Genomic DNA, 110,150 nt, shown 5'->3' with positions numbered 1-110,150 from the left:
GTTCGCGCGTCAGCTGCGCCAGGTGCGGTTCGCGACCGGCGGCGTACTGCATCCGCTCGCCGGGTACCTGCTGCTGCGCGGCCTTTCCACGCTGCCTGTACGGATGCGGGCCGCCTCGGCGACCGCCGCCGAGCTGGCCCGGCGGCTGGCCGCCGACCCGCGGGTGGCCCGGGTCCACTACCCGAAGCTGGGCGGCGCGATGGTCGCCTTCGAGGTGTACGGCGATCCGCACGCGGTGATCGGCGGCGTACGGCTGATCACACCGGCCGTCAGCCTCGGCAGCGTGGACTCGCTCATCCAGCACCCGGCCTCCATCAGCCACCGCATCGTGGCCGAGGGAGACCGGCGCTCCTCGGGTGTCAGCGACCGGCTGCTGCGGATGTCGGCCGGCCTCGAGGACGTCGAGGACCTGTGGCGGGACCTGTGCGAGGCTCTCAGTGCTGCCGGGGGCGAACGGTCGGCGCCTGTGCCGGTGTCCGCGCCGGTTCCTGTGCCCCTGCACGGGAGGGGTGCGGTCGTCCGGCCGGCGGCGCAGCCAGCCGCGCGGTGACCACCAGCGTGCCCTCCTCGATCTGGTAGTCGAGGGGCAGGCCGAGGCCGCGCATGGCCGCGACCATCCCGGTGTTGGACGACTGGGTGACGGCGTAGACGCTCTCGCAGCCCGCCTCGACGGCGAGCGCCACCAGGCGCTCCAGCAGCTCGGAGCCGATGCCGCGGCGCTGCCACGCGTCCTCGACGAGCAGCGCGACTTCGGTCTCGTCACCGTCCCACAGGAGATGGCCGAGGGCGACGAGGCGGCCGGACGCCGTCTGGACGGCGAGGGTGCGGCCGAAGCGGGGGCTGAGGAGGTGGCGCAGGTAGCGGTCGGCGTCGCCGACCGGGCCGTGGTAGCGCAGGCTCAGGGTGCGGTCGCCGCAGCGGTCGTGCATGGCGCGGGCGGCTTCGAGGTCGTCGAGTCCGGCCCTGCGGACGGTGATCTCGTTGCCCTCGGGGAGCGTCAGGACGTCCTGGCTGCGGGGGATGCGCGGGCCCAGGCGCGTGTCCAGCTCCACGAGGGCACGGGCCCGCGCGAACTCCGTGGGGGTGAACGGCAGGTAGTGGCGCTCGATGGTGATCGCCCCGCCGGACGGGTCGCGCAGCCTCATGACCGTGCCGTCGAGTACGCCTTCGACCGGGGCGCTCGCACCGGTGGGCCGGCCGGTGAGCGTGGTCGCGGGCAGCGAGTGGATGGTGCAGCGGCCGAGCAACTGGCGCAGGGCCAGCGGAAGTTCCGCGGCGTCGAGCGCGGTGCGAGTGGCAAGGCCGAGTACCCGGGTGGGGGCGTCGACCAGGTCGTGGGCGTCGGCCCGCTCCAGCCAGGTGTCGCTGCCTCCGGCGGCGGCGGTCTCTCGGCTGAGCTGGGCGGCCTCGAGGGTGGCGGGGGCGCGCAGCAGCAATTCGTCGACGGTGCCTTCGGCGAGCGGGTGGGCCTGGAGGGTGAGGATGTCCACGCGTTGGCGGGCCAGGGCGGTGCACAGCAGAGCGAGGCTGCCGGGCTCGTCCCTGACGGTCGTACGCATCCGCCACAAGGCGGTTTCGGGCTCGGGTGCCGAGGTGCCGCCGTCGGTCGTCCCCGCGCTCGTAGCGGGGGAGTCCGGCGGCGGAGCATGGCTGTGCCTTCGTGCCCACCAGGTGTGGAATCCGGCCGTGGCGGTCAGCGCCACGGCCGAGATCACGAGGAGGTACGGTCCGTCGGGTCCGTGCGCGATCGTGTTCGCGACGGCGTCGGCGACGGCCACCGCGGTGAACAGGGCGGCGAGTTCGACGAGATCCCGCCGCCAGTGGTGCGGGCGGCGGGCCCTCTTGGCGGTCTGCGTCGATGGCGTCTTGGTCACTTCGGTCAGGTCGCTCATGGCACCACTGTGTCCGAGCGGTGTTGCGTGATCACGAACGCTTTGTGACTGATGGGTTAAGTATGCTTCTGGGCAGTTAGGTACCTTTTTCAATTACACCAGAGGCCCACCCGGCCCGGCTGGAGCACCTTGCTGAACAGCACCACGCCTCCCTCGGCGCGCAGCCGCACCGTCAGTTCGCCGCTCCCACCGTCGATTTCGACCTCTCCGAAGTACTGCGGCGACTCCATCGGCGACACGTTGGCGCGCGTCGGTGCCTTGACGAAGACCTGGTCCGGGCCGAAGGTCGCGTCGAGCCGCCCCGCCGGGAAGCCGCCCGCGGCCAGCGGCCCGGACACGAACTCCCAGAAGGGCGCGAAGTCCTTGAACGCGGCGCGGGACGGGTCGTAGTGCTGGGCCGACGTGTAGTGCACATCGGCGGTGAGCCACACCGTGCCGGTGATACGGGCGTGCTTGATATGACGCAGGAGCTCCGCGATCTGAAGTTCCCTGCCCAGCGGCGCACCGGGGTCGCCCTGCGAGACGGCCTCGAAGTTCGACGCTCCGTCCGGAACGACGATCCCGAGCGGCATGTCGGAGGCGATGACCTTCCACACCGCGCGGGAGCGCGACAGCTCGCGCTTCAGCCAGGCGAGCTGCTCGGCGCCGAGGATCCCGGTCGCGTCGTCGGGCTGCCGGCCGGGTGAGTTGGCGTTTCGGTACGTCCTCATGTCGAGCACGAAGACATCGAGCAGGGGGCCCTGCCTGACCACCCGGTAGACCCGGCCGTCGTCCTTGCGGCGCTCCCCGCGCGCGGGAAGCGTCGAAATCGGGAAGTACTCGCCGAACGCCCGAATCGAGCGCGCCGCCAGTACGTCGACGTTCTTCTCCGTGTAGCGGGCGTCGTCGAGGATCTGGCCCGGGTACCAGTTGTTGCGTACCTCGTGATCGTCCCACTGCACGATCGAGGGTACCTGCGCGTTGAAACGGCGCACGTTCTCGTCCAGCAGGTTGTAGCGGAAGTTCCCGCGGAACTCGTCCAGCGTCTCGGCGACCTTCGACTTCTCCGGAGTGGTGATGTTCCGCCACACCCGTCCGTCCGGCAGCGCCACGCTCGGCTGGATGACGCCGTCCGCGTAGATGGTGTCGCCGCTGCACAGGAAGAAGTCCGGGTCGAGGCGACGCATCTCCTCGTACACGCGGTAACCGCCGATGTCCGGGTTGATGCCCCAGCCCTGTCCCGCGATGTCGCCGGACCACAGGAAGCGCACCCCGTCGCGTCGCTTCGCGGACGCCGTACGGAACGTTCCGGGGAACGGCTCCCCGGTGCGCCGTGGATCGTCGGGATCGGCGAGGGTCACCCGGTAGTGCACCTGTTCACCGGCGGGCAGTCCGCGCAGTGACGTCGTTCCGGTGAAGTCCGTACCGGGGCCGAGCAGGGGGCCGTGCCATCTGCGGGAGTGGCGGAAGGACTCGGTCGCGGACGTTTCCACGATCATCCGGGCCGGGCGGTCGGATCGTACCCACACCAGCCCCGACGAGGAGGTGACATCGCCCGTCTGCACACCCCAGGCGGCGCGCGGACGTCCGGAGAGTGCCTGGGCGGGCGCGGCGGCCACGCCCACGGCTGCGCCGGGCAGGGCGAGCGCGGCCGAGGCGGCCAGTGAGCCGCGCAGGACGGAGCGTCGGTCGGGGGACTGGCTCTGTGGTCGGCGGTACGGCATCGATGCGCCTCCAGTGACGGCTTGTTCCGGGTGTGCGACGCCATGCCTAACGCCCGGTCACGGCGATCACACGAACCACAAGTGAACAACTGGCCCCCCGTTCCCGGGAACCGGTTCGACGCGCTCCAGTGCGGCCGCGCCCCACCCGCGGTGAGCCGCGCCGCACCCGGCCGCCGCGACGCCCCCGGGCCGCTCTTCGGTACGGGCACCTTCGGCGCCGCGCTCGGGGGGCAAAGTGCTCGTCGGGGCGGCGGGGCCCGGCCTGGGTTCCGGGGTGTCCGGCGCGGCCTCCCTGCGCGGCGTATCAGCTGCTCGTGTCGAGGATGACGCGGGCCACCAGAGCGGGGTCGTCGTTCATCGGAACGTGGCCGCAGCCGGGCAGCGTCACCAGGCGCGCGCCGGGGATCGCCCGCTTGGCCCGGACGCCCTGCCGGCGCAGGAGCAGCCGGTCGCGGCTGCCCCAGGCCACCGTGACGGGGATGCCGGGCACGTCGTCCGTGAACAGGACGGAGCGGCCCGCCGAAAGCGTCTGGGCGAACCCGGCCGCCGCGCGCAGCGCCAGGGTCTCCGCGACGACGTCGTCCGGTGAACGCCATCCGGGCCGCGCGTAGATGGTGCTGGTGAGCGCGGTCCGCCCGGCGGCTGTGCGCGCCATGCGCTTGATGACCGGCAGCGGGAGCGTCTGCGCCCCGAGCCGCATCCCGCGCAGCGCACCAAAGGCGTAACGGCGCTCGCTCTCCGTCCAGAAACCGGCCGGGGACAGCGCCGTCACCGACCGTACGAGCTTCTCCTGGCCCAGCTTCAGGGCGAGCAGGCCGCCCAGGGAGTTGCCCGCCACATGGGGGCGCTCGATGCCCAGCGCCTCGCACAGCGAACCGAGTACGGGAACGACCGTCGACAGGTCGTAGGCGAAGCCGTCGGGGAGCGCGGAAGAGTCACCGAAGCCCGGCAGATCCACGGCGATCACGTCGCGTTCGGCGGCCAGCGCGGAGATGACCGGCTGCCAGGCCTGCCAGTGGTGACCTATGCCGTGGAGGAGCAGGAGCGGCTCGCCGGCGCCCGCCCGTTCGTACGCGACGGAGAGCGTGTGGCTGCCCGTGGGGGACTCGACGCTGAAGGAGACCTTTGCGGCCATGCTGCTGCTCCCTGGGAGTGGGTCTGCGCGCTAGACAACGTGTCAGCAACAATTACCGCTGAGTAGCTGGGAGTTCAAGGGTCTGGACGGCCCGGCTTCCCGGCGGTCGCGCTCGCTGTGTGCTGCGTGACGCACTCATGCCGCCTGGACAGGGCGGGGACGGTCGGCTGGGATGGACGGGTGACTGCCGACACCGTGACCGAGGCCTTCGAAGAGCACCGCCCCGTTCTGACCGGGGTGGCGTACCGGATGCTCGGCCGGGTGGCCGACGCCGAGGACGTCGTACAGGAGGCGTGGCTGCGCTGGTCGGCCCAGGCGCGCGACGAAGTACATGAACCGCGTGCCTATCTGGTGCGGATCACCACCAGGCTCGCCATCGACAGGCTGCGGCACGTGCAGGCCCGGCGCGAGGCGTACGTCGGACCGTGGCTGCCGGAGCCGCTCGAGACCGACTTCGGCGCGAGCGCCGAAGACACCGAGGAACGCGCGGTGCTCGCCGACTCCGTCTCGCTCGCCGTTCTGGTGGTGCTGGAGTCGCTCTCCCCTCTGGAGCGGGCGGTGTTCGTACTGCGGGAGGCTTTCGGCTTCCCGTACAGCGAAATTGCGGCCACCCTGGAACGGTCGGAATCGGCTGTACGGCAACTCGCGGGCCGCGCCCGACGGCATGTCGGGGAACGCAGGCCGCGCTTCGACGTCGACCCCGCCGAACGGCGGGACCTCACCGAACGGTTCCTCGCCGCCGCGTCGGGAGGGGACCTCGACGCGCTGCTCAGGCTGCTCGCGCCGGGCGTCCGGCTCGTCGGCGACAGCGGCGGCAAGGCCAAGGCGCCGCTGCGCGTCATCGAGAGCGCCGACAAGGTGGGCCGTTTCCTCTTCGGGGCGACCAAGCAGGCCATCCCCGACGTCGAGTTCCGGTTCCTGGAACTGAACGGCGGCCCGGCCCTGCTGGTCCTGTCCGGTGGAAAGCCCGACTCCGTCTTCCAGGTGGATGTCGTGGACGGCCTCATCCAGTGCGTCTACATCGTGCGAAACCCTGACAAACTCGCCGCACTCACCCCGTCACGGCACTGCCCGTCCTTGAGCTGATTGGTCTTGACCAAGGCAGACCCCGGACTTATGGTCGCAGAGTTAGTGCAGGAACCTTTAATAAACAAGGGCGCGGAAACTCGTCCGGGGACCAGGCCGATTGCGGAGGATCAGGGTGGGGACCACGCAGCTCGATACGGTGCCGGAGCCGAAGTACTGGCACCTCAAGACCGTGCTCAGCGAGGCACTCGACTCCGATTTCGCGGTCGGGGAGATCCTTCCCAACGAGCGCGAGCTCGCCGCCCGCTTCGGCGTGGCGCGCGCCACGCTCCGCCAGGCGCTCGAACAGCTTGAGCTCGAAGGCCGGTTGCAGCGCCGCCGCGGCGTGGGCACCACCGTCGCCCCACCGCGCGTCGGCGTGGACGTCGGGACCTCGCGGCACGGCTGGCCCGGCGCGGCCGGCGACTCGTGGCAGCCGGTCGACTGCACGAGCGCCGCTCCCCCCGTGGCCGTGGCCCGTATGCTCGACGGCGACTTCGAGACCGACGTGCACACGGTGCGCCGGATCCGCGTGACGCACGGCCAGCCGGTCGCGGCCGAGCTGCTGTACGTCCCCACCGCATCCGTACCGGACCTCGCGGCCATCGACGCACCCGCGGGAGCGGCCCGCGCGCGCAGCGTGCTGCGGGCGCTGCAGCGCCTGGGAATGGACGGGCAGGACCGCGCGGTCGAGCTCGGTTCGGCCCGCGCGGACGACGCCAAGGAACTCGACCGCCTGCCCGGCGCGCCCGTCCTCGTCGTCACCACCCGCTACTTCGCCGAGGGCAGGACCGCCGCCGTCTCGGTGGCCACCTATCGGGCGGACACCTGCCGGCTCACCTTCGGGGACTTGGGCGACCTGGAGATCAGCCACCACACCCAGGAGCGCAAGGCCTCCTGAATCCTGCCGTCGTACGGCACGGCCCGCCACGCTCAGCGGCGGGCCGTCACCGTTCCCTCGACGGCGAACAGCTGCTCCTCGACATGGTCGAGGGCCAGGCGCAGCGCACCCGTCGCCACGGCCGCCTCACCGAGCAGCGACAGCGCCACCTGCGGCGGACGCAGGCAGTAGCGCGCCAACTCGCCGCGCAGCGGCTCGAGTACGCCGTCGATGCCGGCCGCCCACCCGCCGATCACCACCAGTTCGGGGTCGAGGGCCAGCACCAGCGCCGCCACATCGTGCACCAGCCGCTGGATGAACCGCCCGACGGCCTCCTGGGCCGCGGAGTCTCCCTGCCTGGCGCGCCGGAAGACGGTGGCCACTGCCTGCTCGTCCAGGGGGAGCACCGGCTCGTCCGTCGTCGACAGCAGCATCTCCGGCGTGACCTCGCGGCCCAGCAGATGCAGCGCTCCGATCTCCCCGGCCGCGCCGCCGAAACCCCGGTGCAGCCGCCCGCCGATCAGTGAGCCAGCGCCGGGGCTCAGCCCGGCCAGTACGAACACGATGTCGTCGGAGTCGACGGCCGCGCCCTTCCAGTGCTCGGCGACCGCCGCTGCGTTGGCGTCGTTCTCCACCAGCACGGGGCAGCGGAACGACCGGCGGAACCGCTCACCGAGCGGCAGTCCGGTCCAGTCGGGGAGGGCCGTACCCAGCCGTACGGTCCCGTCCGCCTCCACGATGCCGGGGGTTCCGATTCCGACGGCGCGCAGCGAGCTGCGCGGGACGCCGGCGCGGCGCAGAACGTCGGCGACCATGGCGCGAACCCGGTCGAGCCGCTCGTCCGCCGAGGCGGTCTCCGACACCGTGCGCGAGCCGGCGCCGATGATACGGCCGTCCAGGCCGGACAGCAGGGCGGCGATGCGGTGCGGGCCGATCTCGACGCCCATCAGGTGGCCTGCCTCGGCGCGGAACCGGAACCTCCGCGCCGGTCTTCCCTGGCGCCGCGTCTCGCTGTCCTCAGGTGGGGCCTCGACAACGAGCCCTGTCTCCATGAGCCCTTCGACGACCCCCTCGACCGTCGGCCGCGACAGCCCGGTCACCCTGGTCAGGTCGGTGAGCGTGGGCGCGTCCGCGCCCCGCAGTGCGTGCAGCACCACCGCGGAGTTGATCCGCCGCAACAGAGAGGGGTCCCCGCCGGTCAACCGCCCCACGGTGTGTCCTCCCAGCTCGTGCGCTTGTTCTGCCGGATCGTACTCGCTGGTCGGGGGCGCGGCGAGAGCGGTCCCGCGCCGTGCGGAATCCGTCTGCACTGGCGGTACGCCGGTGGCACGTCAGCGCGGTGTGACGAAGCCGGACTCGTACGCGGCGATCACGGCCTGGGTGCGGTCCCGGGCGCCCAGCTTGGCCAGCACGGCGCTGACGTGCGTCTTCACCGTCTCGGTGCCGACGACGAGCCGACCGGCGATCTCCGCGTTGGACAGGCCGCGGGCCATCAGCCGCAGTACCGCGGATTCCCGCTCCGTGAGCGCTGCCCGGTCCATGGCCTCGCGGGCGGAGCTGCTGCCGTACTCGGCGGCCAGGGCCCGCACCGCTGCGGGGAAGAGCAGCGACTCGCCCTCGGCGACCAGCCGGACCGCGTGCACGATCTCGGCGGGACGTGACCGCTTCAGCAGGAAACCGTCGGCGCCGGCGCGCAGCGCCTCGTACACGTACTCGTCGTTCTCGAACGTCGTGACGACCAGGATCTTCGGCGGATCCTGCACGGTACGGAGCACGGCCCGGGTCGCCTCGATGCCGTCCATCAGTGGCATCCGGACATCCATCGCCACGACGTCGGGCCGCAGTTGACGCACGAGCGGAATCACTGAGGCGCCGTCGGCGGCCTCCCCGACGACGCTGATGTCGGGCTGCGCCTCAAGGACGGCGCGCAGACCCGCGCGGACAAGGGGCTCGTCGTCGACCAGAAGAACGGTTACCGGCATCCGGTCAGCGTAGGCCGTCCAGCGGCAGCCTCACGTACACCCACCAGTCGCCCTCGTGCGGTCCGGCGTGCGCCTCACCGCCGAGCAGCGCTGCCCGCTCCCGTATGCCCCGCAGGCCGTTGCCGTCGGTGCTCGGCAGTGGCCCGGGAGTTTTGAGCGCGCTGGTCACGTCCAGTTCGAGCCGGCCCGCGAGCACCGCGATGCGTACCCGGACCGGGACCGGACCGCTGTGCCGCAGCACATTGGTGAGCGATTCCTGGAGGATGCGGTACCCCTCCCGTGAGACAGGCCCGGCGATCCGCTCCAGCGGACCCGACACGTCCGCGTCCACCTTCGCGCCGGACGCCCGGGCGGACTCCAGCAGCCGGTCCGCCTCGGCAAGGGTCGGGCCCTGTCCGGGTGGCCGGCCCGAATCGCGCAGGACGAGCAGAACTCGCTCCAGGTCCTCCAGCGCCGCCCGGCCCGTCTCCTCGATGGCGGCCAGCGCCCGGTCGGTGAACTCCGCGCTGTTCGCGGCGCGGGCGGCGCCTGCCTGCACCACGGCCACGGTCAGGGCGTGCCCGATAGAATCGTGCAGCTCCCGGGCGATGCGATTGCGCTCCAGAAGCTGCTCGGTGCGTGCTTCGAGCGCTGTGAGCCGCTCGGCGGCGGAAGGCCCGAGCAGGTGCCGGGCGATGAGGGTGATCAGCTCGCCCGCCCCGACGACCACTGCCAGGAGAACGATTACCGGCAGCGGTGAGAGCAGGGCGTACCACCAGTGGTTGCCCGACAACTGCCCCAGCAGCATGGACTCGTCCACGGAACCGCCGCTCGCGATGACGACCAGGTCCACGGACGTCATCGGCAACTGGGCGGTGAGCAGGGCGACCAGGCAGCCCAGCAGCAACCGGGCCTCGAGCCACACCACGGTGCGCCAGCGGTCCGCCCAGGAAGCGGACGGCGCGGCGGCGATGACCGCTTCCTCGTTCGCGTCCCCGTTCGGCAGCAGCAACAGCCGGGCCTGCACCCCTTCCATCAGTCGCACCCAGGGGACGAATCCGGCCAGCGCGACCAGCACCACGGGCACGTACAGCCGGGACGTGTCGATGAACAACCACACGCCGATCACCACCACGGCGATCCACAAATGAACCCAACGGGTGTACGTGACCGGTCGTGTCAGAGGGCGGAGGAGGCGGGACATGGCGTGACGCATGACGTCATCGTGTCAGGGCCGGCAGGTGCGACGGCTCCCCCGTGCGGGGGAGGTGATCCCCACGGACGGGGGAGGACCGGGCGGTGCCCGGACGGCCAGCCTGGAGTCATGAACAGCATCGACGTCCACGAACTCACCAAGGTTTACGGCGCCACACGCGCCGTGGACCGCCTCACATTCAGCGTGCGGCCCGGCCGGGTGACCGGCTTCCTCGGCCCGAACGGCGCCGGCAAGTCCACCACCATGCGACTCGTCCTCGGCCTGGACCGGCCCACCTCCGGCACGGCCGCCGTCGGAGGGCAGCGGTATGCGGCTGTTGGGCAACCGTTGCGCCTGGTGGGGGCGCTGTTGGACGCCCAGTCGGCGCACGGCTCGCGCACCGCCCGGGACCATCTGCGAGCGCTCGCGGCGAGCAACCGCATACCAGCGCGCCGCAGCGACGAAGTGCTGGAGGAGTCCGGCCTGGCGGAGGTCGCGGGGCGCCGGATCAAGACCTTCTCGCTGGGTATGCGGCAGCGGCTCGGGGTCGCCGCGGCCCTGCTCGGTGATCCGCCGGTGGTGATGCTCGACGAGCCGTCGAACGGTCTCGACCCGGAAGGCATCATCTGGATCCGTGAACTGATGAAGCGGCTCGCCCGCGAGGGCCGCACGGTTCTCGTCTCCAGCCATCTGATGAACGAGACGTCGTCCTTCGCCGACCACCTCGTCGTGCTTGGCCGGGGCCGCCTGCTGGCCGACACTCCGATGCGGGAGTTCCTCGACGTACGCGGCCGGCCCCGGGTCCGGCTGCGTACCACCGAACCGGGACTGCTTCGCACCGCATTGGCCCGCGCGGGCTACGCACTCGACCCCGGCGACGACGGGCGATGGACCGTGGACGGCGCGAAGGCCGAGGAAATCGGCGCGACAGCCGCCCGGGAGGGCGTCACGATCCTCGAACTCGCCGACGAGCAGCTCTCGCTGGAGCAGGCCTACCTCGATCTCACCACCACCGCCACCCAGTTCGCTTCCATGCCCGCCGCCACCCCGCAGGAGGCTTGACCATGCCGACCACCGCCGCACTCCACTCCGAGTGGATCAAGGTCAGGTCGATGCGCTCCACCGTGGGCTCCCTAGCATCGGTCTTCGCCGTCACCATCGCCATCACCGTCCTGGCGAGCGCCCCCGTGGGCCGGGCGGAAGCCGACAGCGCGGACTACGATCCCGTCCTCGGCACCTTCTACGCACTGAACTTCGGCCAGATCGCCGCCATCGCCTTCGGTACCACAGCGGTCTCCTCCGAGTACGTGAACGGAGCCCTGCGGACCTCGCTCACCGCCGTACCTGACAGAAGCCGCTTCTACGCCGCCAAGATGGCACTGGTGGCGGGCCCGGCGCTGGCCGTGGGGCTGGTCACCGGCTTTGCGGCCTTTCTCGCAGGACAGGCATTCATGGGGGAGTACGCCATCGGACTGGGGGACCCGGGAGTCCTCCGTGCCTGTGTCGGCTGCGGGATCTATCTCGCGCTGATGGCTCTTTTCGCGGCCGGCCTGACCACTCTGCTGCGCAGCGGAGTTGCCGTACTGAGCCTGCTCATACCCTTCATCCTGATTGTCTCTTTCGTGATCGGGGATGTCGCGGAGGGTGCCGCCGCGTACTTGCCCGACCGGGCGGGGCAGTTGGTTCTCCAGCAGGACCCCACGGGGAGCCTGGGACCGTGGACGGGGCTCGCGGTCACAGCGGCCTGGGCAGCGGCGGCGGTACTGGCCGGATGGTGGGCGCTGCGGCGGCGCGACGCCTGACGGGCGGCCAATTGTCAGTGCCGGGAGGTTTACTGACGACATGAGCACCGCACGGTATCTCGCCCTGATAGACCAGCTGCGCAGCCGGGAATTCCCGGCCCAGCGCGGCAGGTCGGACTGCGGTTTCAGCGGACCCGGCTATCACACGGTGGAGCTCAGCGCGGCCGACGAGCCGCAGGACGAGGACGCCGCAGCGCGTCTGGAGACGCGGGATCAGTGCGTGGCCGAGCACGAAGCGCTGCTGGCCGTGCTGGGCGGGCGGTGGGGCGAGCCCCAGCACTTCAGCCTTTGGAGTCTGCTGGAGCGGAGCGTCGCGGGGGAGGACATACCGGCGCCCTGGGACGAGCTGAGCGCGAGGTTCGACAACCTGCACATCTGGCGGGCCGACGGTCGGTGGATCGCGGTGGGACTGGCGTCGGCCGACGAGGGGGCGTCGTACGAGCTGCTGGCCGTCGTGACCGAGACCGACCCACCGTAGCTGCCGAAGCTGAAGGCACAGCGGAAAGCAGCGGGGTCCCGGCTGCCGTTGCTGACCGCCGCTAGGGCGTGGCTTCGGGCTGTTGGCCGCCGCCCAACGATGCGGCTCGCAGCCGGGCGTACTCCTCGGCCATGGTCTGCGCGGTCCAGTGGGCGTTGAGGCCGCTGGGGTTGGGCAGGGCCCAGATCCGGGTCTCGCCGATCGTCCGCTCCTGCGGCCCGATCGTCGCCTTCCGTTCGCCGAAAGCCGTGCGGTAGGCGGTGATGCCGACCACCGCGAGCCACTTCGGCCGCAGGAGTTCCACCCTCTGCGTCAGGAGCCGGCCGCCCTCGCGGAACTCCTCGTCACTTACCTCGTCGGCCCGCGCACTCGCCCTGGCCACCACATTCGTGATGCCGAGGCCGTAGGAAGGGAGTTCGTCCTGCTCCGCCGGCTTCAGCTGCCGGGGAGTGAAGCCCGAGAGGTGTAGCACCGGCCAGAAGCGGTTGCCGGGGCGGGCGAAGTGGTGGCCCGTTGCCGCCGACATCAGTCCGGGATTGATGCCGCAGAAGAGCACCCGCAGGCCACCCGCGACCACGTCGGGAACAAGGCGGTCGCGGGCAGCCAGGAGCTCTTCGGGTGTCATGCCGTGCGGATCAGAGGATCGATCCGGGGGTGTACCCGGCGGCGTCGGGGTGCTGCTTGGCGATCTCCTCGATACGGGAGACCACGGCGCCGACCTGCTGCGCCGCCGCACCGGTGAAGGACAGCTTGTCGGCCATGAGCTCGTCCAGTTGCGCCCGGTCCAGCGGGATCCGCTTGTCGGCCGCGAGCTTGTCCAGCAGCTCGTTGCGCTCGGCACCCTGCTCACGCATGGCCAGCGCCGAGGCGACGGCGTTCTCCTTGATGGCCTCGTGCGCGACCTCACGGCCGACCCCCGCCCGTACCGAAGCCATGAGCACCTTGGTCGTCGCGAGGAAGGGGAGGTAGCGGTCCAGTTCGCGGGACACGACAGCCGGGAACGCGCCGAACTCGTCGAGCACCGTGAGGAAGGTCTCCAGGAGACCGTCGAAGGCGAAGAACGCGTCGGGCAGTGCGACGCGGCGCACCACCGAGCAGGACACGTCGCCCTCGTTCCACTGGTCGCCCGCCAGCTCGCCCGTCATCGAGGCGTAGCCGCGCAGGATCACCATGAGGCCGTTCACACGCTCGCAGGAGCGGGTGTTCATCTTGTGCGGCATCGCGGACGAGCCGACCTGGCCGGGCTTGAAGCCCTCAGTCACCAGTTCGTGCCCGGCCATCAGCCGGATGGTCTTGGCGACCGAGGAGGGAGCGCCAGCCAGCTGCACGAGCGCGGTGACCACCTCGTAGTCCAGCGAGCGGGGGTACACCTGGCCCACCGAGGTGAAGGCCTGGGAGAAGCCGAGGTGGCCTGCGATCCGCTGCTCCAGGTCCGCCAGCTTGCCGGCGTCACCGGCCAGCAGGTCCAGCATGTCCTGGGCCGTGCCGACCGGGCCCTTGATCCCGCGCAGCGGGTAGCGGCCGAGCAGCTCCTCGAGGCGCCCGTACGCCACCAGCAGCTCGTCGGCCGCGGTCGCGAAGCGCTTGCCCAGCGTCGTCGCCTGGGCCGCGACGTTGTGGGAACGGCCCGCCATGACGAGCTCCGCGTACTCGGCGGACAGCTTCCCGAGCCGGGCGAGCACGGCGACCGTACGGTCGCGCATCAGCTCCAGCGAGAGCCGGATCTGGAGCTGCTCGACGTTCTCGGTGAGGTCGCGGGACGTCATGCCCTTGTGGACCTGCTCGTGGCCCGCGAGCGCGTTGAACTCCTCGATGCGCGCCTTCACGTCGTGACGCGTGACCTTCTCGCGCTCGGCGATCGACGCCAGGTCGACCTGGTCGAGCACGCGCTCGTAGTCGGAGATGGCCTCGTCGGGCACCTCGATGCCGAGGTCCTTCTGAGCACGGAGCACGGCGAGCCACAGCTGGCGCTCCAGCTTCACCTTCTGCTCGGGGGACCACAGGACGGCGAGTTGCGCGGAGGCGTAGCGGCCGGCCAGGACATTGGGGATGCGAGGCTTCGCAGGAGCAGCAGTCACGTGACCAGATTCTACTGGCGGTTTGTGCAGGCCAGCGCCGCGGTCCCCTTTGTGGCTTGCTACGAGGAGCGGTCGATCACCGACACGTGAAGCGTTACGGCAGGGGAATGTCGTACGGCAGCAGGTCGGGGCGCTTGGCAGGCCGCCCGTCACCCGAGGAGCGCCCCGTGACGCGACGCCCGATCCACGGCACGAGGTGCTGGCGCGCGAACCGCAGGTCGCTCCCGCGCCGTGCCGCCCAGCCGGGCAGGAGCCCCGGTGCCAATGGCGCCCGCCAGTCCTCCTCGGCGGCGTGCCCCAGCGCCTGCCACACCGCCTCGGCGACCCGCCGGTGTCCGTCGGCCGTCAGATGAAGCCGGTCGACATGCCAGAGCCGGGGGTCGGCGAGCACGGGCGCGCCGTACAGGTCGATCACCAGGGCCCCGTGCCGCGCCGCCAGTGTGTCGATGAAGTCGAACAACTGCTCCATGCGCGGTCGGAAGCGCTGCATCACCGGTCCGTTGCGGCCAGGACTGCGCATCAGAACCAGCTGCTTGCAGGAGGGAGCCAGCTTCCCCGCAGCCTCTTCGAGAAGCCCGCACACCCTTCCCATGTCGACCTTCGGCCGGAGGGTGTCGTTGAGCCCGCCCACCAGCGTCACGACATCCGCCCGCATGGCGGCCGCGACATCCACCTGCTCGGCGACGATCTGGCCGATCAGTTTTCCCCGTACGGCGAGATTCGCGTACTGGAAACCGGGCGTGCTCGCCGCCATCCGGGCGGCGAGGAGGTCCGCCCAGCCCCGGTACGAGCCGTCGGGCAGAGCGTCCGACATGCCTTCGGTGAACGAGTCGCCGACCGCGACGAGACTGGTGTATGTGGCATTCAGTTCCATGGCGGAGCGATCGTATCCCGGCGCCGGGCGGACCAGAAGTCAGGACTGCCGCTGGTCCGGCCTCCCGACCAGCTCGCGCAGCACGTCCTCCATCGTGACGAGCCCGGCCGGGTTGCCGTCGTCGCCCAGCACCGCGGCCAGATGCGTCCGGCTGCGCCGCATCGCCGTCAGTACGTCGTCGAGCGGCGTGGCCGCCCGCACCCGGGCGATCGGCCGGAGCGCGGACACCGGGAACGGCACATTGCGCGGAGCGGCGTCCAGGGCGTCCTTCACATGCAGGTAGCCCAGGATCCGCAGACCTTCCAGCACCGGGAAGCGGGAGAACCCCGATTCGGCCGACAGCCGCTCCAGGTCCTCCGGCGTCGTCCCCATCTGCGCGAACACCACCCGCTCCACCGGCATGACCACGTCCTGCACCGGGCGCCGGCCCAGCTCCAGGGCGTCGTGCAGCCGCTCGGCCGCACGGTCGTCGAGCAGGCCGGCATGCCCCGCGTCCGTGACCAGCCGCGCCAGTTCGTCGTCCGTGAACGTGGCCGAAACCTCGCTCTTGGCCTCCACCCGCAGCAGCTTGAGCAGTCCGTTGGCGAAGGCGTTGATCGCGAAGATCACCGGCCGCAGCGCGCGGGCCAGCGCCACCAGCGGCGGCCCGAGCAGCAGCGCGGTCCTGACCGGCTCGGCCAGCGCGATGTTCTTCGGCACCATCTCGCCGAAGAGCATGTGCAGATACGTCGCCACGGCGAGCGCGATGACGAACGAGATCGGGTGCGTGAGGCCGTCCGGCACGCCGACGGCGTGGAAGAGCGGCTCCAGCAGATGCGCGATGGCCGGCTCGGCGACCACACCGAGCACCAGGGTGCACAACGTGATGCCCAGCTGGGCCGCCGCGAGCAGCGCCGCGACGTGTTCGAGTCCCCACAGGACACTGCGCGCCCGCCGGTTCCCGTCCTCCGCCTCCGGCTCGATCTGGCTGCGGCGTACGGAGATCAGGGCGAACTCCGCGCCGACGAAGAAGGCGTTGACGACCAGCGTGAGCAGGCCGATGAGCAGTTGGACCGCGGTCATCGCCCGGCCTCCTTGTCCCCGGACGAGCCGGGACCGGAGCCCGGATCGGAACCCGAGCCCGGACCGGAGCCCGAGCCGGCACCCGAGCCCGGACCGGCACCCGAGCCCGGACTGGAGTCCGAGCCGGCACCCGAGGCCGGACCGGAGGAGTCCGTGGAGCCGCCGGAGCCGTCCGGCAGCGGCGCGTGCAGCAGCACCCGCGCCGCGCGCCGTCCTGCCGCATCCAGCACGTCCAGCTGCCACCCGGCCAGTTCGATACGGTCACCCACGGCCGGAATGCGGCCCAGCTCGTGGGCGACCAGCCCGGCGAGCGTCTCGTACGGGCCTTCGTGCACCCGCAGCCCGACCCGCTCCAGCTGGTCCGTCCTGGCCGCGCCGTCCGCCGACCACAGCACCCGTCCGTCGGCGTCCTCACCCGCCGGAACCAGGTCCGGCGTCTCGTGCGGATCATGCTCGTCGCGCACCTCGCCGACGACCTCCTCGACGATGTCCTCCAGTGTCACGACGCCCGCCGTTCCGCCGTATTCGTCGATGACGACGGCCATGGTCTGCTTGCCCGACAGCCGGTCGAGAAGCCGGTCCACGGTCAGCGTCTCCGGCACGAGCAGGGGCTCGCGCAGCAGAGAGGAGACCGGGTACGAAGGCCTGCGCTCGGCGGGCACGGTCAGTACGTCCTTGATGTGCGCGATGCCGACGACCGAGTCCAGGCTGCCCCGGTAGACAGGGAAGCGGGACAGGCCGGTCGCGCGGGTCGCGTTGGCGACGTCCTCGGCGGTGGCCTGTACGTCGAGTGCGGTGACCTGTACGCGCGGGGTCATCACGTTCTCCGCGTTCAGTTCCGCCAGATTGAGGGTCCGTACGAACAGCTCGGCGGTGTCGGCCTCCAGTGCGCCCTCCCTCGCGGAGTGACGCGCCAGTGCAACGAGCTCCTGGGGGCTGCGGGCGGACGCCAGTTCCTCGGCCGGCTCCATGCCGAAGCGCCGCACGATCCGGTTCGCCGAGCCGTTGAGGTGGCTGATGAGAGGACGGAAGGCCAGGCTGAACACGCGCTGGGGGGCGGCGACGACCTTGGCGACGGCCAGCGGTGAGGAGATCGCCCAGTTCTTCGGCACCAGCTCGCCGACGACCATCAGGACGACGGTGGACAGCGCCGTACCGATGACCAGTGCCGCCGACGACGCGGTCGCGGCGGACAGGCCGGCCGACCTGAGCGGACCACGGATCAGCTTGCCGATGGAGGGCTCGGCGAGCATGCCGACGAGGAGGTTGGTCACGGTGATGCCGAGCTGGGCGCCGGAGAGCTGGAACGTCAGGCTGCGTACGGCCTTGAGGGCACTCGCCGCCCCCCGCTCGCCCCGCTCCACGGCGCGCTCGAGGTCTCCGCGCTCGATCGTCGTCAGCGAGAACTCCGCCGCGACGAAGGCTCCGCAGGCGAGCGAGAGCAGCACGGCCACGGCGAGCAGAAGCACTTCGGTCATCGGTTCACCTCCGTCCCATGATCGGGCAGGGCGTGGAGGAGTGCGCGATGTCGACTACTGGGAGGCTCGCCCATGGGCGGACGCTCACACCTTTCAAAGGGGGATGAATGATCCGCCCATGGTAAAGGACGAGCAAATTGGGGCAGAGGGCGGCCGCGTCAGCCGACGAGGGGCTTGACCCACCGTCGCCACTGCGGCTCCGGCGCGTACCCGGCGGCGCGCCAGGCGTGGTGCGCGCGCTCGTTCTCCCGCAGGACCATCGCGTCGCCGCGCCGCCCGCCGAGGCCCACGAACCGCTCCTCCGCCGCCGCGAGCAGCGCGGAGCCGATGCCGCGCCGCCGCCGGTCCGGGTGCACGGCCAGCCGGTACAGGTGACAGCGCCAGCCGTCGAAGCCCGCGATGACGGTGCCGACGAGCTCGGCGTCCCCGCCGCCGGCGCCCCCCGACTCGGCCAGGATCAGCGCGTCGGGATCACGGGCGACCAGCCGCTCGACGCCCGCGCGGTCGTCACTGATGCTCGTGCCCTCGGCTGCGACCTTCCAGAAGGCCAGGACCGCGTCGAGGTCGGCGGGCGTGGCGGCCCGTGTACGAAGATCATCCATGCCTGGCATCTCACCATCCCGCGCGACTCGGCGTCGACCACTTTCCGACTCCTCCTCACCTCGCGCCGCATCCTCTTGCCGGTGCTAGCGCCGGCGCGCTAGCTTTGAAGACGTGGCGAAAACTCAGCTGAACGTACGGGTGGACGAGACCACCGCCGAGGCCGCGCGCCAGCGCGCCCTCCAGCGGGGCATGAGCGTGAACCGCTACATCGAGGAGCTGGTCCGGCAGGACGCGGGCGAGGTGGGACGTACGTTCGTCGACGCCGCGTCCGACTTCATGAAGCAGTACGAATCTGTCTTCGCGGAGGAATTCGGCACGGAGCGCGAAGGCAAGCGTTGACTCTCAAGATCGACCTCGCCTGGCTCCTCATGATCGCCGAACACAAGACCCCGGGAGACCCGCAGGTGGTCGACTGGGGCGCGCTCGTCGCCGCTGTCGCGCGGCACGAGGCGGAGATATTCGCCATCCCCGTCTACAGCGATCCCGCCGCCCGCGCGGCCGCCCTGCTCCAGCTGCTGCTCCATGTGCCGGCGCTGGAACGCTCGAACGCCATGTTCGCCTCCGCCGTCGCGTACGGCTATCTCGTCGCCTGCGGGCTGAAGGTCGTGACCTCGCCCGAGCAGGTGAGAGATCTGGCCAGGCTCGTCAAGGAGGGCAAGGCGGACGTGCACGTGATCGCGGAAGAGCTGCGGCAGTGGAGCCTGTGAGGCCGCCGGCCTAGCCGTCGGCTGTGCGGCGTCCCGGGGTGTCCGGGGCGTCGGGAGCTTCCGGCGGCCGGTGCGCCACGCCCAGCACGCACGGCGACGACGGCAACGTGGGCCCCTTCTCCGGTACGAACAGCCGCCGGTACGCGCCGATGTCGAACCCCGCCGCCGTGATCCCCGCGAGCGGGTCGCGGGCGGTGTGGCACCCGCCGAAGAGCACCGGCCACACCGTGCGGTCCAGTACGCGCTGGGCCGTCACCATGGCCCGGCCCTCGCCCCGGCCGTGCTCGAAGAAGCGCAGCTCGCCGCCGGGCCGCAGGACGCGTTTGATCTCGGACAGGGCGCGCGGCACGTCCCGCACGCTGCACAGCACCAGCGACACCACCGCGGCGTCGAACGCCTCGCTCTTGACCGGCAGCGCCTCCGCGGCGCCCGGCACGACGTCGACCGGGACACCTGCGTCCAGCGCGGCCTTCACCGCCAACTGGCGGAGGCTGCGCTCCGGTTCGATGGCCACGACCTCCGAGACGGCCGGCGGGTAGTGCGCGAAGTTCAGCCCGTTGCCCGCGCCGATCTCGATGACCCGGCCGGACAGGCCGGACAGCAGCTCCTCGCGGTGCGCGGCCACCCCGCCTCTCAGGTCGGCCGCCACGCTGAAGCGGGCGTAGAAGCGGGCGAAGAGCGGGTGGTGCACGGCGTCCCGGGGAACCTTGCTGCGGCTCTTTGGCATCGCGGACCCTCCTCCGGTGGGGCGTACGGATACCGCGATACTTACCCCGTCGCGCGGCTCGCGCCGCTCACGAAGCAGAACTCGTTGCCCTCCGGGTCCATCAGTACCTGGAAGGATCCGTGTTCGTCGGTGACGATGCCGCCCGTTCTGCTCGCGCCGAGGCGCTCCGCCTCCGCACTCGCCGTGTCGATGTCGCCGGCGTCCAGGTCGAGGTGCAGCCGGTTCTTGGCCGTCTTCCCCTCCGGTACGCGCTGGAAGGCGACCCGGGGCCAGTCCGGCGGGTCGACGAACGACCAGCCGGGACTCCGGTCGACCGGGTCGCCGCCCAGCAGGGCGGCCCAGAAGCGGACCAGCGCCGCAGGCTCCGCGCAGTCGAAGACGATCTCGTCGATACGTACTCGCATGGCGACGACCTTACGGGCGTACGGGCGCAATGGCGCAAGGGCGTTACGGACGCCAGGTGCCGCCCAGCGGGGCCGCGAGCCACGTCGTGGCGCGCGTACGGAACTCGGCCGGAGCCAGGCCGCCGGCGCCTTCGGGGACGGCGCCGAGCAGGGGAGCGCCTCCCGCTGCCTCGGGCAGCTCGATGACATTGCAGCGTTCGGCGAGGCCGGGGGCGCTGGGCCAGCTGCCGACGACGACTCCGAGCATCTCGATGTCGCGGGCCCGCAGGGCCTCGGCGGTCAGCGTCGTCGAGTTGAGCGTGCCGAGGCCGGCCGGGGTGACGACGAGGACAGGGGCGCCCAGCAGCCGGGCGGCGTCGGCGAGGGTGGCGCCCTCGTCGTCGAAGCGGACGAGGAGGCCGCCGGCGCCTTCGACGAGGACGAGGTCGTACTCGGTGGCGAGCTTCGCCGCAGCCGTGGCGACCTCGTGCGGCCGTACGGGAGGCAGGCCGGCGCGACGGGCGGCGGTCGCGGGCGCCAGCGGCTCGGGATACCGGGCGAGTTCGACCCCCGTGACTCCGCCGCCTGCCAGCCGCACGACCTCGTCGGCGTCCCCCGGCTCTCCCGGCGCGAGCCCGGTCTGGGCGGGCTTCAGCACGGCGACGGTACGGCCCTGGCTCCGGGCGACGGCTGCGAGCGCCGCCGTGACGACGGTCTTGCCGATCTCGGTTCCGGTGCCGCTGACGACGATGACAGCCATGCGGTGTGCTCCTTCGTACTAGTTCGTCGGGGAGGCAGCGCGAGGGGGCTCGTGCTCCTGTCCGCCCCTTCCGGCGAAGGGACGCCATGCGGCTCCTCCGTGCGAGGGCCACGGCCCCTGTTCCTCAACAGCCGGAGCGGCTGGGGGGGGGAGCCCCCACGCGGTGGAGCCGCATGGCGCAGCCGGGAAGGGGCGGAGCAGTAGTGAGGGGGGTGGAGCAGTGGGAACGGAGAACCGCTCACGCGCCTGCCGTGGCCGCTGCCGCCCGTATTGCCCGGCCGATGCGGGCCAGGTCCTCGTCGTTCGTGACGTAGGGCGGCATCGTGTAGATCAGGTCGCGGAACGGCCGTAGCCACACGCCCTCCCGCGCCGCCGCCTCCGTCGCAGCCGCCATGTCGACTTCACGGTCCAGCTGTACGACGCCGATCGCCCCCAGCACCCGTACGTCCCGCACCCCCGGCAGCGCCGCCACCTCGGCCAGGCCTTCGCTCAGCCCCGCTTCGATGCGCTTGACCTCGCCCAGCCAGTCCTGGCCGAGCAGCAGCTCGATCGAGGCGCAGGCCACCGCCGCAGCCAGCGGGTTGCCCATGAACGTCGGGCCGTGGGCCAGGACCGGGACCTCGCCGCGCGAGATGCCGTCGGCCACCTCCGACGTACACAGCGTCGCCGCCATCGTCAGATAGCCGCCGGTCAGCGCCTTGCCCAGGCACAGCACATCGGGCGAGACGGAAGCGTGCTCCGAGGCGAAGAAGGCTCCCGTACGGCCGAAGCCCGTCGCGATCTCGTCGAAGACCAGCAGCACGCCGTGCTCGTCGCACGCCTCCCGCAGCACCCGCAGGTACGCGGGCGAGTGGAAGCGCATGCCGCCCGCGCCCTGGACCACCGGTTCCACGATCACCGCGGCCAGCTCGTCCGCGTGCCGGGCGATCAGCGCCCGCAGGTGGTCGGCGTACGCCGCGTCGTACTCGGCGGGCGGCGCGTCCGCGAAGACCTGGCGCGGCAGTGCGCCCTGCCACAGTTCGTGCATCCCGCCCTCGGGGTCGCACACCGACATCGGCTGCCACGTGTCGCCGTGGTAGCCGCCGCGCCAGGTCAGCAGCCGCTGCTTGCCGGGCCGGCCCACCGAGCGCCAGTACTGGAGGCACATCTTGACCGCGACCTCGACCGACACCGACCCGGAGTCGGTCAGGAACACGTGCCGCAAGGGCTCGGGAGTGATCTCCACCAGCTTCGCTGCCAGGCGCACGGCGGGCTCGTGGGTGAGCCCGCCGAACATGACATGGCTCATCCGGTCGAGCTGACCGCGCGCCGCCTCGTTGAGGACCGGGTGGTTGTAGCCGTGGACGGCCGACCACCACGACGACATGCCGTCGATCAGCTCGTCCTGGCCGTGGGCCGGCTGAGCGAGCCGCAGCCGTACGCCGGACGCGGACTCCACCAGGAGCGGCTCCGCACGGCCCGGCATCGGACCGTACGGATGCCAGACGTGCTCCCGGTCGAGCCGGAGCAGCTCGGCGGGTGACAGGGGCTCAGGCATTGGGTGCGAGGTCCGTGCCGGCGCCCCGTCGGCGTACCGACACCAGGTCCGTACGGGCAGCCGGAATCTCCGGAGTGTCCTCCTCGGCCGTCGGCTCGCCGCACGTCGACGCCTCGCCGCAGGCGGAAGCGCAGCCGCCGCCGCCCCGGTGCTCCGGCAGCGTCGTCGTGTCCGTCCCCTCGACCTCGAAACCGGCGTCGGCGATCATCTCCAGATCCGCCTGTCCGGCCTGGCCCTCACTGGTCAGGTAGTCGCCGAGGAAGATCGAGTTGACCAGGTTCAGTGCCAGCGGCTGCATGGTGCGCAGGTGCACCTCGCGCCCGCCCGCGAGCCGTACCTCGACGTCCGGGCAGACGAACCGCACCATCGCGAGGATGCGCAGCGCCCGCTGCGGCGTCAGGTTCCACTCCTTGGCGAGCGGCGTCCCCTCGAAGGGGATCAGGAAGTTCACCGGCACCGAGTCCGGGTCGAGTTCGCGCAGCGCGAAGACCACGTCCACGAGGTCCGCGTCCGTCTCACCCATGCCCGCGATCAGACCCGAGCACGCGGACATGCCAGCGGCCTGCGCCTGCTGGACGGTTTCCACACGGTCGGCATAGGTGTGGGTCGTGGTGATGCCGCCGTACGTCGCCTCGGACGTGTTGAGGTTGTGGTTGTACGCGTCGGCTCCCGCCGCCCGCAGCCGCTCCGCCTGCCCGTCCGAGAGCAGCCCGAGGCAGGCGCACACCTCGACGTCCTCGTTCTGGTCCTTGATCGCCTCGATCGTCTTCGAGACGCGGTCGACGTCCTTGTCCGTCGGCCCGCGCCCGCTCGCGACCAGGCACACCCGCTTCGCGCCGCCCGCGACCCCCGCGGCGGCCGCCTTGGAAGCCTCGTCGGGCTTCAGCCAGGTGTACTTCAGGATCTCGGCCTTCGAGCCGAGCCGCTGCGAGCAGTACGAACAGTCCTCGGGGCACAGCCCCGACTTGAGGTTGACCAGGTAATTGAGTTTCACCCGCCGTCCGAACCACTGGCGGCGTACCTTTCCGGCCGCGGCCACCACATCGAGCAGCTCGTCGTCGGAGGTCGCCAGCACGGCGAGCGCTTCTTCGCGGGTCGGCAGCTCGCGCCGCAGCCCCTTCTCCACCAGCGTGTTCAGCAGGTCCATGGTGCCGATCCTGGCCTACGGCACCGCCTGTGGCCAAGGAGGAACCGCACAAGAGCGGCCTCACGAGGTGTGGGTATTGCCACATCCTGACCTCGCTCGCGTCCGGCTAGTGTCTGTGGGCTGCCTACAAAAGGGACTCTTCCATGCCCCAGGGACCGTTCGACCCGTTCGACTGGATCGACGAGCAGGCGGCGGTACGCGCGAAGGCCGGGCTCGTCAGGACCCTGCGCCCGCGCCCCGCCGAGTCCACCCTGCTCGACCTCGCGAGCAACGACTACCTCGGCCTCACCCACCGCCCGGAGGTCACGTCCGCCGCCGCCGAGTCCGCCCGTCGCTGGGGCGCCGGCGCCACCGGCTCGCGGCTCGTCACCGGCAGCACCCGACTGCACGCCGAACTTGAGCGGGAATTGGCCGATTTCTGCGGCTTCGAGGCTGCTCTTGTCCTTTCCTCCGGTTACGCCGCCAACCTCGCCGCCCTCACCGCGCTCAGCGGGCACGGTTCGCTGATCGTCTCCGACGCTCTCAACCACGCCTCGATCGTCGACGGCTGCCGCCTCTCGCGCGCCACCACGGCCGTGGTGCCGCACGCCGACCCCGACGCCGTGCGCAAGACGCTCGACGCGCACGACGGCCGTGCCCTCGCCGTCACCGACTCGGTGTTCTCGGTGGACGGCGACGCGGCGCCGCTGCCCGAACTGGCCGCCGCCTGCCGTGCGTACGGCGCTGCCCTGCTCGTCGACGACGCGCACGGTCTCGGCGTCCTCGGCGACGGCGGCAGGGGCGCACTCGACGCGGCGGGTCTGGCGGGAGCGGACGGCGTCGTCGCCACCCTCACGCTGTCGAAGTCCCTCGGCAGCCAGGGCGGAGCGGTCCTGGGGCCGGCCCGGGTCATCGAGCACCTGGTCAACACGGCCCGTACGTTCATCTTCGACACGGGCCTGGCGCCGGCCGCGGCGGGCGCCGCGCTGGCGAGCGTACGGTTGCTGCGGCGGGAACCGGAGCTGGCCGCGAGGGCCCGCACCGTCGCCGTGTCGCTGCACCGCGGACTGACGGACGCGGGCCTGTCCGCCGTACGTCCGGACGCCGCCGTGGTGTCGGTCCTGGCGCCCTCGCCCGGGGAAGCGGTGCGATGGGCCGCCGCCTGCCGTGCGGCCGGTCTCGTCGTGGGCTGTTTCCGTCCGCCGTCGGTGCCGGACGGGATCTCGCGGCTCAGACTGACGGCCCGCGCGGATCTGACGGACCCGCAGATCGAGGAAGCGGTGGCCACGGTCGTGCGGACCGCTCCCACCGCCGCCTTCTGACGGGCGACCGGCCCGCCCGGTCAGCTTCCTTCGCCGGGCGCCTCGTCGCGCACGCCGGACAGGAACGACATCCACGTGTCCGCCCCGAAGAGGAGGGCGGGCCGTGTGACGTACTTGGAATCGCGTACGGCCAGCAGGCCGTCGTCGAGGCGGGCGGTCTCGACGCAGTTGTTCATTCCGGTGCTGCGGCTGCTGCGCCGCCACCGGGCTCCGTGCAGGTCAGTACTGGAAGGTACGTTCGCGAGGGGTGCGGACATGGTGCCTCCCTACCGGGCCTCACCGATACGGGCGATGAGAGCGGATGATTCCTCGGGTGAATGGGCCTGGGACTGAAGCGCGTTGAACGCGGCGTCGTACGCCTCGAGGTCTTCTTTCCGTTCGAGGTAGAGGCTACTCGTCAAGTGGTCGATAACAACCACATCCAGATCAACTATGTTCGGAAATGAGAAGATAATGAAAGGGCCTGTGAGTCCAACATGGGCCCCGGACGCGAACGGCAGCACCTGTAAACGGACATGAGACGAATCCCCCACCTCCAGCAACTTCCGTAACTGCATTTTCATGACCTGCTGTCCGCCCACCGGCCGACGCAGCGCCCCCTCGTCCACGACCGCACTCAATCGCAGGGGTTTCGCGGCCCCCAGGACCTCCTGGCGGGCAATCCGCACCTCGACCAGCGAATCGACCTGAGTCGGCGGCAGGCCCGCCAGCGCCGCCCGCGTGACCGCCCGCGCGTAGTCGGGAGTCTGGAGCAGTCCCGGCACCACCGTGGTCTCCAGCGTGCGCGCCGAACTCGCCTGGGACTCCAGACTGATGAGGTCGCGGTACTGGGGCGGCAGCAGCCCGCGGTACGCGTGCCACCAGTGTTTGCGGTTCTCGTCGGCCGGGGGGCCGGTCAACGCCTCGACCAGTTCGCGGAGCCGGCGATCCGTCACCCCGTACGCGTCGAGCAGCCGGGACACGTCGGACGGCTTCACGGAGCTGCGCCCCGTCTCGATCCTGCTCACCTTCGACTGGTGCCACCCGACCAGACGGGCGGCCTGGGGGCTGGTGAGGCCCGCCCGGTCACGCAGTCTCCGCAGCTCCTCCCCGAGTTTGCGCCGACGTACGGCGGGGCTGTGCCGCATGTTCGCCTCCTTCCAACAGGAGAGGATGCGCCGGCCGGAGCCCGAATACGGTCTCGCGTAGCAGAGTTCACCGCTTCGAGCGACAGATATATGCACATGTTGGGGGATCACCCCCTATCCCGACACCACGAGTGGCACTCTGGCGCGAAGCACAGTCCGAGGCCGTCCTCGAAGTTCATCCGCTACGAGTCGGAGTCCGGCCCCGGTGGGAAAGGGACAGCGTCGCCATGGCAGACCACCAGGAAGTATCCGTCACTCTGCCGAGCGAGCCAGCCTCGGTCTCCGCCGCGAGGAGATATGTCGCGGAGATTCTCGGCGAGTGGGGCATGCCCCCGGGATCCGACACCGCCGAAACCGTACGGTTGATCGTTTCGGAGCTGGCCACCAATGCCGTTCAGCACACGTTCGGGCAGTCGCCGACGTTCACCGTGGACGTCCGGCTCGACCGGGACGAGCAGCTGCGCATCGGTGTCACCGACAGCCACCCCCGCTGGCCGAAGCGGCTTCCCGCGGCCGTCCAGCAGGACAACGGCCGCGGCATAGTGATCATCCGATGGCTCACCGCCGAATGCGGTGGCCGGGTCTCCGTGCAGCCCACCCAGGACGGCGGCAAGACCGTGTGGATCGAACTGCCGTGGACCGTCCCCGTCCAGCAGCCCGCAGTCCAGTAAGGGCACCCGGTCTGTCAGCCGCCTCAGGCCCGGCCGAACGCGCCGCGCAGCAGCGCCCGCAGTGTGTCCGCCGCCGGGCTCGCCTCGCCGGGCCGGTGCGCCACCGCGATCGTGCGGCGCAGCCCGGCCGGCTCCAGCGCCCGTACGCCCAGCGGGGTCATCGCCATCGCGGCGACCATCTCCGGCACCACGGCCACCCCGAGCCCGGCACTGACCAGCGCGCACACCAGGGCGTACCCCGGCGACTCGCACACCACCGCCGGGGTCGCCCCCGCCGCGGCCAGCGCCGCCTCCACGCCCTGGCGCGGCGGATGCGAGGGCGCACTGCTGATGAGCGGCTGCCCGGCGAGCTCGGCCACCGCCAGCCGCCCCGAGCCGCCGGCCAGCGCGTGCCCGGGCGCCGTCACGAGGACGAGCTCTTCGTCCAGCAGGGGCTCCGCCGCGACGCCGGCGGGCAGCGGTACGGGCGGCGCGGGCTCGTAGGCATGGGTCAGCGCCAGGTCGACCTCGCCCGAGGCCACCGCCGCGACGCCGTCCGGCGGCTCGTAGTCGGCGACCGCGAGCTCGACGTCGGGATGCGCGCGCCGGAAGGCGCTGAGCACCGGCGGCAGCAGATGGATGCCGGCCGTCGTGAACGTACCCACCCGCAGGCGCCCGCCGGACAGGCCCGCGAGCCGTGCGAGTTCGTGCCGCGCCTGGTCCATCTCGTCCAGTACGCGGCGGGCCCGCGCCGCCAGCAGTTCACCGGCGGCGGTCAGGCGCGCCCCGCGGTGGTGGCGTACCAGCAGGGCGGCGCCCGCCTCCCGCTCCAGCTTGGCCAGCTGCTGGGACAGGGCGGGCGCGGTGTAGCCGAGCCGCTCGGCGGCCCGGGTGATCGAACCGGCCTCGGCGACCGCCACCAGCGCCGCCAGCCGTGTCGGGTCGTACATCCGGTCCTCCCTTAAGCATTTCTTTGGGCAGACCAAGGAGATCGCAAGTACATGCTAAAGGCCTGGAGGGCCCAGGCTGGGGGCATGGACGCACAACTGGTCGCCTTCACGGGCGTCGCCGCGGGCATGGTCGCCATGCCCGGCGCGGATTTCACCGTCGTCGTACGCAACGCACTGGCCTCACGCCGGGACGGTGTCGCCTGTGCGGTAGGGGTGGCCGGCGGGCTGCTGGTCCACACGGCGCTTGCCGTGGCGGGGCTCGCGGCCGTACTGGTCGCCGTACCGGCACTGTTCCGCGCGATCCAGTTGCTCGGCGGCGCCTACATCCTCTACCTCGGCTACCGGGCCCTGCGGTCCGCGCTGCGTCCGGCGCCGCAACGCCCGCAGGAGGCGGAGCCGGACGGGCCGGAGCCGGCCGCGTCGCGGGGCGCCGGCCGCAGCCTGCGCCAGGGCTTCCTGACCAACGCGCTCAACCCGAAGGCGCCGGTGCTCTTCCTCAGCCTGCTGCCGCAGTTCGTGCCGGTGGGCCAGCAGCCGTTGCCGAGGACGCTGCTGCTCGCCACGATCGTCGTCGTACTGGCGCTCCTGTGGTTCCCAGCCGTGGCCCTGCTGGTGGACGGGCTCGGTACCTGGCTGCGGCGGCCGGGCGCGGCCCGCACCGTGGAAGCCGCCAGCGGGACCGCGCTCGCCGTGCTGGGGGTGGCCCTGCTGGCAGGCCCGGTGGCGGCGGCAGCGTAACCGTCCGACCGTGAAGGCCCCGTCCGGCCGCGGAGGACCGCCCCGCCCCGGTCGAACACCCGGGACCCGTCCGCACCCGTCAGAGGAGCCCGCGCTCCTCCGCGCCGCGCTCCACGCAGAACTCGCTGCCCTCCGGGTCGGCCGTCACCACCCAGCCCCTGCCGTCCTCGGTGCGCCGATCGCTGACGATCCGCGCACCGAGTGCGGCGAGCCGCTCCACCTCGGCATCCCGCGTGCCGTGCGGCGGCTGGATGTCGAGGTGGACGCGGTTCTTGACGGACTTGCCCTCCGGTACCCGGATGAACAGCAGCCCGGGGACATCGGGTTGCTCCGGCTCGATCAGCACCTCGTCGTCGCCCGGCGCGTCGAGCAGCTGGTAGCCGGTCAGCCGGGACCAGAACTGTGCTGTCGCGGACGGGTCGTGGGCGTCGAACGTGATGTGACGTACCGGATTCAGGAAGGTCATGGCGGTGAACGTACTTCCCGGCCCGGCAGACGCCGGGGATGATCAGCGCACCCTGCCGTACCAGACGCTCTTGGACCAGATCTTCTCCAGCTTCACCACGGAACCGGACTTGGGGGAGTGCCAGATCTTGCCCTTCCCCGCGTAGATGCCCACGTGGTAGACGCTCCGCCCGGAGTGGAAGAAGACCAGGTCTCCGCGCTTGCGGCTGGAGGAGGAGACGTGCCGGGTCTTGTTGTACTGGGACTGGGCGGTGCGCGGCAGGCTCTTGCCGGCCTTCTTGTACGAATAGAGCGTCAGCCCCGAGCAGTCGAACCGGCTCGGACCCGCGGCCCCGTACTTGTACGGGGCCCCCTTCTTCGACGCGGCGACATTGAGCGCCTTCGTCAAGTGCGACGCGGCATGTGCCTCGGGGACGGCCCCTGGCGCCAGCATCGTGCCGCCGATCGCGGCGAGGGTGAGAGCCGAAGCGGCTCCGGCCCGGGACAGCACGGACGGAACATTCCTGTGCGCGGTCATGCGCAACCCTTCGTCAGCCGCCTGTGAAGGATGACCTGTCGGGTTCGGACAGGCGAAGATGCCCGGCCACGTGATGCGGCTTCACCCCGAGGGTCGACCGTCTCCGGTCGTCCCGTACTGATTGGGTCCTCCACTCCTGCCGGTGCACTCCTGTCGACCAGTCATCCGGAACGGCGGCAGGACTCAGCGTCCGCCCGGACCGCCCCGCCGCGGTGGCGGGGGCTTGTCGTCCCAGGGATCTTGACTCATGAACCGCCGGATTTCCGAGCCGAAACGACGTTTTGTGAGGCTGCTCACCGATGACCCGTTCGGGTGGACAGGGGCATTTCGGGAGCCGGGCGCGGGTGTCCGGCGACCGCCGCACCAGCAGCGGAACAGCTCATTCCGCCCGATGCGTAGGCGTGTTGCGCAAGTTGAGGCGTACGGCTGTTCAGGTATTTCCTACGCCGTTCGGACCAGCCATTCTCGTACGCCAATGGGGTTGGCGGCCGGGCGTGCCTCAACTTGCGGATACCGGCGGGAGGGTGACACGACCCGCCCGCCGCTCTCCGTCGAGCACCCGCAAGGCCCGGGCGAGCGTGGCGGCATGCACGCGCGCCTCGCCGCGCTCGTGCATCAGCGCAAGGGCGTCCCGGAGAGCGGCGGCCTTCCCGGCGAGGGCCTGGGCGGCCCGCAGGGCGCCGTAGGTGTCCGCGCCGCGCGCCGGATTGATGCGCCCCATCAGGTCGACGACTTCGAGATAGCGGTCGACGAACTCGCACTCGGCGCGCGTCAGTGCGGGCAGCGGCGGCAGTTCGGGTGGCAGCATGCCCGGATTCACCTCGGCGAGGTGGCGGCGAGCGAGGCCTTGCGGCTCGGCACGACGTGGTCCACCAGGCCGTACGCTGCCGCGGCTTCGGCGGTGAACACCTTGTCGCGCTCGATGTCGTTGTCGACGCGTTCGGCGCTCTGCCCGGTGTGACGGGCGAGGAGTTGGGTGAGCAGCTCCCGCATGCGTGCCAACTCCCTTGCCTCGATCTCCAGGTCGGAGGGCTGGCCGTGCACGGGCTGGTCGATGGAGGGCTGGCTGAGCAGCACCCGGGCGCCCGGCAGTGCGAGGCGCTTGCCCGGCGTGCCGGCCGCCAGCAGCAGGGCGGCGGAGGACGCGGCCTGGCCGAGGCAGATCGTCTCGACGTCGCAGGCGACGAACTGGATCGTGTCGTAGATCGCGGACATGGCGGTGTGCGATCCGCCGGGGGAGTTGATGTAGAGGGAGATGTCCCGGTCCGGGGCGGCGTGTTCGAGATGCATGAACTGCGCCATCACGTCATTGGCCGCGGTGTCGTCGACGGCCGTTCCCAGGAAGACGATCCGCTCGTCGAGCAGCTTCGAGTACGGATCGACCGTGCGGCTCCCCGTGCTGGTGCGCTCCGTGAACTCGGGCAGCACATAACGGGCGGTGTGGGTGGTCGCTCGGTTCATGGCGATGCCTCCAGTCTGTAGAAAATGTACAGGACGTACAGCTCGTACTATGGGGAGCATGGCCTACGAGATTCCGGTGACGCAAGCCCGGGCAGAGCTAGCCGAGCTGATCAACCGCGTTGTCTACGGCGGTGAACGGGTGGTCGTGACCCGGCACGGGAAGCCACTGGTGGCGCTGGTTTCCGCTGCTGACCTGGCGCGACTCGAGGCGGAGCCGGAGGTGGCCGAGGAGTCGGTGATCAGTTCGGTCTCCTCGATCGGCTCGGCTTCGTCCGCTGCGGGCGAACGCCGCCGCTTCGGTATCGCCGCGGAACACCGGGGCGAAGCCCCCGACAGCTGACGCCCCCGCCGGCTGGCGTACGAGCACCTGGCATACGAGCGGCGGGCGTACGGGAAGCGGGCATGCGAAAGGGCCGTGCGCCCCCGTCCGCTACAGCGGGGACGCACGGCCGGTCTCGCGCCGCCCTCGGCCGGCCCGAGCCGGCCGGACCGGGATCAGCCCGCCCGGGCGGGCTCCGGAGTCCGGGCGGCGGAGGGCCCGGCCGCGTCGGCCGCCGGTCGTCGCCGTCCGCCCGCCAGCACGGCGGTCAGGCCGAGCACGGCCCAGCAGCAGAGCGCGAGGACCGGCATCCGCACCGCGCTGCCGTCGAAGAAGGCCACCGACCGCAGCAGCGCACCGCCCGCCCCCGGCGGCAGCCACTGGCCGATCGCGCCGACCGGTTCGGGCAGCAGGTGGGGTGCGCCGGACACTCCCGAGTACGCGTTCCCGAACAGCACGACCACGATCGCCCCGACCCCTGTCCCCGCAGGTCCCACGAGCGCCGCGATCCCCGCCACGGCCGACCCGATGGCCAGTACGGTCAGGCCCAGCGCACCCGCCTCGGCCCACCAGTCGCCGGTGATGATGCCGAGCCAGCTGTGGGCGATGCCGGTGGCCGTGAGGCCGGCCAGGGCGGATGCCCCGAACAGTGCGGTCATCGCGCGCTTCCCGCGCAGCCCCGCCATCGTCACGACACCCCCGGCCGCGACGCCGGCGATGGCCAGCGGCAGCACGCTCGCTCCCAGGGCGCTGCCGCGGGGGTCCCCGGCCGGGGCGGCCACCACATCCGTGACCTCGACGCGCGTGCCGGGCGGGGCCTGCGCCGTCACGGCCTCGCGGAGCAGCTGCGCGACGACCGGGCCGGCGGCGGAGGCGGTCAGCAGTCGCGGCCCTTCCGGCGTGACGACCACGGCGCCGTATACGACACGGCCCTCGATCGCGGCGCGGGCGGCGGCCTCGTCGTCGTACCGGTGAATCTCGAAGGCCCCCTCCCGCTGCTCGAACCGCTGCTGGAGCGGCGCGGTCGCGGTGACGGGCCCGGTGATCCCGACCGGCAGGTCGCGCGGGGCGGTCCGGGCGGCGGGCCAGGCGAACGCCCAGAGCGCCAGGGCCGCGACGAGGGGGACGAGGACGGTCGCCGCGATCATGCGGCGGGCGGAGGCTTGCGGTGCGGTGGGCTGGGCGGCGGTCATGACTGCCCCTCGGATTCAAAGAGAAGGATCGTTCGTTTTACGATTCTCACTGTCCCGGCGGCTGCGTTTCTTGTCAAGAATGAATGTTCGTTTTACTTTTGGGTCATGGCCCGTGTATCCCAGGAACACCTCGACGCCCGCCGCCGTCAGATCCTCGACGGCGCCACGCGCTGCTTCGCCCGCAACGGCTTCCATGCCACGTCCATGCAGGACATCCTGCGCGAGGCGGACCTGTCGGCCGGCGCCGTCTACCGCTACTTCCGCAGCAAGGAGGAGCTGATCCAGGCGATCGCGGGAGAGGTGTTCGGGGAGGTGCGGGCCGCCTTCGAATCCGCCTCCCGGCTGAGCCCGCCTCCGCCGCCGCACGACCTGGTGGCCGAGGTGATCAGTAAGATCCTCATGGAGCGGCGGGTGCCGGGCGTCGAGGGCGCGGTGTTCCCGCGCCTGGTCCTCCAGGTGTGGACCGAGACGCTGCGCGACGAGGGGCTGGCCGAGCTGCTGCGTACCGGGTACGGCGACATCCGCGTGGTCTGGGGCAGGATCGTCGCGGCGTACCGCGAGGCGGGGATGATGAGCGACGACGTACCCGCCGACCATGTCGCCCGGACCATGATCGCCATTGCTCAGGGATTCATCGCCCAGCAGGCCCTGTTCGGCGAAGTGGATGCCGAAGTGCTGCGGGGCGGACTGAACGCGTTGATGACCATGGACACGCAAAGGCCCAGTTAACGCGTTGGAAAAACTTGCGCTCTAACGTGCAATGCCTGGCCGTGCGGTCAGAAAACGCAGGTCAACAGAGTGTTGAAGTCGGATATGGTCCCGCTGCGGCCGAGGTGGACGCTGTGGTTCCGTTGTCGTCCCCAGCCTCGTTGACGCGTTGGATCCTGCCTGCCCCCGTCCGGGCGGCCGGGCGGTACGACTGGAGGTAGCACGCGTGCAACTGACCCCGCACGAGCAGGAAAGACTGCTCATCCATGTGGCGGCGGACGTGGCGGAGAAGCGCCGGGTGCGCGGCGTGAAACTCAATCACCCCGAAGCGATCGCCCTCATCACCTCCCACATCCTCGAAGGCGCCCGCGACGGCCGCACCGTCGCCGAACTCATGTCGTCGGGCCGCAAAGTGCTCACCCGGGACGACGTCATGGCGGGCATCTCCGAGATGATCCACGACGTACAGGTCGAAGCGACCTTCCCTGACGGCACCAAGCTCGTCACCGTCCACGAACCGATCGCCTGACGGGAAGACGGCCGATGATCCCCGGGGAAATCCTGTACGCCGACGAGCCCGTCGCTCTCAACGAGGGCCTCGCCGTCACCCGCCTCACCGTCCTGAACGCGGCCGACCGGCCCGTCCAGGTCGGCTCCCACTACCACTTCGCCGAGGCCAACCCCGGCCTCGACTTCGACCGCGCCGCCGCCCGCGGCCTGCGGCTGAACATCGCCGCGGGCACCGCCGTGCGCTTCGAGCCCGGCATCCCCGTCGACGTCGAACTCGTCCCCGTCGCCGGCCGGCGCGTCGTCGCCGGTCTGCGCGGGGAGACCGGAGGTGCCCTCGATGCCTGAGCTCTCGCGCCCCGTGTACGCCGACCTGTTCGGCCCCACCACCGGCGACCGCATCCGTCTCGCCGACACCGATCTGCTCATCGAGATCGAGGAGGACCGCTGCGGCGGCCCCGGACGCGCCGGTGACGAGGCGGTGTTCGGCGGCGGCAAGGTCATCCGTGAGTCCATGGGCCAGGCGCGGACCAGCCGGGCCGACGGGGCACCGGACACCGTCATCACCGGCGCCGTGATCCTCGACCACTGGGGCATCGTCAAGGCCGACATCGGCCTGCGGGACGGGCGGATCACCGGCATCGGCAAGGCCGGCAACCCCGACACCATGGACGGCGTACACCCCGACCTCGTCATCGGTCCCGAGACCGAGATCATCGCGGGCAACGGCAAGATTCTCACCGCCGGAACCATCGACGCGCACGTCCACTTCATCTCGCCGACCGTCGTCGACCAGGCGCTCTCCTCCGGGACCACCACGCTCGTCGGGGGCGGTACCGGGCCCGCCGAGGGCACCAAGGCCACCACGGTCACGCCCGGCGGCTGGCACCTGGCCCGGATGTTCGAGGCGCTGGAGGACTACCCCGTCAACATCGGTCTGCTCGGCAAGGGCAACACCATGTCCCGCGACGCCATGCACGCCCAACTGCGGGGCGGCGCGCTCGGCTTCAAGATTCACGAGGACTGGGGCGCGACCCCAGCCGTCATCGACGCCTGCCTCGGCGTGTGCGAGGAGTCCGGCGCACAGCTCGCCATCCACACCGACACCCTGAACGAGGCCGGGTTCGTCGGCGACACCCTCGCCGCCATCGCCGGGCGCACCATCCACGCGTACCACACCGAGGGGGCGGGCGGCGGGCACGCACCGGACATCATCACGGTCGTCTCCGAGCCGTACGTCCTGCCCAGCTCCACCAACCCCACCCGGCCGCACACCGTCAACACCATCGAGGAACATCTCGACATGCTGATGGTCTGCCACCACCTCAACCCGGCCGTGCCGGAGGACCTGGCCTTCGCCGAGTCGCGGATCCGGCCCTCCACCATCGCGGCCGAGGACATCCTGCACGACCTCGGTGCCATCTCGATCATCTCCTCCGACTCGCAGGCGATGGGCCGCGTCGGCGAGGTCGCGCTGCGCACCTGGCAGACCGCGCACGTCATGAAGAAGCGCCGGGGCGCACTGCCGGGCGACGGGCGCGCCGACAACCACCGCGCGCGTCGCTATGTCGCCAAGTACACGATCAACCCGGCCGTCGCGCAGGGCCTCGACCACGAGATCGGCTCCGTCGAGAGCGGGAAGCTGGCCGACCTCGTGCTGTGGGAGCCGGCCTTCTTCGGCGTCAAGCCGCAGCTCGTCATCAAGGGCGGCCAGATCGCGTACGCGCAGATGGGCGACGCCAACGCCTCCATCCCGACCCCGCAGCCGGTGCTGCCCCGGCCGATGTTCGGCGCGCTCGGCCGGGCTCCGGCCGGCAACTCCTTCAACTTCGTGGCGCAGGCGGCGATCGAGGACGGGCTGCCCGAACGCCTCGGGCTCGGCAAGCGGTTCGTGGCCATCGCGAACACGCGCCGGGTCACGAAGGCAGACATGCGCGAGAACGACGCCCTTCCGCGCGTCGAGGTCGATCCGGACACCTTCACGGTCACGATCGACGGCGACGCGGTCGAGCCCGCACCGGCCCCGGAACTGCCCATGGCCCAGCGTTACTTCCTCTTCTGACCATGGACACCTCCCCAGTCACTCGCGGCGAGTACGCGCGGTCCGGAGCGCGGGCCGCCCTGCTCGTCCTCGCCGACGGGCGGTTCCCCGCCGGGGGCCACGCCCACTCCGGTGGAGCCGAGGCCGCCGTCAAGGCGGGGCGCATCCGCGATGCCACGGACCTCGCCGCCTTCTGCCGGGGCCGCCTGCACACCACCGGGCTCACCTCGGCAGCGCTCGCCGCCGCCGCTGCCGTCGGTGTGGACGCGCTGGACCTCGACGAGGCCGCCGACGCCCGTACGCCGTCACCCGCCCTGCGCGCGACCGCACGCAAGCTCGGCAGGCAGCTCATGCGCGCCGCCCGCGCCACCTGGCCGTGCGAAGCCCTCGACACGCTGGCCGCCGCGCGCCCGCGCGGCGCGCACCAGCCCGTCGTGCTCGGCGTCACCGCCCGCGCGGCGGGCCTCGGGCCCGAGGACGCCGCACACTGCGTGGCGTACGAGAGCGTCAGCGGGCCCGCCACCGCCGCCGTTCGCCTCCTCAGCCTGGACCCCTTCGAGGCCACCGCCGTCCTCGCCCGCCTGGCCCCCGAACTCGACCGGGTCGCGCGGCGGGCCGCCGCAGCGGCTCACCGCGCACGGGAGGGAGGCACGGGCGCGCTGCCCGCCGCCTCCGCCCCGCTGCTGGACATCACGGCGGAGGCGCACGCGGCCTGGCCCGTACGCCTCTTCGCCTCATGACGCCGCCGCCACACCGGTTCCGGCATCACCCCTTCCGGCAACACCCCCTGTCGCGACACCCGCTCCCGCAACGGAGCCCCCGCACCACCGCTTAGGAGCCGCACCATGCATCTCGACCACAGTCACGACGGCGCCATGGCGGTCAGCGCCGACGCCGCCCGACCCGACGGCACGAAGCGCGCCCTGCGCATCGGACTCGGCGGTCCGGTCGGCTCGGGCAAGACCGCGACCGTCGCCGCCCTCTGCCGGGAACTGCGCGAAGAGCTGTCCATCGCCGTCGTCACGAACGACATCTACACCCGGGAGGATGCCGAGTTCCTGCTCCGCAGCGCCGTCCTGCCGCCCGAGCGCATCCAGGCCGTCGAGACCGGTGCCTGCCCGCACACCGCCATCCGTGACGACATCTCCGCCAATCTCGAAGCGGTCGAGGACCTGGAGGACGCGGTGGGACCGCTCGACCTGATCCTGGTCGAGTCCGGCGGCGACAATCTCACCGCCACCTTCTCCAAGGGGTTGGTCGACGCACAGGTCTTCGTCATCGACGTGGCGGGCGGCGACGACATCCCGCGCAAGGGCGGCCCGGGCGTCACCACAGCCGACCTGCTGGTCGTCAACAAGACCGACCTCGCTCCGTACGTCGGCTCCGACCTCGGCCGCATGGCGCGCGACGCCGCGGCCCAGCGTGGCGAACTGCCGGTCGCCTTCACCTCGTTGACCACCGGGGACGGCGTGAAGCCGGTGGCCGACTGGGTCCGCGAACAGCTCGCCGCCTGGTCCGCGTGACCACCGTGGCGTCGGCGGGCATCGAAGCGACGGCCAGGATCACCGCAGTACCCGACGGCCAGGGCGGCACGCGGCTGCCTGTTCTGGAGAGCGACGGGCCGCTCGCCCTGCGCCGCACGCGCGGCACGGACGCGCACGCCAGGGTCACCGTGGTCGGCGCGATGAGCGCACCGCTGGGGGGCGACCGGCTGGCCGTCGAAGCCGACGTACGGGAGGGCGCCGCGCTCGCCGTGGACTCGGCCGCGGCCACGGTCGCCCTGCCGGGCCGGGGCGGACCGCACGCCCGCTATGACGTACGGCTGACGGTCGGAGCCGGCGCGCGCCTGCGCTGGCTGCCGGAACCGCTCATTTCGGCCCGCGGCAGCGACCTGCGCATGACCATGCGCGTCGAGCTCGCCGCTTCCGCCCGCCTGGTCCTGCGCGAGGAGCAGATCCTCGGCCGGTACGGCGAGGAGTCCGGTACGCTCACCACCCGCCTCACCGTGCACCGGGCAGGGCGCCCGCTGCTGGACCAGGAACTGTCGTACGGCCCGGGCGCGCCCGGCGGCTGGGACGGGGGAGCGGTGCTGGGCGGGCACCGGGCGACCGGCCAACTCCTGGTCGTAAACCCCGACTTCGAGCACATTCCTCCCGAAGTCACCCTTCTGGGCGACACGGCGGTCCTCACGCCGCTCGCCGGGCCCGCCGTGCTGGTCACGGCGGTGGCGGCCGACGCGCTGCGGCTGCGGCGTCTACTGGACCGGGCACTTCAGACATTTGGGTGACCGCCATGTGCACCGCTCAGCGGGACACGCCTCTCCGGTTATGGGATTGGTAAAGAAACGCCAGTGCAGCCTGTTGCCCGGGACCCTTCAGACGACAGGATGCGGCGTACGGCCACTGACCATGACCACTGTCGTCGTCACGTACGGCACAACAACTCACAGGGGGAGGCACCACTTGAGACGTACAGCAGCGCTCGGCTCCGCCGGCACTCTCATAGCGGGCACCTTGATGGCCGGCGCGATAGCCGCACCGGCCGCCGGCGCCGAGGGCCGCAGCACCAGCAGCACCAGCGCGTCCGAGATGCGCGGGGTACAGATCGCCGCCGCGCGGGCCGCGAAGGCGGGCATCGACTGGCGTGACTGCCCGGCGGACTGGGGCTTCGACAAGCCCATCCAGTGCGGCTGGGTCACCGTTCCGGTCGACTACGCCAAGCCGAACGGCCGGAAGATCAAGATAGCCGTCGACCGCATCGGCAACACCGGCTCCGAGAAAGACCGTCAGGGGGCCCTGCTCTACAACCCGGGCGGCCCCGGCGCCTCGGGCATGAGGTTCCCCACCCGGGTCACCAAGAAGAACCCGATCTACACGAAGATGGCCAAGGCGTACGACTTCGTGGGCTTCGACCCGCGCGGTGTCGGGCACTCCTCGCCCATCTCCTGCGTCGACCCGCAGGAGTTCGTCAAGGCGCCGAAGCCCGACCCGGTGCCCGACAGCGAGGCCGACAAGCGCGCCCAGCGCAAGCTGGCCGCCGAGTACGCGGACGGCTGCCAGGAGCGCAGCGGGTGGCTGTTGCCGCACATGACCACGCCGAACACCGCACGGGACGTGGACGTCGTCCGCGCCGCGCTCGGTGAGAAGAAGCTGAACTTCCTCGGCGTCTCGTACGGCACCTACCTCGGCGCGGTCTACGGAACGCTGTTCCCGGGCCACGTCCGACGCATGGTCGTCGACAGCGTGGTCAACCCGTCGAAGGAGAAGATCTGGTACCAGGCCAACCTGGACCAGGACGTAGCCTTCCAGATGCGCTGGGACGACTGGAAGCAGTGGGTGGCCAAGAACGACGCCGCCTACCACCTCGGGGACACCCCCGAGAAGGTCGAGCAGCAGTGGGTGAACCTGCGCGCCACCGCCAAGAAGAGCCCCATCGGCGGCGTCGTCGGCCCCGCCGAGCTCATCGGCTTCTTCCAGAGCGCGCCGTACTACGACTCCGCCTGGGCGCACACCGCCGAGATCTGGAGCAAGTACGTCGCGGGTGACACGCAGGCGCTCGTCGACGAGATCGCGCCGGACCTGTCGGACACCGCGGGCAACGCGTCCTCGGAGAACGGCAACGCCGTCTACACGGCCGTCGAGTGCGCGGACGCCAAGTGGCCCACCAACTGGAAGACGTGGGACCGGGACAACACCAGGCTGCACAAGGACCACCCGTTCATGACGTGGGCCAACGCCTGGATGAACCTGCCCTGCGCCACGTGGTCGTCGAAGCAGCAGACCCCGCTGAACGTCAAGTCCGGCAAGGGACTGCCGCCGGTCCTGATCGTGCAGGCCGAGCGTGACGCCGCCACTCCGTACGAGGGCGCCGTCGAGCTGCACAAGCGCTTCAAGGGCTCGCGCCTGATCACCGAGAAGGACGCCGGCTCGCACGGTGTCACCGGGATCGCGAACCCGTGCGTCAACGACCGGGTCGACACCTACCTGCTCACCGGAAAGACCGACAGCAGCGATGTGACGTGCGCTCCGCACGCCACGCCGAAGCCGTAACGGCCTGAGCGGGGGAGGGGGCGGCCGGGGTTCCCGGCCGCCCCCTCCTGGCGCCTACCGGCGGGCGAGCCAGGCCTCCTCGGCCGCGTAGTCGAACGGCCCGTCGCCTCCCGGGGCGTACCGCTGCGACAGCTTGGGAAACGCCTCCCGCCAGTCCTGGCGACGGAGTGCTTCCGCCAGCCATTCCACGGTGGCGGGCAGGGAATCGGCGTAACCGGTGACAGCCCGGTAGCCGAGTTCCCGCTCGGCGGCCGCCATGTCGTAGACCACGGGATGACCGCCGCTCCAGGGCGTCTCCCCGACCGTGCCCACCGGCGGGGGTCCGTCCACCAGCACCAGCTCGCTCCGCGCGCCCATGACGGCGTCGATCGCCGTACTGATCTCCGCGACCGTCGGCACATCGGGATCGCCCGCGTTGAGCACCCGCGCTCCCGGCCGCGCCGCCGCCAGCCGGATCAGCTCCCCGAGGTTCGAGACGTGCACCGGGTGGAACCGGCTGCGCCCGCCGTGCGCCAGGATCCGGACCGGCCGTCCGTCCAGCACCCGCTTGACGAAGTGGATCTCACGCGGAGTGCGGCTGTACGGCCCATGGACCGCGCCCGCCCGCAGTACGGTCGCCGGCAGTCGGCCGGCCGCCTCCAGCAGATGCCGTTCGATCGCGACCTTCCTGGTTCCGTACGTCGTGCCTCCCGGCGCCACGGTCGGCTGCGTCTCCGGGATCGGCACCGGGTACTGCGGAAAGCCGTCGGGCTCGGCCTGCGTGTCGAAGCCGCGCCCCTTGTCGTCCTCGTACACGGCGCCACTGGAGATGACCACCGCGGAGCCGATCCGGTCAGCCAGCCCCGTCAGCTGCGCCGCGTGGCGTTCCTCCATCGCGACCATGTCCACCAGGACGTCACAGCCGTCGCCGAGCGCGGCGGACAGCGCCGCGTCGTCGTCCCGGTCGAGCGCCGATGCCCGTACCTCCTGCGGCCACGTCTCGTCGCGGCCACCGCCGCGCGACGCGGCTGTCACGTCCCAGCCGTCCTCGGCGAGCGCCCGTACGGCGGCCCGTCCGATCTGTCCCGTAGCTCCGATGACGAATGCGTTTCCCTTGGTCATGCCGAGGACGCTATGACCACCGCGGCCGCCGCCGGGGGAACGTTCGCCGTCCGCTGATCCGCCGTCAGCGCACGAGCCGGGGGAACTTCTTCGCCTGCTCCGCCTTTACCTCGGCCGCGTACCGGTCGACGTATTCCTGACCCGAGAGCCCGAGGATCGCGTACATGATCTCGTCGGTCACCGCGCGGAGCGCCGCCTTCTCGTTCTCCAGGCCCGCGTAGCGCGAGAAGTCCAGCGGCTCACCGAACCGGATCGTCACGCGCTTGATGCGCGGTACGACCTTTCCCGGCGGCTGGATCTCGAACGTACCCACCATCGCGCACGGGATCACGGGCACCCGTGCCTGCAGCGCCATCGCGGCTACCCCGACCTTGCCCTTGTAGAGCCGGCCGTCGTGCGAGCGGGTGCCCTCCGGATAGATCCCCAGCAACTCACCCTTGCTCAGTACTCCGAGCCCCTCGCGGATCGCGGCCCTTCCCGCCTCCTTGCCCGACCTGTCGACGGGGATCTGACCGGCGCTGTGGAAGAAAGCGGCGGTCAGCCGGCCCTTGAGGCCCGGACCCGTGAAGTATTCGGCTTTGGCGAGGAAGGTGATACGCCGTCTGATGATCGCGGGCATCAGGAAATGGTCGGAGAACGAAAGGTGATTGCCCGCCACGATCGCGGCCCCGTCGTCGGGAATGTGCTCGAGCCCTTCGATCCTCGGACGGAAGAGCAGTCTCAGCAGCGGTCCGAGAAGGACATACTTGAGCACGTAATAGAACACGGGCGGCTCCTAGCTCTGCCGGATTGGCTCCAGGGCTGCGTTCTGCCAGGTCGGTGGACATCTCAGGGACTGACACAAAAGCCTATGGGTAACTGTCGTCCCGCGTAACCATGTCTGATCGGGTCATTGGGGACCCAATCCCGACTTACCGACACCCTGTGGACCGGACTCACCGACGGCACGCCCCGCACCAGCCGCGTCGGCCGTTCGCCCCGCTGCCTCAAATCCTCCTCTGAACAATCGGCTCCGTCGCATGCCGCACGCCAGGGCCGGACATCATCCCGCCATGACGCCAACGAGGAAGCGCAAAATCGTCTGGGGAGCAACGGGCGCGGCGGCCGGAGCCGTGCTCCTCGCCGCCCTCGTCTGGGGCCCTTGGTACTTCGAAGGACGTCACGTCCGGGACAGCGAGCTCGCGCCCAGCGCCGGCCTCATCGTCACTGGCTTCCGGACCATGCTTGTCGCCCTCGCCGTCGGCACCGTCGGAGCACTCGGCCTCTACTACACCGGCAAGAACCACCGCCTCGCACGCAAGCAGTTCTCCCAGACACAGGACCAGTTCAGGTTGGCACAAGAGCAGTTCGAGCATGCTCAGGACCAGTTCAGGCACACCCAGGCCCGGGACCGCGAGCAGGCGGAGCTGACCCGCGAAGCCCAAGTCGCTGACCGTTACGTCGAAGCGATCAAAATTCTCAGCTCCGACAACATCACCCAGAGGCTGGGCGGCATCTATTCGCTGGAACGCATTATGCGCGACAGCTCCAAGGATCGCAGGACCGTTCTCGAAGTGCTTTCCGCCTTCATCCGCGACCCTCCGCGCCCGAAGAGGGAAGAAGAGGCGGAAAAGGAGCGCGTAAAGTCAGGAGACCCCTGGACGGAACCACCGGACATCACCGTCGACGTCCAGGCCGCGCTGACCGTCATCGCGCGACGAGACTATGCCGAACAATCCGACAGCATCGACTTGACGGCCTCTTCCCTGCGCCGGGCCGGCCTTCAGCGCGCCCGGTTCGCCGGTATCAGCCTCCAGGGGGCCGACTTGTGTCTGGCGCGGGGGGAGCAGGCCGATCTGGCCGGCGCCGATCTCCGCGACGCCGTGATGAGGGGCGCTCAGATGCGGGGTGCGGTGCTCCGCAAGGCGAACCTTGCGGGGGCGGACCTGAGAAACGCCGATCTCGCACACGCGGATCTCACGGAGACCGTACTGGCGGGGGCGCGACTCGAAGGCGTCGCGGGCCTGAACGCTGGACGGCTCGTCAAGTCCCTGATCGACAGCAGCACCGAACTGCCGGAGAATCTCGCGAGCGACAGCGGCGTCCAGGCGCGCATCGCCAAGCTGGAGAAGGGCCGTTCGGTGCCGAGGTCCGCGAGCTGATCCAACTGCCCGTCAATGAGTCGCGGGGGGCTGGCTCGGGCTCGTTCCTGCCGGTGGAAAGCACGTACCAGACCTGTTCGATCGACGGCGGACCCACGGCGAGGGTACGCAGCGCGGCCTGCCTGGAGGTCGCGTCTCCCGTGCTCACCGTGTACGCGGCGGTGATGGATCCGGTGCGCCCGACGTCGGCGCCGCAGTGGACGAACACCGGACTTCCGCCCCCGGCGCGTCCGGTGGCGCCCGTGAGCTTCTGGATGAGCAGGGCCATCGCGGACAGCGACGTCCGCCGCCATCAGTACCGGCACGAACCGGCCGGCGATCCTTTCCACGCGGGGCGAAGACCTGTGGGGTGCTGTTGGGGTAGTCGTCGTCGACGATCAGCTCGTAGCCGTGATCGAGCAGTTCGACGCAGGCGTGGCCGCCGATGAAGCGGCACCGCCCGTCACGAGCACGGTCGGCGGCGGGCTCGGGAGCCCTTTTGCCTCACGGCGGCGCGTCCGGCTCGCTGTGCGTCATGGCCCGCCGCTCCTCGGTGAGAAACGCTGTACGCTGCTGATGTATATTTACGACGCATATGTCCGATTCTGCGACTGTTGTCGCTTGAAGTCAAGAGCTGCCGGGCAGGCGCACACAGGGCACCGAAGAGGCGGAGGCGGTCATGCCGAAAGAGGCGGGGGACGGCCGCGGGCGCCGTGCCAGCGACCGGGGGCGCTACGGACGGCGGCTCAGCAGGGAACGCGTGCTGGCCACGGCGCTGGAGGTGGTCGACCGCGACGGCCTGTCCGGCCTGAGTATGCGCAAACTGGGAGCCGAGCTGGGCGTCGAGGCGATGGCCCTGTACCGGTACGCCCCCAGCAAGGACGCGCTGCTAGACGGGCTGGTCGAGGGCTTCTGCCAGGAACTCCACCAGGAACTGGACCAGGACCCGGCTGCGGCGGAGCCGGCAGCGGCGGACTGGCGCCGCGAACTGCGTCGCGTCGCGCTCGCCACCTACCGCGTCGCCCTGCGCCACCCCAACGTCGTGCCGCTGCTGGCCACCCGCCTGCTGTCCACTCCGCTGGCCCGCAGGCCCCTCCCCGTCCTCCGCAGCGACGAACGCGTCCTGGCGCTGCTCCACGACGCGGGACTCGCGGAGCGCAGGGCCGTGGAGATCCACCGGGGATTCACGGCGTGGCTGCTGGGCTACATCCTGGTCGAACTGCGGGCGATGGACGACGAGCCGGGCGAACCCGACCCCGCCTTCCGGATCGGCCTGCACCGCATACCCGCCGCGGAACTGCCACGCCTGCGGGCCACCGCCGTGGCCATGGCCGGCCGCGGCGGCCCCGAGGGGCTGACCGTCGGCCTGGACGCCCTGCTGGGGTGACGTCCGGTGTCCGCCGCGAGCGGGCCGGCGCCGGCCTGCTCTGTCCGCCGTACGGTCCAGCGCGTGTACTCGTGTGCGGTACGCGCCCGGCGCGGCCGCTTGGCCGGGGCCGTGGCGGGGGGTGGCCTGGCTCTCTCCGACACCCGTCGCCAGGCAACCCAGCCCCAGGAGGTCCGGATGCGCTCTCCAGCCACCGTCACCGCAGTCGTCCTGCTCGCCCTCGCTGGCGCGGCCCTGCCCGCCCGGGCGGCGGCCGTCCCCGACGAGCCCACGCCGTCCCGCGGCCTCTTCCTGACCGTTTCCGGGTCGGAGAGCACCTGGATCCGCGGCGTCCTCCTGGAGTGCGCTCCGGGGCCCTCTGGGCACCACCCGGACGCCTCCGCCGCGTGCGCGGCGCTCGGCAAGGCCAACGGTGACTTCGACAAGCTGCCGGGGAACCCCCGGGCGTGCACCAAGCAGTACGAGCCGGTGACCGTCAGCGCCACGGGCAGCTGGGGCGGGGTCCCGACGGCCTGGCACAAGACCTACCCGAACGCGTGCGTGCTCGACACCGCGACCGGGGCGGTCTTCCGCTTCTGAGCGGCCGGGTCCGTACTCGCGTCGCGCAGTGGGGCCGCGCGGTGAGGTTTCGTTTCAGCGGTGCTCTGCGGCCGCTCACCGGCGCTTGCTCACCGGCTGCGCGACGCGGCCATCCCGACCGTGACCAGACCGAGCACGACCCAGCCGAACCACAGCCAGCCGTTGCTGCCGAGTGCCGCCGTGTACGCCGATATGACGATCAGCGTGCCGACGGTGAGCACCCCCATCGACTTCACAGAACCGGGCATGCGCACCCCCTCCTTCTGATGGAGGGCCATCGTCACCCCTGAAGGGCTCCCGCGCTACTGTGCCGACGTTACCGGCCGGCTAGCGGCCGCGCGCCTGGAGCGAGGCGAGATAGGCGTTGTACGCCGCCAGCTCCTGGTCGCCGTCGCGGTCCGCCGCCCGGTCGGAGCGCCGCGCGACCCGCTGCTCGGACCGATACCACTGGAAGACCAGCGCGATCAGTACCAGCACCGACGGGATCTCCGAGAAGGCCCAGGCGATGCCGCCCGCCGCGTTCTGGTCGCTCAGCGCGTCGATGCCCAGGGACGCCGGCGGGTTCGCGTACGTACCGATCACCGGCTGGGTCGCCATCATCAGCGCGATGCCGAAGAACGCGTGGAACGGCATACCGGCGAACAGCTCGAGCATCCGCATCACATAGCCCGGACGGTGCGGCCCCGGGTCGATGCCCATGATCGGCCAGAAGAAGACCAGGCCGACGGCGAGGAAGTGGACCATCATGCCGAGGTGGCCCGGCTTGCTCCCCATCAGGAAGTCGAACAGGGGCGTGAAGTAGAGCGCGTACAGGCTGGCGATGAACAGCGGGATCGTGAACGCCGGGTGCGTGACGATCTTCATGTAGCGGCTGTGCAGCAGCATCAGCAGCACCTCGCGCGGCCCCTTGCGGTTCCCGCGTCCCGCCACGGGCAGCGCGCGCAGTGCCAGCGTCACCGGGGCGCCGAGCAGCAGCAGGATCGGGGAGAGCATGCTGATGACCATGTGCTGCACCATGTGCACGCTGAACATGACCATGCCGTAGTCGTTCAGCTTGGTGCACATCACCAGTGCCACGCTCAGCACGCCGACGGTGAAGAAGGCCGTCCGGCCGGCCTGCCAGGAGTCGCCGCGCCGGCGCAGCCGCACGACGCCCCACCCGTACAGGACGAGCGCCAGGACGCAGCCCACCAGGAAGAAGAGGTCGGGGGAGAACTCCAGCCCCCGTCCCAGCGTGAACGGCGGCAGATCCATGTTCATGCCGCTGCCGTGCCCGCTGTGATCCATCTGCGTACTCCCGTGGGACTGCCCATTCGTAACGGTTGTCCGGTACAGAGTAGAACTGCCCCCGGCCGCGTCCGCGGCCGGGGGCAGTCCGTCAAACAGGCACTGAGATCACAGCACGCATTCGGCCTCGGCGTACCGCTCGGTGGGGACGGTCTTCAGGGTCTCCACGGCCTCGGCCAGCGGGACCATCACGATGTCCGTGCCGCGCAGCGCCGTCATCATCCCGAACTCACCCCGGTGCGCCGCCTCCACCGCGTGCCAGCCGAAGCGGGTCGCGAGGACACGGTCGTACGCCGTCGGGGTGCCGCCGCGCTGGACGTGGCCGAGGATGACGGGACGCGCCTCCTTGCCGAGGCGCTCCTCCAGCTCGACGGACAGCTGCCTGGCCACGCCCGCGAAGCGCTCGTGCCCGTACATGTCCTTGCCGCCGATGTCGAACTCCATGGAGCCCTCGCGCGGCTTGGCGCCCTCGGCGACGACCACGATCGCGAACCGCTTGCCGGCCGAGAAGCGCTTGCCGACCAGCTCGGTCAGCTCACCGATGTCGAAGGGCCGCTCGGGCACGACGATGGCGTGCGCGCCGGCCGCCATGCCGGAGTGCAGCGCGATCCAGCCGGTGTGCCGCCCCATGACCTCGACGATCAGCACCCGCTGGTGCGATTCGGCGGTGGTCTTGAGCCGGTCGAGGGCCTCGGTCGCCACCCCCACGGCCGTGTCGAAGCCGAACGTGACGTCCGTCGACGCGATGTCGTTGTCGATGGTCTTCGGTACGCCGACGATCGGCAGCCCCGCCTCGGACAGCAGGTTCGCCGCCTTCAGCGTGCCTTCGCCGCCGATCGGGATGATCGCGTCGAGCCCCAGGTCGGCCACATGGCCGCGGGCCTTTTCGACGCCGTCGCGCAGATGCGCGGGCTGGACCCTGGAGGAGCCGAGAATCGTGCCGCCACGGGCCAGAATGCCGCCCACCGCGTCCAGGTCCAGCTTGCGGTAGTCGCATTCCAGCAGGCCCCGCCAGCCGTCGTGAAAACCGATGACCTCGTCACCGTGATCGACGACGGCGCGGTGCACGACGGAACGGATGACAGCGTTCAGGCCGGGGCAGTCGCCGCCGGAAGTGAGTACACCAATGCGCATGCCCGGAATACCTTTGCAACGTGGGCCGGAGACCGGACCACGTCGTCCGGTTGGATCCCCGTCACCCTACTCGCGCAGAGTGACGGGGCCGAACCGGGCGTCCGTCAGCTGGACACCGCAAAGGTGTACGAACTGCGACAGCCCGTCAGGCGGGCTGCGTCGCCGACGCGATGCGCTCGGCGCGCAGCGCCTCGTACCACCGGTCGTCGGTGGGCGGCAGTGCGTTCACGTCGAGGGCCAGCTTCAGCAGCAGGTCCGCGATGAGCGGGTTGCGGGCGAGCACGGGACCGTGCATGTACGTACCGAAGACGGTGTCGTTGTACGCGCCCTCCGTGCCGTCGCCGGTTCCGTTGCCCTTGCCGATCCGCGTGCGGGCGAACGGCCGCGCGGTGGGGCCCAGATGGGTGATGCCCTGGTGGTTCTCGAAGCCCGTCAGCGGCGGCAGGCCGAGGCGCTCGTCGATGTCCCCGAGGACGTCGCCGACGCACCGCTCGCCCTCGCCACGCGTGCTGACCACGTCGAGCAGTCCGAGTCCCTGCTCGCGCTCGCCGAGGTCGTTGATGAACTCGTGGCCGAGGATCTGGTACCCGGCGCAGACCGAGAAGACGATCGCGCCGTTGGACACCGCGCGCTCGAGACCGCCGTCGCGGCGCAGCCGCTCCGCCGCGAGGCGCTGCGGCCGGTCCTCACCGCCGCCGATCAGGTAGATGTCGCCCGACGTGGGGATCGCCTGGTCGCTGCGTACGTCGACACGGTGGACGTCGAGGCCGCGCTGACGGGCCCGGCGCTCGACGACGAGGGCGTTGCCCTGGTCGCCGTACGTGCTCAGCAGGTCCGGGTAGATCCACACCAGGCGCAGGCTGTTGTCGCTCATGCTTGCTTGTCCTTTTCCGGTGTACGCGGGCCTAGTTGCCGACGCGGCGGCGCAGGTCCTGGAACGCGGTGTAGTTGGCGATCGTCTCGATCAGCCCGGGCGGCGCCAGCTGCACGGCCTCGTCGAGCGTCTCGCAGACCCGGAACTCCAGGTTCGCGACCTCGAGGCGCACGGCGAGGTCCAGCTTGCGGTCACCGAGAACGAAGATCGGGTGGCCGGCCAGCCGGGTGTAGTCGACGTCCCACAGCCAGGAGGTGTCCGTGCCGTCCGCGCCGCGCGCGTTGACGGCCAGGATGACCGGCGTGGGGGGCGGGTTGATGAGAGAAAACGTTTCGAGCCAGCCCGCCGGGTTCTTCGCGAGCAGCAGCCGCAGCTCGCGCTCCTGGAACTGGACGACGTCGTACCGGCCGGCCACCGCCTGCACCTGGTACATCCGCTCCAGTGCCACCTGCGGCGGTACACCGAACACGGCGGCGACGGCGGCGGAGGTGGCGGCGTTCGCCTTGTTGGCGCGGCCGGGCAGCTGGAGGTGGATCGGCCAGGCCGAACCGTGCGGGTCGACGACGTGGTCGCCGCTCAGCACCCAGCTCGGGGACGGGCGGCGGAAGCCGCACTCGCCGCAGAACCAGTCGTCGCCGGGGCGCTGCATGACGCCACCGCAGGACGGGCAGGACCAGGCGTCGTCCTTCCACTCCTGGCCGGCCGCCACCCACACCACGTTGGGCGAGGAGGACGCGGCCCAGACGATCAGCGGGTCGTCGGCGTTCGCGATGACGACGGCCTTCGTGCCGGACAGGCCCTCGCGCCACTTCTCCGCGAGCATCCGGGTCTCCGCGGCGCGGTCCAGCTGGTCGCGGGAGAGGTTGAGCAGGGCGATCGCCTTGGGCGTCACATCGCGCGCTACTCCGGCGAGGTACTTCTCGTCGACCTCGATCACGCCGTACTTCGCGTCCGAGCCGCCCGCCAGGGCGGAGGTGATGCCCGCCGGCATGTTGGCGCCGAGCGCGTTGGAGACGACGGGGCCGCTGGCCCGCAGTGCCTCGGCGATGAGCCGGGTCGTCGTGGTCTTGCCGTTCGTCGCGGAGACAAGCACGACGTCGAGATGCTGGGCGAGCCGCCCGAGCAGGTCGGGGTCGAGCTTGAGCGCCACCTTGCCGCCGATCACGGATCCGCTGCCGCGTCCCGCGGCGCGGGACACCGCCGCCGCGGCCTTGCCTGCCGTCACGGCCAGCTTGGCCCGCGGCGACAACGGCTCCGTGTTGCCTGCCATCGTCACTGATCCTCCTTGCATCCGGCGCCGCATTTGCCCCAGGTCCACCGGTCAACGTCGGGGCTCAGCCTATCGAGATCCAACCGGGCCCCCGCACCCCGGCACCACCCGGGACGCTGCGGCCCCCGGCGGAACGTACGCTTGCCGCCATGCGACACCGCCCGATTCCCGGCAGTTCCGGGCTCGTACGACCCATGACACTGCTCGGTGACCCGGCGCTGCACGCGCCTTGCGGGACGGTGACCGATTTCGATTCCTCGCTGGTCCGGCTCGTCGAGGACATGTTCGCGACGATGTACGCCGCCGAGGGGGTCGGCCTCGCGGCCAATCAAGTCGGCGTACCGCTGCGTGTCTTCGTCTACGACTGCCCGGACGACGAGGATGTCCGGCATGTCGGTCACATCGTCAACCCACGCCTGGTCGAGGCCGACGGCATCACCGTACGCGGTCCCGAGGGGTGCCTGTCCCTCCCGGGTGTCGAAGCGGGTACGGAACGCTTCGACCGGGCGCTCGTGGAGGGGGTCTCGGTGACGGGCGAACCGGTACGGGTCGAGGGCACCGGCTTCTTCGCGCGGTGCCTTCAGCACGAGTGCGACCACCTGTCCGGCCTCGTCTACACGGACCGCCTGACCAGCTGGCGCCGGGCGAAGGCGCTGCGGGCGGCGCGTCGGACGTCGTGGGGCCTCCGGGCGTAGGGCGAGGCCTTCCTGCCCGGCTCTTCCCAGGAGCAGGAGGCGGGCAGGGAAACAGACTCCGTGCGGCGCTGCTAGAACCCCGGGCCGTCCACGCGGTCGCCCGCGGCGGCGAGCCGGCCCCACAGCAGGTCCGCGAGGCTGGAGACCAACCGCTCCCGGGAGCAGGGCCGTTCACTCAGCCACCAGTCGCCCGCACCGTGCATCATGCCGACGATGCCGTGACCCCACACCCGCGCCAGCTGGTCGCTGTCCGGCCCGAGGTCCACGCGCTCGGCGATCACGATGCCCAGCTCCTCGCCGAGCCGACGGAGCAGCGGCGCCGAGTGACGGCCGACGTCGAAGCCCTGCTCGGGCTGGTGCGCGTCCTCGGCGGGGTGCATCAGGAACCGGTACACCTGCGGCCGGGCCTCGATCGCGGCGAGGTACGTGTCGAGCGTCGCCTCCACCCGCTCGCGCCGCTCGGCGGGAGCGTCCAGCGCTGCCCGCAGGGCCGAGAGCAGGGCGTCGGTGTGACGCTTGGCCAGGGCGCGGTAGAGCCCGCCCTTGTCGCCGAAGTGCCGGTAGAGGATCGGCTTGGTGATCCCGGCCTCGGCGGCTATGGCGTTCATGGAGGCCTGTGGACCGTCCCGCAGCACCACGCGGTCCGCTGCTTCGAGCAGGTCCCGCCGCCGCCGCGCGGCCGCGGAGCGCTGCTGCTCGTCCGTGTGTGTGGTGTCCATGGTGTCTCCCCGCCCAAAGCGATTCCGTGACGCCTGGGAAACGTAACACCCTGGCCGCGGGCCACTGCGCCGGTTGACAGCGCCTACTTGGCGGTAACAGACTCCTGTTACCGCAAGTAACACGTGCTTGTTGAACGCAGTGCTGGAGGGGACATGGCCGAGTTCGCGCTCGAGCTCAATGAGGACCAGAAGCAGGTCCGCGACTGGATCCACGGGTTCGCCGCCGATGTGATGCGCCCGGCCGCCGCCGAATGGGACGAGCGGGAGGAGACCCCCTGGCCCGTCATCCAGGAGGCGGCCAAGGTCGGCATCTACTCCCTCGACTTCTACGCGCAGCAGTTCTTCGACCCGACGGGCCTCGGCATCCCGATGGCGATGGAGGAGCTTTTCTGGGGCGACGCGGGCATCGGCCTGTCCATCGTCGGTACGGGCCTGGCCGCCGTCGGCGTTCTCGCCAACGGCACCGAGGAGCAGATCGGCACCTGGATCCCGCAGATGTACGGCGACGCGGACGACGTCAAGGTCGCCGCCTTCTGCTCCTCCGAGCCGGACGCCGGCTCCGACGTCTCGGCCATGCGCACGCGCGCCGTCTACGACGAGGCCAAGGACGAGTGGGTGCTGAACGGCACCAAGACGTGGGCCACCAACGGCGGCATAGCCAACGTCCACGTCGTCGTCGCCCTCGTCGACCCCGAACTCGGCTCCAAGGGCCACGCCTCCTTCATCGTCCCGCCGCAGGCCCCGGGCCTCTCACAGGGCCAGAAGTTCAAGAAACACGGCATCCGCGCCTCGCACACCGCCGAGGTCGTCCTGGAGAACGTCCGCGTCCCCGGCCACTGCCTGCTCGGCGGAAAGGACAAGCTCGACGAGCGCCTCGCCCGGGCCCGCGAGCGCGCCCAGAAGGGCGGCGAGCGCGTCAAGAACGCGGCGATGGCCACCTTCGAGGCGTCGCGCCCGGCCGTCGGCGCGATGGCGGTGGGCACCGCCCGCGCCGCGTACGAGGTGGCGCTCGACTACGCCAAGACCCGTGAGCAGTTCGGCCGCCCGATCATCGACAACCAGGGCGTCGCCTTCCAGCTCGCCGACATGCGCACCCAGATCGACGCGGCCCGGCTGCTGGTCTGGCGGGCCTCCTGGATGGCGACCGCGGGCAAGCCGTTCACCGCGGCCGAGGGCTCGATGTCGAAGCTCTTCGCCAGCGAGACGGCCAAGACTGTCACCGCGCAGGCCGTGCAGATCCTCGGCGGCAACGGCTACACCCGCGAGTACCCGGTGGAGCGCATGCACCGCGACGCCGCGATCTACACGATCTTCGAGGGCACGAGCGAGATCCAGCGCCTGGTCATCGCCCGGACCCTGTCGGGCATGCCGATCCGCTAGCACCGACCGCGCGCGTACGACGAAGGCGCCGCCCCTCCTGTGTGGGGACGGCGCCTTCGCGTGCCGTCAGGCGGTGGGGAGCTGCGCCTCGACGGCCGACACGACCTCGGCGGCCTCCGGCTCGACGCGCGGGCGGAACCGGCCGACGACCTCACCCTTCGCGCTGACCAGGAACTTCTCGAAGTTCCACTGGACGTCCCCGGCCTCGCCGGCCTCGTCCTTCGCCGCGGTCAGCTCGACGTACAGCGGGTGCCGGTGGTCACCGTTGACCTCGATCTTCTCCAGCAGCGGGAACGTGACGCCGTAGCTCGCGGAGCAGAAGGTCCCGATCTCCTCCGCGCTGCCCGGCTCCTGGCCCGCGAACTGGTTGCACGGCACACCGAGCACCGTGAAGCCCCGGTCCTCGTACGTCTTCTGGAGCCGCTCCAGACCGGCGTACTGGGGCGTCAGTCCGCACTTGGACGCGACGTTCACCACCAGCACCGCCTTGCCCTCGTAGGCCGCCAGGGTGGTCGGCTCGCCGGACAGGGTGCGCAGGGGGATGTCGTACAGGCTCATCGCCGTCTCCTATGGCTATGGGCGGCCGGACACTGCCGGCCGTCGGTCACTGCTCCGTACTGTTCCAGAGGCCGGCCGGAACGAAGCCGACGGCCCCGCCTTCCGCGTCCGGCACGAGGCTTGCACCACCGTGTGGTGGGGCTGACACCCCCTCTCTCCGCACCGCCTCCTGGGAAGGAACCGCGCCATGACCCGCCGCACCACCCCCGTACTCCTGCACAACGGACTGCTCATCGACGGCAGAGGGGGCGAGCCGGTCACGGACGGGGCGGTGCTCATCGACGACGGGCTCGTCCGCTGGGCGGGCCCGGCTGGGGGACTGCGCCTCCCCGCACTGCCCGCCCCCGCCCGGCGCATCGACGTACGCGGCAACACGATCCTGCCGGGCTTCATCGACTGCCACGTGCACATGGCGGCGCCCGGTGGCGCCCTCAGCCATGCCGAGATCGCCGCGATGCCCGCCTCCCTGCGCACCTTCCTCGCCGCGCCGCGCATGCAGCTCACCCTCGAAGCGGGGGTCACCACCGCCCGCGACCTCGGCGGCGCGGACGCCGGCCACCGGGAGGCCGTCGAGTCCGGGCTGCTCGTCGGGCCTCGGCTGCTGGTCGCGATCGCCATGCTCAGTCCCACCGGCGGTCACGGCGACTTCCGGGCGGCCAACGACACGGGCGACGGCGACCCCGGCATGGGCCGGCTCGCCGATGGCATCACCGGCTGCCGAAAGGCCGCGCGCGAGGTACTCCGCCAGGGCGCCGACTGCGTCAAGGTCGCGGCCACCGGCGGCGTGTGGAGCCCGACGGACCAGCCGGGCGACGAGGGCTTCCTGGAGGACGAGATCCGTACGATCACCGAGATCGCGGCCGGCCACGGAGGCAGGAAGGTGGCCGCGCACGCCCAGGGGCGCGGCGGCATTCTCAACGCGGTGCGCGGCGGAGTCGCCAGCGTCGAGCACGGCTACGAGATCGACGACGAGGCCATCGACCTGATGCTGGAGCGCGGCACGTTCCTGGTGCCGACGCTCACCACCGCGAACACCGACCCCGACCCGCAGAAGGCGGCGCGCTCGGCGTACGAGAAGAAGAAGCACTGGCAGTCCGTCGCCCGCCGGCACGTCCCGCACGCCATCGGGCGCGGAGTCCGCGTCGCCATGGGCACGGACTGCGGCATCGCGGAACACGGCACGAACCTGCGGGAACTGAAGTATCTCGTCGACTGCGGGATGACGCCGATGGGAGCGGTCCTGGCCGGGACCAGTGAGGCCGCCGAACTCCTCGGCCTGGCCCACGAGACCGGCACGCTGGAACCCGGCAAGCGGGCCGATGTCGTCGTCGCGCGGGGCAATCCGCTGACCGACATCGCCGCTCTCGGCACGCCCGCCAACATCCTGCTCGTCATGAAGGACGGCGTCACCTTCAAGGACCTGGATGGCCTCACGGCCTGACTGCCCCGCCGGCCGACGGTCCCGCCCTGGTCCCGCCCCCTTCGCCGGGGCGCTGCCCGAGGCCGCCTACGCCTGCCCCTGCGGGACCGGGACCGGGTCCTCCCCGAACACCCAGGGGGCCAGCACGACGAGCCAGCCGTCCGGGTCGGTGAAAAGCACCGCGCCCCGGTCCGGCCAGTACGGATTCGCCGCCTTCACCGGCTCGTGCCCCCGCTCCGACAGCCGCCGCACCGCCGCGTCCACCGCGGCCGCGCCCCGCACGTACAGCACCAGCTGGTTCTCCGGATGCGGCTCCGGAATCCGGGGCGGAGCGCCGTGCTGCGTGATCTCCATGTGCACCGGAGTGCCGGGCAGCCCGAACAGCACCCCGTCGTAACCCTCGTGACCGCGCCACTGCCCCAGGACCGGCAGCCCGAGGTCGTCACGGTAGAAGGCGAGGACGTCGTCGTATCGCGCGGTGGGCCGCGCGAACCGCACGGCCCCCACGTCGAGATGTTCCGGCCAGGAGGAAGAAGTCATGGCCATGATTTTTCCACCCCCCGCCCACGCGGGGGACGGCCACGGGCCGGAGATGCCCTGGTCCGCAGGACCTAGGTCAGACGGTCGCGCTCAGGACGCTCAGGCTCCGCGCAGCGGACGAAACAGCCCCTCCTGCACCACCGACACCAGCAAGTGGCCCGCACGGTCGTAGATCCGGCCACGCGCCAGCCCCCGCGCGCCGGTGGCGATGGGGGACTCCTGGTCGTACAGGAACCATTCGTCGGCCCGGAACGGCCGGTGGAACCACATCGCGTGGTCCAGCGACGCGATGTCGAAGGTGCGCGGCCCCCACAACGGCTCCACCGGGATCCGGACCGCGTCGAGCAGGGTCATGTCGGACGCGTACGCCAGCGCGCACGTGTGCACGAGCTGGTCGTCGCCCAGCGGGCCGACCGCGCGCATCCACACCGCGCTGCGCGGGTCCGCCTCCTTGATCTCCTCGGCGGTCCAGCGAAGCCGGTCGACGTACCGGATGTCGAAGGGCTGGCGGCGCGCCATCCGCTCCAGCGCTTCCGGCAGCTCCCCGAGGTGCTCGCGGATCTCGTCCACCACCGGCGGCAGCGAGTCGGGATCGGGGAACTCCAGGCGCGGCGGCAGCTGGTGCTCGAACGCGGCCTCCTCCGGCTGGTGGAAGGAGGCGGTCAGGTTGAAGATCGTCCGGCCCTGCTGAACGGCCGTGACCCGCCGGGTGGTGAAGGAACGCCCGTCCCGCACGCGCTCCACCTGGTAGACGATCGGCACGCCCGGTCGGCCGGGGCGCAGGAAGTACGCGTGCAGCGAGTGCACGGGGCGGTCGCCCTCGGTCGTACGGCCCGCCGCGACCAGCGCCTGGCCGGCGACCTGGCCGCCGAAGACGCGTTGCAGGGACTCCTGCGGGCTGCGGCCACGGAAGATGTTGACCTCGATCTGCTCCAGGTCGAGCAGATCGACGAGCCGTTCGGCGGGGTTCGTCGTCACGGGACGTTTCTCCTTGGTTCTGCGACGGGGCCTGCGCGGCCGGGGTCCTACAGCTGGCCGACCGAGGTGACGCGGACGACCGCCCGCCCCTCCTCGTCGGAGGCGGCGAGGTCGACCTCCGCGCCGATGCCCCAGTCATGGTCGCCGTTCGGGTCGGCGAACGTCTGGCGGACGCGCCACAGACCGTGGGCGGCGTCCTCCTCGATCATCAGCAGCTTGGGACCGCGGGCGTCGGGACCCGTGCCCAGGTCCTCGTACTCGTCCCAGTACGCGTCCATGGCCTCGCCCCACTTGTCCTCGTCCCAGCCGGACTCGCCGTCCATCTCGCCCAGCTCCCGGACGTTGTCCAGGGCGGCCAGTTCGACGCGGCGGAACATGGCGTTGCGTACGAGTACCCGGAAGGCCCGCGCGTTGGCCGTGACCGGCTTGACCTGGTCGGCGCGCTCCTGCGCCTGCTCGGCCGTCTCCACCTCGGGGTTGGCGAGCTGCTCCCACTCGTCGAGGAGGCTGGAGTCGACCTGGCGGACCAGCTCACCGAGCCAGGCGATCAGATCCTCCAGGTCCTCGGACTTGATGTCGTCCGGGATGGTGTGCTCAAGCGCCTTGTACGCGCCCGCGAGGTAGCGCAGCACGATGCCCTCGGTGCGGGCGAGCTCGTAGTGCGAGGTGAACTCCGCGAAGGTCATGGCCCGCTCGTACATGTCGCGGACCACGGACTTGGGGGACACCGGGTGGTCGCCGACCCACGGGTGGCTCTTGCGGTAGACGTTGTACCCGTGCCACAGCAGCTCTTCCAGCGGCTTCGGGTACGTGATCTCCTGGAGCCGCTCCATCCGCTCCTCGTACTCGACGCGGTCCGCCTTCATCTGGCCGACCGCCTCGCCGCGCGCCTTGTTCTGCTGGGCGGCGAGGATCTGACGCGGGTCGTCCAGTGTCGACTCGACCACCGAGACCATGTCCAGGGCGTACGAAGGCGACTCCGGGTCCAGCAGTTCGTACGCGGCCAGGGCGAACGTCGACAGCGGCTGGTTGAGCGCGAAGTCCTGCTGCAGATCGACGGTCAGCCGTACGGTACGGCCGTCGGCCTCCGGGGTGTCCAGCATCTCCACCACGCCGCCGTCGAGCAGCGAGCGGAAGATGGCGATGGCCCGCCGGATGTGCCGCAGCTGCGCCTTGCGCGGCTCGTGGTTGTCCTCCAGCAGGTGGCGCATCGCGGCGAACGGATTGCCGGGGCGCGCGATGACCGACAGCAGCATGGTGTGCGTGACACGGAAGCGGCTGGTCAGCGGCTCCGGATCGGAGCCGATGAGCTTGTCGAAGGTCGACTCGGACCAGGCGACGAAGCCCTCGGGGGCCTTCTTGCGGACCACCTTGCGGCGCTTCTTGGGGTCGTCGCCGGCCTTGGCGAGCGCCTTCTCGTTCTCGACGACGTGCTCGGGAGCCTGCGCGACGACCAGCCCCGCCGTGTCGAAGCCGGCCCGGCCCGCGCGGCCGGCGATCTGGTGGAACTCGCGGGCGCGGAGCGTGCGCACGCGCGTGCCGTCGTACTTCGTCAGGGCGGTGAACAGCACCGTACGGATGGGGACGTTGACGCCGACGCCGAGGGTGTCCGTACCGCAGATGACCTTCAGCAGGCCCGCCTGCGCGAGCTTCTCCACGAGCCTGCGGTACTTGGGCAGCATGCCCGCGTGGTGCACGCCGATGCCGTGCCGCACGAACCGCGAGAGGTTCTTGCCGAACTTCGTGGTGAAACGGAAGCTGCCGATCAGCTCGGCGATCTGGTCCTTCTCCTCGCGCGAGCACATGTTGATGCTCATCAGCGACTGCGCCCGCTCGACGGCCGCCGCCTGCGTGAAGTGCACGATGTAGACCGGCGCCTGCCGTGTCTCCAGCAGCTCGGTCAGCGTCTCGGTGATCGGCGTGAGGCGGTACTCGTACGACAGCGGGACCGGCCGGGTCGCGGAGCGCACGACGGACGTCGGACGGCCCGTGCGGCGGGTCAGGTCCTTCTCGAACATCGAGACGTCGCCGAGGGTCGCCGACATGAGGACGAACTGCGCCTGCGGCAGTTCCAGGAGCGGGATCTGCCAGGCCCAGCCGCGGTCCTGCTCGGCGTAGAAGTGGAACTCGTCCATCACGACCTGGCCGATGTCGGCGTGCTTGCCGTCGCGCAGCGCGATGGAGGCGAGCACCTCCGCCGTGCAGGCGATGACCGGGGCGTCGGCGTTGACGGACGCGTCGCCCGTCAGCATGCCGACGTTCTCCGTGCCGAAGAGCTTGCACAGGTCGAAGAACTTCTCCGAGACCAGGGCCTTGATCGGCGCGGTGTAGAAGGTGACCTTGTCCTGGGCGAGGGCGGCGAAGTGCGCGCCCGCCGCCACCAGGCTCTTGCCGGAGCCGGTGGGAGTGGACAGGATCACATTCGCGCCGGAGACCACCTCGATCAGCGCCTCCTCCTGAGCGGGATAGAGACTGATGCCCTGGCCCTCGGCCCATGAGGTGAAAGCTTCGAAGAGGGCATCGGGGTCGGCGGTCGGGGGCATCTGATCGATAAGGGTCACGCCCCCATCTTGCCTGGCTTCCCCCCTGAACAGGGAACCGGTCGGTCGTTCGAAGATCACGAGCGATACGCTGCCGTGTCAACTGGGGCACACCACAAGAGCAAACGGGGCGGGGAACGACCATGATGGGACCGGCGCACTCACTGTCAGGAGCAGCGGCCTGGCTGGGGGTGGGGGCGGCGGCGGCCGCGGCCGGACACTCGATGCCCTGGCCCGTGCTCGTCGTCGGAGCGCTGATCTGCGCGGGCGCGGCCCTGGCTCCCGACCTCGACCACAAGTCCGCGACGATCTCGCGCGCCTTCGGGCCCGTGTCCAGGGGTCTGTGCGAGATCGTCGACAAGCTCTCGTACTCCGTCTACAAGGCCACCAAGAAGCCCGCCGACCCGCGCAGGTCCGGCGGCCACCGCACGCTCACGCACACCTGGCTGTGGGCGGTCATGATCGGCGGCGGCGCGTCGCTGGCGGCGTACACCGGCGGCCGCTGGGCGGTGCTCGTCCTCCTCTTCGTCCACCTGGTGCTGGCGGTGGAAGGCCTGCTGTGGCGGGCGGCCCGGGTGTCCAGTGACGTCCTGGTGTGGCTGCTGGGTGCGACGAGCGCGTGGATTCTGGCGGGCGTACTGGACAAACCGGGCAACGGTGCCGACTGGTTGTTCACCGGCGACGGCCAGGAGTACCTGTGGCTCGGCCTGCCGATCGTGCTCGGTGCGCTGGTGCACGACATCGGTGACGCGCTCACGGTCTCCGGCTGCCCGATCCTGTGGCCGATCCCGGTCGGCCGCAAGCGCTGGTACCCGATCGGGCCGCCGAAGGCGCTGCGATTCCGTGCCGGCAGCTGGGTGGAGCTGAAGGTGCTCATGCCGGCGTTCATGTTGCTCGGGGGAGTGGGCGGCGCGGCGGCGCTCAACTTCATCTGACCCTTTCCGTTCGGGTGAATTGAGACCCGGACCCGCTGCCCGGCGCACCAAGATCCGGTTCCCTCAGATCATGGAACCCTTAAATTTGACGCGCCGTCAGTTCACTGCCCGTACCGGGACGGTGGCCGCCGCCGCTGCCGTCACCACCGTCGCCGGGACCACAGCCCCCATGGACGCTGCCGCTGCCGCGCCTTCGGCGCCCGCCGTTCCCCGTTCCACCGCCGACTGGCAGACCTGCCTTGCCGTCGCCCGCGCCCTGCTGGTGGTCGACGAGGACAACAAGCCCTTGGTGCCGCGCTACGAGAAGGTCCTTCTCGGCGACGGGCTGCCGAGGGCGGGAGCGCCGAAGAAGGTCCTGGTGATCGGCGCCGGACCCTCCGGCATGGTCGCCGCGTCCCTGCTCAAGCGGGCCGGTCACCAAGTCACCGTCGTCGAGGCCAACGGGAACCGCGCGGGCGGCCGCATCAAGACGTTCCGTACCGGCGGTCACGAGAACGCGAAGCAGCCGTTCGCCGATCCGAAGCAGTACGCCGAGGCCGGCGCCATGCGCATCCCCGGCAGCCACCCTCTCGTCATCGGACTGATCGACCGCCTGGGCGTCGAACGGCGGCCCTTCCACTACATCGACACCGACCCCGACGGGAAGCCGGCGTACCGCACCTGGATCCGCGTCAACGGGATCAGGGCGCGGCGCGCCGACTACGCGAAGAATCCGCAGGCGATCAACCGTTCCTTCGGCGTGCCGCGGAAATACGTCGATGTCCCGGCCTCCGAGATCGTCCGGCGGGCCCTGGACCCGGTCCGCGACGAGTACAGCACCCGCCGCCCCGACGGCACCCGCGTCAACAAGCCGATGCCCGAGCTGGTCGAAGGGTGGGCCCGGATCGTCCAGCGCTTCGGCGACTGGTCGATGTACCGCTTCCTCACCGAGCACGCGAAACTCGACACCCGCACGATCGACCTCATCGGCACGCTGGAGAACATGACGTCCCGGCTCCCGCTGTCCTTCATGCACAGCTTCATGGGTGCCTCCCTGATCAGCCCGGGCACCAAGTTCTACGAGCTGACCGGCGGCACCGCGGTCCTCGCGGACGCCCTCCTCGACGACGTGCGCGACACCGTGCGCTTCGACCGTCGCGTCACCCGCATCGAGACCCGCGGCGAAGGCGACCCGGGGCCGCGCGTGCGGCTCCACACGGTCTCGGAGGGGCGCGACGGCAAGGTGGTCCGCGAGAGGTTCTCCGGCGACATCGCCATCGTCACCGTCCCCTTCTCCGGCCTGCGGCACGTCCAGGTCTCGCCCCCGCTCTCGTACGAGAAGCGCCGGGCCGTGTGCGAGGTGCACTACGACAGCGCCACCAAGGTCCTGCTCGAATTCAGCCGCCGCTGGTGGGAGCTGAGCGAGGACGACTGGAAGCGCGAGTTGAACGCCGTGGACCCCGGGCTGTACGACGCCTACCGCAAGGGCCGGGTCCCCGACGACGGACGGCTGCTCGGCGCACACCCCTCCGTGCCGCGCGGCTACCTCACGGAGGCGCAGCGCACGCACTACGCGGCGCACTGCTGGGTCTCCCGCGACCAGCCGGAGGCGGCGGAGGTCATCGGCGGCGGGTCGGTGACGGACAACCCGAACCGCTTCATGTTCAACCCGTCGCACCCGGTGCCGGGCAGCGACGGCGGTGTCGTACTCGCCTCGTACAGCTGGGCCGACGACGCCCGGCGGTGGGACTCCTACGACGACGAGGCCCGGTACGCGCTGGCGCTGCGCGGCATGCAGGAGGTGTACGGGCAGCGGCTCGAGGTGTTCTTCACGGGCGTCGCCCGCACCCAGAGCTGGCAGCGCGACCCGTACGCCTACGGGGAGGCGTCCGTACTCCTGCCCGGGCAGCACACCGAGATCTTCCCGGACATGGGAACCGCGGAAGGCCCACTGCACTTCGCCGGCTGCCACACCTCGCTGAAGCCCGCCTGGATCGAGGGGGCGCTGGAGTCCGCGGTCCGCGTCGCGCTGGAGGTCAACGGCGGCCGCTGAACGGGTCGTCGCACACGGAGGCCGGGCGCGGGCGCGCCCGGCCCTTCGGGGGTGCGGCCGGGGCTTGTGAAAACCATATTCAATAACGGGTATGCTGGTCCCTGCCCGGGAGGTCCGCTCCGTGCCACGCGCCGCGTTGCACTGCGTTCCGTACGCGGAAAGTTAACCGGGCCGTAAATCGCCGAGTTGCGGTCCGGTATCTCCAACTGCACACAATGGTGGCGACCTTCAATACGACGTCAGGGGGGATCGTGCGGCGCATCACCGCAGCCGCCAAGGCGCTGCTGCTGGCGGTGTTCGCACTGCTCTCCCTGATGGCCGCGGCCGACAAGGCGGTCGCCGGGCCGCCCGCCACCGGGTCCGCGGCTGTTGCCGAACCCGACGCCGAACCGGTGGTCGCGCAGGGGTCCTGTTCCCCTGCCCTCCCTGACGCCGACACGCACCCGGGCCAGGCCCGCCGCGCGCACCGCCCGGAGACCGGTGCCCCTCAGACGGCGGCCCGCGCGGTCTGCGCACTGTCCTCCCCGCCCGCGGCGCTTCCACGGCACGCGGCCCCCGCCGACGGCGCACCGCACTGCCACGCCCCGTCGAGATCCGGGGACTTCTCCGTCGCCCTCCAGGTCTTCCGCTGCTGACACGGCCGTACGGACCGATGTCCTGTACGCGCTGAGCCGTACGGACCGGTTTCCGCATGACGTACCGATAAGTCATCACGGCACTGCAATCGCTCCTGGAGGCGATCCCCCCATGCAGACCTTCATCGACCATGCCCGCTCCCTGGGCGAACGCATAGCGGCGCGCGACGAGCAGCGCGAGTGGTTCGGACGGCTGGCGGCCGGCCAGTCCCCGCAGGCGCTCTTCATCACCTGCTCGGACTCCCGCGTCGTTCCATCCCTGATCACCGGAGCCCGTCCCGGCGAACTGTTCGAGCTGCGTACGGCGGGCAACGCCGTACCCGGCTACTGCCCGGACCGGCCCAGCGGCGAGGCCGCGACCATCGAGTACGCGGTGAGTGTGTTGCGGGTCCCCGACATCGTGGTGTGCGGCCACTCCCACTGCGGGGCCGTCGGCGCACGGGTGCGCGGGGATGACCTGCGCGACGTGCCGGCGGTCGCCGGATGGCTGCACAGCCAACTGCCGGACGACCTGGCCGAACTGGGCGCGGACGCCGACACGGAGGTGGCGGCGGCCGTCCGGCGCAACGTCCGCGAGCAGGTGGAGCGGCTGCGCGCCTACCCCTGCGTGGCGGAGCGGCTGGCCGCCGGGCAACTGCGGCTGCACGGCTGGTTCTACGCCGTGGACACCGGCCTGGTCCTCGCCCACCGGCCCGCCGTCGACGCCTTCCTCCCGCTGTGAGCGCCGGCGTGAACCCACTGACCCGTACCGTCGCGAAGCTCTTCGGACAGCGCCGCTCCGGCGATCTCCGTGCCGACTTCACCGCCTCGCTCGTCGTCTTCCTGGTGGCGGTGCCGCTGTGCGTCGGAGTGGCCGTCGCCTCCGGTGTGCCCGCCGAGCTCGGGCTCGTCACCGGGATCGTCGGCGGCCTCGTCACCGGGCTGCTGCCCGGCAGCACCCTCCAGGTCAGCGGCCCGGCGGCCGGGATGACAGTGCTCGTGTACGAAGCCGTGCAGGCGTACGGGATCAGCGCACTCGGCGCGCTCGTGCTGGGCGCCGGGGTACTGCAACTCGCGATGGGCGCCCTGCGGCTGGGCCGCTGGTTCCGGGCGATCTCCATCGCGGTGGTGCAGGGCATGCTCGCGGGCATCGGCCTGGTGCTGATCGCCGGTCAGCTGTACGCGCTGGCCGACGCCGAGGCGCCCGCCGGCGGGCTCGCGAAGATCGGCGGCCTGCCGGGTCTCGCCGCCGGCACCTTCGGGTCCGGGCCCGCCCTCGCCGCGCTGGGCATCGGCGTCGGCACAGTCGCGGTGCTGGTGCTGTGGCCGAGGATTCCGGCTGCCGCGCGCGTGTTGCCCGCCCCGCTCGCGGCCGTCGCACTGGCGACCGCGGTGGCGGTGATCTTCGACCCGCCGGTCGCGCGGGTCGAGGTGAAGGGACTGCTCGGCGCCGTACAGCCGCCGGGTGCCGCCGACTTCGCGCGGCTCACCGATGTCGGCCTGCTGGGCACGGTGATCGCCTTCACCCTGATCGCCTCGGCCGAGAGCCTGTTCAGCGCGGCCGCGGTGGACCGGCTGCACGACGGGCCGAGGACCGACTACGACAAGGAGCTCGTGGCGCAGGGGGCGGGCAACACGGTGTGCGGGATGCTCGGCGCGCTGCCGATGACGGCCGTGATCGTACGGAGCTCCGCCAACCTTCACGCCGGGGCGCGCACCAAGGCGTCCCGGGTACTGCACGGCGTGTGGCTGCTCGTCTTCGCCGCGGCGTTCCCGGCGGCCCTCGGGGTGATTCCGGTGGCGGCGCTGGCCGGTGTCCTGGTGCACGCGGGCTGGAAGCTGCTCCCGGTGAAGGAGCTCGCCCCGCTGTGGCGGGAGCACCGGGGCGAGGCCGTGGTGCTGGCCGCCACGGCGCTCGCGATCGTGGTGACCAACATGTTCGAAGGCGTACTGATCGGCCTGCTGCTGGCGGTCGCGAAGACGGCGTGGGAGACCTCCCACGTCCACGTCGAGGTCTCCGGCGCCGAGCAGGGCGAGCACGGGCCGGTGCGCGTCCGGGTGCTGGGCAACGCCACATTCCTGCGACTGCCGAAACTCCTCGACGAGCTGGAGGCGCTGCCCCGCGACCGGCCGATCGAGCTCGACCTCACGGGCCTGCGCCATGTGGACCACGCGTGCGGCGCGGCGCTGACGGGGTGGGCGGACCGCCACGACGAGACGGGGGTGAAACCCGTACGCGTGGCGGCCTGACACCTGCCCCGCCGACCGGCGTGCGGCGCGGCCCCGCGCGGCCCCTTCACCGGGGCCGTCGGCCGTGCCGTACGCCACGTCACCGCGCCGCTAGCCGTGCCAGGAGCGCCAGAGCGCCGCGTACGCGCCGTCCGCCGCCACCAGTTCGTCGTGGCTGCCCAGTTCGCTGATTCTGCCCTCCTCGACCACCGCGATCACATCCGCGTCGTGCGCGGTGTGCAGCCGGTGCGCGATCGCCACGACCGTACGGCCGTCGAGCACCCGCGCCAGCGACCGCTCGAGATGCCGCGCGGCCCGCGGGTCGAGCAGCGAGGTCGCCTCGTCCAGCACCAGGGTGTGCGGGTCGGCGAGGACCAGGCGGGCCAGTGCGATCTGCTGCGCCTGTGCCGGGGTGAGCACGTGGCCGCCCGAGCCCACCTCGGTGTCGAGGGCCTTGTCCAGCGCCCGGGCCCAGCCGTCCGCGTCGACCGCGCAGAGCGCCGCCCACAGTTCCGCGTCGTCCGCGCCCGTGCGGGCCAGCAGCAGGTTGTCGCGCAGGGACCCGACGAAGACGTGGTGCTCCTGGTTGACCAGTGCCACGTGCTCGCGCACCCGCTCGGCCGGCATCCGCGACAACTCCGCGCCGCCCAGCGTCACTTCCCCCGTACGCGGAGCGTAGATCCCGGCCAGCAGCCGGCCGAGGGTCGACTTTCCGGCGCCCGAAGGCCCGACCAGGGCCATTCGCGTTCCCGGCGCGACGTCCAGCGTCACCTTGTGCAGTACGTCGACATCCGCCCGGTACCCGAAGTGCACCGCGTCGGCCCGCACTGCTCGCCCGTCGGGCGCGACCCGCGCGTCACCGGCGTCCGGCTCGATCTCCCGTACGCCGACGAGCCGGGCCAGCGACACCTGCGCGACCTGCAGCTCGTCGTACCAGCGCAGGATGAGGTTGACCGGGTCGACCAGCATCTGTGCGAGCAGGGCGCCCGTCGTCAGCTGGCCGACGTTGATCCAGCCCTCCAGGACGAAGACGCCGCCGATCACCAGCACCGAGCACAGGATCGTCATGTGCGTGACGCTGACGACGGGGAAGAGCACGGACCGCAGCCACAGCGTGTACCGCTCCCACGCCGTCCACTCCCTGATCCGCTGCTCCGACAGGGCCACCCGGCGGCCGCCGAGGCGGTGCGCCTCGATGGTCCGGCCGGCGTCCACCGTCTCGGCGAGCATCGCGGCGACCGCCGCGTACCCCGCCGCTTCCGAGCGGTACGCCGACGGCGCCCGCCTGAAGTACCAGCGGCAGCCGATGACGAGGACCGGGACGGCCACCAGCACGGCCAGCGCCAGCGGCGGCGCGGTGACCGCCAGGCCACCGATCAGCAGCCCTGCCCACACCACACCGATCGCGAGCTGCGGCACGGCCTCACGCATCGCGTTCGCCAGCCGGTCGATGTCCGTGGTGATGCGCGACAGCAGATCGCCGGTGCCCGCCCGCTCCAGCACCCCCGGCGGCAGGCCGACCGACCGTACGAGGAAGTCCTCGCGCAGGTCGGCCAGCATCTCCTCGCCGAGCATCGCCGCCCGCAGGCGCATCTGGCCGGTGAAGAGCGTCTGGACGACGACGGCGACCGCGAACACCGCCGCCGTACGCTCCAGATGGAGTTCGCGTGCCCCGTCCGCCAGGTCCTCGACGAGCGAGCCCAGGAGGTAGGGGCCCGCCATCGAGGCGACGACGGCGACCGCGTTGAGCGTCACGACCACGGTGAACGCCCGGCGGTGCCGCCTCATGAGCTCGCGCACGTAGGTCCGTACGGTCGCGGGACTGCCGACAGGCAGGGTCGTCGCCGACTCCGGTGCCGCCGGGTCGTACGCCGGTGGAGCCACGCCCCTCATGCGGATTCCTCGATTTCTTCCCGTACGGCCTGTTTCGTGGTCCGCGCCGTCGCGGCGCTCTCGGCGTCCGTCTCGCGGGTGACGACCGCGCGGTACCGCGGGTCGGTGTGCAGCAGTTCGCGGTGCACGCCGACCGCGGCGGCCTCGCCCTCGTGGACGAGTACCACCCGGTCGGCCTGGTCGAGCACCAGCGGCGACGAGGCGAAGACGACGGTGGTACGGCCCTTGCGCAGCCGCTTCACGCCGGCCGCGACCCGCGCCTCGGTGTGCGAGTCGACGGCCGAGGTCGGCTCGTCCAGGACGAGCACCTGCGGGTCGGTCACCAGCGAGCGGGCCAGCGCCAGGCGCTGACGCTGGCCGCCGGAGAGCGACCGCCCGCGTTCCGTGATCCGGGTGCGCATCGGGTCGTCCGTGCTGTCCGCCGACGCCTGGGCGAGCGCCGCCAGTACGTCGTCGCACTGGGCCGCGTCCAGCGCGTCCGCCGCCGACACGTTCCCCGACGCGGGTACGTCGAGCAGCTCGCTCAGCGTGCCGGAGAGCAGCACCGGGTCCTTGTCCTGGACCAGGACGGCGCCCCGTGCCGTGATCAGTGGCAGGTCGTCGAGAGCCACTCCGCCGAGCAGCGCCGAAGGCTGCCTCTCGCCCGCGGCCGCGTCCGGGCCGGTGGCGGCCTCCGAGGTGGCATGGCCGCCGAGGCGCTCCGCCAGCACGCCCGCCAGGTCGGGGTCGCCGCAGACCACCGCGGTGAGCCTGCCCGCCGGCGCGAGCAGTCCGGTGGCCGGGTCGTACAGGTCACCGGCGGGGGCTTCCCCGGCGGCGGAATCCGGCGCCTCGGCGCCCGTGGTGTACGCCGTGCGTTCCAGCGACAGCACCCGCGCGGCCCGCTTGGCGGAGGGCCGCGAGAAGGAGTACGCCATGGCGATCTCCTCGAAGTGCCGCAGAGGGTAGAGCAGAAGCGTCACCGCGCTGTAGACGGTGACCAGCTCCCCGACCGCGATCCGTCCGTCGAGCGTGAGCTTCGCGCCGTACAGCACCACCGTGATCAGCAGGGTGCCGGGCAGCAGCACCTGGACGGCGGAGATGAGCGCCCACATGCGGGCGCTGCGCACGGCCGCCTTGCGTACCTCCTGCGAGGCGTCGCGGTAGCGGCCGAGGAACAGTTCCTCGCCGCCGATGCCGCGCAGGACGCGCAGGCCGGCGACGGTGTCGGACGCCAGCTCGGTGGCCTTGCCCGCCACCTCGCGCTGGGCGTCGGCCCGCCGGGTCGCCTTCGGCAGCAACGGCAGTACGGCCAGCGCCAGTACGGGCACCCCGATCGCCACAACGATGCCGAGCGCCGGCTGGTAGAGCAGCAGCCCCACGCACACCACGACGAGGGTGAGAGCGGCCGCCGCGAAGCGCGAGAGCGCCTCGACGAACCAGCCGATCTTCTCGACGTCGCCGGTGGAGACCGCGACGACCTCGCCCGCCGCGACCCTCCGGGTCAGCGCCGAGCCCAGCTCCGCCGTCTTGCGGGCCAGCAGCTGCTGCACCCGGGCGGCGGCGGTGATCCAGTTGGTGACGGCGGTCCTGTGCAGCATGGTGTCGCCGAGGGCGACGGCCACACCCAGCAGGGCGATCAGCGCGGCGGCGAACGCCAGCCCGCCGCCGGATCCGTCGACGACGGCCTGCACGGCGAGACCCACACCCAGCGGCAGACCGGCGACGCCGCACTGGTGCAGCAGCCCCCAGCAGAGCGACTTCAGCTGCCCGCCGAGCTGGTTCCGCCCGAGCCAGTAGAGGAATCGGGGCCCGGACCGTACGTCGGGGACGCCCGGATCGGGATACGGAAGATCACGAATCTGCATAACGTCCCACGGTTCGGTGTACTGGGTGAAACCGTGCAAGGTTCGCGTTTTTCCCCCGGAAAAGGCAATCGATTTATGGGTGCCGGGACACAGAACACGCCAAGATCGAACATCTCGCTCTGGCGCCCCCGGCCGACCCACGCTTCACTCCTGACGCATGAAACGACAGAAGGTCATGCACATGCTCGTCGGCTTGGCGCTGGCCGCCGGATCGGTGTTCGGGGCCGGTCCGGCCGGCGCGGCGACCCCGGCGCCCGCGCCGGGGACAGCCGTCGAGCCGCCGGACGAGTTCGGCCGCGACTGGCACGATCCGGTCGCCGCGGCGCCGCCCGTCACCACCCCCGGCACCCGGTCGTGCCAAGTGACGGTCGCGCAGGCCCAGTTCCGCGACTTCACCCCGTACAAGGGCGGATACGCGCCCCCGAAGGGCTGCGGCGACCGCTGGAGCAAGGTGGTGCTCCGCCTCGAAGGCAAGGTCGCCGGGCGGCAGTACGACCGGCTCGGACACCTGCACATCGGCGGCGTCGAAGTACTGCGCACCTCCACCCCGCAGCCCTCGCCCGAAGGCATCACCTGGTCCGTGGAGAAGGACGTCACGCGGTACAGCGACACCCTGCGCCGCGAACAGCCCGTCGAGATGCTCATCGGCAATGTCGTCAACGAGACCTACACCGGCGTCATCGACGTCAGGGTGACCCTGACCTTCTACGCCGCCGAAGGCCGCACCGGGCCGGCCGCCACACCCGACCGCGTCCTCACCCTCGACGGGGATTCCCTCACGACCCCGCGCAACTCCGAGCGCATCCTCGCCGAGGTGTACGCGACCGGCTCGGGCGGCGGCTGCGAGGAGTACTGGTACCTGTCCGTGCCCGAGGAGGCGCCGTACTCCTGCAGGACACCGGACGGTCCCTACCGCGAGGTGCAGATCAAGGTCGACGGGCAGCTCGCGGGCATCGCCGCGCCGTTCCCGACGGTCTGGACGGGCGGCTGGTCCAACCCCTTCCTCTGGTACGTGATACCCGGCCCGCGCGCCTTCGACATCAAGCCCATCCAGTACGACCTGACGCCCTTCGCGGCCCGGCTCAACGACGGCCGCCCGCACCGCGTGGAGGTCTCCGTCGTCGGTGTCCCCGAGGGGCAGACCGGCTGGAGCACCCCGGTCAATGTGCTGGTGTGGCAGGACAAGGGGAGCGAGGTCGTCACCGGCGCGCTGACCAGGCACGACAACGGCGCGCCGGCCAACTCGTCGGCGTACACGGCAGGTCGGGAACACCGCCTCGACACCAGGGGCGGGCACCGGCTCACCGTCTCCGGCCACGTGAACACCTCGCACGGACGCGTCGTCACCACCGTCGACCGCACGCTGGCCAACACCTCCGTCCACCGCTGGACGGACGGCGAGAACCTCGACGCGCTCAAGGGCAGGTGGACGGACAGGGAGAGCGTCACGACCGACGGCCGCGGCCCGGCCGCCGTCGCGCACGTCCACCGCACCTACACGATGGACGGGACGACGACGCTCGGCGCCGGTGACCGGCTGCGGACCGTACTCGCGCTCGGCGACCGCGCGGACGCCTCCACGGAGCGCGCCGGGAAGCGGGTGTCCTGGTCGCGGCTGGACGACGCGTACGAGGGCGACGCGACGTACACCGCGAACGTCCCGCGCGACCAGCGGCACGCGGTCGGCACCTCGGGCGAGCGCTACCGGCTGTACGGGACGGCGGGCTGCTACGACCGGAGCCTGAAGACGGCGCAGGGCACGGTGACGGAGGACCGGCGGCGCTGCTGATCCGCGCGCGGGCCGGGCAAGGAGGCGTCCGATACGCGCGAGTTGAAGGCCCGGCGTCCCGTGCGCCGGGCCCGGCTTCGGCGCAAATTACTGATAAGTATGTCGTGACTTCGCATGCCGGCGGCAGTAGAACCTGTTTCCGTTCACCTCGAAGTGAGGAACGTCACATGGGTAACACTGCAAAGCGTGATGCCAGTACGAAGAGAGTCTCGCGTCGCACGTTCATCGCAGGAACTGGTTCTATTCTGGGGGCCGTTGCGCTCGGTGGTCCCGCCGCCGCAGCTCCGCTGAAAGCCGCCGCGCCCATCGCCCCCGGCGCCCACGTGCCGGTGCTGGTGATCGGCACCGGATACGGCGGCTCGGTCGCCGCACTGCGTCTCGCCCAGGCGGGCGTCGACGTGCACATGATCGAGATGGGGATGTCCTGGGACACCCCAGGCCCGGACGGCAGGATCTTCGCCAATACGACCAAGCCGGACTACCGCTCCTTCTGGCTCCGTACGAAGACCAAACAGCCCCTCAGTAACTTCCTCGGCTTCCCGCTCGACAAGGACATCCCCCGCCACACCGGGATCCTGGACGCCGAGGACTTCAGCGGCATCACCGTCTACCAGGGCCGCGGCGTCGGCGGCGGCTCGCTGGTCAACGGCGGCATGGCCGTCACCCCGAGACGTGAGAACTTCGGCGGCGTCCTTCCGTCGGTGAACGCCGCCGAGATGTACGACGTCTACTACCCGCGCGCCAACGCCGGACTCGGCGTCAGCCATGTCGACCCCGCCTGGTGGGAGAGCGCCGCCTGCTACCAGTACGCGAGGGTCGGCCGCAAGCACGCGCAGCGTTCCGGCTTCCCCTTCGTCTTCGTACCCAACGTGTACGACTGGGACTACATGAAGCAGGAGGCGGCCGGCGCCGTCCCCAAGTCGGCGCTGGTGGGCGAGGTCCTCTACGGCAACAACTACGGCAAGAAGTCCCTCCAGCAGACCTACCTCGCCCGGGCGAGGGCGACCGGCAAAGTCGCCATCTCGCCGCTGCACAAGGTCACTTCGGTCGCCCCGGCGTCCGGCGGCGGCTACACGGTCCTCATCGACCAGATCAACACCAGCGGTGACACCACGGCCACCAAGAGCGTGACGGCCGACCGGGTGTTCTTCGCGGCCGGCAGTGTCGGCACCAGCAAGCTGCTGACCAGGCTGAAGACCATCGGGGCGCTGCCCGGCCTGAACAGCGAGGTCGGCAAGGGCTGGGGCGACAACGGCAACGTCATGTGCGGGCGCGCCAACCACATGTGGGACGCCACGGGCAAGCTCCAGGCGTCCATGCCCACGGCCGGCATCGACAACTGGGACGCGGGCGGCGCGTTCGCCGAGGTGGCCCCGCTGCCCACCGGGATCGAGACGTACGCCTCGTTCTACCTGTCGATCACCAAGAACCCGCACCGCGCCGAGTTCTCGTACAACGCCGCGACGGGCAAGGCCGACCTGAACTGGCAGACGGCCTGGAAACAGCCGTCCATCGATGCCGCCAAGACGATCTTCGACAAGATCAACGCGAAGGAGGGGACGATCTACCGGACCGACCTCTTCGGCGCGTACAAGATCTGGGGCGACCACCTCACGTACCACCCGCTCGGCGGCGTGGTGCTGGACAGGGCCACCGACAACTACGGCCGTCTTCACGGCCACCCCGGCCTGTACGTCATCGACGGCTCACTGATCCCCGGCAACGCCAGCGTCAACCCGTTCGTCACCATCACGGCGCTCGCCGAGCGCAACATCGAAAGGATCATCGCTGCCGACCTGTAGCGATGGCCGCCGGGGCCGGCCGGACTCACCGAGCGGCCCCGGAGCCACCTCAGTGCCCGGGCAGCACACACACCGTGTCGAGGCCCAGCACCCGGTTGAGCCGGCCGAACGCCAGCCAGGACCCGATGCTCATGGTCAGTTCCACGATCTCGGTCTGACTGTACGACGCCGTCATCCGCGTCCAGAACTCGTCATCGAGGCCGTGGTGATCCAGGGCGTACCGCTCGGCGTACTCGGCGGCCAGGCGGGTGCGGTCGTCGAAGGCGTCGGTGGTGCGCCACCGCGTCACCGCCTCGGCGAACTCCTCCTCGACCTTCCGGCCGTCGCGTTCGGTCCGCCAGTCCAGGCAGAAGGCGCACCCGTTGATCTGGGCGATCCGCAGCCGGGCGGCCTCGAACTCGCGCAGTCCCAGGGTTGTATGGGCGTACACCGCAAGGGAGAAGTCCGAGGCGGCGATCCCGATGCCGGGGACCATCTCGCCCCACACGTACTCGATCGCGTTTCTGCCCTCGGGGACGTCGATGTTCATCGTTGGCTCCTTGTGAGCTTGCCGACTGCGGGGCGCAGCGGAACGTCGAGCGCGTCGTACAGACCGGGCTTCGCGTCCACCAGCCAGTCGATGGCGCCCACCAGCCTGCCGACCGCAGTGGCGTTGCCGCCCGCCGACCGGTTCTCGCCCTCGTCGGTGGCCTCGACCGTGACCTCGATGCGTGGGCGACCCTCGATCACGACCCGGTGGGCTCCCGCTCCGCCGGGCGGTACCGGCCAGTCGGGAGCGCAGGACGGGTGGATGCGGGTGACGTGCTCGATGACGATGCGGGGCTCGCCCCCGACGATGCCCTGCACCTCGAACCGGACCGCGCCCTGGGTCCCGGCCTCGAACTCGCCCATGGTCCGTGTGCTGACCGTGGCATCGAGCGCGCGCCGGTCCAGAGTCTCGCGGATCTCGTCGAGTTCGGCGCCCAGTGCCCTGGCCATCAGCCGTATCTGCCCGCCCCACACCATGGAGGGGACCGTCGGGGCGAGCATGAGCGGCTCGTAGTCCATGGGCTGGCCCATGCCGACCAGGTAGCGGACCGAGTCGGGCTGGTCGTAGGTGGAGTAGTCGAAGATCTCCTGGCAGCGGATCACGTCCACTGTGGTGCCGAGGCCGCTGATCAGCAGGGGCAGTACGTCGTTGCCCCAGCCGGGGTCGACACCGGAGACGAACAGCGAGCCGCCGCCCTGCGCGACGGCGGCAAGCACCGGCTCGCGCAGTTCCGGCGGGGCGTTGCGCTGGTCGTACAGCGCGTACAACGCGGGAGTGACGACCACCGCTCCGGCCCGGATCGCCCTGACGATGTCCGCGAGGGCCTCGTCGGGGCGGATGTCGCCCGAGGCCGCGTACACCACGGCCCGGGGGCCGGCGGCCAGGACCGCGTCGATGTCGTCGGTCGCCGGCACGCCCAGCTCGCGGCCGAGGCCGCCGAGATCACCCGCGTCGCGGCCCACCTTGGCGGGGTTGTGCACGAGAACGGCCGCGAGCTTCAGCGCCGGATGGGCGTCGACGGCACGGACGGCCGCGCGGCCGACGTTGCCGGTACTCCAGACAACCGTGGAAATCATGCGGCGGAGGGTAGCGCGGGGATCCAGCGGTTCCCAGAGCCATGACGGCGGGAAACAGCAGTCGGGCGAATATTTTTGACGAGTCGTCAGGTCACTGGGCGCGTCACGCGCTCCAGCTCCAGCAGCACGGACCGGTAGCCACGCCCCGTGGCCCGCTCCATGCCCACCTCGCACATCCGGTTCGCGGAGAGATACGCGTCGTACTCGCGCGCCCCGACCTCCGCGCCCTCCCGCGCCGTCGCCGATTCGGTCAGCTCCTTGTGCAGCATCCCGCGATCCCCGGCGAAGGCGCAGCAACGTACGTCGTCCGGCACGACGACCTCCCGTGCGCACGCCTGCGCGACGGTACGCAGCTGCTCCTCGTCGCCCAAGTGCCGCATGGAGCAGGTGGGATGGAGAACCGCCGTGTCCGCCGTGCGCAGCACCGACAGGCGGGGGAGCAGCTCGTCGGCGGCCCATACGACCGAGTCGACGACCGTCAGCTCCGCGTGCAGCTCCCGGTTGGCGTCGGTGAGATGGGGCACCACCTCGTGGGCGAGCCCCAGCGTGCAGGAGGACGCGTCCACGACCAGCGGCAGCGAACCGCCCGCCGTCCAGCCCCAGGCGGCCTCGACGACGCGGTTCGCCATGACGGCGGCGCCCGCGCGGTAGCCCTTCGAGTGCCAGATCGTCGCGCAGCACGTGCCCGTGACGTCGCCGGGGATCCACACCGGCCTTCCGGCGCGCTCCGACACGGCGACCACGGCCTGCGGGAGCGAGCGGCCCCAATAGCGCCGGGGCTCGCCGAAGATGCGGTTCACGCAGGCCGGGTAGTAGACGGCGTGGGCGCCCGTGCGCGAGGTGCGGGGGAGGGGCTTGGCCGCGGCGCCGGGGATCTCCGGCAGCCACTCCGGCACCAGGCCGGGGCGTACGGCCTTACGGGCCAGACGCGTGACCGACTGGAGGAGCCGGTCGCTCACGCGCTCCCCGGCCGCCACCGCGAGGCGCGCCGAGGCCTCGACCGCCCCGAAGTGCTCGGCGGTCAGCGCCGCGATCCGTTCCTCGCGCGGGGAGTGCCGGCGGTGCCTGAAGTCCTTCATCAGCGCGCCGGTGTCGATGCCGACGGGGCATGCGAGCCTGCACGTCGAGTCCCCGGCGCAGGTGTCCACCGCGTCGTACCCGTACGCGTCGAGGAGGCCGGTCTGAACCGGCGAACCGGCGGGCTGGCGCGTCATCTCCCGGCGCAGCGCGATGCGCTGGCGCGGCGTGGTCGTCAGGTCGGCGCTGGGACACGTCGGTTCGCAGAAACCGCACTCGATGCACGGGTCGGCGATCAGCTCCACCCGGGGGATCGTCTTGAGACCGCGCAGATGCGCCTTCGGGTCGCGGTCCAGGACGATGCGCGGGGCGAGCACTCCGGCGGGGTCGATGACCTGCTTCGTACGCCACATCAGTCTCGTCGCCTTCGGTCCCCACTCCAGCTCCAGGAAGGGCGCGATGTTTCGGCCGGTGGCGTGCTCGGCCTTGAGTGAGCCGTCGAAGCACTCGACGGTCAGCCGGCAGAACTCGTCCATGAAGGCGGCGTACCGCGCCACGTCCGTGGGGTCGGCGGCGTCGAAGGCCAGCAGGAAGTGCAGATTGCCGTGCGCCGCGTGACCGGCCACGGCCGCGTCGAACCCGTGCCGCGCCTGGAGTCGCAGCAGCGCCTCGCAGGCCTCGGCGAGCCGCGACGGGGGTACGGCGAAGTCCTCGGTGATCAGGGTCGTGCCGGCGGGGCGGGCGCCGCCGACCGCCGTGACGAAGGCCTTGCGGGCCTTCCAGTACCCCGCGATCGCCCTGGCGTCCCGGGTGAACGCATTGGTCACCGACGCGACCGGCGCGATCGGCCGGAGTCCCGTCAGCGCCTCCGCCGCCGCCCGTTCGTACGCCTCGAGACGCGCCTCGTCGGGCGCCCGGAACTCCACCAGCAGCGCCGTCGTCTCCCTGGGCAGCCGGGCCCAGTCCGCCGGTACGCCCTCCACGCTCACGGACGCGCGCAGCGTATTTCCGTCCATCAGCTCGACGGCGGCCGCACCCGCGTCGTTGAAGCGCGGGACAGCGGCTGCCGCGGCGGACAGCGTGGGGAAGAAGAGCAGCGCGGTGGACAGCCTGCGGTCCAGCGGCAACGTGTCGAACACGACCTCGGAGATGAAGCCGAAGGTGCCCTCGGAGCCGACCATCAGGCCGCGCAAGATCTCCACGGGCGTCGCGCCGTCGAGGAAGGCGTCGAGCCGGTAGCCATTGGTGTTCTTGATCTCGTACTTGGCGCGGATCCGGGCGGTCAGCTCCGCGTCCGCCTCGATTTCCGCCTTGAGATCCAACAGCCCCGCGCACAAGCCGGGCTCGGCGCGCGCCAGTTCCTCGTCGGCCGCCGGGTCCGCCGTGTCGACGACCGTGCCGCTCGGCAGCACGAAGGTGAGGGAGGCCACCGTGCGGTACGAGTTACGGGTGGTGCCCGCCGTCATGCCGGACGCGTTGTTCGCGACGACACCGCCGATCGTGCAGGCGATGGCGCTCGCCGGGTCGGGTCCGAGGACGCGGCCGTGGCGCGCGAGGGAGGCGTTGGCCCGTACGACCGTGGTGCCCGGCCGCACGCGGGCCCGCGCGCCGCCGTCCAGGACCTCGATGCCCGCCCAGTGGCGGCGTACGTCGACCAGGATGTCCTCGCCCTGGGCCTGGCCGTTGAGCGAGGTCCCCGCCGCCCGGAAGACGACCTCGCGGCCCCTGTCGTGGGCGTACGACAACACCGCCGAGATGTCGCCGATGTCCTCGGCGACCACGACGACCCGCGGGACGAAGCGGTACGGGCTGGCGTCGGACGCGTACCGCACGAGGTCGGAGACCTTCCACAGCACCTTGTGCGCGCCGAGGAGTCCGGTCAGCTCGCCACGCAGTGGCTCGGGTGTGCCCCCGGCCAGGCCGTCGGGCACCCGGTCGGGCGCGGGGCCGTGGGCGCCCGTGGGGCGCGGTGATCCGGGCTCGGGCTCCAGTGGCGGCATCCAGGTCCCCCTCGGTTCAGCAGCGGCGCTCCGGCATCCCGTCGACCAGAGCGGACAGCAGGCCCCCGAGCTCTTCGCGCTGCTCGGTGGTCAATGGGGCCAGGATGTCCTCCGCGGCGTCGCGGCGCGCGTTGCGCAGGGCCCGGAGCGTGGCGCGGCCGGTGTCGGTGAGCTCGATCCTTATGACGCGGCGGTTGGTGGGATCGGGCACCCGGCGCACCCGGCCGCTCGTCTCCAGGCTGTCCACGAGCGTGGTCACGGCGCGGGGGACCACATCCAGGCGCCTGGCCAGGTCGGCCATCCTCGGCGGCTCGTCGTGCAGGTCGTAGTGCGAAACGGTGCGCAACAGGCGTGACTGGGCGGGAGTGATGCCGATCGGCTCCATCTGCTGACGCTGGATCCGGTGAAGCCGGCGCGTCAGCCGGAGGAGCTGCTCGGCCAGCAGGCCATCGGCGTCTGAGGTGCTCATACCGGGAACAATATCAGGACTGTGCTCATTGTGAATACGGTCATTGTGAGTGAAGGTAACAATGAGCTAGGCTCTCATAAGGTCCGTCATCTCACCCTCGCGAAGGAGCCCATGCATCCCGACCGACCCACGTGGACACCCCCGGCCCGCGATCCAGCCCAGCCGGAGGAGCCCGCGCAAGTACGCCGCATCCTCAGGCTCTTCCGGCCCTACCGGGGCCGGCTGGCCGTGGTCGGCCTGCTCGTCGCCGCCTCTTCCCTCGTCGCCGTCGCCTCCCCGTTCATGCTCAGGGAGATCCTCGACACCGCGATCCCGCAGGGCCGGACGGGGCTACTGAGCCTGCTCGCCCTCGGCATGATCCTGACCGCCGTGGTGACGAGCGTCTTCGGCGTACTCCAGACCCTGATCTCCACGACGGTCGGCCAGCGCGTCATGCACGACCTGCGCACCGCCGTCTACGCCCAGCTCCAGCGCATGCCGCTCGCGTTCTTCACCAGGACCCGCACCGGTGAGGTGCAGTCCCGTATCGCCAACGACATCGGCGGCATGCAGGCGACGGTGACCTCCACGGCCACCTCGCTGGTCTCGAACCTCACCTCGGTCGTGGCCACGGTCGTCGCGATGCTGGCCCTCGACTGGCGGCTCACCGTCGTCTCCCTGCTCCTGCTGCCGGTCTTCGTATGGATCAGCCGGCGGGTCGGCCGCGAGCGCAAGCGGATCACCACGCAGCGGCAGAAACAGATGGCCTCGATGGCCGCCACCGTCACCGAGTCGCTGTCGGTCAGCGGCATCCTGCTCGGCCGCACCATGGGCCGCGCCGACTCCCTGACCAAGTCCTTCGCCGACGAGTCCGAGCGTCTGGTCGACCTCGAGGTGCGCTCCAACATGGCCGGGCGCTGGCGGATGTCCACCATCGGCATCGTCATGGCCGCCATGCCCGCTGTCATCTACTGGGCGGCCGGCCTGACCATGCAGACCGGCGGGGCGGCCGTCTCGCTGGGTACGCTCGTCGCGTTTGTCTCGCTCCAGCAGGGCCTCTTCCGGCCGGCCGTGAGCCTCCTGTCGACCGGCGTGCAGATGCAGACCTCGCTCGCACTCTTCCAGCGGATCTTCGAGTACCTCGACCTGCCGGTGGACATCACCGAGCCCGAGAAGCCGGTTCAACTGGAGAAGATCCGCGGGGAAGTGCGCTTCGACGACGTCCACTTCACGTACGACGAGAAGAACGGACCCACCCTCACCGGAATCGACGTCACCGTCCCGGCGGGCGGCAGTCTGGCGATCGTCGGCCCCACGGGCTCCGGCAAGAGCACCCTCAGCTACCTGGTGCCCCGGCTGTACGACGTGACGGGCGGCGGCGTCACTCTGGACGGCGTCGACGTGCGCGACCTGGACTTCGACACGCTGGCCCGCGCCGTCGGCGTGGTCTCCCAGGAGACGTACCTCTTCCACGCCTCCGTCGCCGAGAACCTGCGCTTCGCCAAACCGGACGCGACCGACGAGGAACTGCGCGCGGCCGCCCAGGCCGCCCAGATCCACGACCACATCGCCTCACTGCCCGACGGGTACGACACGCTGGTCGGCGAGCGCGGATACCGCTTCTCCGGCGGCGAGAAGCAGCGCCTGGCGATCGCCCGGACCATCCTGCGCGACCCGCCCGTCCTCATCCTCGACGAGGCGACGAGCGCGCTCGACACCCGTACCGAACACGCCGTGCAGCAGGCCATCGACGCGCTCTCGGCGGGCCGTACGACCATCACCATCGCGCACCGGCTCTCCACGGTCAGGGACGCCGACCAGATCGTCGTCCTCGACGGCGGAACGACCGTCGAGCGCGGCACGCACGAAGAACTGCTCGCACGGAACGGCCGGTACGCCGCCCTCGTGCGCAGGGACGCCCGGCTGTCGCCCGCCGCCACATGAGAGCTCCCGCCATCCAAGTGCTTCCTGTGCGTCGTAACGCGGCAGCGCCGCCGCTCCCCTGGGACGGGTGAGAAGCGGCTCGCCGGGCGAGACCTCGGTCAGACCAGCCGGCCCAGGAAGTGGAAGGCGCCGGCGAGCAGGTCGGTGATGAGGTTCATGAGCGTGGGTTCTCCTTGCGCTTCGTGCTTTTGGGACGCGCGGTCGCGGTCTGCGGCCCGTCACTTGCGCACCGTAAGCATCCTGCGCCACGTGTCGCTGGAGCAACGAAACGCGCTACGCCCACGCGTTCGAGCGAACATAGGCTCCCGTGTTCGTGCGTTCGCACCGCCAGGGACCGCCGGATTGCCTCCCCGGGATCCCCGGAACGACGGCCGGGGCGGGTTAGCGTGCCCGCATGGAGAACGAGTCCGCACAGAAACGGCCCGCGCGCAGCTCCCGCCTGACGCGCCGCAGCCGGCTGCTGCTGATCGCGGGCATGGCCGCCACCGTGGCGACCGCCGCGGTCCTGGTGCCGCTGCTGCTGCTCGGGGAGGAGCGGCGCGAGCCACGGACCCTGCTGGTCCCGGAAGGGTGGCGGTCCTCCCAGGTGTACGCCGCGGTCGACAAGGCGCTCGGCGTCGCGCCCCGAACCACCGAGAAGGCGGCGGCCACGGCGAAGCTGAGGCTGCCGCGCACGGCCAGGGGGAACCCAGAGGGCTTCCTCTTCCCTGCCACCTATCCCGTCGACGAGAAGACGACGCCGGCGAGCCTGCTCTCGTACATGGTCAACACGGCGGGCAAGCAGTTCGGCGCCACTCCCGCGTCCTACCGGAACGTCGTCATCGCCAGCATCGTGCAGGCGGAAGCCGATACGGCCGAGGACATGGGCAAGGTGGCGCGCGTGATCGACAACCGGCTGGCACGGGGCATGCCGCTCCAGATGGATTCGACGCTCAACTACGCGCTGAGGCGCTCGACCCTCGACACGACGCACGCGGACACGAGGATCAAGACCCCGTACAACACGTACAAGCGTCCCGGCCTGCCGCCCACGCCGATCGGCAACCCGGGCGGCCAGGCGATGAACGCGACCCTCGACCCGCCGCCGGGGGACTGGCTGTACTTCGTCACCGTCGCGCCCGGGGACACGCGCTTCACCGCGAGCTACGCCGAACAGCGCAAGAACGTCGAGGAGTTCAACGCGAACCGCAGGGGCACGAGCAAGAACGGCGGCTGAGGCGACCTCAGCCGCCGACCGCAACCGGCTCCGCGACCACGGCTCCGGCCGCCTCGGCAACCTTCCGCCGCTCCAGCAGCCGCGTGATCCCCCGTACGGCCGCCCGTCCCGCCCGGTTGGCCCCGATGGTGCTGGCCGACGGTCCGTACCCCACCAGGTGGATCCGCTCGTCGTTCGCCGCCCGCGTGCCCTCCACGCGGATGCCGCCGCCCCGCTCACGCAGCCTGAGCGGCGCGAGGTGGTTGATCGCGGGACGGAATCCGGTGGCCCACAGGATGGCATCGGCGTCGACCGTGCGCCCGTCGGCCCAGGCCACCCCGTTCGGCGTAATGCTGTCGAACATCGGCAGCCGGTCCAGCACGCCCTCCGCGCGGGCCCGCGCGACCGCCTCCGTCACGAGCAGCCCGGTCACCGACACGACGCTCCGCGGCGGCAGCCCCCGCCGCACCCGCTCGTCGACGAGCGCGACCGCGGCCCGCCCCTGGTCCTCGCCGAAAGGGCCGTCGCGGAAGACCGGCGCGCGCCGTGTCACCCAGGTGGTCCCGGCGGCGACGGCGGCGATCTCCATCAGGTGCTGTACGCCGGAGGCCCCGCCGCCCACGACGACCACCCGCTGTCCGGCGAACTCCCGCGGCCCCGGGTAGTCCGCGGTGTGCAGCTGCCGCCCGCGAAAGGTCTCCTGGCCGGGGTACCGGGGCCAGAAGGGCCGGTCCCACGTGCCCGTGGCGTTGATCAGGGCCCGCGCCGACCAGCCGCCCGCCGACGTCTCGACGAGCAGCCGCCCGCCCTCTCCTTCGCGCACCGCGGACACATCGACGGGCCGGTGGACCCGCAACCCGAAGGTCCGCTCGTACGCCGCGAAGTACTCCGCGACGACCTCCGACGAGGGGCGGCCCGCGTCGGCGCCGGTGAGCTCCATGCCGGGCAGGGCGTGCATCCCGTGGACCTTGCCGTACGTCAGGGAGGGCCACCGGAACTGCCACGCGCCGCCCGGGTGCGGGGCGTGGTCGAGCACGACGAAGTCGCGGCCGGGCTCCAGGCCCGCGCGCCGCAGATGGTACGCGCTGGACAGACCGGCCTGGCCGGCACCGATGACGACCACATCCACGTCCCGCACCCCTATATTGTTCATATTTCTACTAACAGGGCCGACGGTACGGATCTTCCCGGCCCCACGTACTTCCCGCCTTTGTGGGTACGGTGCCGAAATGACCACCGTCGATTACGTGTACCGGGTGGACGCCCCCGCCGGAAGCGCCGGCTGGCGCCCTCTGGGGGCCCGCTACAAGGGCACCATCACCACCGCCACCCAGCCCGAGGACGCCGAATTCGTGGCGGCGGTGGTGGTGCGTGACCTTGCGACCGAGTGGGACCACGAGGGCTCGGGCGTCCACCACGTGCGCATCTGTGTCTGGCGCGACATGGAGGGCGTCGGCCCGGAGGACGCCGAATGCACGGTCGAGGTCCAGCCGGACCTGGACACCCTGCCGGGCGCGTAGCCGTGTGCATGATGGAGGCATGTCCGACGCCTTCACCACCCGCATCCTGAACGTCAGCACCGGCACGGGCGAGACCGTCGCCGACCTGACCCGCGACTGCGAGCAGTTCCTCGAGCAGGCGGCACGGGGCAAGGACGGCCTGCTCAACGTGTTCGTCCCGCACGCGACGGCCGGTATCGCGATCCTGGAAACGGGCGCCGGCAGCGACAGTGACCTCCTCGCCGCGCTGCACACCCTGCTCCCCGCCGACGACCGCTGGCAGCACCGCCACGGCACCCCCGGCCACGGCCGCGACCACGTACTCCCGGCTCTCGTACCCCCGCACGCCACGCTGCCGGTGATCGGCGGCCGCCTGGAACTGGGCACCTGGCAGTCCGTCTGCCTGGTCGACACCAACAAGGACAACCCCGACCGCCAGGTCCGGCTGAGCTTCCTCGGGTGACGCGGCAGGCGTGAGCGCCCCAACTCGGGGCACGCGGACGGCATGCCTATTCTGAGGAAAGCCGCTCGCCCCCTGCTCGCCTCCGCCTTCGTCTCGGGCGGGCTGCGCACCATGCGCGACCCGCATGCCGTGGCTCCCGCCGCAGGCCCGGTGGCCCAGCCAGTGGCGGAACGGGTCCCGCGGCTTCCGGACGACACGGTGCGGCTCGTGCAGATCAACAGCGCCGTCCAGGTGGGAGCCGGTTTCCTGCTCTCCATCGGCCGGTTCCCGCGCGCCTCCGCCCTCGCCCTGGCCGCTTCGCTCGTGCCCACGACGATCGCGGGGCACGCCTGGTGGAAGACCGAGGACCCCGACGAGCGGGTCCGTCAGCGGGTCCAGTTCGTCAAGAACATGTCCCTGTTCGGCGGGCTGTTGCTCGCCGCCGCGGACACGCACGGGAAGCCGTCGTTGGCGTACCGCTCGCGCGCCGCGGCGTCGTCCGGCCGACGTGGCGCCCGCCGGGCCGGGCGCGATGTGGGATCGGCCGTCTCCGGCGCGGCGCACACCGTCCAGTCGGCGGCGGGCTCCGTACGGGACCGCCTCCCCGTCGGCTGAGGGGGCGTAACCCCGTGTGAGGTGACCTCACATGTGCGGCGTCGCCTCTCCGGAGAGGCTGACGGCCACATCGGTCCCGCCTGCCGAGCCGCCGTCGCCGGAAGGCCGTAACGAGGCCAGAATGGCGGTATGGGCCGATTCGACCGATCCGCGTCGTCCGGCGGGGACGCGCCGTCCCGGCACCCGGCCCCGCCCCTCCGATCCCTGTTCAGCGTGCGCACCGTCGCCGGGCAGGTGTTTGTGCTGCTGCTGGTCTTCGTGGTCCTGCTGGTTGCCGCGGCAGTGGTGTCGCACATCGTCCAGGGGCGTCGCGAGAGCATGCAGGCGGCCGTACTGCGCACCCGCGCCGTCGCCGAGGCGTTCGCCCACTCACCGGCGATCGTGCCGGCGCTGGACGGCCGGGACCCCACCGCCGCTCTGCAGAAGTGGGCCGAGGACACCAGGCGGGGCGCCGACGTGGACCTGGTGGTCGTGTACGCGCCGGACGGGACCCGGTACACCCACCGGGACGCCTCCCTCATCGGGGAGCACGTGGTCGGCAGCGGAGAGCCGCCGCGCGAGCCCGTCACGCGTACGGCGGAGACGACGTCCGGTGTCTCCGTACTGTCCCTGTCTCCCGTCCGCCGGGCGGACGGCTCGTTCGCGGGTACGGTCGCGGCCGGGATCACGGTCGAGCGGGTGCAGGGCGCGGTGGGCCGGCAGCTGCCGGTGCTCCTCGGTTCCGCCGCCGTGGCGGTGGCCCTGGCCTCCGGTGGCGCGGTCCTCATCAGCAGGCGGCTGCGGCGGCAGACCCGCGGGATGGATCCGGCCGAACTGGCGCGGCTGTACGAGCACCACGACGCGGTGCTGCACGCCGTCCGCGAAGGCGTCCTCATCGTCGGCGGCGACGGTCGGCTGCTGCTGGCCAACGACGAGGCCGGCCGGCTGCTCCGCCTGCCCCCGGACGCGGAAGGGCGCGCCGTAACGGATCTGGGCCTGGACGCCGCCACCGCCGGCCTCCTGGCCTCACGCCGTGCCGCCACGGACAAGGTGTGCGTGGCCGGCGACCGCCTGCTCGCCGTGAGTCTGCGGCCCACCGGCGAGCACGGAGGTCCTTCGGGGACGGTCGCCACCCTGCGGGACACCACCGAACTGACCGCGCTCGCCGGCGAGGTGGAAGGGGTGCAGGAGCGCCTGCTCCTGCTGTACGAAGCCGGCGCGCGCATCGGTACGACCCTCGACGTGACCAGGACCGCCGAAGAACTGACAGAAGTCGCGACCCCCCGGTTCGCCGACTTCGCGACGGTCGACCTCGTGGAGAGCGTCCTGCGCGGAGAGGAACCCGCGCCCCCGCGCGGAACGGTCACGAACATGCGCCGTACGGCCGTCGCCGGCCTGAGCCGGGTCCATCCCTTCCATCCCGTCGGCTACGTGATCGGCTTCGTCCCCGGCGGCCCGTCCGCCCCGGGGATGCGCAGCGGCCGCACCGTCCTGGAGCCCGACGTGACCGCGTCGCCGGACTTCCGCCGGCGGGACCCGGAACGTACGGCGAGGATTCTCGCGTACGGAGTCCACTCGCTCCTGTCGGTTCCGTTGCACGCGCGCGGCGTCGTCCTCGGCATTGCGAACTTCTGGCGTACGCGAAATCCGGACGCGTTCGACGAGGACGACGTCTCCTTCGCCGAGGAGCTGGTCGCACGGGCCGCCGTCTGCCTCGACAACGCCCGCCGCTACAGCCACGAGCACGAGATGGCCGTAACCCTGCAGCGCAGCCTGCTGCCGAGCGGTGTGCCCGAGCAGAACGCCCTCGACGTCGCCTTCCGCTATCTGCCGGCGCGGGCCGGGGTCGGTGGCGACTGGTTCGACGTCATCCCGCTGCCCGGCTCCCGCGTCGCACTCGTCGTCGGCGACGTCGTCGGGCACGGTCTGCACGCAGCCGCCACCATGGGGCGGCTGCGCACCGCCGTCCAGAACTTCTCGTCGCTCGACCTCCCGGCCGACGAACTTCTCGCGCGCGTCGACGAACTCGTCTGCCGGATGGACCAGGAGGAGAGGGCCCATGGAGAGGGGGTGGAGGTCGCCGGCGCAACCTGCCTGTACGCGATCTACGATCCGGTCACCGGAAGCTGCTCCATCGCCCGGGCCGGCCACCCGGGGCCCGCGCTGGTGCTGCCCGACGGCGCCGTGGACTTCCCCGAGATCCCGGCGGGCCTTCCCCTGGGCCTGGGGCAACTCCCCTTCGAGGCGGCCGAGGTGACCGTGCCCGAGGGGAGCCGGCTGGTGCTCTTCACCGACGGCCTCGTGGAGACGCGGACCCGGGATCTCGAGACCGGTCTGGAGCTGCTGCGCGGCAGCCTGGGCCGCCGCGGCCGGACCCCGGAGGAGACCTGCACCGACGTACTGGCGACGATGCTGCCCACTCCGCCCGGTGACGACGTCGTACTCCTGGTGGCCGGGACGCGCGTACTCGACCCGGGCCGGGTCGCCCGCTGGGACGTGGCGCCCGACCCGTGGGCCGTCGCCGAGGTACGCAAGGACGTCGCCCGCCGGCTCGCCGACTGGGGACTGGAGGAGGAGTCCTTCGCCACGGAACTGATCCTCAGCGAGCTGGTCACGAACGCCATCCGCTACGGCAGCGCGCCCATCGCGGTCCGCCTGCTCTACGACCGCACACTCACCTGCGAGGTCTCGGACACCAGCAGCACCGCGCCGCACCTGCGGTACGCGGCGACGACCGACGAGGGCGGCCGCGGCCTGTACCTCGTCGCCCAGGTCGCCGAACGCTGGGGCACCCGCTACACCGCGAGCGGCAAGGTCATCTGGTCGGAACAGACCCCGGGCGCGAGCGAGTTCTGACGGGCCGGCGGGTCTTGCGCGGAGCATGCGCCCGACGGCTCGACGCGCTGTGACGGTGGCCGGATTGGCCCAACGTCGTCGGGACGAAGTGGTCCTGTCGGAGGCGCCATTGCGGCCCTGGCGTGAGGGGGTGACGACCCACCACCGGTTGAGGCCGCCCGCAGGAGCTCCACGGACCCTCGCCCTCGCCCAGCTCAGCAACTCCGTTGGCGACGGCGCCCATTACGTCACTTCGGCGCTCTACTTCACGCACGTCGTGGGTCTGTCCCGGCCAGGGTCGGGCTCGGGCTGACGATCGCCTGGGCGGTGGGATCGGTCGTGGGAGTTCCGGCCGGGCGGCTCGTGGACCGGTGCGGGCCGCGGGGTACAGCGGTGGTGCTCGCGCTCGGGACGAGTACGGCCGTGGCGTTCCTTTCTGGTCATCCGGCCCTTCGTGCCGTTTCTGGCCGCGGCGACTCTCTACGCGATCGCGCAGTCAGGGCTCGCCGCCGCCCGGCAGGCGCTGCTGGCCGGGCTGGTCACGAAGGGCTGGCCCCTGCTGCTCACCGCGCTGCTGGTCACCTGGGGTGTGCCGGGCTGGCTGCTGCTCGGCGGGTCCTTCCTGGCCGCCTCCTGTGCGATGGAGCCGGTGGCCCGCTGGGCCGAGCGGAAGCTCTCCGGCCCCGCGCCGACGGTCGAGACGCTGCCGGTTCAGCCCCCGCCCGCCCAGTCCTGACCCCTCGGCCCTGACCCCTCAGCCCCGAGCTCTCGTCCGCCCGGCCCGTGGCCTGGCCCGGTGCAGCGGCAGGCGTTCCTCCTCGCCCAGGCCGCCCCACACCCCGGTGCGCTGCCCGGAACGCAACGCGTAGGCGAGGCACTGCCGGGTCACGGGGCAGCGCCCGCATATTTCCTTGGCCGCGGCCTGCTCGTCCAGCGCGGGCCCCTTCACCCCCACGGGGAAGAAGAGTTCCGGGTCGGTGTCCGCGCAGGCGGCCCTGCCCAACCACCTCTCGTCCAGCGGGAGCACATCCATGAGGCGCCGGGTGCCCTTCCCTCCCGGGGCCAAACTCCGGTGTGCGCGCCATCCGGACATTTCGGGAATAGCGGCGACCGCAGGGGGGACCCGGAACGTGCGGGGACCAAGTGACGAGGAGAGAGCGATGCGCGCACTGACCTGGCACGGAAGGCGGGACGTACGGGTGGAGACGGTGCCCGACCCGCAGCTGAGAGAGCCGACCGACGTGATCGTACGCATCACCTCGACCGGCATCTGCGGTTCCGACCTGCACCTGTACGAGGTCCTGGGGCCCTACCTGGACCCGGGGGACATCCTCGGCCACGAACCCATGGGCATCGTCGAGGAAGCCGGTGCCGGCGTGACCGCGCTGGCCCCGGGAGACCGGGTGGTGATTCCCTTCAACATCTCCTGCCAGCACTGCTTCATGTGCGAGCAGGGACTGCACTCGCAGTGCGAGACCACCCAGGTCCGGGAGCGCGGCACGGGCGCGTCGCTGTTCGGATACACCAAGCTGTACGGTCAGGTGCCCGGCGGCCAGGCGGAGTTCCTCCGCGTCCCCTTCGGCGACAGCCTGCCGGTCAAGGTGCCCCAGGGGCCGCCCGACGAGCGGTACGTCTACCTCTCCGACGTCCTGCCCACCGCCTGGCAGGCGGTCGAGTACGCCGCGATTCCGCCCGGCGGCACCGTGACCGTACTCGGGCTCGGGCCCATCGGCGACATGGCGGCCCGCATCGCCCTGCACCGGGGTGCGAGCCTGGTCGTCGGCGTCGACCTGGTGCCTGAGCGGCTGAGCCGGGCGGCCGCCCGCGGCGTCAAGGCGCTCGACCTGACCAGTTATGGCAAGACCCTCCCCGACGCCGTCCGCGACCTGACCGACGGCCGGGGCACCGACTCCGTGATCGACGCCGTCGGTATGGAGGCCCACGGTGCGCCCGTCGCCAAAGCCGCGCAGTGGCTGACCGGTCTGCTCCCGGACGCTGTCAGCCGGCAGCTGATGGAACACGCCGGAGTCGACCGCCTGCATGCCCTGTACACCGCGATCGACGTGGTGCGCCGGGGCGGCACGATCTCCCTGTCCGGCGTGTACGGCGGCATGGTGGACCCGATGCCGATGCTGACCCTCTTCGACAAGCAGATCCAGCTGCGGATGGGCCAGGCCAACGTCAAGCGCTGGGTGGACGACATCCTGCCGCTGCTCAGCGACGGCGACCCGCTGGGGGCGGAGGGATTCGCCACCCACTCCCTGCCGCTGGCGGACGCGCCCCGGGCGTACGAGATGTTCCAGGCCAAGGAGGACGGCATGGTCAAAACCCTGCTCAAGCCCTAGACGCGCGGGCCCGGTCCGAGGTCGAAGACGCCGTACGCGAACCCTTCCGCCCTGACGGTGTCGCCGTCGATGCGTACGCCGGAGACCTCCACGGGCCGCGGGAGCGGGCTGCCGGACACGGCGGCGGGCGTGGCGACGGCGGCCGCCTCGCGCCGGGGATTGACGACGACCAGGTAGCGCCCGCCCCGGACGTAGACGAAGGGGTGGCCGTCGTGCAGGACGGCCACCGTGCCCGCGGACCCGAGTTCCGGAGTGGCGGTGCGCAGGGCGACGAGGCGGCGTACCAGGTGCAGGAGTGAGCCCTGGTCCTGGCGTTGGGCGGCCACGGTGGGCCGGCCCGGATCGGGGTCGATGGGCAGGTAGAAGCGGTCCTTGGGGGCGGTGGAGAAGCCGGCTCCCGGGGTGCCGTCCCACTGCATGGGGGTCCGGGAGCCCGCCCGGTTGTAGCGCGGGCCCAGGACGCTGCCTTCGGTGTCGGGGAGGCCGGGGACGAAGCGCATGCCGATCTCGTCGCCGTAATAAATGGCGGGCAGCGTCGGCCAGGTGAGCTGGAAGGCGAACGCGGCGGGGAGCTGTTCGGGGGTGCGGGGGCCGCAGTTGAGGCGTGCGAAATCGTGGTTGGCGGTGGGCAGGGCGGTGAAGCCGCGGCCGGCGATGTCCGTGGTGGCGTCCTGCCACGCTTCGACGAACGGCCGGGGCGAGCCCTTGCCGCCCGGGTCGAAGAAGCAGTCGACCGGGTCCCAGTCGTCGTTGTCGGTGCCCTGCCGGTTGTTCCACAGGGAGCGCAGCGGGCGGCCCACGGTCGGGCCGCCGAACTGGAGGAAGAAGTCGGCGTGGAAGCCCGCCGGTACGGACACGGCCGGGTCGCCCCACTCCGACAGCAGGACCGCCTCGGGGTGGGCGGCGTCCAGCCAGTGGCGCAACTCGGTCCAGATCCCTGCAGTTTCGCTCTTGCCGGGGTCGTCCTTGACGAGCGAGGCGGCCATGTCGACCCGGAAACCGGCCAGGCCCAGGCCGAGCCAGTGGTCCATGATGTCGCGCAGGGCGGCGCGGTTGGCGCGGGGGCCTTCGGCGTCGACGGGCAGGCGCCAGGGCTCGGCCGGATTCGGGCGCGCATAGCCGAAGTTGAGCGCGGGCTGGGAGTCGAAGAAGTTCGGCAGGTACGCGCCGGGGCGAGTGCCGGGGGAGATCACGAAGCCCGCGGGCGGCGGCTGGCCGCCGTCGCTCCAGATGTAGCGTTCGTCGCCGGGATCGTCGGCGGCGGCGGTGAACCACGGGTGCTGGTCCGAGGTGTGGCCGGCGACGAGGTCGAGGAGTACGCGGATGCCGCGGCGGCGGGCCGCCTCGACGAGCGCGGCGAGGTCGTCATTGGTGCCGTAGCGGGGGGCGGCCGTGAGGTAGTCGCTGATGTCGTAACCGGCGTCGAGGAACGGTGAGGCGAAGCACGGATTGAGCCAGACCGTGTTCACACCCAGCCAGGCGAGGTGGTCGAGGTGCTGCGTGATGCCGTTGAAGTCACCGATGCCGTCGCCGTCGGAGTCGGCGAAGGACTGCGGGTAGATCTGGTAGAAGACGGCGTCGGCCAGCCAGGCGGGGGCGGGGCGGAACGTTGTCATGGATCGGGACTTCCTTTCCCTCTGGTGCCGTTCTCCGGTGCCGTTCCCGGGGACGTCTCAGCCTTCACGAAGAATGCCCCGGCCGGAATCGAAATCCGGCCGGGACATCCGTACCGCGCGGCCGAGAGCCGCTCACCGCGAGTTCAGGAAGACGGGGCCGACGGAGCCTGCCGTCCGAGCCAGTCGTACGCGGCCCGGGCCGTGAACTCGTCCTGGCCGCCCGGGAAGAGCAGCCCGGCCGTGGCGAACGCCGGGTCGTGCTCCGTTCCGCGTACGTAGGGCACGGCGACGCAGGCCATGCCCGCGGCGTGCGCCGCCGCCGCGCCGGCCGGGGCGTCCTCCAGGACCACACAGTCGGCGGGGGCGGCGCCGATCCTGCGGGCGGCCTCCAGGAAGACGTCGGGCGCGGGCTTGCCGTGCGGGACCTCTTCGGCGGAGACGACCGCGGTGATCAGGGCGTCCAGACCGGTGCCCGCGAGTACGGCCTCGATGGCGGCGCGGGAGGACCCCGACGCCACGGCCATCGGGTTCCCCCCGGCGTGCAGCCGCTCCACGAACTTCCGCATTTCCGGGAACACTTCGGTGGCCGCGGCGGCCAGCTCCAGATACAGCCGGTTCTTGCCGGCGAGCATCTCGTCGAGCGGCGCGGTGATCCCGTACTGCTCACGCAGGACCGCCAGCGTCTCGCGCGTGCCGATGCCGATGAAGCGGGTGTGCTCCTCCCAGCCGAAGTCCTCGACACCGTACTGGGCCAGCAGCTGTCTGCCGGCCCGGTAGTAGTTCGGCTCGCTGTCCACGAGCGTGCCGTCGAGATCGAAGACGACCGGGGTGCGGTGCGGGTGGCTCATGGCACCAGCATGCCAAGCCGGCCGGTCACCGCTGTTTCGCGGCGGCCCTGCCCACGGACTCGACCAGCGGGAGCAGCCGGTGGGGGACCCGCTCGCGCAGCGCCACCTCGGTCCGTGTCCGTACGACGCCGGGAATCTGGATCAGCCGCTGGATGACGTCCTCCAGGTGTCCCGCGTCACGGGCCACGACGCGCGTCATGAGGTCTCCGCCGCCCGTGATGGAGAACGCCTCGATGATCTCGGGTACGTCCGCCAGCGCGTCACCCACTTCGTCCAGATGCCCCTGGGTGACCTCGACGTGCACGAAGGCCAGCACGGGGTGGCCGAGGGCGGCGGGGGAGACGGCGGGGCCCGTACCGGTGATCACACCGTCGCGTTCCAGCCGGTCGAGTCTGGCCTGGAGCGTTCCACGGGCGATACCGAGGAGACGGGCGTACTCGCGCACGCTGGTGCGCGGCTGCTCGATGAGGAGCCGCAGGATGCGCGTGTCGAGCTCGTCCACTGCCATGATCCGTCGATCTCCTTCTGGCCCGCTGTCCGGCCGTAGACCCTACCGAGCGCAGCGCCTCGTCGCTCTCCGGGAGATGCCCTCTCACCGAGCGGGCGGTCCGCTATGTCCGATAGGATGCAATTTGATGTTTTAGGGACTTTTTTCGAGTCACTTAGGTAGAAGATGCCCCCGGATCGAGACAGCGACGAAGCGCGGCCCCCCAAGCGCGAGCGCGGGAAACCTCCGCATCGGCTTTCGGCTCCCCGCGCCATGCGTTCGGCGACGGAGCAGCTCGAGGGCCTGCTGGGAAGGGCGCCGGAATCCGTCTCCGCGGTGCGGCCCACCGACGACGGGTGGGAGGCCGAGGTGGAAGTCCTGGAGCTCGAGCGCATTCCCGAGACGACGAGCGTGATGGCCAGTTACCGGGTCACGCTCGACGCCGAGGGCGAGCTCATGTCGTACGAGCGGATCCGCCGGTACACGCGAGGCCAGATCGACAGGCGTGCCTGAGGGCCTGGTCGTCGCTGCGGAATCCGGGCCGTACAAGAGAACACGGCCGGACAGGCTGAGACAGTCGGATCGGGGCGCACCAGCGGTGCTGCCCCCGAAGGGAGGCACCATGACAGTGGTGCCGCAAGGTGGCGGAGGCGGCGTGGCCCAGGGCGGCGGGGGTGGCTCGGGATCGCTGTACGACGTCCTGGAACTGATCTTGGACCGAGGGCTCGTCATCGATGTCTTCGTCCGCGTGTCACTGGTGGGCATCGAGATCCTGAAGATCGACGCCCGCATCGTGGTGGCCAGTGTCGACACCTATCTGCGCTTCGCCGAGGCCTGCAACCGGCTCGATCTGGAGACGGGACGCAAGGCCCCGAGCCAGCTGACCGACGTCGTCGGCCAGGTCACGGAAGGCGGAGCCAAGGGCAAGAGCAAGGGCGCTCTCACGGGCGCGGTGGAGGCGTTCACGGACTCGATCCACCAGGGCCGCGAGGAAGAGCCCGAGCCGGAAGAGGAGCGGGAGAGGTCACGGCCGTCGCGCCGTCCTTCCCGGCGCCGGGAAGAGTGAGCCATGGCGGTCTATGTCTACGCGATCACAGGCGCGGACCACTCGCTGCGCCTGGACGGCATCACTGGTGTGGGAGAACCCCCGGAGAAGCTGCGCACGGTCGACGGCCGGTCGGTGGTCGCTGTGGTCAGCGACGCGCCGGACGGGCTGAAGGCCAAGCGGCGCGACGTACTGGCGCACCAGTCGGTACTGGAGAGACTGATGGCCGACGGCAGCGTGCTGCCGCTGCGTTTCGGAGCGATGGCGCCCGATGACGACGCGGTGCACCAGGTGCTGGACGAGAGGGCCGATGCCTACCAGGAGCGGCTGTCGGCGCTCGACGGGTGCGTCGAATTCCACGTGAAGGCGTCCTGTGCCGAGGAACCGCTGCTGCGGGACATCCTGCTGCAGTCCGACGAGGCGCGCCGGCTGAACGAGGACGTCCGCAGCGGGCGCGGAGGCCAGGATCTGCAGATGGCGCTCGGAGAGCTGGTCGCCGCGGAGGTCCAGCGGCGCCAGGAGGCCTTCGCGGCGCAGACCGTGGAAGGGCTGCGCCCGTACGCGCGCGACATCGTCGCGTCGGAACCGACGGGCGACGACTTCGTGAGCGTCTCCTTCCTGGTGGAGCAGGCCCGGCAGAACGACTTCCTGACCGCGGAGAAGGACTTCGCCGACGAGCGTGGTGAGGACTTCACCTTCCGGCTCCACGGGCCGCTGCCGCCCTACAGCTTCGTCTAGAAACCTCATGCTCCGGAGATGTGGCCATGGGCTTGATCAGTCAACTTCTTACCCTCCCGCTGGCCCCCGTGCGCGGCGTCGGGTGGGTGGTACAGCAGGTGGCACGGACCGCCGAGGAGGAGTACTACGACCCCGGCCCCGTCATGCGGGAACTGGCCGAGCTGGAACAGGCGCTGGAGTCCGGCGAGATCGACGAGGAGACGTTCGACCGGCGTGAGGACGAGCTGCTGGAACGGCTCGAGGAGATCCACCGCTTCCGGGAAAACCCACGCTGACTGAACGGGCTGTGAGACGTCGGGAGGAGTTCTCACGATGAACAAAGCAACAGCAGGCGCAGCGTTGCTCGGCGGATACGTGCTGGGGCGCACGAAGAGCGCCAAGTTGGCCGTCGCTGTCGCGGCCTGGGTGATCAAAAAGAACGTCGACACCAAGAAGATCACCTCCGCGATCGGCGGCTCACCCGCCATGGACGCCGTCACCGAGCAGATGCGCAAGGACCTGCTCAACGCCGGCAAGGAGGCATCCACCGCCGCCGTCGGCGCGTTGGCGGACAAATTGGCGGACTCGCTGCATGAGCGCACCGTGAGCCTCCAGGAACAGGGCACGGGGGCCCTTGACGCGAAGGAGAGCGAGCAGAAGGAGCCGGAGCCGGAGGAAGAGCCGGAGCCGGAGGAAGAATCGGAGCCGGAGGAAGAATCGGAGCCGGAGGAAGAATCGGAGCCGGAGGGCGAGAAGGACACGGAGGCGGACGAGGCGGACACGAAGGCGAAGAAGCCGAGCCGCGCTCCCGCCCGCAAGGCCGCGAAGCCGGCGGCGCGCAAGAAGAAGGCGGCGGACGGGCCCGCCGCGTCGCGCGGTGCGCGGCGCGGGGCTGCCACGAAGAGGAGGTCCGAGGAATGACCGACACCAAGAAGCCGGGGCTGGCCGGCGACGCGGGAAGCCGGCTCAAGGATGAGCTCCAGCAGTACGTGCAAGCCCGGGCCGAGCGGGCTGTGACCTCCATGGGGGAGCGCTTGGGCGAGGCCACCAAGCAGCTTGCGGAACCCGGCAGTTCGGTGGGCGGCACCCTCTCCACGCTGGCCAAGGGCGGCAAGCAGCTCAGTGAGGGCAAGTCGCCGGCCCGGGTGGCGGGCGGCATGGGAGTGTCCCACATGATGGGCGGACTCAAGGACAAGGTCACCGGTCTGTTCGGCAAGGGCAAAGGCTCCAAGGGCGAGACGCGGTCGAAGAGCGTCGTCATCATCGAGGACATCGACGTCGGTGTGCCCCTCGAGCAGGCATACAACCAGTGGACCGAGTTCCAGACGTTCAGCCGCTTCGCCAAGGGCGTCGTCAACGTCGAACGGTCCGACGAGACCAGTTCCAACTGGCAGGTGAAGGTCGCCAAGTCCAACCGCAGTTACAAAGCGAAGGTGTCCGAGCAGATACCGGACAAGCGCATCGTCTGGACCTCCGAGGGTGCCAAGGGCACGACAAAGGGGGCAGTGACCTTCCACGAGCTCGAGGAGAACCTGACCAAGGTGCTCGTGGTGGTGGAGTACTTCCCCAAGGGCCTGTTCGAGAAGACCGGAAACATGTGGCGCGCCCAGGGCCGCCGCCTCCGTCTGGACCTGAAACTGTTCCGCAAGTTCGTCTCGTTCCAGGACGAGCCCGCCGAGGGCTGGCGCGGTGAGATCCGCGACGGCGAAGTGGTGAGCGAGGGCGAGGAGGACGAAGAAGGCGAAGAGGGCGAAGAGAGCGAAGAGAGCGAGGAGGAGGGAGAAGAGGAGGAAGGGCCGGACGGGCAGTGGGACGAAGGCGAGGAGGAAGGCGAGGACTGGGAGGAGGAGGAAGAGGCGCCCGACGAAGCCGAAGAATCCTACGAAGAGGACGAAGAGGACGAAGAGGAGGAAGAGGACGAAGAGCCGTACGAGGAAGAGGAAGACGAAGAGGAGCCGCACGAAGAGGAACGCCCGCGCCGTCGTACGGCGAGTCGGCGCTGATCCACGTCGGATCGAGGTGGAACGGCCGTGAGCGAACCAGTCCCCAGCAACTTCGGCTCCCCGTCCCGGGCGTCCCCCTCGCCCTACGGGCAGGGGTCCTCCGCCAACCTGGCCGACATCCTGGAACGTGTTCTGGACAAGGGCATCGTCATCGCGGGCGACATCCAGATCAACCTCCTCGACATCGAACTGCTCACGGTGAAGCTGCGCCTTCTCGTGGTCTCGGTCGACAAGGCCAAGGAGATGGGCATCGACTGGTGGGAACACGACCCGTCCCTGTCCTCCCGGGCTGAAGGCGGCAGCCGTGAACTGGCCGAGGAGAACCGGCGGCTCCGCGACGAGATAAACGCCCTGCGGGACGCACGGGAGTTGCCGCCGGCCGAGCGGCGCCCCGCATCCCGTACATCGGAGGGTTCGGAGCGCTCGGAGCGCTCGGAGGGTTCAGGGCGTCCGGAGCGTCCCCGGCGCACTAAGGACCCGGCCAAGCCCACCCGTACCGGGAACCGTCGGCCTCCGAGGACCGACTCATGACCGCGAGCGTGAGTTACGTGTACGCCGTGACGGCCGCGCACGAGGGGCTGCGCGAGGCGGTGGCCGCGCTGCGGGGCGTCGCCGACGCCCCGGTGCGTCTGGTGGCCGACGAGGGCCGGGGCGGGGGGCTGACGGCGGTCGTGAGCAGTGTCCCGGCCGACGACTTCGAGGCGGCGCCCCTCGCCGCGCATTTCGAGGACTTGGCCTGGCTGGAGGCTGTCGCCCGGGCGCACCACCGCGTCATTGACGCCGTTGCCGCCCGCGGTACGGTGCTGCCGTTGCGTCTGGCGACCATCTACCGTGACGACGACCGCGTCCTCGCCATGATCACAGCGGACCGCGCGGCGTTCACTCGGCGCCTCACCCACCTCGCCGGCCGGGTGGAATGGGGAGTGAAGATCTACTTCCAGCCGCCTTCGGCGCCCGCCGCCTCCACGCCGGCGGCGCGCCCGGCCGAACTGAGCCCCGGCCGCGCCTACTTGCGAAGCCGGCACCAGGAACGGAACGTCCGCCAGGACGCCTTCCGGGCGGCCGCGCAGTCCGCGCTGAACGTCGAGGCCGCAGCCCGTGGCCACGCGGTCGAGCAGGCACGGCACCGCCCGCAGCAAGGCCCGCTGGCCGAAGACTCGGGCCCGGGCGAGAACATCGTCAACGACGCCTACTTGGTGCCGCACGACCGGGCCGACGACTTCCGGAACGCTGTCGAGCGCGCCGCGCAGGGGGCCGACACGATCCGCGTCGAGATCACCGGGCCGTGGGCGCCGTACTCCTTCGCCGCGCCGGAACAGGACGGACAGGGCGAGCAGGGCGGACAGGACGAGCAGGGGCAGGAGCCGATCACGTGATGACAGCCGACTTCACCATGTCCGGTCCCGAGCGGTCCGGCCCGCCGGAGCGCGACCTGCCCGACCGGCAGATCGCGCTCATCGATCTGCTGGACCGCCTGCTGACCGGGGGCGCCGTCATCACCGGTGACGTCACCCTGTCGATCGCCGACATCGACCTCGTCCGGATTTCCCTGCGCGCGCTCATCTCCTCCATCAGCGCCGAGATGCCGGCCCCCTGGCCCCGTGGCGGACCCGTCCCCGCCGCGCCACCGGGCGGCCGCCTTCCCCCGCCATGACACCGGACGCGCCGGAACCTCAGAGCCGCTACGACGAGGTGGCCGACGCGGCCGGCCGTGCCTTCCGCCTGTTCCCCGCCGCCCCGCAGGACCTCCCGCGGCCGGGCCACGAACGGACCCCCCGGCCGGGCAGGCGCATCAACACCGACCCCGACACGGTGGAGCGGGACCTGATGAAGCTGGTGCTGACGCTCGTCGAACTCCTCCGCCAGCTGATGGAACGCCAGGCCATGCACCGGGTGGACGCCGGCGACCTCACCGAGGACGAGGAGGAGCGACTGGGCGTCACGCTGATGCTCCTGCACGACCGCATGACCGACCTCTGCGCCCGCTACGGCCTGACCATGCAGGACCTCAACCTGGACCTGGGACCCCTCGGCACGCTGCTCCCGCCCTCCGAACCACCCGGCTGACCCTGGCGGCGGCAGCCGGGCTCCCTGGCGGGCCCGTAGTCCGTTGGCCCGCGCAACGGCGGCGATCAGCGGCTCACGCTGTGCCAATGGTCCAGTCCATCACTCTTGACTTGAGCCATAGGGGCATCAGATGTTCTGATGGGCAGGTCGATGGCGCCGCGGACTCCGTGGCGCCTTTTTCATGTCAGGGCGAAGGCGGGGCGGAAAAGCAGTGCTGAAGAGGATGTTCGTGGTACCGGATCCCGGTCGGCTGCGGCTGCGCAGCGCCTCGCGGTCCGTCCTCGGCGTCGGTCTGGCGGTGGCTGTCTGCGGCCTCAGCGGTCACACCCTCCCCGCGGTCATCACCGGCGGGCTCGCGGCGCTCCTCGCCCTCTTCACCGTCACCGACCCGAAGATCCGCGCCCAGGTGGCCAGCACCGCCCTGCTACCCGCTGTCGGCTTCCCGGTACTCGCTCTCGCGGCCGCACTGCACGACACTCCTCTGCTGCGCGACGTGGCGTTCCTCGCCGTCGCAGGCCTCGGGGTGTATGCCCGGCGCTGGGGCCCGCGCGGCCACGCCCTCGGCGTATTCGCCTTCATGATGTTCTTCGTCGCGCAGTTCCTGCACACGGTCCCCGGGCAGCTGCCCGGCCTCTGCACCGCTGTCGCCCTCGCCCTGATCGCCTCGTCGGGCGTCCGCTTCGGCCTGTGGTGCTACGAGCGACGCCTTCCCCCGGCCCCGGCCCCGGCCCCCGCCCTCCCGGGCGGGTCGGGCCTCGCGCGCACCACCACCCGCCAGGCGGTGCAGGTCGCCGTCGCCGGAGGGTTCGCGCTCGTCGTGGGCCAGGTGCTCTCCGAAGGCCGCTGGTACTGGGCCGTGGGCGCCGCCTGGTGGATCTTCGTTAACACCTCCTCGCGCGGTGAAACGCTGGTCCGCGGCTTCCGGCGGATCCTCGGCACGGTCGCCGGCATCGTCGCCGGGCTCCTGCTCGCGCTGCCGCTGCACGGTGCGGTGGCGCCCACGGCCGCGCTCGTCGCCGTCTGTGTCTTCGGGATCTTCTACACCGCGCCGGTCTCGTACAGCTGGATGATGCTGGCGGTCACCTTGATGGTGTCGCTGCTGTACGGGCTGCTCGGCGCCCTCGAACCGAGCCTGCTCGCGCTGCGCCTCGCGGAAACGGGTGTCGGGGCCCTCGGCGCGGCTCTGGCGGTGACCTTCGTGCTGCCCGTCACGACGCACGCCGCGACCCACGCCTGGATCGAGCGCGCCGTGCACAGCGTGCACGGCTGCACCACGACCGCCGCGCGCCGTCTGGCCGGCGACCCGGACGCCGATCCCGCGCCGCTCGCCGCCCAGCTGGAGGCCGTACTCGGCCGGGCCCGCCTCTCCCTGGCTCCCCTCGTGCACCCCCTGAACCCGCTGCGTGCCCGCAAGGCCCGCGCCCGCCAGGTCCTGGCCCTGCTGGACGACTGCGCCCGCGAGGTGCGCGGGCTCGCCTCCGTCGCGGCCGACCCGCAGGCGTCGCACGACGCACGCCTGGCGGCGGCCTGCTGGCGCGTGGAGGCCGCCGTCCAGGCCCTGGTGTCCCCCGGGGGCCCGCAGTCCACCGAGCAGGCCGCCAAGGCCCAGCTGTCGGCCGTCCAGCCCCACCACCCGGGCGCCGACGCCGCCCTGCACCACCTCCACGGCCTGGAGAAGGTGCTCACCGAACTGGCGACTCCGCTGCACAGCTCCCCGGGCTCCCCGCTGGTCGGGTCCTGACCGACCGGAGCCGAGGCGGCGAAGTGGTCTAGACCCGATGGGGCCGCCGGACCGGCAGAATGTGATCAAAGCTGTCACAGCTCTTGCGGCTGTACGCGATCACATGGCGGAAAGGGGCTCCACGGTGAGCAGCAGCAACGAGGCCGGGCGATCCGGACGGGCTGGGCGGCCCGGGCGGTCCGAGGGGGACGGGCGGCCGGGGCGGGCGTTCATCGGGTCGTTCACCTCCGCAGGGGGGCGCGGGATCACCGCCGCCGCCGTGGACCCGGAGACGGGCGCGCTGACCGTGCTCGGGTCGGCCGACGCCGTCGCCGACCCGTCGTTCCTCGCGCTCGCCTCTGACGGGAGGATCCTGTACGCCGTGAGCGAGACGGAGGACGGGGTGGCCGCCGCCTTCGACGTCTCCGGCGACGGCGCCCCGGTCCCGGCCGGTGAGCCGGTACCGGTGGGCGGCGCCTCCCCCGCCCACCTCGCGATCGCCGCCGGGCACCTGGTGACCGCCAACTACGGCTCGGGGAGCGTCACGGTGCTCCCCGTCGGCGCGGACGGGGCGCCGGAAGCGGCCACCGGCGTGCTCCACCACCGGGGCAACGGCCCCGACGAGGACCGTCAGGCGGGGCCGCACGCCCACCAGGTCCTGCCGGACCCCACGGGGCGCTGGGTGCTCAGTGTCGACCTCGGGACCGACTCCGTACGGGTCTGCGAACTCGCCCCGCGCACCGGCACCCTGCGGGTGCACACCGAGACCGCGCTGCGGCCGGGCTCCGGGCCGCGTCATCTCGCCTTCCACCCGGCAGGCGGACACGCGTACGTCCTGAACGAGCTGGAGCCGACCCTCACCGTCTGCCGCTGGGACGCCGAGTCGGGCGTGCTCGTACCGCTCGGTGAGGCCCCTGTGGTGGAACCGGGCACCGATGAGGCGACGTACCCCTCCGAGGCCGTCGTGGCCCACGACGGGCGCTTCCTCTGGGCGGCCAACCGGGGACACGACAGCATCGCCGTACTCGCGCTCGACGCGTCCGGAGCGAAGGCGGAGTTCGTGACGACGGTGGATTGCGGCGGTCACTGGCCGCGCGACCTCACCCTGGACCCCACGGGGCGCAGGCTGTACGCCGCCAACGAGCGCTCCGGGGACATCACCTGGTTCGACATCGACGAGGAGACGGGCATCCCGCGCCGCGCGGGCTCCCTCGCGGCGCCCGCGGCATCCTGCGTCGTCTTCGGCTGAGGCCCCGGGGCGCGGCCGGGGGCCGGGGCCGGGTGGGCCTGGATCCCGGCCCGTGTCCCGGCCCCGGCTTCGGCCTGGGGTCCGCCGTACGGCTGAGGGCGCGCACCGGGTGACGGTGCGGGCCCTCAGCCGTACGTGGACGCCGCTGCCCTCCGTACCGCAGTCGGCGTGCGGTGGGAGGGCGCGGCTCAGTGGGCCGGCATGCCCTGCGCCTGCTGCGGTGCGATGCCCAGCGCCGTCGTGTAGTGCGACAGCGCGAGCTTGCCGATCGCCGGGTACGCGCCCAGCGGCTCGGCGGTCGCGCAGTCCGCCTCCTTGACCGCCGCGTCCAGCAGGCTGTCGGGCACCTCGGGACCGATCACGTACGGCGCCAGGGCGAGCTGGGTCGAGCCGGAACCGCGCAGCTGCTCCGCGACGGCGGCGACCGAACCCTCCTCGTCGAGGGCGGCCGCTATCACCGGTACGGCGAGACGAGCGGCCAGCAGCATGCCGGTGATGCCGGCGGCCTGCACGGCCTCGTCGCCGCCCACGGTCGCCAGGATGATGCCGTCGGCCGCGGTGGCGACGGTGAACAGCCGGGCGCGGTCGGCGCGGGACAGACCGGCCTCGGACAGGCGCACGTGCAGGGCCTCCGCGAGCAGCGGGTGCGGGCCGAGGACGTCCGTCAGCTCGACGGCGGCGCGGCTGTCCATGACGGACTGGCGTATCCGGCGCATGAGGGCGTTCTCGGGGCCGGCGAGCAGCGGCACCACGACGGCGGCCGGGCCCTGCGGCTCGGCTGCCTCTCGGCCCGCTGCGAGCGCCTGCTCGTAGCGGGCGGTGCGCTCGGCGGCGGTGTGCGCGAGCACGCTCTCGAGGGTGGGGTACTCGTCGTTGTCACCGTCGAGGTAGCCGATCCTGGCGTCCAGGCCGGGCAGCTCGGAACGGGCGATACTGACGACTTCCTCCGCCAGGCTGCGCGACGCGCTGCCCGGGGTGCCGGGGACGGCGAGGACAAGCGCGGGCGCGCCCTCGGGAGCCACCACGGGCTCCGGCCGGCGGTGCCGTCCGGACTGTCGTGGTCGCGGCATTCGTACAGGCAGGCCGGATGCGGGCCCAGTGGGGGAGCTCATGGCGCCGCATGCTACTGGGTTTGTGTGCTCGGCTGTTCGGGGAGGGGGCGTTGCAGCGGTGTCTGTCCCCATTTATCCCGTGAGTCGCTATGAGTTCAACTGCCCTGCTCTGTCAGTACGTGCAACAGGCGCCCGTCGACCGGCAGCCGCAGGCCGTCCGTGGCGAGCGACGCGGCGACGCGCACGGCTCCGGCCAGCGGATCTCCCGCCGCCGGAACGGTACGCGCGTGCGGCAGCCGCTCGGCGAGTGCGGCCCGCAGCGGTACGAGCAACGGGTCCCCCATCGCGAACAGGCCACCGGTGAGGGCGATCTCGCAGTCCCCGGCCGGCGGGCAGACGGCGACGGCGGCGTCCGCGATGTGCAGGGCAGCCTCCCGGAGGATCGCGGCGGCTACGGGATCGGCGGGAGCTGCCGTCGCGCAGCGCGCCACTTCCGGCGCGAACGAGGCGAGTACGGCGGGGCGGTCGGCGCGCGGGTAGAGCAGGCCGGGCAGTTCGGGTGCGGGGCCGAACACCGTCTCGACGCGGGCCAGCAGGGCGGGGGAGCCGCCACGCCGTCCGTCGTGGGCGCGCATCGCCGCTTCGAGTCCGGCGCGGCCGATCCAGGCGCCGCCACCGCAGTCGCCGAGCAGCTGCCCCCAGCCGTCGGCCCTGCGCCAGTGCGACAGGTCCGTACCCAGCGCGATCAAGCCGGTGCCGGCCGCGACCACCGCTCCCGGCCGCGGTCCCAGCGCTCCCGCGTACGCCGTGACGGCGTCGGCGGCCAGCGCCAGGCGCCGTACGCCCATGGCACTTTCCAGCGCCGCCGGGAGCCGGGCGCGCAGGTCGTCGCCGAGGGTCGCCATACCGGCGGCGCCGATCGTGACGGCGTCGATCGTGACGGGGTCGGCGTCACCGCCCGCGGCCGCGGCACCATCCCGGCCCGCGGCGGCGCCCCGGTTCCCGGCGTCGTCGAGCAGCGCCCGTGCCATGGGCAGCAGCTGGTCCAGCAGGTGCCCCGCGTCAATTCCGGCGGGCCCGGTGCGTACGGGCTCACGTGACGCGGTGCTCGCGGCCCGGCGGGTTTCCGAGGCGTCCGCGAGTGCCACCCGCAGTCCCGACCCGCCCGAGTCGACCCCCAGCACCCACCGCGTCACGGCAGCCGCCAGTCCACCGGCTGCGCGCCCTGGCGGACCAGCAGTTCGTTGGTCCGGCTGAAGGGCCGGGAGCCGAAGAAGCCACGGTCCGCCGACATCGGTGACGGGTGCGCGGACTCGACGGCCGGGAGGTCGCCGAGCAGCGGCCGGAGGTTGCGGGCGTCTCGCCCCCAGAGCACGGACACCAGCGGCTTTCCGCGCGCGACGAGCGCCCGGATCGCCTGCTCGGTCACTTCCTCCCAGCCCTTGCCGCGGTGCGCCGCCGGTTTGCGGGGAGCCGTGGTGAGCGCCCTGTTGAGCAGCAGTACGCCCTGCCGGGTCCACGGCGTCAGATCACCGTTGGACGGCCGGGGCGCTCCGAGGTCCGTGTGCATCTCCCGGTAGATGTTCTCCAGGCTCCCGGGCAGCGGCCGCACCTCGGGCGCCACGGAGAAGCTCAGCCCCACGGCGTGCCCCGGCGTGGGATACGGGTCCTGGCCGACGATCAGCACCCGTACCTCGTCGAACGGCTGCTGGAACGCGCGCAGTACGTTCGCCCCGGCCGGCAGGTAGGTGCGCCCGGCGGCGATCTCCGCGCGCAGGAAGTCGCCCATAGCGGCGACCCGTTCGGCCACGGGTTCCAGAGCGTCCGCCCAGCCGGGCTCGACGATCTCTTTCAACGGTCTTGCTGCCACGGGCGTCACTCTACTGGCGGCGCGCCCGCCCCGATCAACCGATGACAGCCGCCCGTACACAGAGCACATCCGGCAGATGAGAGGCGAGCATCCGCCAGCTGTCGCCGTCGTCCGCGCTGGCGAACAGCTCGCCGTTGCGATTGCCGAAGTACACCCCCGCCGGGTCGGCGTCGTCCGTACACAGGGCGTCCCGCAGCACCGTTCCGTAATGCGCCTCCTGGGGCAGTCCGGCCGACAGCGGCTCCCAGCTCCTGCCCGCGTCCCCGGTGCGGAAGACCCGGCACTTGTTGCCGGCGGGCACCCGGTCGGAGTCCGCGGTGATCGGGAAGACGTACGCCGTCTCCGCGCGGTGCGGATGCGCCGCGGCGGCGAAGCCGAACGTCGAGGGCAGCCCCGCCCCGATGTCCGCCCAGTTGGCCCCGGCGTCGTCGCTGCGGAAGACGCCCCAGTGGTTCTGGAGATACAGCCGGCCGGGGTCCGCCGCGTCCTGGGCGATCTTGTGCACGCACTGGCCGAACTCCGGGTCCGGATCGGGCAGGAAGACCGCCGACACACCCTTGTTGGAGGGCGCCCAGCTCGCCCCGCCGTCCAGCGAGCGGAACACCCCGGCCGTGGACACCGCGACCGTCATGGCGCGGGCGTCCCTCGGATCGGTGATGATCGTGTGCAGCCCCTCGCCGCCACCGCCCGGCACCCACTGCGAGCGCGTCGGGTGCTCCCACAGCGGCCGTACGAGTTCGAAGGACTCGCCGCGGTCCTCGGACCGGAACAGCGCGGCCGGCTCCGTCCCCGCGTACACCACGTCGGGCGCCTCGGCCCCGGCCGGACGCAGCTGCCAGACCCGCTCCAGCGACGCACCGGTGAACTCCGGGAACTTCACGGCAGGTCGCTTCGGCTCGACCCAGGTCGCGCCGAGATCGTCGGAGTGGAAGACCGAGGGGCCCCAGTGCAGGCTGTCCCCGCCGACGAGCAGCCTCGGCGCCGCGCCACGGGTGTCGATGGCGACCGAATACACCGACTGCGCGTTGAAGTGGGGCCCGTCGATCTCCCACTCGCCACCGCGCCTGCGGCCGATGAAAAGCCCTTTTCGTGTTCCTACGGTGAGCAGTACGTCGGACATGGCCGACACCTCCAGGACGCCGTTGTCTCAGATACCGGCCAGTGTGCACCCGCCCACTGACAGCGGCCCTCAGAGCGGGCGTTACCGCAGCTCAGACGGCATGCCGGGCGAGCCGTCAGCCGCCGCGCCGCCCACGGAAACCGCCTGGCCCGGGTCTGCCGGCGTCGTCGCGGCGGCGAGCAGCAGCGGCAGGAACCGGTGGGCGAGCGCACCCGGCACCATCCGCTCCGGTTCGACGTAGCTCTGGCCGAGCGCGCCCTCCCGCATCGCGATGACGAGCCGGACCAGCCCGTCGAGATCGACGGTGGGCCGCAGCCCGGCCCGCTCGAACAGGTCCCGCAGCAGCCGGACCGCCTCCGCGCGCAGCCGGGCGTCGTGATCGGCGAGCATCCGGGCCGCCCGCGGGTCGCGGATGGCGTACAGGGTGAACTCCGTCGTCACCAGGAACCAGGTGCGCTCGTCCGGATCGACGTACGCCAGCACCTCGGCGATCCGGCCGACGGTCAGCTCGTCGTCGCCGATCTCCGCCGCGGTCCGCGCGATGCGCCCGAGCTCACGGTCGGCGTGCGCGTCGAAGAGCGCGAAGAACAGCTCGTCCTTGGTCCGGAAGTTGGAGTAGAAGGCGCCCCGTGTGTAGCCCGCCCGCCGGCAGATGTCCTCGATCCTGGCGCCCTGGAAGCCCGCTTCGGCGAACACCTCCCGCGCGGCGTCCAGCAGCCGCGCCAGCGTCTGCGGCCGCCGCTTGGTCGTTCCCTTCGGCATCGGCCACCTCACTCCCGGACATCCCGGGCCCGTCGGCCCGGACTCTTGACAGCTTCTGCGGCCTCGGAAAGCATCCGGACCCGTATCGGATACGCGAATGTATCCGATGGATGAGGAGGCCCACCATGCCCGGAGCGACGCCCCCCACCATGTCCCAGGTCGTCGAGGCAGTGGCCGGACCCATGCCCGAAGGGGTGTCGCTCCCGGCGCCGCCGTCCTTCGGCACGGCCGAAGAGGAACGGCGCTACCGCAAGGAACAACTGGCCGCTGGATTCCGGCTGTTCGGAAAGTTCGGGTTCTCCGAGGGCGTCGCGGGGCACATCACCGTCCGCGACCCGGAGCACCCCGACGCGTTCTGGGTCAACCCCTTCGGCATGAGCTTCAGCCAGATCAAGGCCTCCGACCTGATCCTCGTCGACCACGACGGCAACCTCCTGCACGGCAAACGCCCCGTGAACCGGGCCGCGTTCGTCATCCACTCCGAGGTCCACAAGGCGCGGCCCGACGCACTGGCCGCCGCGCACTCCCACTCCCTGCACGGCAAGGCGTTCTCGAGCCTCGGCATACGCCTCGACCCGATCACCCAGGACGCCTGCGCCTTCTTCGAGGACCACGGCGTCTACAGCGACTACCAGGGCGTGGTCAGTGACGCCGAGGAGGGCAAGCGCATCGGCGCGGCCCTCGCCTCGTACAAGGCCGTCATCCTCCAGAACCACGGCCTCCTGACGGTCGGCGAGTCCGTCGCCGAGGCCGTCTGGTGGTTCATCACCATGGAACGGTCCTGCCAGGCCCAGCTGCTCGCCATGGCGGCCGGTACGCCCAAGCTCATCGACCGGGACACCGCGCTGCACACCCGCTCCCAGGTCGGCGGCCACTTCGCGGGCTGGTTCCAGGCGCAGCCCCTCTGGGACCAGATCACCGCGTCCGACCCCGACCTCTTCGACTGATGAGCCGCCGCGCCGGATGCGGCATCGCCGACATCACGGGGGAGGCGGCCGAGTGCGGAATGCTCGGGTACGGCAAGGCCGGCCAGCAGACGTCCGGAATCCACACCCGGCTGCACGCGCGGGCGTTCGCCTTCGCGGACGGTGAGCGGCGGCTTCTGCTCGTGGTGTGCGAACTGCCGCTGATGTCGGCCGGAGTCGTACGCGAAGTGCTCCGGCGGCTGCCCGGCGGCTACACCGAGTCCAACGTCATGATCACCGCCACCCACACCCACTGCGGCCCCGGCGGCTACTTCCACCACGCGCTCTACAACAGCAACACGGGCGGCTTCAGGGAGCGCACGTACGGTGCGATCGTCGACGGGATCGTGGAGGCCGCCGAGGCCGCGCACGCCGACCTGGCCCCCGCCGTACTGCGCCTCGCCCACGGCGAGCTGCTGAACGCCAGCGTCAACCGGTCGAAGCGCGCCTTCGACCGCAATCCCGCGACGGACAGGGCGCACTTCCCGGACGCCGTGGACCCGCGGACCACCCTGCTGCGCATCGAGCGGAACGGACGGCTCGCGGGAACGGTCAACTGGTTCCCGACGCACAACACCAGCATGACCAACACGAACACGCTCATCAGCGCCGACAACAAGGGGTACGCCGCCTCCTGCTGGGAGGCCCGGGATCCGGGCGTCGTAGCCGCCTTCGCGCAGACCAACGCCGGCGACATGTCGCCCAACCTCAACCTCGCACCGGGCAGCGGCCCCACCGAGGACGAGTTCGAGAACACCCGGATCATCGGCACCCGCCAGTACGAGGCGGCCGCCGCCCTGTACGGCGATGAGATCCCCGGCACGCTGGACGCCCGCCTCACCCACGTGAACCTTTCCCGCACGACCGTACGGCCGGAATTCACCGGCGACGGACGGACCCACCGCACCTGGGGCCCCGTCGCGGGTGCGGCGGCCTTCGCGGGGGCCTGGGTCGACGGGCCGGGTTTCAGGGGCTTCAGGCCTGGCCGCAACCCCCTCTGGGACACCCTGTCGCACCGGATCGTCTACCCGCTCGCACCCCGCCTGCGCGACGCCCAGGCGCCCAAGGGCCTGTGCCTGCCCGCGGGGCCTGTGAACCGGGTACGCCCCATGGTCCAGGAACGGCTCCCGGTGCAGTTGTTGCGCATCGGTCCGCTGTACCTGATCGGCCTCCCCGCGGAGGTCACCGTCGTGGCGGGGCTGCGGCTACGGCGTACCGTCGCGGCGATCGTCGGCGCGGAACCGGGAAACGTACTGGTCGCGGGCTACAGCAACGCGTACGCGCACTACGTGACGACACCCGAGGAGTACGACGCCCAGGAGTACGAAGGCGGCAGCACACTCTTCGGCCGCTGGGAGCTGCCCGCCCTGTGCCAGACCGCGGCCGGCCTCGCGCAAGCCATGCGGGACGGTCTGCCCGTCGACCGCGGCACCCCGGAACGCATCCGTCCGCCGCGCGGGCGCCGCGGGCGGCGGGGGTACGACGCGCCCCATCCAGGAAGGGACTTCGGCGACCTCCTCTCCCTGGCCCGTACGGGCACCCGGGTCACCGCCCGCTTCGTCGGCGCCCACCCCGGCAACGACCTGCGTAGGGGAGGCACCTACCTGGCGGTGGAACGCCGGGAGGGAGCGGAGTGGACGAGAGTCGCCGACGACGGCGACTGGACGACCACCTTCCGCTGGGCGGGGGCGGAGGCGCCGACCGCACGGGAGTCAACGGCGCGGGCGTCCACGGTGACGGTCACCTGGGACGTCCCCACGGACACGCCACCCGGTGTCTACCGGATCCGCTACTTCGGCGACACCGCCACCGGCCCGTTCACGGGAACGACGCGGCCCTTCGAGTGGAACGGAGTGGAACCGGACGGCAAGGCACCGTCGTTATAGACACCGGGAGCGATCAGCAGGACCGAAGCGAGGGGAGTGTGCCGGTGACCAACGGTGCCGTACGGATCGACGGGGACAGTCTGCTGCTGCCGGGCGGGGTGCGGGTGCGTTTCGTACGTACGCTGCGCCTGCCCGAGAAGGGGACGCACTCCCTGCCGCCGGGCCTGGGCAACTTCCCGCTGCGCAGGGTCGAGGACCACGCCGCCACCGTGCCGCAGGAATGGCTGGCCAGAGGCGGCGTCATGCTGCCCGTGCATCTGCGTGAGGCGATGTGGCTGAGCTTCGCCGGGACCGTGGAACCGGGCGCCCTTCAGGTGGCGGTCGGGAAGATCTGCGCCGTGTCGGGCAAGCCGTGGAACAGCCGGCTGTCCCGGGGCCCGCAGAACTACCTGGTACTGCCGCGCCAGCCGTGGCTCGACGGCATCAACTCCGGAACGGGCACGGTGCGGCAGTTCGTCGCGGTGCCCCTCGGGCTCGGCGCGACGGTGGAGGGACAGGTCACCGGCGAGGAGAAGTGGGGCGGACTGCAGCTGCAGTCCTGGCCGCTCGCGGACGGGCCGCTGGAAGCGTGGCGCGAGGAGCAGCGGCGAGCGGCGGAGCGGCGGGCCGCGATGCCGCCGCAGGGCGTCGCGTACGGCGCGCCTGCCCCGGGGGCCCCCGCCGCCCCGGCGATGATGTCCGCTTCCGGGGCCGGGTGGGGCAGCGCGCCCGCGCCGAGGTCCGCCGCGGCGGCGATGGGGCTCGGCGTCGGCGGTTCCATGCGCCAGGAGGTCTACAAGGACGACCGGCCCGCGTCCGACTGGGCCGGCGAGCCGTCGGGCCGGGTCTTCGTCCACCTGGTGACACCGCCGGAGTGGCGGCGTATCACCGGGGAGGAACCTCCGCAGTCCCCCGTGGACCGCGCCGCGTACACCCGGGCGGGCCTGCCCTGGTTCGACTACTACGACGCCGACGGTGAGGACCTGGCGCCCACGGACACGCTGGGCGGCGTCAAGCCGGTCGGGGAGTGGCTGGGCGACGACCACACGCCGTGGCAGCAGCCGTCACCGCACCAGGTGAAGCCGCTCGGCGACGCACCGGGGAAGCCGGTGGCGGACGGAGACTGGTAGGAGCGGCTGAAGGGCGCGGAGCCCGCGAGCCGAACCGCCGAACCGCCGTCGCCGGAACGCCGACCCGCACCGTCGATGAGGGATTGTCGAGGAGCCGCCCCATGACCCGCACGGCCGAGACCCCGAGCTTCTCCTGGGCCGAGGTCTCGGCCAGGCGGCTGGAGCGCAACGCGCTTTCCGCGCCCGTGGATTCCGTGACTTCCGCCGCTGCCGTCATGTGCGGGGCCCACGCCCAGGTGCTGTCCGCGGCCGAGCTGTCCCTCGCCATGCGCACGGCCGAGGGGACCCGGGCGGATGTCCGTCACGCCCTGTGGACCGACCGCGGCCTCGTCAAGACGCGGGGTCCGCGCGGCACCGTACATCTGCTGAGCACCCGGGACCTGCCCATGTGGACCGGCGCGCTGTCCGCGCTGCCCGGTGGCCGGAGCACCCAGGGAACGGCGTCCCTGTTGACGCCGGACCAGACCGAAGCCGTCGTCGAGGCCATAACGGTCGTACTCGCGGACGCGGAGCTGACCGTCGACGAACTCACCGAGGCGCTCGCGGTAGAGGCCGGTCCGTGGGCAGCGGACCCCGTACTGGAGGCGTTCCAGGGCCACTGGCCCCGCTGGATCCAGGCCGTCGGCACGGCGGCCTACCGCGGCGCCCTGTGCTTCGGCCCCAACAAGGGCCGCAAGGTGACCTACACCAGCCCCCGGCGCTGGCTGCCGGACTTCCGGCCCGCCGACGCGCCGACCGCCCTCGCGTGGCTCGTGGAGCGGTATCTGTACGCCTACGGGCCTGCCACGCCCCAGCAGTTCGCGCGCTGGCTCGCCGCGCCGCCGCGCTGGGCCGCCGAACTCTTCACCTCGCTCGCCGCCCGGCTCCAGCAGGTCGAGCTGGACGGCGAGCCCGCCTGGGTGGTCGCCGGGGACACCGCGATGCCGGCGGCGAAGCCACGGGGTGTGCGGCTGCTGCCGTACTTCGACGCGTACGTCATCGCGTGCCGGCCCCGTGAGCGGCTGTTCCCGGGACGCGCCGCCGAGCGCGCGCTGTCCGGCGGACAGGCGGGCAACTTCCCCGTACTGCTCGTCGACGGGGTCGCCGCCGGTGTCTGGCACCAGCGCCGCGCCGGGCGCAGGCTCCACATCACCGTCGAGCCCCTGGGCACGCTCACCGCGACGCAGCGGAACGCCCTCGACGCCGAGGTGCACCGCGTCGGGGAGATCATGGAGGCCGTTCCCGAAGCGTCCATCGGCACGATCACGGTGGGCGCGCACGCCTGAGGAGAAGAACCGTGCCCGACATCCGCATGCACACCCCTGACGAGCCGGCGGCCCTGGTGGAGGTCGCCCCGGGACCGGCCGGAAACGCGGAGGCGGGGCAGATCCACATCGGCGCGCGGGGCGGTGAGTACGTGCCCCTGGTCGCCACGCCCGCGCAGGCGCGGGAGCTGGCCGCGGCGCTCCTGCGGGCGGCGGACGAGGCGCAGGCGCAGCTCACGGACACGTATCCGACCGTCAAGGCGGGTGACCTGCGGCGCGGTGACGTGCGCACCGGAGACCGCACGATCACCGTGGAGCGCGTCCGGAGCGACGGCGACACCGTCCACGTCACATGGGCGTCGGACATCGGGCGCCAGTGGACGCAGAGCTACCCGGCGGACGTGGAGATCGCCCTGCGGCGGCGCGCGTAATCAGCCGGCGAAATTTCCTTCTGGTGCAGGGGAGTTGACCTGCCCTGGGCGCCTGCCTATGTTCTCGTTCGGGATTGTGGTCAATGTCCGATATTTCGAACGAACGCCAGGAGCCCGTATGCACAGTCAGAGAAAACCCGGACGCCGGCTCGCGGTGGCGTCCGCCGTCCTCGTCGGCCTGACGGCCGCACTCGTCGTCGCGCCCGCGCAGAACCCGGCGGCGGCGGAGGCGGAGGTCGCCGACTACTCGATCGGCGTGGACCCGGCCCGTACCGGGCCCGCGATCGACGACTCGATGTACGGCGTGTTCTACGAGGACATCAATCACGCCGCCGACGGCGGGCTGTACGCCGAGCTCGTGCAGAATCGTTCCTTCGAGTACGACACGGCTGACAACCGGGCGTACACCCCTCTGACCGCGTGGCAGGAGACCGCGAGCGGCGGCGCGACCGGCACGGCACGCGTCGTGGACGACGGCGGGCGGCTGAACGAGCGCAACCGCCGCTACCTGCGACTGGACCTCCAGGGCGACGGTGAGCGTTTCGGCGTCGCGAACACCGGCTACAACGAGGGAATCGCGGTCCGGGCCGGGAAGAAGTACGACTTCTCCGTCTGGGCACGCACCGACCGTCCGGGCGGAACACCGCTCAGCGTCGAACTGCGCGACGGGGCGGCGACACTGGCCGACCCGCTGCGCGTCACCGCACGCGGCGACCGCTGGACGAAGTACACGGGAACGCTCACCGCCCGCACCACCAGCGGCGCCGGCCGGCTCGCCGTCACCGCCGGCGGCAGCGGGACCGTACGGCTCGACATGGT

111 protein-coding genes and 1 pseudogene (2 of these 112 only partly in view) are annotated in these 110,150 nt (G+C 71.5%); 59 read left to right on the top strand and 53 right to left on the bottom strand.

All coding sequences use genetic code 11. The features are described 5' to 3' along the window. Positions 1–550: the final stretch of a trans-sulfuration enzyme family protein gene (locus ACWIHY_RS14490; RefSeq protein ID WP_454375979.1), read on the top strand. Its footprint begins 695 nt before the window's first position; only the last 550 of its 1,245 coding nucleotides appear in the window; its start codon lies off the left edge, out of view; the stop codon is at positions 548–550. Here ACWIHY_RS14490 and ACWIHY_RS14485 read toward each other — a convergent pair. The 3 genes from ACWIHY_RS14485 to ACWIHY_RS14475 form a co-directional block, all read right to left on the bottom strand. Next, positions 435–1,892 (bottom strand): N-acetyltransferase family protein, encoded by a 1,458-nt coding sequence (locus ACWIHY_RS14485; RefSeq protein ID WP_454375978.1) that lies wholly within the window; start codon positions 1,890–1,892, stop codon positions 435–437. The two genes, ACWIHY_RS14490 and ACWIHY_RS14485, sit on opposite strands and share 116 nt — an antisense overlap. Positions 1,893–1,981: 89 nt before the next feature. Next, positions 1,982–3,595 (bottom strand): alkaline phosphatase D family protein, encoded by a 1,614-nt coding sequence (locus tag ACWIHY_RS14480; protein ID WP_454375977.1) that lies wholly within the window; start codon positions 3,593–3,595, stop codon positions 1,982–1,984. Positions 3,596–3,899: 304 nt separating this feature from the next. Continuing rightward, the gene (locus tag ACWIHY_RS14475; protein WP_454375976.1) at positions 3,900–4,730 is read right to left on the bottom strand and encodes an alpha/beta fold hydrolase; all 831 of its coding nucleotides are present in this window, start codon (positions 4,728–4,730) and stop codon (positions 3,900–3,902) included. Between the two features lie 180 nt (positions 4,731–4,910). Between ACWIHY_RS14475 and ACWIHY_RS14470 the strand changes: the two genes are divergently transcribed. Next, positions 4,911–5,816, top strand: a complete 906-nt coding sequence (locus ACWIHY_RS14470) for an RNA polymerase sigma-70 factor (RefSeq protein WP_454375975.1) — start codon at positions 4,911–4,913, stop codon at positions 5,814–5,816. 115 nt (positions 5,817–5,931) lie between these two features. Then, entirely contained in the window at positions 5,932–6,696 is a 765-nt protein-coding gene (locus ACWIHY_RS14465) for a GntR family transcriptional regulator (RefSeq protein ID WP_454375974.1), read from the top strand. Between the two features lie 32 nt (positions 6,697–6,728). Here ACWIHY_RS14465 and ACWIHY_RS14460 read toward each other — a convergent pair whose 3' ends face one another. From ACWIHY_RS14460 to ACWIHY_RS14450, 3 genes are all read right to left on the bottom strand, one after another. After that, positions 6,729–7,886, bottom strand: a complete 1,158-nt coding sequence (locus ACWIHY_RS14460; RefSeq protein WP_454375973.1) for an ROK family transcriptional regulator — start codon at positions 7,884–7,886, stop codon at positions 6,729–6,731. 120 nt (positions 7,887–8,006) lie between these two features. Continuing rightward, positions 8,007–8,657: a response regulator gene (locus ACWIHY_RS14455; protein WP_454375972.1), complete on the bottom strand. Its 651-nt coding sequence runs from the start codon at positions 8,655–8,657 to the stop codon at positions 8,007–8,009. 4 nt (positions 8,658–8,661) lie between these two features. Then, positions 8,662–9,840 (bottom strand): sensor histidine kinase, encoded by a 1,179-nt coding sequence (locus ACWIHY_RS14450; protein WP_454376050.1) that lies wholly within the window; start codon positions 9,838–9,840, stop codon positions 8,662–8,664. 120 nt (positions 9,841–9,960) lie between these two features. On the opposite strand from ACWIHY_RS14450, the gene ACWIHY_RS14445 reads away from it, so the two are divergent. The 3 genes from ACWIHY_RS14445 to ACWIHY_RS14435 are packed head-to-tail and all read left to right on the top strand — an operon-like array spanning position 9,961 to position 12,111. Then, positions 9,961–10,893 (top strand): ABC transporter ATP-binding protein, encoded by a 933-nt coding sequence (locus ACWIHY_RS14445; protein WP_454375971.1) that lies wholly within the window; start codon positions 9,961–9,963, stop codon positions 10,891–10,893. Between the two features lie 2 nt (positions 10,894–10,895). Beyond that, positions 10,896–11,633: an ABC transporter permease gene (locus tag ACWIHY_RS14440; RefSeq protein ID WP_454375970.1), complete on the top strand. Its 738-nt coding sequence runs from the start codon at positions 10,896–10,898 to the stop codon at positions 11,631–11,633. Between the two features lie 40 nt (positions 11,634–11,673). Then, positions 11,674–12,111: a hypothetical protein gene (locus ACWIHY_RS14435; RefSeq protein WP_454375969.1), complete on the top strand. Its 438-nt coding sequence runs from the start codon at positions 11,674–11,676 to the stop codon at positions 12,109–12,111. 61 nt (positions 12,112–12,172) lie between these two features. Here the strand turns inward: ACWIHY_RS14435 and mug are convergent, their stop codons facing one another. The 6 genes from mug to ACWIHY_RS14405 form a co-directional block, all read right to left on the bottom strand. Further along, the gene (gene mug / locus ACWIHY_RS14430; protein WP_454375968.1) at positions 12,173–12,736 is read right to left on the bottom strand and encodes a G/U mismatch-specific DNA glycosylase; all 564 of its coding nucleotides are present in this window, start codon (positions 12,734–12,736) and stop codon (positions 12,173–12,175) included. A 10-nt stretch (positions 12,737–12,746) separates the two neighbouring features. Beyond that, a complete protein-coding gene (gene purB, locus ACWIHY_RS14425) occupies positions 12,747–14,189 on the bottom strand; it encodes an adenylosuccinate lyase (RefSeq protein WP_454375967.1) in 1,443 nt (480 codons plus the stop codon). A gap of 94 nt (positions 14,190–14,283) precedes the next feature. Then, a complete protein-coding gene (locus ACWIHY_RS14420) occupies positions 14,284–15,063 on the bottom strand; it encodes an SGNH/GDSL hydrolase family protein (protein ID WP_454375966.1) in 780 nt (259 codons plus the stop codon). Between the two features lie 39 nt (positions 15,064–15,102). Beyond that, positions 15,103–16,125 carry a hemolysin family protein gene (locus ACWIHY_RS14415; protein ID WP_454375965.1) on the bottom strand — a complete coding sequence of 341 codons (1,023 nt, stop codon included), beginning with the start codon at positions 16,123–16,125 and terminating at the stop codon, positions 15,103–15,105. Next, positions 16,122–17,603: a hemolysin family protein gene (locus tag ACWIHY_RS14410; RefSeq protein WP_454375964.1), complete on the bottom strand. Its 1,482-nt coding sequence runs from the start codon at positions 17,601–17,603 to the stop codon at positions 16,122–16,124. Before ACWIHY_RS14410 ends, ACWIHY_RS14415 begins: the two co-directional genes overlap by 4 nt. A gap of 158 nt (positions 17,604–17,761) precedes the next feature. Then, a complete protein-coding gene (locus tag ACWIHY_RS14405) occupies positions 17,762–18,205 on the bottom strand; it encodes a GNAT family N-acetyltransferase (RefSeq protein WP_454375963.1) in 444 nt (147 codons plus the stop codon). Between the two features lie 112 nt (positions 18,206–18,317). Between ACWIHY_RS14405 and ACWIHY_RS14400 the strand changes: the two genes are divergently transcribed. Next, complete coding sequence (locus tag ACWIHY_RS14400; RefSeq protein ID WP_454375962.1) at positions 18,318–18,545, top strand: antitoxin; 228 nt, start codon at positions 18,318–18,320, stop codon at positions 18,543–18,545. Further along, positions 18,542–18,913: a fic family toxin-antitoxin system, toxin component gene (locus ACWIHY_RS14395; protein ID WP_454375961.1), complete on the top strand. Its 372-nt coding sequence runs from the start codon at positions 18,542–18,544 to the stop codon at positions 18,911–18,913. Before ACWIHY_RS14400 ends, ACWIHY_RS14395 begins: the two co-directional genes overlap by 4 nt. 10 nt (positions 18,914–18,923) lie before the next feature. Here ACWIHY_RS14395 and ACWIHY_RS14390 read toward each other — a convergent pair whose 3' ends face one another. The 5 genes from ACWIHY_RS14390 to bioB form a co-directional block, all read right to left on the bottom strand. Further along, positions 18,924–19,640 carry a class I SAM-dependent methyltransferase gene (locus ACWIHY_RS14390; protein WP_454375960.1) on the bottom strand — a complete coding sequence of 239 codons (717 nt, stop codon included), beginning with the start codon at positions 19,638–19,640 and terminating at the stop codon, positions 18,924–18,926. Positions 19,641–19,681: 41 nt separating this feature from the next. Continuing rightward, a complete protein-coding gene (locus ACWIHY_RS14385) occupies positions 19,682–20,044 on the bottom strand; it encodes a VOC family protein (protein WP_454375959.1) in 363 nt (120 codons plus the stop codon). Positions 20,045–20,087: 43 nt separating this feature from the next. Then, a complete protein-coding gene (gene bioD, locus ACWIHY_RS14380; protein ID WP_454375958.1) occupies positions 20,088–20,783 on the bottom strand; it encodes a dethiobiotin synthase in 696 nt (231 codons plus the stop codon). Positions 20,784–21,021: 238 nt separating this feature from the next. Then, on the bottom strand, positions 21,022–22,320 hold the full coding sequence (locus ACWIHY_RS14375) for an adenosylmethionine--8-amino-7-oxononanoate transaminase (RefSeq protein ID WP_454375957.1): 1,299 nt from the start codon (positions 22,318–22,320) through the stop codon (positions 21,022–21,024). Continuing rightward, positions 22,313–23,467, bottom strand: coding sequence for a biotin synthase BioB (bioB, locus tag ACWIHY_RS14370; RefSeq protein ID WP_454375956.1), 1,155 nt, complete (start codon positions 23,465–23,467; stop codon positions 22,313–22,315). Before bioB ends, ACWIHY_RS14375 begins: the two co-directional genes overlap by 8 nt. A 143-nt stretch (positions 23,468–23,610) precedes the next feature. On the opposite strand from bioB, the gene ACWIHY_RS14365 reads away from it, so the two are divergent. Beyond that, the gene (locus ACWIHY_RS14365; RefSeq protein ID WP_454375955.1) at positions 23,611–24,768 is read left to right on the top strand and encodes an 8-amino-7-oxononanoate synthase; all 1,158 of its coding nucleotides are present in this window, start codon (positions 23,611–23,613) and stop codon (positions 24,766–24,768) included. A 20-nt stretch (positions 24,769–24,788) separates the two neighbouring features. On the opposite strand, the gene ACWIHY_RS14360 is transcribed toward ACWIHY_RS14365, so the two are convergent. Together ACWIHY_RS14360 and ACWIHY_RS14355 are read right to left on the bottom strand one after the other, a co-directional pair. Beyond that, positions 24,789–25,025: a DUF397 domain-containing protein gene (locus ACWIHY_RS14360; RefSeq protein ID WP_454375954.1), complete on the bottom strand. Its 237-nt coding sequence runs from the start codon at positions 25,023–25,025 to the stop codon at positions 24,789–24,791. 9 nt (positions 25,026–25,034) lie between these two features. Then, positions 25,035–25,895, bottom strand: coding sequence for a helix-turn-helix domain-containing protein (locus ACWIHY_RS14355; protein ID WP_454375953.1), 861 nt, complete (start codon positions 25,893–25,895; stop codon positions 25,035–25,037). 227 nt (positions 25,896–26,122) lie between these two features. On the opposite strand from ACWIHY_RS14355, the gene ACWIHY_RS14350 reads away from it, so the two are divergent. Further along, positions 26,123–26,566 (top strand): ATP-binding protein, encoded by a 444-nt coding sequence (locus ACWIHY_RS14350; RefSeq protein ID WP_454375952.1) that lies wholly within the window; start codon positions 26,123–26,125, stop codon positions 26,564–26,566. Positions 26,567–26,589: 23 nt separating this feature from the next. On the opposite strand, the gene ACWIHY_RS14345 is transcribed toward ACWIHY_RS14350, so the two are convergent. Beyond that, on the bottom strand, positions 26,590–27,495 hold the full coding sequence (locus ACWIHY_RS14345; RefSeq protein ID WP_454375951.1) for a LysR family transcriptional regulator: 906 nt from the start codon (positions 27,493–27,495) through the stop codon (positions 26,590–26,592). A gap of 84 nt (positions 27,496–27,579) precedes the next feature. Here ACWIHY_RS14345 and ACWIHY_RS14340 point away from each other — a divergent pair, with 84 nt between their 5' ends. Then, positions 27,580–28,233 (top strand): LysE family translocator, encoded by a 654-nt coding sequence (locus ACWIHY_RS14340; protein ID WP_454375950.1) that lies wholly within the window; start codon positions 27,580–27,582, stop codon positions 28,231–28,233. A gap of 79 nt (positions 28,234–28,312) precedes the next feature. On the opposite strand, the gene ACWIHY_RS14335 is transcribed toward ACWIHY_RS14340, so the two are convergent. The 4 genes from ACWIHY_RS14335 to ACWIHY_RS14320 form a co-directional block, all read right to left on the bottom strand. After that, positions 28,313–28,699: a VOC family protein gene (locus ACWIHY_RS14335; protein WP_454375949.1), complete on the bottom strand. Its 387-nt coding sequence runs from the start codon at positions 28,697–28,699 to the stop codon at positions 28,313–28,315. A 42-nt stretch (positions 28,700–28,741) separates the two neighbouring features. Next, positions 28,742–29,215: a C40 family peptidase gene (locus ACWIHY_RS14330; RefSeq protein ID WP_454375948.1), complete on the bottom strand. Its 474-nt coding sequence runs from the start codon at positions 29,213–29,215 to the stop codon at positions 28,742–28,744. Between the two features lie 499 nt (positions 29,216–29,714). After that, complete coding sequence (locus ACWIHY_RS14325; protein ID WP_454375947.1) at positions 29,715–30,023, bottom strand: hypothetical protein; 309 nt, start codon at positions 30,021–30,023, stop codon at positions 29,715–29,717. Between the two features lie 8 nt (positions 30,024–30,031). Then, a complete protein-coding gene (locus tag ACWIHY_RS14320) occupies positions 30,032–30,676 on the bottom strand; it encodes an ATP-dependent Clp protease proteolytic subunit (protein WP_454375946.1) in 645 nt (214 codons plus the stop codon). A gap of 58 nt (positions 30,677–30,734) precedes the next feature. On the opposite strand from ACWIHY_RS14320, the gene ACWIHY_RS14315 reads away from it, so the two are divergent. After that, positions 30,735–31,016, top strand: coding sequence for a type II toxin-antitoxin system Phd/YefM family antitoxin (locus ACWIHY_RS14315; protein WP_454375945.1), 282 nt, complete (start codon positions 30,735–30,737; stop codon positions 31,014–31,016). Between the two features lie 155 nt (positions 31,017–31,171). On the opposite strand, the gene ACWIHY_RS14310 is transcribed toward ACWIHY_RS14315, so the two are convergent. Next, positions 31,172–32,188 carry an ABC transporter permease gene (locus ACWIHY_RS14310; RefSeq protein WP_454375944.1) on the bottom strand — a complete coding sequence of 339 codons (1,017 nt, stop codon included), beginning with the start codon at positions 32,186–32,188 and terminating at the stop codon, positions 31,172–31,174. A gap of 105 nt (positions 32,189–32,293) precedes the next feature. Between ACWIHY_RS14310 and ACWIHY_RS14305 the strand changes: the two genes are divergently transcribed. The 8 genes from ACWIHY_RS14305 to ACWIHY_RS14270 all read left to right on the top strand — a co-directional run bounded on the left by ACWIHY_RS14305 (position 32,294) and on the right by ACWIHY_RS14270 (position 39,493). Beyond that, positions 32,294–32,917 carry a TetR/AcrR family transcriptional regulator gene (locus ACWIHY_RS14305; RefSeq protein WP_454375943.1) on the top strand — a complete coding sequence of 208 codons (624 nt, stop codon included), beginning with the start codon at positions 32,294–32,296 and terminating at the stop codon, positions 32,915–32,917. 205 nt (positions 32,918–33,122) lie between these two features. Beyond that, positions 33,123–33,425, top strand: a complete 303-nt coding sequence (locus tag ACWIHY_RS14300) for an urease subunit gamma (protein ID WP_454375942.1) — start codon at positions 33,123–33,125, stop codon at positions 33,423–33,425. Positions 33,426–33,439: 14 nt separating this feature from the next. After that, entirely contained in the window at positions 33,440–33,751 is a 312-nt protein-coding gene (locus ACWIHY_RS14295; protein WP_069929924.1) for an urease subunit beta, read from the top strand. Further along, entirely contained in the window at positions 33,744–35,465 is a 1,722-nt protein-coding gene (locus tag ACWIHY_RS14290; RefSeq protein WP_454375941.1) for an urease subunit alpha, read from the top strand. Before ACWIHY_RS14295 ends, ACWIHY_RS14290 begins: the two co-directional genes overlap by 8 nt. Positions 35,466–35,467: 2 nt before the next feature. Then, positions 35,468–36,184 (top strand): urease accessory protein UreF, encoded by a 717-nt coding sequence (locus ACWIHY_RS14285; RefSeq protein ID WP_454375940.1) that lies wholly within the window; start codon positions 35,468–35,470, stop codon positions 36,182–36,184. A gap of 105 nt (positions 36,185–36,289) precedes the next feature. Next, positions 36,290–36,967 carry an urease accessory protein UreG gene (ureG, locus tag ACWIHY_RS14280; RefSeq protein ID WP_454375939.1) on the top strand — a complete coding sequence of 226 codons (678 nt, stop codon included), beginning with the start codon at positions 36,290–36,292 and terminating at the stop codon, positions 36,965–36,967. Continuing rightward, entirely contained in the window at positions 36,964–37,731 is a 768-nt protein-coding gene (locus tag ACWIHY_RS14275) for an urease accessory protein UreD (protein ID WP_454375938.1), read from the top strand. The genes ureG and ACWIHY_RS14275 overlap by 4 nt, the downstream gene beginning before the upstream one ends. Positions 37,732–37,906: 175 nt before the next feature. Then, positions 37,907–39,493, top strand: a complete 1,587-nt coding sequence (locus ACWIHY_RS14270) for an alpha/beta hydrolase (protein ID WP_454375937.1) — start codon at positions 37,907–37,909, stop codon at positions 39,491–39,493. Positions 39,494–39,547: 54 nt separating this feature from the next. On the opposite strand, the gene ACWIHY_RS14265 is transcribed toward ACWIHY_RS14270, so the two are convergent. Both ACWIHY_RS14265 and ACWIHY_RS14260 read right to left on the bottom strand, forming a co-directional pair. Beyond that, positions 39,548–40,594 carry an NAD-dependent epimerase/dehydratase family protein gene (locus tag ACWIHY_RS14265; RefSeq protein ID WP_454375936.1) on the bottom strand — a complete coding sequence of 349 codons (1,047 nt, stop codon included), beginning with the start codon at positions 40,592–40,594 and terminating at the stop codon, positions 39,548–39,550. Between the two features lie 64 nt (positions 40,595–40,658). Further along, positions 40,659–41,360 (bottom strand): lysophospholipid acyltransferase family protein, encoded by a 702-nt coding sequence (locus ACWIHY_RS14260; protein ID WP_454375935.1) that lies wholly within the window; start codon positions 41,358–41,360, stop codon positions 40,659–40,661. A gap of 346 nt (positions 41,361–41,706) precedes the next feature. Between ACWIHY_RS14260 and ACWIHY_RS14255 the strand changes: the two genes are divergently transcribed. The 3 genes from ACWIHY_RS14255 to ACWIHY_RS14245 all read left to right on the top strand — a co-directional run bounded on the left by ACWIHY_RS14255 (position 41,707) and on the right by ACWIHY_RS14245 (position 44,680). Beyond that, on the top strand, positions 41,707–42,735 hold the full coding sequence (locus tag ACWIHY_RS14255) for a pentapeptide repeat-containing protein (RefSeq protein ID WP_454375934.1): 1,029 nt from the start codon (positions 41,707–41,709) through the stop codon (positions 42,733–42,735). A gap of 658 nt (positions 42,736–43,393) precedes the next feature. Further along, on the top strand, positions 43,394–44,101 hold the full coding sequence (locus tag ACWIHY_RS14250; RefSeq protein ID WP_454375933.1) for a TetR/AcrR family transcriptional regulator: 708 nt from the start codon (positions 43,394–43,396) through the stop codon (positions 44,099–44,101). 177 nt (positions 44,102–44,278) lie between these two features. Beyond that, positions 44,279–44,680, top strand: coding sequence for an SSI family serine proteinase inhibitor (locus tag ACWIHY_RS14245; protein ID WP_454375932.1), 402 nt, complete (start codon positions 44,279–44,281; stop codon positions 44,678–44,680). 89 nt (positions 44,681–44,769) lie between these two features. Here ACWIHY_RS14245 and ACWIHY_RS14240 read toward each other — a convergent pair whose 3' ends face one another. The 5 genes from ACWIHY_RS14240 to ACWIHY_RS14220 all read right to left on the bottom strand — a co-directional run bounded on the left by ACWIHY_RS14240 (position 44,770) and on the right by ACWIHY_RS14220 (position 49,245). Then, positions 44,770–44,928, bottom strand: a complete 159-nt coding sequence (locus ACWIHY_RS14240; protein ID WP_454375931.1) for a hypothetical protein — start codon at positions 44,926–44,928, stop codon at positions 44,770–44,772. A gap of 79 nt (positions 44,929–45,007) precedes the next feature. After that, positions 45,008–45,967, bottom strand: coding sequence for a cytochrome c oxidase assembly protein (locus tag ACWIHY_RS14235; RefSeq protein ID WP_454375930.1), 960 nt, complete (start codon positions 45,965–45,967; stop codon positions 45,008–45,010). 108 nt (positions 45,968–46,075) lie between these two features. Continuing rightward, positions 46,076–47,101: a 6-phosphofructokinase gene (locus tag ACWIHY_RS14230; RefSeq protein ID WP_454375929.1), complete on the bottom strand. Its 1,026-nt coding sequence runs from the start codon at positions 47,099–47,101 to the stop codon at positions 46,076–46,078. Between the two features lie 145 nt (positions 47,102–47,246). Further along, on the bottom strand, positions 47,247–47,975 hold the full coding sequence (locus tag ACWIHY_RS14225) for a type 1 glutamine amidotransferase (RefSeq protein ID WP_454375928.1): 729 nt from the start codon (positions 47,973–47,975) through the stop codon (positions 47,247–47,249). Between the two features lie 31 nt (positions 47,976–48,006). After that, a complete protein-coding gene (locus ACWIHY_RS14220) occupies positions 48,007–49,245 on the bottom strand; it encodes a MurT ligase domain-containing protein (RefSeq protein WP_454375927.1) in 1,239 nt (412 codons plus the stop codon). Positions 49,246–49,394: 149 nt separating this feature from the next. Between ACWIHY_RS14220 and def the strand changes: the two genes are divergently transcribed. After that, positions 49,395–49,940 carry a peptide deformylase gene (gene def / locus ACWIHY_RS14215; RefSeq protein WP_454375926.1) on the top strand — a complete coding sequence of 182 codons (546 nt, stop codon included), beginning with the start codon at positions 49,395–49,397 and terminating at the stop codon, positions 49,938–49,940. A gap of 71 nt (positions 49,941–50,011) precedes the next feature. On the opposite strand, the gene ACWIHY_RS14210 is transcribed toward def, so the two are convergent. Further along, complete coding sequence (locus ACWIHY_RS14210; protein WP_454375925.1) at positions 50,012–50,659, bottom strand: TetR family transcriptional regulator; 648 nt, start codon at positions 50,657–50,659, stop codon at positions 50,012–50,014. A 153-nt stretch (positions 50,660–50,812) separates the two neighbouring features. Here ACWIHY_RS14210 and ACWIHY_RS14205 point away from each other — a divergent pair, with 153 nt between their 5' ends. Further along, the gene (locus ACWIHY_RS14205; protein ID WP_454375924.1) at positions 50,813–52,039 is read left to right on the top strand and encodes an acyl-CoA dehydrogenase family protein; all 1,227 of its coding nucleotides are present in this window, start codon (positions 50,813–50,815) and stop codon (positions 52,037–52,039) included. A gap of 66 nt (positions 52,040–52,105) precedes the next feature. On the opposite strand, the gene ACWIHY_RS14200 is transcribed toward ACWIHY_RS14205, so the two are convergent. Continuing rightward, on the bottom strand, positions 52,106–52,597 hold the full coding sequence (locus tag ACWIHY_RS14200) for a glutathione peroxidase (RefSeq protein ID WP_454375923.1): 492 nt from the start codon (positions 52,595–52,597) through the stop codon (positions 52,106–52,108). A gap of 187 nt (positions 52,598–52,784) precedes the next feature. Here ACWIHY_RS14200 and ACWIHY_RS14195 point away from each other — a divergent pair, with 187 nt between their 5' ends. Continuing rightward, positions 52,785–54,038 carry an amidohydrolase family protein gene (locus ACWIHY_RS14195; protein ID WP_454375922.1) on the top strand — a complete coding sequence of 418 codons (1,254 nt, stop codon included), beginning with the start codon at positions 52,785–52,787 and terminating at the stop codon, positions 54,036–54,038. Positions 54,039–54,104: 66 nt separating this feature from the next. On the opposite strand, the gene ACWIHY_RS14190 is transcribed toward ACWIHY_RS14195, so the two are convergent. The 3 genes from ACWIHY_RS14190 to ACWIHY_RS14180 form a co-directional block, all read right to left on the bottom strand. After that, complete coding sequence (locus ACWIHY_RS14190; protein WP_454375921.1) at positions 54,105–54,557, bottom strand: VOC family protein; 453 nt, start codon at positions 54,555–54,557, stop codon at positions 54,105–54,107. A 99-nt stretch (positions 54,558–54,656) separates the two neighbouring features. Further along, entirely contained in the window at positions 54,657–55,535 is an 879-nt protein-coding gene (locus tag ACWIHY_RS14185) for an acyl-CoA thioesterase (RefSeq protein ID WP_454375920.1), read from the bottom strand. A 47-nt stretch (positions 55,536–55,582) separates the two neighbouring features. Further along, on the bottom strand, positions 55,583–58,096 hold the full coding sequence (locus ACWIHY_RS14180; protein ID WP_454375919.1) for a DEAD/DEAH box helicase: 2,514 nt from the start codon (positions 58,094–58,096) through the stop codon (positions 55,583–55,585). Between the two features lie 122 nt (positions 58,097–58,218). Here ACWIHY_RS14180 and ACWIHY_RS14175 point away from each other — a divergent pair, with 122 nt between their 5' ends. The 5 genes from ACWIHY_RS14175 to ACWIHY_RS14155 all read left to right on the top strand — a co-directional run bounded on the left by ACWIHY_RS14175 (position 58,219) and on the right by ACWIHY_RS14155 (position 63,906). Next, positions 58,219–59,010: a metal-dependent hydrolase gene (locus ACWIHY_RS14175; RefSeq protein WP_454375918.1), complete on the top strand. Its 792-nt coding sequence runs from the start codon at positions 58,219–58,221 to the stop codon at positions 59,008–59,010. 70 nt (positions 59,011–59,080) lie between these two features. Further along, positions 59,081–61,042, top strand: a complete 1,962-nt coding sequence (locus ACWIHY_RS14170) for a flavin monoamine oxidase family protein (protein WP_454375917.1) — start codon at positions 59,081–59,083, stop codon at positions 61,040–61,042. Positions 61,043–61,293: 251 nt separating this feature from the next. Continuing rightward, positions 61,294–61,677 (top strand): hypothetical protein, encoded by a 384-nt coding sequence (locus ACWIHY_RS14165; RefSeq protein WP_454375916.1) that lies wholly within the window; start codon positions 61,294–61,296, stop codon positions 61,675–61,677. Between the two features lie 112 nt (positions 61,678–61,789). Beyond that, entirely contained in the window at positions 61,790–62,398 is a 609-nt protein-coding gene (locus ACWIHY_RS14160; RefSeq protein WP_454375915.1) for a carbonic anhydrase, read from the top strand. A gap of 8 nt (positions 62,399–62,406) precedes the next feature. Then, positions 62,407–63,906: a SulP family inorganic anion transporter gene (locus tag ACWIHY_RS14155; RefSeq protein WP_454376049.1), complete on the top strand. Its 1,500-nt coding sequence runs from the start codon at positions 62,407–62,409 to the stop codon at positions 63,904–63,906. 90 nt (positions 63,907–63,996) lie between these two features. Here ACWIHY_RS14155 and ACWIHY_RS14150 read toward each other — a convergent pair whose 3' ends face one another. Next, complete coding sequence (locus ACWIHY_RS14150; protein WP_454375914.1) at positions 63,997–65,778, bottom strand: ABC transporter ATP-binding protein; 1,782 nt, start codon at positions 65,776–65,778, stop codon at positions 63,997–63,999. Further along, positions 65,775–67,625, bottom strand: coding sequence for an ABC transporter transmembrane domain-containing protein (locus tag ACWIHY_RS14145; protein ID WP_454375913.1), 1,851 nt, complete (start codon positions 67,623–67,625; stop codon positions 65,775–65,777). The genes ACWIHY_RS14150 and ACWIHY_RS14145 overlap by 4 nt, the downstream gene beginning before the upstream one ends. 157 nt (positions 67,626–67,782) lie before the next feature. Between ACWIHY_RS14145 and ACWIHY_RS14140 the strand changes: the two genes are divergently transcribed. Further along, the gene (locus tag ACWIHY_RS14140) at positions 67,783–69,414 is read left to right on the top strand and encodes a peptide-N4-asparagine amidase (RefSeq protein ID WP_454375912.1); all 1,632 of its coding nucleotides are present in this window, start codon (positions 67,783–67,785) and stop codon (positions 69,412–69,414) included. Between the two features lie 167 nt (positions 69,415–69,581). Continuing rightward, entirely contained in the window at positions 69,582–71,216 is a 1,635-nt protein-coding gene (locus ACWIHY_RS14135) for a GMC oxidoreductase (protein WP_454375911.1), read from the top strand. 49 nt (positions 71,217–71,265) lie between these two features. Here the strand turns inward: ACWIHY_RS14135 and ACWIHY_RS14130 are convergent, their stop codons facing one another. From ACWIHY_RS14130 to ACWIHY_RS14115, 4 genes are all read right to left on the bottom strand, one after another. Then, entirely contained in the window at positions 71,266–71,745 is a 480-nt protein-coding gene (locus tag ACWIHY_RS14130; protein ID WP_454375910.1) for a carboxymuconolactone decarboxylase family protein, read from the bottom strand. Continuing rightward, positions 71,742–72,821 carry an NAD(P)H-dependent amine dehydrogenase family protein gene (locus tag ACWIHY_RS14125; RefSeq protein ID WP_454375909.1) on the bottom strand — a complete coding sequence of 360 codons (1,080 nt, stop codon included), beginning with the start codon at positions 72,819–72,821 and terminating at the stop codon, positions 71,742–71,744. The genes ACWIHY_RS14130 and ACWIHY_RS14125 overlap by 4 nt, the downstream gene beginning before the upstream one ends. 86 nt (positions 72,822–72,907) lie before the next feature. After that, complete coding sequence (locus ACWIHY_RS14120) at positions 72,908–75,838, bottom strand: FAD-binding and (Fe-S)-binding domain-containing protein (protein ID WP_454375908.1); 2,931 nt, start codon at positions 75,836–75,838, stop codon at positions 72,908–72,910. Positions 75,839–75,854: 16 nt separating this feature from the next. Further along, positions 75,855–76,307 (bottom strand): MarR family winged helix-turn-helix transcriptional regulator, encoded by a 453-nt coding sequence (locus tag ACWIHY_RS14115; RefSeq protein WP_454375907.1) that lies wholly within the window; start codon positions 76,305–76,307, stop codon positions 75,855–75,857. Between the two features lie 111 nt (positions 76,308–76,418). Here ACWIHY_RS14115 and ACWIHY_RS14110 point away from each other — a divergent pair, with 111 nt between their 5' ends. Both ACWIHY_RS14110 and mltG read left to right on the top strand, forming a co-directional pair. Beyond that, the gene (locus tag ACWIHY_RS14110; RefSeq protein WP_454375906.1) at positions 76,419–78,230 is read left to right on the top strand and encodes an ABC transporter ATP-binding protein; all 1,812 of its coding nucleotides are present in this window, start codon (positions 76,419–76,421) and stop codon (positions 78,228–78,230) included. A 394-nt stretch (positions 78,231–78,624) separates the two neighbouring features. Next, the gene (mltG, locus tag ACWIHY_RS14105) at positions 78,625–79,446 is read left to right on the top strand and encodes an endolytic transglycosylase MltG (RefSeq protein ID WP_454375905.1); all 822 of its coding nucleotides are present in this window, start codon (positions 78,625–78,627) and stop codon (positions 79,444–79,446) included. Between the two features lie 7 nt (positions 79,447–79,453). Here the strand turns inward: mltG and ACWIHY_RS14100 are convergent, their stop codons facing one another. Continuing rightward, positions 79,454–80,578 (bottom strand): NAD(P)-binding domain-containing protein, encoded by a 1,125-nt coding sequence (locus ACWIHY_RS14100; RefSeq protein WP_454375904.1) that lies wholly within the window; start codon positions 80,576–80,578, stop codon positions 79,454–79,456. 76 nt (positions 80,579–80,654) lie between these two features. Here ACWIHY_RS14100 and ACWIHY_RS14095 point away from each other — a divergent pair, with 76 nt between their 5' ends. The 5 genes and pseudogenes from ACWIHY_RS14095 to ACWIHY_RS14075 all read left to right on the top strand — a co-directional run. Continuing rightward, a complete protein-coding gene (locus ACWIHY_RS14095; RefSeq protein WP_454375903.1) occupies positions 80,655–80,945 on the top strand; it encodes a hypothetical protein in 291 nt (96 codons plus the stop codon). Between the two features lie 19 nt (positions 80,946–80,964). Further along, a complete protein-coding gene (locus ACWIHY_RS14090; RefSeq protein ID WP_454375902.1) occupies positions 80,965–81,387 on the top strand; it encodes a secondary thiamine-phosphate synthase enzyme YjbQ in 423 nt (140 codons plus the stop codon). A 42-nt stretch (positions 81,388–81,429) separates the two neighbouring features. Next, a complete protein-coding gene (locus tag ACWIHY_RS14085) occupies positions 81,430–81,981 on the top strand; it encodes a DoxX family protein (RefSeq protein ID WP_454375901.1) in 552 nt (183 codons plus the stop codon). A 129-nt stretch (positions 81,982–82,110) separates the two neighbouring features. After that, positions 82,111–84,816 carry a SpoIIE family protein phosphatase gene (locus ACWIHY_RS14080; protein ID WP_454375900.1) on the top strand — a complete coding sequence of 902 codons (2,706 nt, stop codon included), beginning with the start codon at positions 82,111–82,113 and terminating at the stop codon, positions 84,814–84,816. Between the two features lie 148 nt (positions 84,817–84,964). Further along, a pseudogene (locus ACWIHY_RS14075) lies at positions 84,965–85,345 on the top strand (MFS transporter); the annotation flags it as partial. A gap of 204 nt (positions 85,346–85,549) precedes the next feature. Here the strand turns inward: ACWIHY_RS14075 and ACWIHY_RS14070 are convergent. Beyond that, on the bottom strand, positions 85,550–85,828 hold the full coding sequence (locus ACWIHY_RS14070; RefSeq protein ID WP_454375899.1) for a WhiB family transcriptional regulator: 279 nt from the start codon (positions 85,826–85,828) through the stop codon (positions 85,550–85,552). 127 nt (positions 85,829–85,955) lie between these two features. Between ACWIHY_RS14070 and ACWIHY_RS14065 the strand changes: the two genes are divergently transcribed. Continuing rightward, positions 85,956–87,140: a zinc-dependent alcohol dehydrogenase gene (locus ACWIHY_RS14065; protein WP_454375898.1), complete on the top strand. Its 1,185-nt coding sequence runs from the start codon at positions 85,956–85,958 to the stop codon at positions 87,138–87,140. Here ACWIHY_RS14065 and ACWIHY_RS14060 read toward each other — a convergent pair. The 3 genes from ACWIHY_RS14060 to ACWIHY_RS14050 form a co-directional block, all read right to left on the bottom strand. After that, complete coding sequence (locus tag ACWIHY_RS14060; RefSeq protein ID WP_454375897.1) at positions 87,137–88,756, bottom strand: alpha-amylase family glycosyl hydrolase; 1,620 nt, start codon at positions 88,754–88,756, stop codon at positions 87,137–87,139. The two genes, ACWIHY_RS14065 and ACWIHY_RS14060, sit on opposite strands and share 4 nt — an antisense overlap. 143 nt (positions 88,757–88,899) lie before the next feature. After that, positions 88,900–89,604 carry an HAD family hydrolase gene (locus ACWIHY_RS14055; protein WP_454375896.1) on the bottom strand — a complete coding sequence of 235 codons (705 nt, stop codon included), beginning with the start codon at positions 89,602–89,604 and terminating at the stop codon, positions 88,900–88,902. A 25-nt stretch (positions 89,605–89,629) separates the two neighbouring features. Continuing rightward, positions 89,630–90,112: an Lrp/AsnC family transcriptional regulator gene (locus ACWIHY_RS14050; RefSeq protein WP_454375895.1), complete on the bottom strand. Its 483-nt coding sequence runs from the start codon at positions 90,110–90,112 to the stop codon at positions 89,630–89,632. Between the two features lie 165 nt (positions 90,113–90,277). Between ACWIHY_RS14050 and ACWIHY_RS14045 the strand changes: the two genes are divergently transcribed. The 12 genes from ACWIHY_RS14045 (at position 90,278) to ACWIHY_RS13990 (ending at position 98,892) form a co-directional block, all read left to right on the top strand. Next, a complete protein-coding gene (locus ACWIHY_RS14045) occupies positions 90,278–90,604 on the top strand; it encodes a gas vesicle protein GvpO (RefSeq protein ID WP_454375894.1) in 327 nt (108 codons plus the stop codon). A gap of 109 nt (positions 90,605–90,713) precedes the next feature. After that, complete coding sequence (locus tag ACWIHY_RS14040; RefSeq protein ID WP_454375893.1) at positions 90,714–91,157, top strand: gas vesicle structural protein GvpA; 444 nt, start codon at positions 90,714–90,716, stop codon at positions 91,155–91,157. Positions 91,158–91,160: 3 nt separating this feature from the next. Further along, the gene (locus ACWIHY_RS14035; protein WP_454375892.1) at positions 91,161–91,874 is read left to right on the top strand and encodes a GvpL/GvpF family gas vesicle protein; all 714 of its coding nucleotides are present in this window, start codon (positions 91,161–91,163) and stop codon (positions 91,872–91,874) included. Positions 91,875–91,900: 26 nt separating this feature from the next. Then, positions 91,901–92,149 carry a gas vesicle protein GvpG gene (locus tag ACWIHY_RS14030; RefSeq protein WP_454375891.1) on the top strand — a complete coding sequence of 83 codons (249 nt, stop codon included), beginning with the start codon at positions 91,901–91,903 and terminating at the stop codon, positions 92,147–92,149. A gap of 37 nt (positions 92,150–92,186) precedes the next feature. Further along, positions 92,187–92,774 (top strand): hypothetical protein, encoded by a 588-nt coding sequence (locus ACWIHY_RS14025; RefSeq protein WP_454375890.1) that lies wholly within the window; start codon positions 92,187–92,189, stop codon positions 92,772–92,774. Then, positions 92,771–93,856 carry an SRPBCC family protein gene (locus ACWIHY_RS14020; RefSeq protein ID WP_454375889.1) on the top strand — a complete coding sequence of 362 codons (1,086 nt, stop codon included), beginning with the start codon at positions 92,771–92,773 and terminating at the stop codon, positions 93,854–93,856. The genes ACWIHY_RS14025 and ACWIHY_RS14020 overlap by 4 nt, the downstream gene beginning before the upstream one ends. 27 nt (positions 93,857–93,883) lie before the next feature. After that, entirely contained in the window at positions 93,884–94,387 is a 504-nt protein-coding gene (locus tag ACWIHY_RS14015) for a gas vesicle protein (RefSeq protein WP_454375888.1), read from the top strand. Then, entirely contained in the window at positions 94,384–95,232 is an 849-nt protein-coding gene (locus ACWIHY_RS14010) for a GvpL/GvpF family gas vesicle protein (protein ID WP_454375887.1), read from the top strand. Before ACWIHY_RS14015 ends, ACWIHY_RS14010 begins: the two co-directional genes overlap by 4 nt. Continuing rightward, positions 95,232–95,510, top strand: a complete 279-nt coding sequence (locus ACWIHY_RS14005; protein ID WP_454375886.1) for a gas vesicle protein — start codon at positions 95,232–95,234, stop codon at positions 95,508–95,510. The genes ACWIHY_RS14010 and ACWIHY_RS14005 overlap by 1 nt, the downstream gene beginning before the upstream one ends. Continuing rightward, positions 95,507–95,923, top strand: coding sequence for a gas vesicle protein K (locus ACWIHY_RS14000; protein WP_454375885.1), 417 nt, complete (start codon positions 95,507–95,509; stop codon positions 95,921–95,923). Before ACWIHY_RS14005 ends, ACWIHY_RS14000 begins: the two co-directional genes overlap by 4 nt. A gap of 211 nt (positions 95,924–96,134) precedes the next feature. Further along, positions 96,135–97,664, top strand: coding sequence for an FUSC family protein (locus tag ACWIHY_RS13995; RefSeq protein WP_454375884.1), 1,530 nt, complete (start codon positions 96,135–96,137; stop codon positions 97,662–97,664). Between the two features lie 211 nt (positions 97,665–97,875). Continuing rightward, positions 97,876–98,892, top strand: coding sequence for a lactonase family protein (locus ACWIHY_RS13990; protein ID WP_454376048.1), 1,017 nt, complete (start codon positions 97,876–97,878; stop codon positions 98,890–98,892). Between the two features lie 188 nt (positions 98,893–99,080). On the opposite strand, the gene ACWIHY_RS13985 is transcribed toward ACWIHY_RS13990, so the two are convergent. From ACWIHY_RS13985 to ACWIHY_RS13965, 5 genes are all read right to left on the bottom strand, one after another. Next, positions 99,081–100,004, bottom strand: coding sequence for a sirohydrochlorin chelatase (locus tag ACWIHY_RS13985; RefSeq protein ID WP_454375883.1), 924 nt, complete (start codon positions 100,002–100,004; stop codon positions 99,081–99,083). Positions 100,005–100,099: 95 nt separating this feature from the next. Further along, the gene (locus tag ACWIHY_RS13980; RefSeq protein WP_454375882.1) at positions 100,100–101,140 is read right to left on the bottom strand and encodes an N-acetylglucosamine kinase; all 1,041 of its coding nucleotides are present in this window, start codon (positions 101,138–101,140) and stop codon (positions 100,100–100,102) included. Next, on the bottom strand, positions 101,137–101,814 hold the full coding sequence (locus ACWIHY_RS13975) for a uracil-DNA glycosylase (RefSeq protein WP_454375881.1): 678 nt from the start codon (positions 101,812–101,814) through the stop codon (positions 101,137–101,139). Before ACWIHY_RS13975 ends, ACWIHY_RS13980 begins: the two co-directional genes overlap by 4 nt. 34 nt (positions 101,815–101,848) lie before the next feature. Then, complete coding sequence (locus tag ACWIHY_RS13970) at positions 101,849–102,934, bottom strand: WD40/YVTN/BNR-like repeat-containing protein (RefSeq protein ID WP_454375880.1); 1,086 nt, start codon at positions 102,932–102,934, stop codon at positions 101,849–101,851. Between the two features lie 81 nt (positions 102,935–103,015). After that, on the bottom strand, positions 103,016–103,696 hold the full coding sequence (locus ACWIHY_RS13965; protein ID WP_454375879.1) for a TetR/AcrR family transcriptional regulator: 681 nt from the start codon (positions 103,694–103,696) through the stop codon (positions 103,016–103,018). Between the two features lie 125 nt (positions 103,697–103,821). Between ACWIHY_RS13965 and ACWIHY_RS13960 the strand changes: the two genes are divergently transcribed. The 6 genes from ACWIHY_RS13960 to ACWIHY_RS13935 all read left to right on the top strand — a co-directional run. Then, entirely contained in the window at positions 103,822–104,643 is an 822-nt protein-coding gene (locus ACWIHY_RS13960; protein ID WP_454375878.1) for a class II aldolase/adducin family protein, read from the top strand. Continuing rightward, positions 104,643–106,547 carry a neutral/alkaline non-lysosomal ceramidase N-terminal domain-containing protein gene (locus ACWIHY_RS13955; protein ID WP_454375877.1) on the top strand — a complete coding sequence of 635 codons (1,905 nt, stop codon included), beginning with the start codon at positions 104,643–104,645 and terminating at the stop codon, positions 106,545–106,547. The genes ACWIHY_RS13960 and ACWIHY_RS13955 overlap by 1 nt, the downstream gene beginning before the upstream one ends. Before the next feature lie 44 nt (positions 106,548–106,591). Further along, positions 106,592–107,656: a hypothetical protein gene (locus ACWIHY_RS13950; RefSeq protein ID WP_454375876.1), complete on the top strand. Its 1,065-nt coding sequence runs from the start codon at positions 106,592–106,594 to the stop codon at positions 107,654–107,656. Positions 107,657–107,757: 101 nt separating this feature from the next. After that, entirely contained in the window at positions 107,758–108,921 is a 1,164-nt protein-coding gene (locus ACWIHY_RS13945; RefSeq protein ID WP_454375875.1) for a winged helix DNA-binding domain-containing protein, read from the top strand. An 11-nt stretch (positions 108,922–108,932) separates the two neighbouring features. Then, complete coding sequence (locus tag ACWIHY_RS13940) at positions 108,933–109,331, top strand: hypothetical protein (RefSeq protein WP_454375874.1); 399 nt, start codon at positions 108,933–108,935, stop codon at positions 109,329–109,331. A gap of 118 nt (positions 109,332–109,449) precedes the next feature. Then, positions 109,450–110,150, top strand: partial view of an alpha-L-arabinofuranosidase C-terminal domain-containing protein gene (locus ACWIHY_RS13935; RefSeq protein WP_454375873.1) — the 5' end (the start) only. It continues 1,855 nt past the right edge of the window; 701 of the gene's 2,556 nt are visible here — the first part of the coding sequence; the start codon lies at positions 109,450–109,452; the stop codon falls past the right edge of the window.

It is taken from the genome of Streptomyces sp. NPDC055287 (assembly GCF_053646035.1).
The sequence above is the reverse complement of the archived record's forward strand: the minus strand, read 5'-3'. Positions and strand labels throughout refer to the sequence as shown.

Bases quoted from the DNA above. Each gene is read 5' to 3' on its own strand.
- ACWIHY_RS14485 (WP_454375978.1), bottom strand. From the start codon at position 1,892: ATGAGCGACCTGACCGAAGTGACCAAGACGCCATCGACGCAGACCGCC.
- ACWIHY_RS14480 (WP_454375977.1), bottom strand. From the start codon at position 3,595: ATGCCGTACCGCCGACCACAGAGCCAGTCCCCCGACCGACGCTCCGTC.
- ACWIHY_RS14475 (WP_454375976.1), bottom strand. From the start codon at position 4,730: ATGGCCGCAAAGGTCTCCTTCAGCGTCGAGTCCCCCACGGGCAGCCAC.
- ACWIHY_RS14455 (WP_454375972.1), bottom strand. From the start codon at position 8,657: ATGCCGGTAACCGTTCTTCTGGTCGACGACGAGCCCCTTGTCCGCGCG.
- ACWIHY_RS14450 (WP_454376050.1), bottom strand. From the start codon at position 9,840: ATGTCCCGCCTCCTCCGCCCTCTGACACGACCGGTCACGTACACCCGT.
- ACWIHY_RS14445 (WP_454375971.1), top strand. From the start codon at position 9,961: ATGAACAGCATCGACGTCCACGAACTCACCAAGGTTTACGGCGCCACA.
- ACWIHY_RS14440 (WP_454375970.1), top strand. From the start codon at position 10,896: ATGCCGACCACCGCCGCACTCCACTCCGAGTGGATCAAGGTCAGGTCG.
- ACWIHY_RS14435 (WP_454375969.1), top strand. From the start codon at position 11,674: ATGAGCACCGCACGGTATCTCGCCCTGATAGACCAGCTGCGCAGCCGG.
- mug (WP_454375968.1), bottom strand. From the start codon at position 12,736: ATGACACCCGAAGAGCTCCTGGCTGCCCGCGACCGCCTTGTTCCCGAC.
- ACWIHY_RS14420 (WP_454375966.1), bottom strand. From the start codon at position 15,063: ATGGAACTGAATGCCACATACACCAGTCTCGTCGCGGTCGGCGACTCG.
- ACWIHY_RS14415 (WP_454375965.1), bottom strand. From the start codon at position 16,125: ATGACCGCGGTCCAACTGCTCATCGGCCTGCTCACGCTGGTCGTCAAC.
- ACWIHY_RS14410 (WP_454375964.1), bottom strand. From the start codon at position 17,603: ATGACCGAAGTGCTTCTGCTCGCCGTGGCCGTGCTGCTCTCGCTCGCC.
- ACWIHY_RS14405 (WP_454375963.1), bottom strand. From the start codon at position 18,205: ATGGATGATCTTCGTACACGGGCCGCCACGCCCGCCGACCTCGACGCG.
- ACWIHY_RS14390 (WP_454375960.1), bottom strand. From the start codon at position 19,640: ATGCCAAAGAGCCGCAGCAAGGTTCCCCGGGACGCCGTGCACCACCCG.
- ACWIHY_RS14385 (WP_454375959.1), bottom strand. From the start codon at position 20,044: ATGCGAGTACGTATCGACGAGATCGTCTTCGACTGCGCGGAGCCTGCG.
- bioD (WP_454375958.1), bottom strand. From the start codon at position 20,783: ATGGCTGTCATCGTCGTCAGCGGCACCGGAACCGAGATCGGCAAGACC.
- ACWIHY_RS14375 (WP_454375957.1), bottom strand. From the start codon at position 22,320: ATGCCTGAGCCCCTGTCACCCGCCGAGCTGCTCCGGCTCGACCGGGAG.
- bioB (WP_454375956.1), bottom strand. From the start codon at position 23,467: ATGGACCTGCTGAACACGCTGGTGGAGAAGGGGCTGCGGCGCGAGCTG.
- ACWIHY_RS14365 (WP_454375955.1), top strand. From the start codon at position 23,611: ATGCCCCAGGGACCGTTCGACCCGTTCGACTGGATCGACGAGCAGGCG.
- ACWIHY_RS14360 (WP_454375954.1), bottom strand. From the start codon at position 25,025: ATGTCCGCACCCCTCGCGAACGTACCTTCCAGTACTGACCTGCACGGA.
- ACWIHY_RS14355 (WP_454375953.1), bottom strand. From the start codon at position 25,895: ATGCGGCACAGCCCCGCCGTACGTCGGCGCAAACTCGGGGAGGAGCTG.
- ACWIHY_RS14350 (WP_454375952.1), top strand. From the start codon at position 26,123: ATGGCAGACCACCAGGAAGTATCCGTCACTCTGCCGAGCGAGCCAGCC.
- ACWIHY_RS14345 (WP_454375951.1), bottom strand. From the start codon at position 27,495: ATGTACGACCCGACACGGCTGGCGGCGCTGGTGGCGGTCGCCGAGGCC.
- ACWIHY_RS14340 (WP_454375950.1), top strand. From the start codon at position 27,580: ATGGACGCACAACTGGTCGCCTTCACGGGCGTCGCCGCGGGCATGGTC.
- ACWIHY_RS14335 (WP_454375949.1), bottom strand. From the start codon at position 28,699: ATGACCTTCCTGAATCCGGTACGTCACATCACGTTCGACGCCCACGAC.
- ACWIHY_RS14330 (WP_454375948.1), bottom strand. From the start codon at position 29,215: ATGACCGCGCACAGGAATGTTCCGTCCGTGCTGTCCCGGGCCGGAGCC.
- ACWIHY_RS14325 (WP_454375947.1), bottom strand. From the start codon at position 30,023: ATGCTGCCACCCGAACTGCCGCCGCTGCCCGCACTGACGCGCGCCGAG.
- ACWIHY_RS14320 (WP_454375946.1), bottom strand. From the start codon at position 30,676: ATGAACCGAGCGACCACCCACACCGCCCGTTATGTGCTGCCCGAGTTC.
- ACWIHY_RS14315 (WP_454375945.1), top strand. From the start codon at position 30,735: ATGGCCTACGAGATTCCGGTGACGCAAGCCCGGGCAGAGCTAGCCGAG.
- ACWIHY_RS14310 (WP_454375944.1), bottom strand. From the start codon at position 32,188: ATGACCGCCGCCCAGCCCACCGCACCGCAAGCCTCCGCCCGCCGCATG.
- ACWIHY_RS14305 (WP_454375943.1), top strand. From the start codon at position 32,294: ATGGCCCGTGTATCCCAGGAACACCTCGACGCCCGCCGCCGTCAGATC.
- ACWIHY_RS14295 (WP_069929924.1), top strand. From the start codon at position 33,440: ATGATCCCCGGGGAAATCCTGTACGCCGACGAGCCCGTCGCTCTCAAC.
- ACWIHY_RS14290 (WP_454375941.1), top strand. From the start codon at position 33,744: ATGCCTGAGCTCTCGCGCCCCGTGTACGCCGACCTGTTCGGCCCCACC.
- ACWIHY_RS14285 (WP_454375940.1), top strand. From the start codon at position 35,468: ATGGACACCTCCCCAGTCACTCGCGGCGAGTACGCGCGGTCCGGAGCG.
- ureG (WP_454375939.1), top strand. From the start codon at position 36,290: ATGCATCTCGACCACAGTCACGACGGCGCCATGGCGGTCAGCGCCGAC.
- ACWIHY_RS14265 (WP_454375936.1), bottom strand. From the start codon at position 40,594: ATGACCAAGGGAAACGCATTCGTCATCGGAGCTACGGGACAGATCGGA.
- ACWIHY_RS14250 (WP_454375933.1), top strand. From the start codon at position 43,394: ATGCCGAAAGAGGCGGGGGACGGCCGCGGGCGCCGTGCCAGCGACCGG.
- ACWIHY_RS14245 (WP_454375932.1), top strand. From the start codon at position 44,279: ATGCGCTCTCCAGCCACCGTCACCGCAGTCGTCCTGCTCGCCCTCGCT.
- ACWIHY_RS14240 (WP_454375931.1), bottom strand. From the start codon at position 44,928: ATGCCCGGTTCTGTGAAGTCGATGGGGGTGCTCACCGTCGGCACGCTG.
- ACWIHY_RS14235 (WP_454375930.1), bottom strand. From the start codon at position 45,967: ATGGATCACAGCGGGCACGGCAGCGGCATGAACATGGATCTGCCGCCG.
- ACWIHY_RS14230 (WP_454375929.1), bottom strand. From the start codon at position 47,101: ATGCGCATTGGTGTACTCACTTCCGGCGGCGACTGCCCCGGCCTGAAC.
- ACWIHY_RS14225 (WP_454375928.1), bottom strand. From the start codon at position 47,975: ATGAGCGACAACAGCCTGCGCCTGGTGTGGATCTACCCGGACCTGCTG.
- ACWIHY_RS14220 (WP_454375927.1), bottom strand. From the start codon at position 49,245: ATGGCAGGCAACACGGAGCCGTTGTCGCCGCGGGCCAAGCTGGCCGTG.
- def (WP_454375926.1), top strand. From the start codon at position 49,395: ATGCGACACCGCCCGATTCCCGGCAGTTCCGGGCTCGTACGACCCATG.
- ACWIHY_RS14210 (WP_454375925.1), bottom strand. From the start codon at position 50,659: ATGGACACCACACACACGGACGAGCAGCAGCGCTCCGCGGCCGCGCGG.
- ACWIHY_RS14205 (WP_454375924.1), top strand. From the start codon at position 50,813: ATGGCCGAGTTCGCGCTCGAGCTCAATGAGGACCAGAAGCAGGTCCGC.
- ACWIHY_RS14200 (WP_454375923.1), bottom strand. From the start codon at position 52,597: ATGAGCCTGTACGACATCCCCCTGCGCACCCTGTCCGGCGAGCCGACC.
- ACWIHY_RS14195 (WP_454375922.1), top strand. From the start codon at position 52,785: ATGACCCGCCGCACCACCCCCGTACTCCTGCACAACGGACTGCTCATC.
- ACWIHY_RS14190 (WP_454375921.1), bottom strand. From the start codon at position 54,557: ATGACTTCTTCCTCCTGGCCGGAACATCTCGACGTGGGGGCCGTGCGG.
- ACWIHY_RS14175 (WP_454375918.1), top strand. From the start codon at position 58,219: ATGATGGGACCGGCGCACTCACTGTCAGGAGCAGCGGCCTGGCTGGGG.
- ACWIHY_RS14170 (WP_454375917.1), top strand. From the start codon at position 59,081: ATGGAACCCTTAAATTTGACGCGCCGTCAGTTCACTGCCCGTACCGGG.
- ACWIHY_RS14160 (WP_454375915.1), top strand. From the start codon at position 61,790: ATGCAGACCTTCATCGACCATGCCCGCTCCCTGGGCGAACGCATAGCG.
- ACWIHY_RS14150 (WP_454375914.1), bottom strand. From the start codon at position 65,778: ATGAGGGGCGTGGCTCCACCGGCGTACGACCCGGCGGCACCGGAGTCG.
- ACWIHY_RS14145 (WP_454375913.1), bottom strand. From the start codon at position 67,625: ATGCAGATTCGTGATCTTCCGTATCCCGATCCGGGCGTCCCCGACGTA.
- ACWIHY_RS14140 (WP_454375912.1), top strand. From the start codon at position 67,783: ATGAAACGACAGAAGGTCATGCACATGCTCGTCGGCTTGGCGCTGGCC.
- ACWIHY_RS14135 (WP_454375911.1), top strand. From the start codon at position 69,582: ATGGGTAACACTGCAAAGCGTGATGCCAGTACGAAGAGAGTCTCGCGT.
- ACWIHY_RS14130 (WP_454375910.1), bottom strand. From the start codon at position 71,745: ATGAACATCGACGTCCCCGAGGGCAGAAACGCGATCGAGTACGTGTGG.
- ACWIHY_RS14125 (WP_454375909.1), bottom strand. From the start codon at position 72,821: ATGATTTCCACGGTTGTCTGGAGTACCGGCAACGTCGGCCGCGCGGCC.
- ACWIHY_RS14120 (WP_454375908.1), bottom strand. From the start codon at position 75,838: ATGCCGCCACTGGAGCCCGAGCCCGGATCACCGCGCCCCACGGGCGCC.
- ACWIHY_RS14115 (WP_454375907.1), bottom strand. From the start codon at position 76,307: ATGAGCACCTCAGACGCCGATGGCCTGCTGGCCGAGCAGCTCCTCCGG.
- ACWIHY_RS14110 (WP_454375906.1), top strand. From the start codon at position 76,419: ATGCATCCCGACCGACCCACGTGGACACCCCCGGCCCGCGATCCAGCC.
- mltG (WP_454375905.1), top strand. From the start codon at position 78,625: ATGGAGAACGAGTCCGCACAGAAACGGCCCGCGCGCAGCTCCCGCCTG.
- ACWIHY_RS14100 (WP_454375904.1), bottom strand. From the start codon at position 80,578: ATGAACAATATAGGGGTGCGGGACGTGGATGTGGTCGTCATCGGTGCC.
- ACWIHY_RS14095 (WP_454375903.1), top strand. From the start codon at position 80,655: ATGACCACCGTCGATTACGTGTACCGGGTGGACGCCCCCGCCGGAAGC.
- ACWIHY_RS14090 (WP_454375902.1), top strand. From the start codon at position 80,965: ATGTCCGACGCCTTCACCACCCGCATCCTGAACGTCAGCACCGGCACG.
- ACWIHY_RS14085 (WP_454375901.1), top strand. From the start codon at position 81,430: ATGCCTATTCTGAGGAAAGCCGCTCGCCCCCTGCTCGCCTCCGCCTTC.
- ACWIHY_RS14080 (WP_454375900.1), top strand. From the start codon at position 82,111: ATGGGCCGATTCGACCGATCCGCGTCGTCCGGCGGGGACGCGCCGTCC.
- ACWIHY_RS14070 (WP_454375899.1), bottom strand. From the start codon at position 85,828: ATGGATGTGCTCCCGCTGGACGAGAGGTGGTTGGGCAGGGCCGCCTGC.
- ACWIHY_RS14065 (WP_454375898.1), top strand. From the start codon at position 85,956: ATGCGCGCACTGACCTGGCACGGAAGGCGGGACGTACGGGTGGAGACG.
- ACWIHY_RS14060 (WP_454375897.1), bottom strand. From the start codon at position 88,756: ATGACAACGTTCCGCCCCGCCCCCGCCTGGCTGGCCGACGCCGTCTTC.
- ACWIHY_RS14055 (WP_454375896.1), bottom strand. From the start codon at position 89,604: ATGAGCCACCCGCACCGCACCCCGGTCGTCTTCGATCTCGACGGCACG.
- ACWIHY_RS14050 (WP_454375895.1), bottom strand. From the start codon at position 90,112: ATGGCAGTGGACGAGCTCGACACGCGCATCCTGCGGCTCCTCATCGAG.
- ACWIHY_RS14045 (WP_454375894.1), top strand. From the start codon at position 90,278: ATGCCCCCGGATCGAGACAGCGACGAAGCGCGGCCCCCCAAGCGCGAG.
- ACWIHY_RS14040 (WP_454375893.1), top strand. From the start codon at position 90,714: ATGACAGTGGTGCCGCAAGGTGGCGGAGGCGGCGTGGCCCAGGGCGGC.
- ACWIHY_RS14035 (WP_454375892.1), top strand. From the start codon at position 91,161: ATGGCGGTCTATGTCTACGCGATCACAGGCGCGGACCACTCGCTGCGC.
- ACWIHY_RS14030 (WP_454375891.1), top strand. From the start codon at position 91,901: ATGGGCTTGATCAGTCAACTTCTTACCCTCCCGCTGGCCCCCGTGCGC.
- ACWIHY_RS14025 (WP_454375890.1), top strand. From the start codon at position 92,187: ATGAACAAAGCAACAGCAGGCGCAGCGTTGCTCGGCGGATACGTGCTG.
- ACWIHY_RS14020 (WP_454375889.1), top strand. From the start codon at position 92,771: ATGACCGACACCAAGAAGCCGGGGCTGGCCGGCGACGCGGGAAGCCGG.
- ACWIHY_RS14010 (WP_454375887.1), top strand. From the start codon at position 94,384: ATGACCGCGAGCGTGAGTTACGTGTACGCCGTGACGGCCGCGCACGAG.
- ACWIHY_RS14005 (WP_454375886.1), top strand. From the start codon at position 95,232: ATGACAGCCGACTTCACCATGTCCGGTCCCGAGCGGTCCGGCCCGCCG.
- ACWIHY_RS14000 (WP_454375885.1), top strand. From the start codon at position 95,507: ATGACACCGGACGCGCCGGAACCTCAGAGCCGCTACGACGAGGTGGCC.
- ACWIHY_RS13985 (WP_454375883.1), bottom strand. From the start codon at position 100,004: ATGAGCTCCCCCACTGGGCCCGCATCCGGCCTGCCTGTACGAATGCCG.
- ACWIHY_RS13970 (WP_454375880.1), bottom strand. From the start codon at position 102,934: ATGTCCGACGTACTGCTCACCGTAGGAACACGAAAAGGGCTTTTCATC.
- ACWIHY_RS13965 (WP_454375879.1), bottom strand. From the start codon at position 103,696: ATGCCGAAGGGAACGACCAAGCGGCGGCCGCAGACGCTGGCGCGGCTG.
- ACWIHY_RS13960 (WP_454375878.1), top strand. From the start codon at position 103,822: ATGCCCGGAGCGACGCCCCCCACCATGTCCCAGGTCGTCGAGGCAGTG.
- ACWIHY_RS13955 (WP_454375877.1), top strand. From the start codon at position 104,643: ATGAGCCGCCGCGCCGGATGCGGCATCGCCGACATCACGGGGGAGGCG.
- ACWIHY_RS13945 (WP_454375875.1), top strand. From the start codon at position 107,758: ATGACCCGCACGGCCGAGACCCCGAGCTTCTCCTGGGCCGAGGTCTCG.